Annotated in this window: 102 protein-coding genes, 5 tRNA genes and 1 other RNA gene; 55 read left to right on the forward strand and 53 right to left on the reverse strand. The window is 36.9% G+C overall.

Going from position 1 to position 115343, the window contains the following annotated elements; genetic code table 11:
* Positions 1-8183 (reverse strand): Ig-like domain-containing protein (locus BXY75_RS15670; RefSeq protein ID WP_170152912.1); only part of this gene is annotated, 8183 nt, incomplete at its 3' end.
* Positions 8184-8748: 565 nt separating this feature from the next.
* Between BXY75_RS15670 and BXY75_RS15675 the strand changes: the two genes are divergently transcribed.
* The gene (locus tag BXY75_RS15675; protein WP_121908732.1) at positions 8749-10353 is read left to right on the forward strand and encodes a peptide chain release factor 3; all 1605 of its coding nucleotides are present in this window, start codon (positions 8749-8751) and stop codon (positions 10351-10353) included.
* Between the two features lie 73 nt (positions 10354-10426).
* Here the strand turns inward: BXY75_RS15675 and BXY75_RS15680 are convergent, their stop codons facing one another.
* The 31 genes from BXY75_RS15680 to BXY75_RS15830 all read right to left on the reverse strand — a co-directional run bounded on the left by BXY75_RS15680 (position 10427) and on the right by BXY75_RS15830 (position 43299).
* Positions 10427-12433: a T9SS type A sorting domain-containing protein gene (locus BXY75_RS15680; protein ID WP_121908733.1), complete on the reverse strand. Its 2007-nt coding sequence runs from the start codon at positions 12431-12433 to the stop codon at positions 10427-10429.
* Between the two features lie 350 nt (positions 12434-12783).
* On the reverse strand, positions 12784-13488 hold the full coding sequence (locus tag BXY75_RS15685) for a hypothetical protein (RefSeq protein WP_147437298.1): 705 nt from the start codon (positions 13486-13488) through the stop codon (positions 12784-12786).
* Positions 13489-13538: 50 nt separating this feature from the next.
* Positions 13539-14672 carry an Ig-like domain-containing protein gene (locus BXY75_RS15690; protein ID WP_121908735.1) on the reverse strand — a complete coding sequence of 378 codons (1134 nt, stop codon included), beginning with the start codon at positions 14670-14672 and terminating at the stop codon, positions 13539-13541.
* 725 nt (positions 14673-15397) lie between these two features.
* Entirely contained in the window at positions 15398-15721 is a 324-nt protein-coding gene (locus tag BXY75_RS15695) for a DUF3467 domain-containing protein (protein WP_121908736.1), read from the reverse strand.
* Between the two features lie 203 nt (positions 15722-15924).
* Entirely contained in the window at positions 15925-20226 is a 4302-nt protein-coding gene (rpoC, locus tag BXY75_RS15700) for a DNA-directed RNA polymerase subunit beta' (protein WP_121908737.1), read from the reverse strand.
* A 73-nt stretch (positions 20227-20299) separates the two neighbouring features.
* Positions 20300-24112, reverse strand: coding sequence for a DNA-directed RNA polymerase subunit beta (gene rpoB / locus BXY75_RS15705; protein WP_121908738.1), 3813 nt, complete (start codon positions 24110-24112; stop codon positions 20300-20302).
* A 138-nt stretch (positions 24113-24250) separates the two neighbouring features.
* Entirely contained in the window at positions 24251-24625 is a 375-nt protein-coding gene (gene rplL, locus BXY75_RS15710; protein ID WP_121908739.1) for a 50S ribosomal protein L7/L12, read from the reverse strand.
* A gap of 56 nt (positions 24626-24681) precedes the next feature.
* Positions 24682-25203 (reverse strand): 50S ribosomal protein L10, encoded by a 522-nt coding sequence (gene rplJ, locus BXY75_RS15715; RefSeq protein ID WP_121908740.1) that lies wholly within the window; start codon positions 25201-25203, stop codon positions 24682-24684.
* Positions 25204-25215: 12 nt separating this feature from the next.
* A complete protein-coding gene (rplA, locus tag BXY75_RS15720) occupies positions 25216-25911 on the reverse strand; it encodes a 50S ribosomal protein L1 (protein WP_121908741.1) in 696 nt (231 codons plus the stop codon).
* A 21-nt stretch (positions 25912-25932) separates the two neighbouring features.
* Positions 25933-26370 carry a 50S ribosomal protein L11 gene (gene rplK, locus BXY75_RS15725; protein WP_121908742.1) on the reverse strand — a complete coding sequence of 146 codons (438 nt, stop codon included), beginning with the start codon at positions 26368-26370 and terminating at the stop codon, positions 25933-25935.
* A 71-nt stretch (positions 26371-26441) separates the two neighbouring features.
* Positions 26442-26996 (reverse strand): transcription termination/antitermination protein NusG, encoded by a 555-nt coding sequence (gene nusG / locus BXY75_RS15730; protein WP_121908743.1) that lies wholly within the window; start codon positions 26994-26996, stop codon positions 26442-26444.
* 9 nt (positions 26997-27005) lie between these two features.
* Positions 27006-27191 carry a preprotein translocase subunit SecE gene (secE, locus tag BXY75_RS15735; RefSeq protein WP_121908850.1) on the reverse strand — a complete coding sequence of 62 codons (186 nt, stop codon included), beginning with the start codon at positions 27189-27191 and terminating at the stop codon, positions 27006-27008.
* 417 nt (positions 27192-27608) lie between these two features.
* Positions 27609-27681 (reverse strand) — tRNA-Trp (locus tag BXY75_RS15740).
* 137 nt (positions 27682-27818) lie between these two features.
* On the reverse strand, positions 27819-29006 hold the full coding sequence (tuf, locus tag BXY75_RS15745; RefSeq protein ID WP_121908744.1) for an elongation factor Tu: 1188 nt from the start codon (positions 29004-29006) through the stop codon (positions 27819-27821).
* Between the two features lie 55 nt (positions 29007-29061).
* A tRNA-Thr gene (locus BXY75_RS15750) sits at positions 29062-29133 on the reverse strand.
* A gap of 235 nt (positions 29134-29368) precedes the next feature.
* Positions 29369-29441 (reverse strand) — tRNA-Gly (locus BXY75_RS15755).
* Positions 29442-29692: 251 nt separating this feature from the next.
* Positions 29693-29774: transfer RNA gene (locus BXY75_RS15760), tRNA-Tyr, on the reverse strand.
* A gap of 41 nt (positions 29775-29815) precedes the next feature.
* Positions 29816-29889, reverse strand: a tRNA-Thr gene (locus tag BXY75_RS15765).
* A 100-nt stretch (positions 29890-29989) separates the two neighbouring features.
* Entirely contained in the window at positions 29990-30292 is a 303-nt protein-coding gene (hpf, locus tag BXY75_RS15770) for a ribosome hibernation-promoting factor, HPF/YfiA family (RefSeq protein ID WP_121908745.1), read from the reverse strand.
* A 105-nt stretch (positions 30293-30397) separates the two neighbouring features.
* A complete protein-coding gene (locus tag BXY75_RS15775; protein WP_121908746.1) occupies positions 30398-31288 on the reverse strand; it encodes a tyrosine-type recombinase/integrase in 891 nt (296 codons plus the stop codon).
* A gap of 350 nt (positions 31289-31638) precedes the next feature.
* Positions 31639-31833: a 30S ribosomal protein S21 gene (gene rpsU / locus BXY75_RS15780; RefSeq protein WP_093145197.1), complete on the reverse strand. Its 195-nt coding sequence runs from the start codon at positions 31831-31833 to the stop codon at positions 31639-31641.
* 92 nt (positions 31834-31925) lie between these two features.
* Positions 31926-33356, reverse strand: a complete 1431-nt coding sequence (locus BXY75_RS15785) for a carboxypeptidase-like regulatory domain-containing protein (protein ID WP_121908747.1) — start codon at positions 33354-33356, stop codon at positions 31926-31928.
* Between the two features lie 74 nt (positions 33357-33430).
* Positions 33431-34597, reverse strand: a complete 1167-nt coding sequence (locus tag BXY75_RS15790) for an acyl-CoA dehydrogenase family protein (protein WP_121908748.1) — start codon at positions 34595-34597, stop codon at positions 33431-33433.
* Positions 34598-34665: 68 nt separating this feature from the next.
* The gene (locus BXY75_RS15795; protein WP_121908749.1) at positions 34666-35556 is read right to left on the reverse strand and encodes a ComEA family DNA-binding protein; all 891 of its coding nucleotides are present in this window, start codon (positions 35554-35556) and stop codon (positions 34666-34668) included.
* A gap of 83 nt (positions 35557-35639) precedes the next feature.
* Positions 35640-37337: an alanine/glycine:cation symporter family protein gene (locus tag BXY75_RS15800; protein WP_121908750.1), complete on the reverse strand. Its 1698-nt coding sequence runs from the start codon at positions 37335-37337 to the stop codon at positions 35640-35642.
* Between the two features lie 99 nt (positions 37338-37436).
* The gene (locus BXY75_RS15805; protein WP_245962994.1) at positions 37437-38411 is read right to left on the reverse strand and encodes a potassium channel family protein; all 975 of its coding nucleotides are present in this window, start codon (positions 38409-38411) and stop codon (positions 37437-37439) included.
* Positions 38412-38443: 32 nt separating this feature from the next.
* Entirely contained in the window at positions 38444-38674 is a 231-nt protein-coding gene (locus BXY75_RS15810; RefSeq protein WP_121908752.1) for a PspC domain-containing protein, read from the reverse strand.
* A 43-nt stretch (positions 38675-38717) separates the two neighbouring features.
* The gene (locus BXY75_RS15815; protein ID WP_121908753.1) at positions 38718-40022 is read right to left on the reverse strand and encodes a DUF2851 family protein; all 1305 of its coding nucleotides are present in this window, start codon (positions 40020-40022) and stop codon (positions 38718-38720) included.
* Between the two features lie 47 nt (positions 40023-40069).
* Entirely contained in the window at positions 40070-40438 is a 369-nt protein-coding gene (locus tag BXY75_RS15820) for a DUF202 domain-containing protein (protein WP_121908754.1), read from the reverse strand.
* A gap of 59 nt (positions 40439-40497) precedes the next feature.
* On the reverse strand, positions 40498-41856 hold the full coding sequence (locus tag BXY75_RS15825; RefSeq protein ID WP_121908755.1) for a pyridoxal-phosphate dependent enzyme: 1359 nt from the start codon (positions 41854-41856) through the stop codon (positions 40498-40500).
* Positions 41857-42063: 207 nt separating this feature from the next.
* Complete coding sequence (locus tag BXY75_RS15830) at positions 42064-43299, reverse strand: ABC transporter permease (protein WP_121908756.1); 1236 nt, start codon at positions 43297-43299, stop codon at positions 42064-42066.
* A 9-nt stretch (positions 43300-43308) separates the two neighbouring features.
* On the opposite strand from BXY75_RS15830, the gene BXY75_RS15835 reads away from it, so the two are divergent.
* Positions 43309-44604: an exo-beta-N-acetylmuramidase NamZ family protein gene (locus BXY75_RS15835; RefSeq protein ID WP_121908757.1), complete on the forward strand. Its 1296-nt coding sequence runs from the start codon at positions 43309-43311 to the stop codon at positions 44602-44604.
* A gap of 558 nt (positions 44605-45162) precedes the next feature.
* Positions 45163-45534, forward strand: coding sequence for a hypothetical protein (locus BXY75_RS15840; protein WP_121908758.1), 372 nt, complete (start codon positions 45163-45165; stop codon positions 45532-45534).
* Between the two features lie 78 nt (positions 45535-45612).
* On the opposite strand, the gene BXY75_RS15845 is transcribed toward BXY75_RS15840, so the two are convergent.
* Together BXY75_RS15845 and BXY75_RS15850 are read right to left on the reverse strand one after the other, a co-directional pair.
* Complete coding sequence (locus BXY75_RS15845; RefSeq protein WP_121908759.1) at positions 45613-45807, reverse strand: T9SS type A sorting domain-containing protein; 195 nt, start codon at positions 45805-45807, stop codon at positions 45613-45615.
* Positions 45808-46066: 259 nt separating this feature from the next.
* On the reverse strand, positions 46067-46561 hold the full coding sequence (locus BXY75_RS15850; RefSeq protein WP_121908760.1) for a YkgJ family cysteine cluster protein: 495 nt from the start codon (positions 46559-46561) through the stop codon (positions 46067-46069).
* A 64-nt stretch (positions 46562-46625) separates the two neighbouring features.
* Here BXY75_RS15850 and BXY75_RS15855 point away from each other — a divergent pair, with 64 nt between their 5' ends.
* Positions 46626-47345, forward strand: coding sequence for a class I SAM-dependent methyltransferase (locus BXY75_RS15855; protein WP_121908761.1), 720 nt, complete (start codon positions 46626-46628; stop codon positions 47343-47345).
* On the opposite strand, the gene BXY75_RS15860 is transcribed toward BXY75_RS15855, so the two are convergent.
* Entirely contained in the window at positions 47317-47856 is a 540-nt protein-coding gene (locus tag BXY75_RS15860) for a DUF2059 domain-containing protein (protein ID WP_170152913.1), read from the reverse strand. The genes BXY75_RS15855 and BXY75_RS15860 overlap by 29 nt on opposite strands.
* Before the next feature lie 43 nt (positions 47857-47899).
* Between BXY75_RS15860 and BXY75_RS15865 the strand changes: the two genes are divergently transcribed.
* A complete protein-coding gene (locus BXY75_RS15865; protein WP_121908763.1) occupies positions 47900-48682 on the forward strand; it encodes a membrane metalloprotease in 783 nt (260 codons plus the stop codon).
* A gap of 123 nt (positions 48683-48805) precedes the next feature.
* Here the strand turns inward: BXY75_RS15865 and BXY75_RS15870 are convergent, their stop codons facing one another.
* The 4 genes from BXY75_RS15870 to BXY75_RS15885 form a co-directional block, all read right to left on the reverse strand.
* Positions 48806-50440, reverse strand: coding sequence for an amidohydrolase (locus tag BXY75_RS15870; RefSeq protein ID WP_121908764.1), 1635 nt, complete (start codon positions 50438-50440; stop codon positions 48806-48808).
* 167 nt (positions 50441-50607) lie between these two features.
* Entirely contained in the window at positions 50608-51447 is an 840-nt protein-coding gene (locus tag BXY75_RS15875) for a hypothetical protein (RefSeq protein WP_121908765.1), read from the reverse strand.
* A 407-nt stretch (positions 51448-51854) separates the two neighbouring features.
* Complete coding sequence (locus BXY75_RS15880; protein WP_245962995.1) at positions 51855-53651, reverse strand: TonB-dependent receptor; 1797 nt, start codon at positions 53649-53651, stop codon at positions 51855-51857.
* 61 nt (positions 53652-53712) lie between these two features.
* Positions 53713-56733: a tetratricopeptide repeat protein gene (locus BXY75_RS15885; RefSeq protein ID WP_121908766.1), complete on the reverse strand. Its 3021-nt coding sequence runs from the start codon at positions 56731-56733 to the stop codon at positions 53713-53715.
* Between the two features lie 396 nt (positions 56734-57129).
* On the opposite strand from BXY75_RS15885, the gene BXY75_RS15890 reads away from it, so the two are divergent.
* Together BXY75_RS15890 and BXY75_RS15895 are read left to right on the forward strand one after the other, a co-directional pair.
* Entirely contained in the window at positions 57130-57591 is a 462-nt protein-coding gene (locus BXY75_RS15890) for a hypothetical protein (RefSeq protein WP_121908767.1), read from the forward strand.
* An 85-nt stretch (positions 57592-57676) separates the two neighbouring features.
* Positions 57677-58360: a cell division ATP-binding protein FtsE gene (locus BXY75_RS15895; RefSeq protein ID WP_121908768.1), complete on the forward strand. Its 684-nt coding sequence runs from the start codon at positions 57677-57679 to the stop codon at positions 58358-58360.
* Positions 58361-58454: 94 nt separating this feature from the next.
* Here BXY75_RS15895 and BXY75_RS15900 read toward each other — a convergent pair whose 3' ends face one another.
* Complete coding sequence (locus BXY75_RS15900; RefSeq protein ID WP_147437299.1) at positions 58455-60101, reverse strand: S8 family peptidase; 1647 nt, start codon at positions 60099-60101, stop codon at positions 58455-58457.
* Between the two features lie 82 nt (positions 60102-60183).
* Here BXY75_RS15900 and BXY75_RS15905 point away from each other — a divergent pair, with 82 nt between their 5' ends.
* From BXY75_RS15905 to BXY75_RS15915, 3 genes are read left to right on the forward strand one after another with little or no spacing between them, the layout of a single operon-like run.
* Positions 60184-60918 (forward strand): methyltransferase domain-containing protein, encoded by a 735-nt coding sequence (locus BXY75_RS15905; protein ID WP_121908852.1) that lies wholly within the window; start codon positions 60184-60186, stop codon positions 60916-60918.
* Between the two features lie 26 nt (positions 60919-60944).
* A complete protein-coding gene (locus tag BXY75_RS15910) occupies positions 60945-61832 on the forward strand; it encodes a glycosyltransferase family 2 protein (RefSeq protein WP_121908770.1) in 888 nt (295 codons plus the stop codon).
* A gap of 1 nt (position 61833) precedes the next feature.
* Positions 61834-62769 carry a glycosyltransferase family 2 protein gene (locus BXY75_RS15915; protein ID WP_121908771.1) on the forward strand — a complete coding sequence of 312 codons (936 nt, stop codon included), beginning with the start codon at positions 61834-61836 and terminating at the stop codon, positions 62767-62769.
* A 499-nt stretch (positions 62770-63268) separates the two neighbouring features.
* Here the strand turns inward: BXY75_RS15915 and BXY75_RS15920 are convergent, their stop codons facing one another.
* Positions 63269-63667 (reverse strand): sugar 3,4-ketoisomerase, encoded by a 399-nt coding sequence (locus BXY75_RS15920; RefSeq protein ID WP_121908772.1) that lies wholly within the window; start codon positions 63665-63667, stop codon positions 63269-63271.
* Complete coding sequence (locus tag BXY75_RS15925) at positions 63664-64767, reverse strand: glycosyltransferase (protein WP_121908773.1); 1104 nt, start codon at positions 64765-64767, stop codon at positions 63664-63666. Before BXY75_RS15925 ends, BXY75_RS15920 begins: the two co-directional genes overlap by 4 nt.
* A gap of 37 nt (positions 64768-64804) precedes the next feature.
* On the opposite strand from BXY75_RS15925, the gene BXY75_RS15930 reads away from it, so the two are divergent.
* The gene (locus BXY75_RS15930; RefSeq protein ID WP_121908774.1) at positions 64805-65941 is read left to right on the forward strand and encodes a glycosyltransferase family protein; all 1137 of its coding nucleotides are present in this window, start codon (positions 64805-64807) and stop codon (positions 65939-65941) included.
* Here BXY75_RS15930 and BXY75_RS15935 read toward each other — a convergent pair.
* The 4 genes from BXY75_RS15935 to BXY75_RS15950 all read right to left on the reverse strand — a co-directional run bounded on the left by BXY75_RS15935 (position 65938) and on the right by BXY75_RS15950 (position 70016).
* A complete protein-coding gene (locus BXY75_RS15935; RefSeq protein WP_121908775.1) occupies positions 65938-66510 on the reverse strand; it encodes an acyltransferase in 573 nt (190 codons plus the stop codon). The genes BXY75_RS15930 and BXY75_RS15935 overlap by 4 nt on opposite strands.
* Positions 66503-67819, reverse strand: coding sequence for an O-antigen translocase (locus BXY75_RS15940; protein ID WP_121908776.1), 1317 nt, complete (start codon positions 67817-67819; stop codon positions 66503-66505). The genes BXY75_RS15935 and BXY75_RS15940 overlap by 8 nt, the downstream gene beginning before the upstream one ends.
* Before the next feature lie 227 nt (positions 67820-68046).
* Positions 68047-69147 (reverse strand): DegT/DnrJ/EryC1/StrS family aminotransferase, encoded by a 1101-nt coding sequence (locus BXY75_RS15945; protein ID WP_121908777.1) that lies wholly within the window; start codon positions 69145-69147, stop codon positions 68047-68049.
* Positions 69144-70016, reverse strand: a complete 873-nt coding sequence (locus BXY75_RS15950) for a GNAT family N-acetyltransferase (RefSeq protein ID WP_245962997.1) — start codon at positions 70014-70016, stop codon at positions 69144-69146. The genes BXY75_RS15945 and BXY75_RS15950 overlap by 4 nt, the downstream gene beginning before the upstream one ends.
* 195 nt (positions 70017-70211) lie before the next feature.
* On the opposite strand from BXY75_RS15950, the gene BXY75_RS15955 reads away from it, so the two are divergent.
* From BXY75_RS15955 to BXY75_RS15965, 3 genes are read left to right on the forward strand one after another with little or no spacing between them, the layout of a single operon-like run.
* Positions 70212-71522, forward strand: a complete 1311-nt coding sequence (locus BXY75_RS15955; protein ID WP_121908779.1) for a hypothetical protein — start codon at positions 70212-70214, stop codon at positions 71520-71522.
* Positions 71506-72651 carry a glycosyltransferase family 2 protein gene (locus BXY75_RS15960; RefSeq protein ID WP_121908780.1) on the forward strand — a complete coding sequence of 382 codons (1146 nt, stop codon included), beginning with the start codon at positions 71506-71508 and terminating at the stop codon, positions 72649-72651. The genes BXY75_RS15955 and BXY75_RS15960 overlap by 17 nt, the downstream gene beginning before the upstream one ends.
* Before the next feature lie 2 nt (positions 72652-72653).
* The gene (locus BXY75_RS15965; protein WP_121908781.1) at positions 72654-73961 is read left to right on the forward strand and encodes a hypothetical protein; all 1308 of its coding nucleotides are present in this window, start codon (positions 72654-72656) and stop codon (positions 73959-73961) included.
* Between the two features lie 183 nt (positions 73962-74144).
* Here the strand turns inward: BXY75_RS15965 and typA are convergent, their stop codons facing one another.
* The gene (gene typA, locus BXY75_RS15970; RefSeq protein ID WP_211331836.1) at positions 74145-75938 is read right to left on the reverse strand and encodes a translational GTPase TypA; all 1794 of its coding nucleotides are present in this window, start codon (positions 75936-75938) and stop codon (positions 74145-74147) included.
* Between the two features lie 499 nt (positions 75939-76437).
* Between typA and BXY75_RS15975 the strand changes: the two genes are divergently transcribed.
* The 6 genes from BXY75_RS15975 (at position 76438) to kdsA (ending at position 80639) form a co-directional block, all read left to right on the forward strand.
* Positions 76438-76851 (forward strand): T9SS type A sorting domain-containing protein, encoded by a 414-nt coding sequence (locus BXY75_RS15975; protein ID WP_121908782.1) that lies wholly within the window; start codon positions 76438-76440, stop codon positions 76849-76851.
* 167 nt (positions 76852-77018) lie between these two features.
* Positions 77019-78116 carry a poly(ethylene terephthalate) hydrolase family protein gene (locus tag BXY75_RS15980; protein WP_121908783.1) on the forward strand — a complete coding sequence of 366 codons (1098 nt, stop codon included), beginning with the start codon at positions 77019-77021 and terminating at the stop codon, positions 78114-78116.
* Between the two features lie 72 nt (positions 78117-78188).
* The gene (locus BXY75_RS15985) at positions 78189-78611 is read left to right on the forward strand and encodes a MarR family winged helix-turn-helix transcriptional regulator (protein ID WP_121908784.1); all 423 of its coding nucleotides are present in this window, start codon (positions 78189-78191) and stop codon (positions 78609-78611) included.
* 53 nt (positions 78612-78664) lie between these two features.
* Positions 78665-79165, forward strand: coding sequence for a DOMON domain-containing protein (locus BXY75_RS15990; protein ID WP_121908785.1), 501 nt, complete (start codon positions 78665-78667; stop codon positions 79163-79165).
* Positions 79166-79252: 87 nt separating this feature from the next.
* A complete protein-coding gene (locus tag BXY75_RS15995; protein WP_121908786.1) occupies positions 79253-79678 on the forward strand; it encodes a nuclear transport factor 2 family protein in 426 nt (141 codons plus the stop codon).
* A 142-nt stretch (positions 79679-79820) separates the two neighbouring features.
* Positions 79821-80639, forward strand: a complete 819-nt coding sequence (gene kdsA / locus BXY75_RS16000; RefSeq protein WP_121908787.1) for a 3-deoxy-8-phosphooctulonate synthase — start codon at positions 79821-79823, stop codon at positions 80637-80639.
* Here kdsA and BXY75_RS16005 read toward each other — a convergent pair.
* Positions 80630-80992 carry a DUF1801 domain-containing protein gene (locus BXY75_RS16005; protein WP_121908788.1) on the reverse strand — a complete coding sequence of 121 codons (363 nt, stop codon included), beginning with the start codon at positions 80990-80992 and terminating at the stop codon, positions 80630-80632. The two genes, kdsA and BXY75_RS16005, sit on opposite strands and share 10 nt — an antisense overlap.
* Positions 80993-81524: 532 nt before the next feature.
* Between BXY75_RS16005 and BXY75_RS16010 the strand changes: the two genes are divergently transcribed.
* From BXY75_RS16010 to BXY75_RS16055, 11 genes are all read left to right on the forward strand, one after another.
* Positions 81525-81908, forward strand: a complete 384-nt coding sequence (locus BXY75_RS16010) for an ArsR/SmtB family transcription factor (protein ID WP_262697295.1) — start codon at positions 81525-81527, stop codon at positions 81906-81908.
* A complete protein-coding gene (locus tag BXY75_RS16015) occupies positions 81901-82362 on the forward strand; it encodes an SRPBCC family protein (protein ID WP_121908854.1) in 462 nt (153 codons plus the stop codon). The genes BXY75_RS16010 and BXY75_RS16015 overlap by 8 nt, the downstream gene beginning before the upstream one ends.
* Before the next feature lie 573 nt (positions 82363-82935).
* Positions 82936-83544 carry a hypothetical protein gene (locus BXY75_RS16020; protein ID WP_121908790.1) on the forward strand — a complete coding sequence of 203 codons (609 nt, stop codon included), beginning with the start codon at positions 82936-82938 and terminating at the stop codon, positions 83542-83544.
* 2 nt (positions 83545-83546) lie between these two features.
* The gene (locus tag BXY75_RS16025) at positions 83547-83849 is read left to right on the forward strand and encodes a winged helix-turn-helix domain-containing protein (protein ID WP_121908791.1); all 303 of its coding nucleotides are present in this window, start codon (positions 83547-83549) and stop codon (positions 83847-83849) included.
* 58 nt (positions 83850-83907) lie between these two features.
* The gene (locus BXY75_RS16030; RefSeq protein WP_121908792.1) at positions 83908-84192 is read left to right on the forward strand and encodes a hypothetical protein; all 285 of its coding nucleotides are present in this window, start codon (positions 83908-83910) and stop codon (positions 84190-84192) included.
* Between the two features lie 33 nt (positions 84193-84225).
* On the forward strand, positions 84226-85569 hold the full coding sequence (creD, locus tag BXY75_RS16035) for a cell envelope integrity protein CreD (RefSeq protein WP_121908793.1): 1344 nt from the start codon (positions 84226-84228) through the stop codon (positions 85567-85569).
* A gap of 152 nt (positions 85570-85721) precedes the next feature.
* Complete coding sequence (locus BXY75_RS17395) at positions 85722-86102, forward strand: ribosomal maturation YjgA family protein (protein WP_121908794.1); 381 nt, start codon at positions 85722-85724, stop codon at positions 86100-86102.
* A gap of 62 nt (positions 86103-86164) precedes the next feature.
* Positions 86165-86932 (forward strand): DUF3857 domain-containing protein, encoded by a 768-nt coding sequence (locus BXY75_RS16045; protein ID WP_121908795.1) that lies wholly within the window; start codon positions 86165-86167, stop codon positions 86930-86932.
* Positions 86933-88135 (forward strand): transglutaminase-like domain-containing protein, encoded by a 1203-nt coding sequence (locus tag BXY75_RS16050; protein ID WP_121908796.1) that lies wholly within the window; start codon positions 86933-86935, stop codon positions 88133-88135.
* Between the two features lie 174 nt (positions 88136-88309).
* Complete coding sequence (locus BXY75_RS17175) at positions 88310-88471, forward strand: hypothetical protein (RefSeq protein ID WP_170152914.1); 162 nt, start codon at positions 88310-88312, stop codon at positions 88469-88471.
* A gap of 321 nt (positions 88472-88792) precedes the next feature.
* Positions 88793-91081, forward strand: a complete 2289-nt coding sequence (locus tag BXY75_RS16055; protein ID WP_121908797.1) for an ATP-binding response regulator — start codon at positions 88793-88795, stop codon at positions 91079-91081.
* Positions 91082-91567: 486 nt separating this feature from the next.
* Here the strand turns inward: BXY75_RS16055 and BXY75_RS16060 are convergent, their stop codons facing one another.
* From BXY75_RS16060 to BXY75_RS16070, 3 genes are all read right to left on the reverse strand, one after another.
* The gene (locus BXY75_RS16060; protein WP_147437300.1) at positions 91568-92176 is read right to left on the reverse strand and encodes a hypothetical protein; all 609 of its coding nucleotides are present in this window, start codon (positions 92174-92176) and stop codon (positions 91568-91570) included.
* A 304-nt stretch (positions 92177-92480) separates the two neighbouring features.
* A complete protein-coding gene (locus tag BXY75_RS16065; protein ID WP_121908799.1) occupies positions 92481-93068 on the reverse strand; it encodes a hypothetical protein in 588 nt (195 codons plus the stop codon).
* A gap of 137 nt (positions 93069-93205) precedes the next feature.
* Entirely contained in the window at positions 93206-94426 is a 1221-nt protein-coding gene (locus tag BXY75_RS16070) for an NAD(P)-dependent oxidoreductase (RefSeq protein WP_121908855.1), read from the reverse strand.
* Between the two features lie 330 nt (positions 94427-94756).
* Here BXY75_RS16070 and ssrA point away from each other — a divergent pair.
* From ssrA to BXY75_RS16185, 23 genes are all read left to right on the forward strand, one after another.
* Positions 94757-95156, forward strand: a transfer-messenger RNA (tmRNA) gene (ssrA, locus tag BXY75_RS16075).
* A gap of 354 nt (positions 95157-95510) precedes the next feature.
* Entirely contained in the window at positions 95511-95933 is a 423-nt protein-coding gene (locus tag BXY75_RS16080; RefSeq protein WP_121908800.1) for an HYC_CC_PP family protein, read from the forward strand.
* Positions 95934-96106: 173 nt separating this feature from the next.
* A complete protein-coding gene (locus tag BXY75_RS16085) occupies positions 96107-96514 on the forward strand; it encodes a hypothetical protein (RefSeq protein WP_245962999.1) in 408 nt (135 codons plus the stop codon).
* 67 nt (positions 96515-96581) lie between these two features.
* Positions 96582-97127, forward strand: coding sequence for a hypothetical protein (locus BXY75_RS16090; protein WP_170152915.1), 546 nt, complete (start codon positions 96582-96584; stop codon positions 97125-97127).
* A 582-nt stretch (positions 97128-97709) separates the two neighbouring features.
* Positions 97710-98219 (forward strand): hypothetical protein, encoded by a 510-nt coding sequence (locus tag BXY75_RS16095; protein WP_121908801.1) that lies wholly within the window; start codon positions 97710-97712, stop codon positions 98217-98219.
* Between the two features lie 18 nt (positions 98220-98237).
* The gene (locus BXY75_RS16100) at positions 98238-98510 is read left to right on the forward strand and encodes a hypothetical protein (RefSeq protein ID WP_121908802.1); all 273 of its coding nucleotides are present in this window, start codon (positions 98238-98240) and stop codon (positions 98508-98510) included.
* A gap of 8 nt (positions 98511-98518) precedes the next feature.
* Positions 98519-98740, forward strand: coding sequence for a heavy-metal-associated domain-containing protein (locus BXY75_RS16105; protein ID WP_121908803.1), 222 nt, complete (start codon positions 98519-98521; stop codon positions 98738-98740).
* 11 nt (positions 98741-98751) lie between these two features.
* Complete coding sequence (locus BXY75_RS16110) at positions 98752-98988, forward strand: SHOCT domain-containing protein (protein ID WP_121908804.1); 237 nt, start codon at positions 98752-98754, stop codon at positions 98986-98988.
* A gap of 71 nt (positions 98989-99059) precedes the next feature.
* Positions 99060-99206, forward strand: coding sequence for an SHOCT domain-containing protein (locus BXY75_RS16115; RefSeq protein WP_245963001.1), 147 nt, complete (start codon positions 99060-99062; stop codon positions 99204-99206).
* A gap of 17 nt (positions 99207-99223) precedes the next feature.
* Complete coding sequence (locus BXY75_RS16120; RefSeq protein WP_121908805.1) at positions 99224-99508, forward strand: DUF5676 family membrane protein; 285 nt, start codon at positions 99224-99226, stop codon at positions 99506-99508.
* Between the two features lie 88 nt (positions 99509-99596).
* The gene (locus BXY75_RS16125) at positions 99597-100946 is read left to right on the forward strand and encodes an APC family permease (RefSeq protein ID WP_121908806.1); all 1350 of its coding nucleotides are present in this window, start codon (positions 99597-99599) and stop codon (positions 100944-100946) included.
* 17 nt (positions 100947-100963) lie between these two features.
* Complete coding sequence (locus tag BXY75_RS16130; protein WP_121908807.1) at positions 100964-101986, forward strand: type II glyceraldehyde-3-phosphate dehydrogenase; 1023 nt, start codon at positions 100964-100966, stop codon at positions 101984-101986.
* Positions 101987-102040: 54 nt separating this feature from the next.
* Positions 102041-103309 carry an MgtC/SapB family protein gene (locus BXY75_RS16135; protein ID WP_121908808.1) on the forward strand — a complete coding sequence of 423 codons (1269 nt, stop codon included), beginning with the start codon at positions 102041-102043 and terminating at the stop codon, positions 103307-103309.
* A 108-nt stretch (positions 103310-103417) separates the two neighbouring features.
* Positions 103418-104191, forward strand: a complete 774-nt coding sequence (locus BXY75_RS16140; RefSeq protein ID WP_121908809.1) for an SDR family oxidoreductase — start codon at positions 103418-103420, stop codon at positions 104189-104191.
* Positions 104192-104217: 26 nt separating this feature from the next.
* Entirely contained in the window at positions 104218-105054 is an 837-nt protein-coding gene (locus BXY75_RS16145; RefSeq protein WP_121908810.1) for a universal stress protein, read from the forward strand.
* Positions 105051-105893, forward strand: a complete 843-nt coding sequence (locus BXY75_RS16150; RefSeq protein ID WP_121908811.1) for a restriction endonuclease — start codon at positions 105051-105053, stop codon at positions 105891-105893. Before BXY75_RS16145 ends, BXY75_RS16150 begins: the two co-directional genes overlap by 4 nt.
* Positions 105894-105935: 42 nt before the next feature.
* Positions 105936-106190, forward strand: coding sequence for a hypothetical protein (locus tag BXY75_RS16155; protein ID WP_121908812.1), 255 nt, complete (start codon positions 105936-105938; stop codon positions 106188-106190).
* Positions 106191-106245: 55 nt separating this feature from the next.
* Positions 106246-107622 (forward strand): MBL fold metallo-hydrolase RNA specificity domain-containing protein, encoded by a 1377-nt coding sequence (locus tag BXY75_RS16160; protein WP_121908813.1) that lies wholly within the window; start codon positions 106246-106248, stop codon positions 107620-107622.
* A gap of 27 nt (positions 107623-107649) precedes the next feature.
* Positions 107650-109152 carry a thymidine phosphorylase family protein gene (locus BXY75_RS16165; RefSeq protein WP_121908814.1) on the forward strand — a complete coding sequence of 501 codons (1503 nt, stop codon included), beginning with the start codon at positions 107650-107652 and terminating at the stop codon, positions 109150-109152.
* A 10-nt stretch (positions 109153-109162) separates the two neighbouring features.
* Positions 109163-110056 (forward strand): ribose-phosphate pyrophosphokinase, encoded by an 894-nt coding sequence (locus BXY75_RS16170; RefSeq protein ID WP_121908815.1) that lies wholly within the window; start codon positions 109163-109165, stop codon positions 110054-110056.
* Positions 110053-110697: a hypothetical protein gene (locus tag BXY75_RS16175; RefSeq protein ID WP_121908816.1), complete on the forward strand. Its 645-nt coding sequence runs from the start codon at positions 110053-110055 to the stop codon at positions 110695-110697. The genes BXY75_RS16170 and BXY75_RS16175 overlap by 4 nt, the downstream gene beginning before the upstream one ends.
* Positions 110698-110703: 6 nt before the next feature.
* On the forward strand, positions 110704-110997 hold the full coding sequence (locus tag BXY75_RS16180; RefSeq protein ID WP_121908817.1) for a phosphoribosylpyrophosphate synthetase: 294 nt from the start codon (positions 110704-110706) through the stop codon (positions 110995-110997).
* A gap of 17 nt (positions 110998-111014) precedes the next feature.
* Positions 111015-113078, forward strand: coding sequence for a copper-translocating P-type ATPase (locus BXY75_RS16185; RefSeq protein ID WP_121908818.1), 2064 nt, complete (start codon positions 111015-111017; stop codon positions 113076-113078).
* A gap of 311 nt (positions 113079-113389) precedes the next feature.
* Here the strand turns inward: BXY75_RS16185 and BXY75_RS17180 are convergent, their stop codons facing one another.
* Entirely contained in the window at positions 113390-113545 is a 156-nt protein-coding gene (locus BXY75_RS17180) for a hypothetical protein (protein ID WP_170152916.1), read from the reverse strand.
* A 505-nt stretch (positions 113546-114050) separates the two neighbouring features.
* On the opposite strand from BXY75_RS17180, the gene BXY75_RS16190 reads away from it, so the two are divergent.
* The gene (locus tag BXY75_RS16190; RefSeq protein ID WP_121908819.1) at positions 114051-114260 is read left to right on the forward strand and encodes a hypothetical protein; all 210 of its coding nucleotides are present in this window, start codon (positions 114051-114053) and stop codon (positions 114258-114260) included.
* A gap of 99 nt (positions 114261-114359) precedes the next feature.
* On the opposite strand, the gene BXY75_RS16195 is transcribed toward BXY75_RS16190, so the two are convergent.
* Positions 114360-115313: a hypothetical protein gene (locus BXY75_RS16195; protein ID WP_121908820.1), complete on the reverse strand. Its 954-nt coding sequence runs from the start codon at positions 115311-115313 to the stop codon at positions 114360-114362.
* Positions 115314-115343: the final 30 nt, after the last annotated feature.

Genomic DNA, 115343 nt, shown 5'->3' on the forward strand with positions numbered 1-115343 from the left:
ACCTGAATGGTTACCGTAGCGGTATCACATAATTGTGGTGTTCCATCATCACAGATCGTATATTCAAAAGTATCCTCCCCTTCAAATCCTGGGTTTGGAGTATAAGTATACGTTCCATCAGGGTTCATCACTACCGTACCATTGGCCGGTTGAGTGTTCGCTGTTACTACGATTGGATCGCCATCAGGATCAAAGTCATTCGAAAGCACGGTTCCACTTACAGGCACCCCTACTTCTGTAGTATTGGTATCTGCATTGGCCACTGGTGGCTCATTGGCTGGGCTTCCTAATGGTTGGATCTCGATGTATACTGTTGCAGTATCACATGCTATTGGATTACCTGCATCACAAATCTGATATACAAAAGTATCTTCTCCTACAAAATCAAGGTTCGGAGTATAGGTATACGTACCATCAGCATTCAGTGTCAAAGTACCATTTGAAGGTCCTGTCACTAAAGTAAACACTTCCGTTCCAGCTGGACCGTCAGGGTTCTGATCGTTGGTACTTACATCACCATCCACAGGGATGTTGACAAAGGTATTGTTGATATCGTCGATTGCTAGAATACAATTTGTTAGAATTGTTACATCAATTGTTGCTGTACAACCATTTGCATCTAAAACATTAACAGGATGTACTCCTATTGTTAAGTTATCAAATGTCCCAGAGGCCTGATAAGCTCCACCATCTATATTATATAGGTATGGCGTTGTTCCTCCAGAAGCAGCTACTGTTACAGATCCTGTACCAGTACATACTATATCCGTTTGTGAAACTATTGTTAATTCAACACCTGCAGTAGGTTGCGTAATTGTTGCACTATTTGTAGCAACACATCCTCTTGCATCAGTGATTGTTACAGAATAAGTTCCTGCAACCAGATTGAATAAATCTTCAGTAGTTTCACCGTTTGGTGCCCAAACAAAAGTATAAGGAGCTGTTCCTCCAGATACAGTAAGATCTAATGACCCTGTAGTGTTTCCGAAGCAATCCACATTAGTAACAGCAATACCAGAACTTAAAATATTTGGTTCGTTAACAGTAGTAGTCGCATCCGAAGTACATAAAGTAACCGTATCGGTAACTGTTACTGTGTATGCCCCACCTGAAAGTCCTGTAATTACAGCAGTGGTTGCACCATTACTCCATAAATATGTAAATGATCCTGAACCTCCTGTTACAGTTGCTGTAGCTGTTCCATCACTATCTCCATTACATGTTACCGGAGTTGAAGCAGCAAATGCCATCAAGTCTAGACATGTTCCTGGATTAACAGTAACTGTTGCAGTCGCTGTACATCCATTTGCATCTGTCACTGTAACTGAATACGTTCCAGCACTAAGACCTGTAATTGTTTGTGTAGTTTCACCACCCGGACTCCATACATATGTATAAGGAGGAGTTCCACCAGAAGGATTCGCTGTTGCAGTTCCGTCTCCTGTGGTTGGACCACTTTCATCAGTGGCAGTTGCAGTAACGTTTAATGCATTTGTTGGTTCGGTAATTGTCACACTTTGTTCAACCGGAGAACATACAGTTCCGTCGATAGTAACACTTACAGTGTATACGCCTGCCGCCAATCCTGATGTTGTACTTGTTGTTACGCCAGCATCAACTTGAGCAGGAACAGTGTTCCAAGTAAATGTAAATGTTGCGCCAGGGTTAGCAATTGAACTTGCACTAACAGTAGCACTACCTGTAGTATCTCCTGTACAAAGAACATCTGTCTTACTGTCTATTACAACAATAGCATCACAAGTGTTTGAACAATCTATGACTACTCCTTGAGTTAATACACAACCATTTGAGTCGGTTACAGTTACTGAATGAGTTCCTGCAGGTAAATTAGTCGCAGTTGCGGTAGTTTGACCACCAGCACTTGCACTCCATAAATATGTATATCCGGGTGTACCACCACTTACTGTAGCGGTAGCTTCACCATCAGTACATCCTTGTCCTGTAGTCGCGTTTTCTTTTGTGATAACAATGCTTAATGCATTTGCAGGTTCTGCTACAACTACATTGCTTGCAGAAATTGTACATCCATTAGCATCAGTTACGTTGACAGTATATGTACCAGCAACAATATTTGATAGATCTTCTGTTGTAGCACCATTGCTCCATGCATAAGAATAAGGTGGTGTTCCACCTCCAACTGTTACATCAATTGCACCAGTTGCATCTCCGTTACATAATACATCAGTAACAACAGTAGATATTGTTAATCCTGAAGAAGGCTGAAGTACGGTTGCAGAATTAGTTGCAACACATCCTCTTGCATCAGTGATTGTTACAGAATAAGTTCCTGCAACCAGATTGAATAAATCTTCAGTAGTTTCTCCGTTTGGTGCCCATACGAAAGTATAAGGTGCCGTTCCTCCTGTTACTGTTAAGTCTAATGATCCGGAATTATTTCCGAAGCAGTTTACATTAGTAATCGCAATACCAGAACTTAAAATATTTGGCTCGCCTACAGTAATGGTAGCTTGTGAAGTACATAAAGTAATTGTATCAGTTACTGTTACCGTGTAAGATCCACCTGAAAGTCCTGTAATTACAGCAGTGGTTGCACCATTACTCCATGAATAAGTAAATGATCCTGAACCTCCTGTTACAGTTGCTGTAGCTGTTCCATCACTATCTCCATTACATGTTACCGGAGTTGAAGCAGCAAATGCCATCAAGTCTAGACATGTTCCTGGATTAACAGTAACTGTTGCAGTCGCTGTACATCCATTTGCATCTGTCACTGTAACTGAATACGTTCCAGCACTAAGACCTGTAATTGTTTGTGTAGTTTCACCACCCGGACTCCATACATATGTATAAGGAGGAGTTCCACCAGAAGGATTCGCTGTTGCAGTTCCGTCTCCTGTGGTTGGACCACTTTCATCAGTGGCAGTTGCAGTAACGTTTAATGCATTTGTTGGTTCGGTAATTGTCACACTTTGTTCAACCGGAGAACATACAGTTCCGTCGATGGTAACACTTACAGTGTATACGCCTGCCGCCAATCCTGATGTTGTACTTGTTGTTACGCCAGCATCAACTTGAGCAGGAACAGTGTTCCAAGTAAATGTAAATGTTGCGCCAGGGTTAGCAATTGAACTTGCACTAACAGTAGCACTACCTGTAGTATCTCCTGTACAAAGAACATCTGTCTTACTGTCTATTACAACAATAGCATCACAAGTGTTTGAACAATCTATGACTACTCCTTGAGTTAATACACAACCATTTGAGTCGGTTACAGTTACTGAATGAGTTCCTGCAGGTAAATTAGTCGCAGTTGCGGTAGTTTGACCACCAGCACTTGCACTCCATAAATATGTATATCCGGGTGTACCACCACTTACTGTAGCGGTAGCTTCACCATCAGTACATCCTTGTCCTGTAGTCGCGTTTTCTTTTGTGATAACAATGCTTAATGCATTTGCAGGTTCTGCTACAACTACATTGCTTGCAGAAATTGTACACCCATTAGAATCAGTTACGTTGACAGTATATGTACCAGCAACAATATTTGATAGATCTTCTGTTGTAGTACCATTGCTCCATACATAAGAATAAGGTGGTGTTCCACCTCCAACTGTTACATCAATTGCACCAGTTGCATCACCATTACATAATACATCAGTTACGACAGTTGATATTGTTAATCCTGAAGAAGGCTGAAGTACGGTTGCAGAATTAGTTGCAACACATCCTCTAGCGTCAGTGATTGTTACAGAATATGTTCCTGCAACCAGATTAAATAAATCTTCAGTAGTTTCTCCGTTTGGTGCCCATACGAAAGTATAAGGTGCCGTTCCTCCTGTTACTGTTAAGTCTAATGATCCGGAATTATTTCCGAAGCAGTTTACATTAGTAATCGCAATACCAGAAGATAATACGCCCGGTTGGTTTACAGTTGCAGTTGAAGTTGTTGTACAAAGAGTAACACTATCAGTTACTGTAACAGTATAAACACCAGCAGTTAATCCGGTGATAGATTGTGTTGTTTGTCCTCCAGGACTCCAAGAATATGTAAATGTTCCAGAACCTCCGGTAACCCCTACTGTAGCTGTACCATCGCTATTCCCATTACAAGAAACAGGTGTTGCAGAAGCTGTAGCGGCTAAATTCATACAAGTTCCCGGGTTTACAGTTGTACTAGCAGTAGCTGTACATCCATTTGCATCGGTAACCGTTACTGTATAAACACCAGCACTAAGTCCGGTAATTGTTTGTGTTGTTTGTCCGCCAGGGCTCCAAGAATAAGTATATGGAGGCGTTCCACCAGATGGATTTGCAGTTGCAGTTCCGTCGCCTGTGGTAGGACCGTTTTCATCGGTTGAAGTAGCAGTAACATTTAAAGCATTTGAAGGCTCTGTAATTGTTACACTTTGCTCAACAGGCAGACACACAGTTCCATCTATTGTTACACTCACCGTATAAACACCGGCACCTATATTATTTAAGGTACTTGTTGTTACACCAGCAAATATATCTCCAGTATTCCAAGTAAAGGTAAATGTCGCGCCAGGGTTTGCAACAGAACTAGCACTTACTGTAGCGCTTCCTGTTAATTCCCCTGCACATAATACATTTGTAGTACTATCTACTGTGACAACAGCGTCACAATTATTTATACAATCAATAACAACACCTTGTTCTAAGATACAGTCATTAGCGTCAGTTACGACAACCGTATGAGTTCCAGCAGGAAGGTTCGTGGCGGTTTGAGTTGTCTGACTACCTGCAGATGCACTCCATAGGTAAGTAAATGGTGGAGTTCCTCCGGAAGGAGTAGCTGTTGCCTGTCCATTTAAACAACCTTGCGATTGAGTTGCATTTACTTTTGTAATAATAATGCTTATCGCTTCCGGTTCATTTAAGGTTACCGTAATTGAAGCTGTATTCCCTAAAGCATCTGTAACAGTTACAGTGTAAGAACCTGCAGTTAAGCCTGTAAATTCTGGGCTAGCTTGAGGTGTTCCACCGTTTAATGAGTATTGCAATGGAGCTAAACCTCCTGTTGCCGCTACTGTAATTGAACCAGTCGCGTCTCCGTTACATAAAATATCTACTTTATTATCTAATGTTAACTCTAGTTCTTCATAACAATCTCCATCTACATTTACACCACTAGCAATTACCCAAGATTGACCATTAACTGTTTGACCGTTTTGTCCATTTCTAGAATCTACTGTAAGCGTCACGGTCGTTGCTGCACCAGGCACAGCATTTAATGTAATTACTGGAATTGCCAAACAACAAGTACCTCCCGGTAAACTTGCGTCAGGTCCGTAAATAAATAGGTCTTGAGAAACACCTCCAGCTTCTGCTGTTAGTTTTAGGTATCTACCATCGTCGGTTAATTCCGAAATTGGCATTTCAACTTCAAGATTACGTGGTCCTGTAAATGCAGGAATAGTAATTTGAATTGTTTGTATATCATTATAACCACTTCGGCTTGTAAACACTCCTGAACTAGAAGAAGCTAATGGCTGATTTCTGAAAGCGTATACTACAACAGATTGCAATTTACAACTTAAGCTACTAGTAGTATTATAGGTAACAGAACTTGTTGTACCATTAATTAGTCCTCTGTACACCCATATATTTGAACTTCCACCTACGGGTACTGATCGCAACAAAGTTCGAGCAGTTCCATTAGAATCAGTAAACGTTAATGATTGCCCTGGGTTACTTCCTTTATAAACAATTTCAACTACATATTCATAAATACTAGATGGGTTAGGTAAACTCACTACTGTACTTGTATTACAGTTTGCGTTATAACCATACTCGTCAACAATCTTATCGTCCCCGCACTCAAAATTCCATCCTGTTGGGGAATTAACACCATCCACGAAATCATTTCCGCAGGTAGACATTAAATTAATGGTACGACTAATTAAATTATCATTCGCTCCATCGACATCAGAAATTGAGATATAACCAGGAAGATCTGTTTCATTAATTGAATAATCAACATTTACTAATGCTTCAGGAATTGTTGCAACTACCTTATAATTACCATTACTATCTGTTGTAGTAGAAACGGCACTTCCGTCTGTTCCTGTTACATTAATTGGAACTCCAACTAACGGATCTCCACCTTCATCACTAACATTTCCGCAGATAACAGGATAGGTAATTAAAACAGATTCCGGATTAGTATAGTTAGCACTATCCATATCCAGAGAATAATAGCGATCACTATCACCATCAATTTTCCCTATTTTATAGGTAAATCCAGTTTTGTTCTCATAATAATTACTAAAAGTCCACTTAGGATCCAAAGAAATATCACCTCCCGGTGCAACTTGTACTGTTCTAGCTTCTCCTCTTATATAATTAGCACCTCTAGAAATATCTATATTTGTATTTGCTGAAAGAAAATAGGCATCACCTAAGTCAACTTCCGCATACTCTCTTGTTTCTTGTTGATCACCATCTATATCTAGAGGCGTTCCGAAGAAAGAGATAAGCACTTCGTCACCATAATTTCCACCACCTGAGACGAACGTAATGCTAAATTCAACACTTTGATCGTTACTATTTGTACTATTTATTCTTGGCTGAAACGCTTCTGGTAAACCTGAAGATGTTACATCAATATCAAGAAGAGATGCACCACCATTAAACGCTTCAATTTTTACAAGTGCATCTAATGTAGTTCCGTAAGGGTTTCCTGGAAATACATTTGAAAAACGATACACAGCTCCAACTTGTAGGTTGTTACCTGCAATTTTAACAGGATTTACAAAATTTGAATTTTCATAAAAAGGAGCACAGGTACAATCTCTAGCGATTGGCGTGCTCACAATACTTAACTTATAATCTTCAACTTCACCGTCGGGAGCTTCCGAATAGCTCGGGGGAAGGTTTTTCAATGTAGAATATCTGAATCTGGAATAAGTTACACCCAAAGTTGCATTTGCCGGAACAGTAATATTCAAATTAATATTTCCTCCGGAAGGTATAACGTCATCGGCAACTTGTTCGTTCGAATCGAAATCACCATCGCCATTCCAATCTATCCATGCATTTAAAACAGCACCACTTCCGTTCGTTTTTACTGTAAGAGTATAAGATTGTCCGACGTTTAATTGCTTATTATCCAAAAAGTCTCCGTCCAACTTCACTCCATCTTCATCATCGATTCCTGTAGAATCATCTCCAAAACCTCCATTAATAGTAGAAAAAGGATCTTCAGAATCCGGCGCAACGTTTCCTAAATACCTTGTAATAGGAGTAGATAAAAGCACTGGCAATTGATGTGCTGCCCAACCATATGAAGCAGGAATATCTCCACCATCGTCCCTAACACCAACATTCCCCATCACAGCTTCAACATCTGAGCTACCTCCAAGTTGAGCGACTGGGGTTAGCTGCCCGTTAAGTAGATTAACCTCTAAAAGTCTTCTGCTCCCAGAAATACCATTATAACTCTCATCCTCCGTATATAATTTACCATCTGCGGCAAAACTAATTCCTTCACCATCTATTGAAGTTGAAGTTGAAAAAGCAAAGGTTGTAGTTGCATTAGTTACATTTATGGTATAGAATTTTGCCAAGTCATCTTCCTGTACATAAAAATTTCCGGAAGCCGGATCCCACGCAATTCCATCTACTCTACCAATTGCTCCATTAATTGTCTTCGGAAAACCGGCGTATGCAGCCCAGCTATTATTAGGATTAAACGCAAATAATTTTTCACCACCAACTCCATCATCTCCGGATTGCTGAACAATCACAAACAATATCTCATCACCAGTATTATTATTCAGGTAAAAGTCAACACCTTGAGCTCTTCCCGTAAACATATTATCTACAATTTTTGTAGAGACTCCTGTTGAAGGATTTAATCGATACAAATCATGATCGTCATCGAATGCATAAATCATTCTATCTGTTGCTCTAAATCCTGCACCTTCTCCATCGAATGTTCTATCACAAGAAACTATCGTTGGATTTGGAAGCGGGCTAACGTTAGGATTTGGCGCTACCGCATATAAATCATTGCTATTATCCGGCAGGGCATAAAGGAAAGGTAATCCCCTATTGCTATTTGGAACTATTGTTGGCAATGGAGCTTGTCCATACACAAACACAGATGAGAACATAAGTACAATTGCACTTAAATAATATATAATTCTCTTATGCAGGGTTGAGTAAGTAATGTTATGCATACGTTCTAAATTTTATTATTTTTTTATGGGATTTAAATCCCAAACTGATTCATTTTCAGACTATCGCTAACAAATATACGTAGGAAAAAGTGTTAACCATTTACAAATAAATAACTATTAGCCGAACCGTAAATATAATCGTTGAACTACTCAAAAAACATCATTTTACAAGATTTTTTTGTAGGAATAGTATGTACGTAGTTATACGTAGTAGTCAAGTTTTTATGGGTTTAAAAGGTATTATCTTTGTGGGAATAAACTATTTGATTAAAAATTCATAAAGAATTATTTAGAAGTTAAAAAAATCACAAATTATGTGAATTTCTGATTAAAATTTTCTTAAAATTGCAAATTTTTAAAGTAAGAATTTTTGTATATTTTGTGATCATATTTAGATACATTTTTGTGTCTATAAATTTGGATTGCCCGTAAAAGCTTGATTATAAATCTTACTTATCTTTAATTCTTCATATCTGTGTTTTCTGAATAAATATTCGATATTCGGCGAATTACTTCTTAATCACTATAACACATAGTATATTTGCCACTTATTTTACATCGCTTTATGATATTGAAAAAAGAAATTGAACGCAGAAGAACATTTGGAATTATTTCACATCCGGATGCAGGAAAAACTACGTTGACAGAAAAGCTCCTACTCTTCGGGGGCGCCATCCAAGAAGCGGGTGCGGTGAAAAGCAATAAAATCAAAAAAGGAGCTACGAGTGACTTTATGGAAATAGAAAGACAGAGAGGTATCTCGGTAGCTACCTCTGTTTTGGCTTTTGAATACAATGGTATTAAGATTAATATTCTAGACACACCTGGTCACAAGGATTTCGCTGAAGACACTTTTAGAACATTAACGGCAGTTGATAGTGTTATCGTTGTAATTGACGTGGCAAAAGGAGTTGAAGAGCAAACTGAAAAACTAGTAGAGGTTTGTCGTATGCGAAATATTCCTATGATTGTTTTTATCAATAAGCTTGATAGAGAGGGGAAGGATGCTTTTGAATTATTAGACGAGATCGAACAAAAATTAAACCTAAGAGTTACACCTTTAAGTTTTCCAATCGGGATGGGATATGACTTCAAAGGAATTTATAATATATGGGAGAAAAATTTAAATCTTTTCAGTGGAGATAGTCGGAAAAACATAGAGGAAACTATCGAAATAGCCGATTTACAAAGTCCGGAACTAGATAAGCTTATTGGTAATAAGGCTTCCGAAGTATTAAGAGAAGAACTTGAATTGATTCATGAAGTATATCCAGATTTTAGTAATAAAGAATATTTGGAAGGGAAACTCCAGCCTGTATTTTTCGGTTCTGCTCTGAATAACTTTGGTGTACGGGAACTGTTGGATTGCTTCGTAGAGATTGCCCCTACACCAAGACCTAAAGAAAGTGATACTCGACTAGTGAAACCCAATGAAAAGGAATTTTCAGGATTTGTGTTTAAAATTCATGCCAATATGGATCCTAAACATAGAGATAGACTGGCTTTCATTAAGATAGTTTCGGGCACTTTTGAACGCAACAAGCCATATTTACATGTTCGCCACAATAAAAATTTGAAATTTTCAAGTCCGAATGCTTTTTTTGCTGAAAAGAAACAAATCGTTGATATCTCATATCCCGGAGATATTGTTGGACTTCACGATACCGGAAATTTTAAAATTGGAGATACTTTAACTGAAGGAGAAGTAATGCAATATAAAGGCATTCCAAGTTTTTCACCCGAACATTTTAAGTATATCAACAATGCCGATCCATTGAAGAGTAAGCAACTTGAGAAAGGTGTAGATCAACTTATGGATGAAGGAGTAGCTCAATTGTTCACTCTAGAACTTAATGGTAGAAAGGTGATTGGAACTGTTGGTGCACTTCAATTTGAAGTTATTCAATATCGCCTGGAACACGAATATGGCGCTACCTGTCGCTATGAAAACCTGAACGTACACAAAGCTTGTTGGGTAGAAGCTAAAGACCCGAAAAGTGCTGAATTTGCCGACTTTAAACGAGTAAAATCAAAGTTTTTGGCCAAGGATAAAAGAGGTCAATTAGTATTCTTTGCAGATTCTGCATTTACATTGCAAATGACACAGTCGAAATACCCGAATGTGAAGCTTCATTTCGTGAGTGAATTTGAAAAAACAGTTAAAGTCTAATCGCTTTTTCTTCTGAAACGATAAAAGGTCGTTAATTGCTTAACGACCTTTTTTTATCTATTTATAAATCAGTTTAGTTTTTTATCACTTTTAAAACTCTAACTTGATCCTCCATTTCTACTTGCACCAGATAAAATCCCGGTTGTAGTTCTTCTCCAATATTATAAGTTTTGTTCGAGCTAATTGTGCGACTCAAAACTTTTTCATTTGAAATTGTAAACACACTCACTTTAATGTTGTTAGAATCGTTTGCGGATTTAACGTAAATATTAAATGAACTTTTCGTTGGGTTTGGATACGCAATCACAGGATTGTCTTCTCCAACCAATGGGTTTGCAAATGGATCAAAAGTGCAAACATGTCCATCTCTGTCAACATGACCAATTACTGTGTAAACACCGGCATAGGTAACACCTAAAATATCCTTAGAACAAGAAGTATGAATTTCTCCTAGATTCTGTCCATCGTAAATTTCAAAACTCTTTTCTAATTTATCTTCTCCCGGAGCTGTATTAACAGTGTAAGTACCGTCGCCATTATCTGTTACAATTCCAGAATTGGTTGTTAAATTAGCACCAGAACCAGCAGCATAATCAATTGTTAACTGTGTCATTCCTCCACTACAATCGCATTCGGTATTTACGGGGCAAGTTTCAACTGTAGACACGTTATTTTCAGTGTCAATATAACCAAGTACAGTAAAGCTTGCACCATAGGTATTACCTAATACATCTTGTGAACATGAGGTATGAACTTGACCTATAGTATTTCCATCGGTAATTTCAAAATTCTTTTCAAGTTTATCCTCTCCTGGAGCAGTATTAACTGTGTAAGTGCCATCTCCATTGTCGGTTACAATTCCAGAATTTGTAGTTAAGTTAACTCCAGCTCCTCCCGCATAATCAAATGTTAATTGTGTCATTCCCCCTTTACATTCGCATTCACCACCTGTTGGTTCCGGGAAAATTACCGGACAAGGAGAACATAAATTTCCAAATTCCCAATTTACCCAATCCTGACCATTAATTTTCCAGGCACTAAAGAAACCAATCATTGAAGTAGGGTTTCCATTTTTACCTTTTGCATGAATCTGATGATTATTAGCATATATGTTTGCAATAACGGTAGAACCTTGGTCGATTTCAACGTTGTGGTCTGAATAAACCTCCACGTTCATGCCAGTTGGGTTAAACTGAGTATCCTGATGTAATTTTAAACCATTGTTGCTTAAGATTACATTCGTACAACCAGTGAACTCGACAATAGATTCTTTTTCTAATTTAATTTCTCTGGCAAAAAGATTATCAGTATCTATTATTAATTTAGCGTTCTTCTTTACTTGAATCTTTCTATAAATATGACCTGAAATTGTGACTGTCTCACCAGAATTTACCTTCACATCATTTTTTGCGTCAGAATAAGGGTTATAAACAAACTCAGGAAGATCCATTTCAGCCGGAGAATTTATAACATCATCTGCATAGCTTGTATTATCGATTGTGATATCATCTGCCTGTACAAAACTAAATACATTTGTATTCTGTTTTAATTCTATTTTACCGTCAGAGTTAGTCGCTCCTACTGCTCCACTTAGCACATTGTTGAACTTATGCAATTTCACATCTTTTTGCCCTAGTATGGTGAAGCCGGAAAATGGCGTCCCAATAGGATCTAATTCTGTTACTTCAATCTCATCGTAAATAATTGCACCCGTATCTAAAATCGTAACCGTTACTGAATATGTTCCGTTTTCTGTAATTAAAATAGACGAACCAGTTTCACCCGTAGACCATAGGTAAGTTACATTACCCACTACTTCAATAGATAAGACTCCAGTTTGACCTTGACAATCATTTCCAATGATGGTTAATACGATTTCAGGACCATCTCCTAGTGCTTCGGAAGAAAAATCCACATTGGATAATAAAGTTTCCGATATCATATTCGCAAATACGCGATTGTTATCATTAGTTGCTTCTGAGGCTAAGGAAAACGTAAAGAAAATCAGAAGAAAAAAGGGTGAGAATAATTTGAAAAAACCACAATTCTCTGTTGTGATTTTTTTTGTAGAGTTTTTCATAATACGAGAGATTAATAATTGGACATTCTGTTAGTTAATGTCCTATTAAGTTAATCAATAGTTCTTAAAAAAATAAACTCAAAGCTTTTTTTTCGTTGAAATTTCAGTTTATAAGTTAAACAGCTTACAAAAAATTCCTTCGACATAATGGATCACCACAAATGACTTCAGAAATAATAATTTGCATAAAGCGAAAGTAACATTTAATTATAACGAAAAATTCAAATCATTTTAAGAGAAGAAATGTAATTTGCATTATGATTCACACCTTTTAGGTTGCAGAATATGAGGTTAAATTTTGTGATGAATTTGATAAATTTATACTACGAAACAAGACCTTAAATTGAGAGTTACAAATATATCGCCTGAATATCAAGTCTATCAGTGTCGCCAAATTTTACACTAAACGCGGCATCGGGCGTTAAATCACCTCCATATACCGCTCCATTAAGATGAACACTATAGGTTCCCGGCGCTAATGTAATAGTAACCGACCTTGAGTTGTATACAAATCCAGTGGCTGTATCACAATTCCAATTTGAGTATACAGAACTTGTCATACCATATGATTTTGTGGTATTTGGAGTAGTTCCGTTGCCTAAATAAAAATAGTTGTGGGCAATTTTCGCTCTACCGTCATCCAAATTAATCGTTCCATCATAACTTTTGAAGTCCATAGAAACGTAAAATGTAATTACCACTAAGGCTCTTTGGGTTAATGTAAAATTCGATTTGTATAATTCATCAGCATTTAAACCTGAATTTGCCGTTGTTTGCACTACCACGGGAGATGACATACTAGATTCGGAGGTAAGTTGTCCGGATAATTCACCCAAGGTGAGGTCTCCTTTATCATCAACCATTACATTGTACTTATTGGTACCTCCAAAATTTTCAGTATTATTTGTACTATTCAAACCATCAATACGAATGGTGCTGCCATTTCCTGCAATATGTAACTCCTTTTTAGGATCTGAAGTTCCTATACCTACTTGAGCCGAACTCATATAAACACTGAATAAACATATAATGCAAAGAGTAATTTTTGACTTCATAATTAGATATTTTTGTGGTAGTATTATTTTCAATTTGGTTTTTTTTCTTTCTAATTTTGTAATAATGGTCCATCAGCATTTCCGGAGAAACAGTCGCAATCTTCTTCATATTCCAGAGTAACTGTTGCTGAGTCACATACTCCGGTATTTGGTGCCGGAAGGCAAATCTCGTATTCAAAAACTACATCGCCAGAAAAACCGGGAGTTGGTCTGTAAACATAGCTTCCATCCGGATTGAAAGTAAATGATTGTCCAGCAGGTGTAGGACCTGATATTACTGTAATTGTTGATCCTACTGGTATATTTGATGTACCACCAACGGTACCTTCATATTCCTTATCAATACAACCGGTTTCAATTTTGGGAACAGCATATTGCTGTAAAATAAAAAGCTTTCCATCACCATGATCTCTTGTCGCAGCAGTTAAATCAACCCTGGTTATTACAGATCCAACAGGCGCCAGATCGTTTAATGTGAATAATGCTATTCCTATGGTTCCATTGTTTTCTAATACTCTACCTGAATTCCAGTAATCTACATCTACTGGAGGTGCATTAAATAAAGGTCCCCATTGATCGGCAGGGTTTTCCCTAACAAAAGTATCTCCAAGAAATTGTTCCGGACCACCACCAACCGGTGTTCCGTATACAGAAATATAGTAGCAGTTATTTGCGTTACGTTCGGTAATTGCAATTAAACCTCCATCATTTGAAGGAATCCCCGGGCTATAAAACAATGATTGTATTTGAGAATCTGTAGTGGCAATCGCTGAAAAGTCACCACAAATATCCCGGCCATTAGGATTTGCGAGGAAATAATGATTTAAATTCTTGTCCTGGAAAGCTGCGAGTGCTTTCACGGGCCAATTAGCATTTGCGCTATTATTACTTCTATAAGTACCATTCTCTATTATTTTATTGGGATTGTGTCCATCTGGCCCAAGACGTGTCATTGCATAAGTAGACGGTGCCGCAAAAGCGCTGTAAATTTCTCCATTAATGGTAACAGAGCTTATTGTAGCTGGATTATTAGGGTTAGCTTGTGTATCTTCCCATTGAAAAGTTACACCAGTTCGAACCGAAGTAGCTTGAGCAACTATTTTGTTTTGTATTAGTAAACAAACCAGAAGCGACACTATTAAGTATGATCCTCTTTTCTGTTTTGTAGGTATAGAAAATATCATATTATCAATTTGGGGTTATCGGTAAAAATTGAGATTTAATAACTAAACTTTTACTTCTACGAACAAAGATAATAGGTAAGTAGGTTTTTTCTTACTTATTAATTTGACTATTCGATATACAGCTTTTTAAATCGACTAACTGCGTTAAAAATTGAATTTAGGCGTTTACTTTAACATGTCTTTTCCGACATAATCGATGAAACGCACGTCAAAAGACATAGACAAACAGCTCTTTGTTGTAAAAAACATAAAACTAAACATCTAGAAGACTTACAATTAAATACTTTTAATCCGATTTATTTGCTTTTAATCTTATAAAATAAAAATCAAGCAACAAGATTACTTCCGTGAGAAATTATCGGTTAAGAAGATAAAGGAAATGTGTATGAAATAATTGTTAGAAAAAACTTAGGAAACAAATCGAAACATTAATTGCAAATTACTCGATTCTTGAACATGCTGTGGGAGTCAATAATTTAAAAGAAGGAAAAGAAGAAATCTATCCACCAATAGTCATGAATAAAGACCTGTAAAGTATAAAACATCCTTCAATGAATTCTTAGATAAGAATATTTTAAAAGTTCCTTAAAATTGATCTGAGAGCCTCAACTTTATTGAAGGTATTATTAATTCTTATACAATATCAAAAAATTCATCAATATTGCTTATACCTCGGAAATAGCATAAAAAAAGCCTCGCATTTGCAAGGCTTTTTTTTTTATGTTTTAAGCTTCCCCGGTTGGACCAAAATTTATTGGCATCGGAGCCTGTTGGTAATCCTTGATTTCTCCATGGGCATTTTCAAAACGCTTTACATTTTCATTCAAGGCTTTTAAAAACCTCTTAGCATGTTGCGGAGTTAAAATAATTCTAGACTTCACTTTGCTTTTTGGAATTCCAGGCATAATCGCTACAAAGTCAACCACAAATTCAGATTGTGAATGATTAATGATAGCTAGATTACTATAGATCCCCTGAGCCACAGCTTCGTCCATCTCAATATTAATCTGACCCTGTTGTGGTTTTTTATTGTCTTTTTGATCTGCCATAATTATTTCCCGCGAAGGCGGGAATCTTTTTTTGAGCCAAACTTTTGAATATCTGGCCTTTAATTAAACATTCTATTAAAATACAAAAATCCCGTGCAGTTGTCACGGGATTTTTCTTATTACTTCAAAGATCCCAACTTGCGTCGGGATAAGTAAGTTGTAACCTATTTGATCCGCTATGCAAATCAAATAGGCACACTCACTTAGTTATAGTTCACTTCTTGCTGTTCGCGAGTCATTTCTTCAAGTTCTTCCTTAGATCCTACAATAATAGTATCATATTTTCTCATACCGGTACCGGCAGGAATTCTATGTCCTACAATTACATTCTCCTTCAGACCTTCAAGATGATCGACCTTACCACTTACAGCCGCTTCATTCAATACCTTGGTAGTTTCCTGGAAGGAAGCCGCAGAGATAAATGATTTTGTCTGCAAAGAAGCTCGTGTAATACCTTGCAAGATTGGTGTTGCCGTTGCTGGAACCGCATCACGTCCTTCGATTAAAGTTAAATCGGCTCTTCGTAAGATAGAGTTTTCATCACGTAGTTCACGTGGTGTAATAATCTGTCCTTCTTTGATAGTTTCCGATTCACCTGCATTGGTTACCACTTTCATTCCGAAGATCTTATCGTTTTCTTCAATAAAATCATCTTTATGAGCTAGTTGGTTTTCCAGGAAGGTAGTATCTCCAGAATCAACGATCTGAACTTTACGCATCATTTGACGTACCACTACTTCGAAATGCTTGTCATTAATCTTCACCCCTTGCAGACGATATACCTCTTGAACTTCATTCACTAGATATTGTTGTACTGCTGAAGGGCCTTTAATTCTAAGAATATCTTCCGGAGTAATAGATCCATCAGAAAGAGGCATACCTGCTCTTACGTAATCATTCTCCTGAACAAGAATCTGATTCGATAATTTCACCAAATACTTCTTGATCTCTCCTAATTTAGACTCAACAATAATCTCACGGTTACCACGCTTGATTTTTCCGAAGGAAATAACACCATCAATCTCACTTACTACAGCAGGATTAGAAGGGTTACGCGCTTCAAATAATTCAGTTACACGCGGAAGACCTCCAGTAATATCACCAGACTTGGCAGATTTACGTGGAATCTTCACTAAGATCTTACCAATCTTAATTTTATCACTATCGTCTACCATCAAGTGAGCTCCCACCGGTAAGTTATAAGAACGAATTACTTCGTCTTTCTTACCAAGGATCTGTAATGTTGGTATCTTCTTCTTATCTCTTGATTCAGAAATTACTTTCTCTTGGAAACCTGTTTGTTCATCAATTTCCACTTGATAGGTAATACCTTGCTCGATATTCTCGTACTTGATCTTACCGGCAAATTCTGAAATAATCACACCGTTGTATGGATCCCATTGACAAACAGTATCATCCTTAGAAAGTGAATCCCCGTCTTTTACAAAAATGGTAGATCCATAAGGAATGTTATTTGTACTTAAAGTAATCCCTGTCTTCTTATCAATTAATTTGATTTCTGAAGTACGTGAAATTACAATATCAATAGGTTTACCTTCATTATCTTCCCCTTTTACAGTTTTAAGATCTTCTATTTCGGCTTTTCCATCAAAACGAACAACAAGTTTGTTTTCTTCGGAAATGTTACCTGCAATACCACCTACGTGGAAAGTACGAAGTGTTAACTGTGTACCCGGCTCACCAATAGACTGAGCGGCTACAACACCAACAGCTTCACCTCTTTGTACCATTTTGTTGGTAGCAAGGTTTCTTCCGTAGCACTGAGAACAAATACCCTTCTTCGCTTCACATGTCAATGCTGATCGCACTTCCACACTATCGATTGGAGAATTTGCTACTTTGGCAGCAACATCTTCTGAAATATGATCTCCTGCCGCAACAAGAAGTTCTTTTGTCAATGGATGAACAACATCATACAATGCAGTACGTCCAACGATTCTATCTGATAAAGTTTCAACAATCTCTTCATTCTTCTTAAGTGCCGATACTTCAATACCTCTTAGCGTTCCACAGTCTTCGATGTTAATAATCACATCCTGAGAAACATCCACCAAACGACGTGTCAGGTAACCTGCATCTGCCGTTTTAAGTGCAGTATCCGCAAGTCCCTTACGAGCACCGTGAGTAGAAATAAAGTATTCAAGAATTGAAAGTCCTTCCTTAAAGTTCGAAAGAATCGGGTTTTCAATAATCTCACCACCACCTGAATTCGATTTCTTCGGTTTTGCCATCAATCCACGCATTCCGGTTAACTGGCGAATCTGTTCTTTAGATCCACGCGCTCCGGAGTCAAGCATCATATACACAGAGTTAAACCCTTGCTGATCCTCACGAATACGCTTCATAGAAAGCTCGGTAAGTTCTGCATTGGTCGCTGTCCATATATCAATCACCTGATTGTAACGCTCATTGTTAGTAATAAGACCCATGTTGTAGTTGGCAATAATACCATCTACCTGAGTATTTGCACTATCGATCATTGATTGCTTTTCAGCAGGAATAATAATATCCCCTAAGCTAAATGACAATCCACCTTCGAATGCAAACTTATACCCCAATGTTTTAATTTCATCTAAGAAAGCCGCTGTAATAGGTACACTAGTTTTAGCCAAAATACCACCAATAATATCTCTAAGAGATTTCTTAGTTAATACAGCATTGATATAACCAGCTGCTTCAGGTACCTTTTCGTTGAAAAGTACACGTCCTAAAGTTGTAGTTATGATTTGGAAAACAAGTTCTCCTGCTTCGTTAAAATCCTTCGTACGGATCTTAATTTCAGCATTCAAATCTACTTTCTTCTCGTTGTAAGCTATTACGGCTTCTTCCGCAGAATAAAAAGTAAGACCTTCACCAATTACAGGAACATCCTTGGTCGATTTTCTAAGCTTGGTCATATAATACAGACCCAAAACCATATCCTGTGAAGGTACTGCCACCGGCGAACCATTTGCAGGGTTAAGGATATTGTGAGACGCAAGCATTAATAATTGACATTCAAGAATCGCCTCTGGTCCTAATGGTAAGTGAACCGCCATCTGGTCACCATCGAAATCCGCGTTAAACGCAGTACATACTAATGGGTGTAACTGAATAGCTTTTCCTTCAATTAATTTAGGTTGAAACGCCTGGATTCCCAAACGGTGTAAGGTAGGCGCACGGTTTAGCATTACTGGATGCCCTTTAAGAACATTTTCCAGGATATCCCAAACCACCGGCTCTTTCTTATCTATAATTTTCTTCGCAGACTTCACAGTCTTTACGATTCCTCTTTCAATAAGCTTTCTAATCACGAAAGGCTTATAAAGTTCTGCAGCCATATCCTTTGGGATACCACATTCGAACAATTTTAATTCAGGTCCAACAACAATCACCGAACGAGCAGAATAATCCACACGCTTACCAAGTAAGTTTTGACGGAAACGACCTTGCTTTCCTTTTAAGGAATCAGAAAGTGATTTCAACGGACGGTTACTGTCGGTTTTTACTGCTGAAGATTTTCTTGTATTATCAAACAATGAATCTACAGACTCCTGAAGCATACGTTTTTCATTACGTAAAATTACTTCCGGTGCTTTTATCTCCATCAATCGCTTCAAACGATTGTTACGGATAATTACACGTCTGTAAAGATCATTTAAATCTGATGTTGCAAAACGACCTCCATCAAGTGGCACTAAAGGACGTAATTCCGGCGGAATAATTGGCACCACCTTCATGATCATCCATGCAGCTTTGTTCTCACGATTCTTGTTAGCATCACGAAGTGCTTCCACAACCTGAAGACGTTTAAGTGCTTCAGTTTTACGTTGCTTTGAAGTTTCGTTATTTGCTTTATGACGTAGTTCGAACGACAAACTATTTAAGTCGATTCTGTTTAAAAGATCTATCAAACATTCAGCACCCATTTTGGCGATGAATTTGTTCGGATCCGTATCGTCTAGGTATTGATTTTCCTTCGGAAGTGTTTCAAGAATATTTAAATATTCTTCCTCTGTAAGGAAATCTAGTTTTTTAACAGGCTCTCCTTCTTCATTCTTTGCAATTCCCGGCTGAATTACTACGTATCTTTCGTAGTAAATGATCATGTCGAGTTTCTTAGAAGGCAATCCTAATAAATATCCTATTTTGTTTGGTAAACTTCTAAAGTACCAGATATGTGCAACAGGCACTACCAAATTGATATGCCCAACACGGTCACGTCTTACTTTCTTTTCAGTTACCTCTACCCCACATCGGTCACAAACGATTCCTTTGTAGCGAATTCTTTTATACTTACCACAGGCACATTCATAATCCTTTACAGGACCAAAAATACGCTCACAGAAAAGTCCGTCACGCTCTGGTTTGTGCGTACGGTAATTAATTGTTTCAGGCTTTAGAACTTCCCCACGAGATTCCGCTAAAATAGACTCAGGCGAAGCTAACCCAATAGAAATCTTATCAAATTTCTGTACTGTGTTTTCTTTATTATTTCTTGCCATGTTTTTACAGTATTCAGTGATCAGTAATCAGTTGACAGTGTGTACTGCCGACTGATTACTGTTTACTATTTTTTTATTCTTCTAATCTAATATCAAGTCCTAAACCTTTCAATTCGTGCATTAACACGTTGAATGATTCCGGAAGTCCCGGTTCTGGCATTGCTTCACCTTTTACGATCGACTCGTAAGTTTTAGCTCTACCAATAACATCATCAGATTTTACTGTCAGTATTTCACGTAATGTTGCCGATGCACCATAAGCCTCAAGTGCCCATACTTCCATCTCTCCAAAACGCTGTCCACCAAATTGGGCTTTACCACCTAATGGTTGTTGCGTAATTAATGAGTATGGTCCTATAGAACGAGCATGCATCTTATCGTCTACCATGTGTCCAAGTTTCAACATATAGATCACCCCAACAGTTGCTGGTTGATCAAAACGTTGACCTGTTCCACCATCATACAGATACGTATGTCCGAATCTTGGTATACCAGCCTCGTCAGTAATTTCGTTGATCTGATCTAAAGTAGCACCATCAAAAATTGGAGTAGCATACTTGCGACCTAATTTCTGACCTGCCCAACCTAATACGGTTTCATAGATCTGACCAATGTTCATACGAGAAGGTACCCCAAGCGGATTCAACACGATATCTACCGGTGTTCCATCCTCAAGGAAAGGCATATCTTCCTGACGAACGATACGGGCAACAATACCTTTGTTACCATGACGTCCCGCCATCTTATCCCCTACTTTCAACTTACGTTTCTTAGCGATATATACCTTGGCTAGTTTTAAGATACCTGCTGGCAATTCATCCCCAACAGAGATCGTAAATTTCTCACGACGAAGGTTTCCTTGTAAATCGTTTTCTTTAATTCGGTAGTTGTGCATCAAATCGGCAACCAATAGGTTGGTTTCGTCATCTGTTGTCCATGTTCCTCCAATCAAGTGAGTATAGTCTTCAACTACATTCAGCATTTTCAGCGTAAACTTCTTACCTTTTGGGAATACTATTTCACCAAGGTCATTCATGACCCCTTGTGCAGTTTTTCCTCCAACGATTGTAAATAATTTTTCTACTAATACGTCCTTAAGCCCATCGAATTTACCGTCGTACTTTACTTCAAGTTCTGCGATATCTTCTTTGTCTTTAGCTCTTTTACGTTTATCTTTTACTGCACGTGCAAACAACTTTTTGTTGATTACAACACCATGTAATGAAGGAGAAGCTTTTAAAGAAGCGTCTTTTACATCACCGGCTTTGTCACCAAAGATAGCACGAAGTAATTTTTCTTCAGGAGTTGGATCACTTTCTCCTTTTGGTGTAATCTTACCAATAAGGATATCACCAGGTTTTACTTCAGCACCAACGCGAATCATTCCGTTTTCGTCAAGGTCTTTTGTCGCCTCTTCGGAAACGTTAGGAATGTCATTTGTTAATTCTTCGTTACCTAGCTTAGTGTCTCTTACCTCAAGAGAATACTCATCAATATGAATCGATGTAAAAATATCATTACGTACTACTTCTTCAGAAATAACGATCGCATCCTCAAAGTTATACCCTTTCCAAGGCATAAAGGCTACTTTCATGTTTCGTCCAAGTGCTAGTTCTCCTTTTTCAGTTGCATAACCCTGACATAAAACCTGTCCTTTCTGAACTCTGTCACCTTTCTTAACGATAGGCTTCAGGTTGATAGAAGTACTTTGGTTTGTCTTTCTGAATTTTACTAACTGATAGGTTTTTGAATCACTATCAAAACTAACCATACGCTCATTCTCGGTACGGTCGTATTTAATAGTAACTTCATTTGCATCAACGTATTCAACAGTTCCATCTCCTTCTGCATTGATCAATACTCTAGAATCTGAAGCTACCTGACGCTCCAATCCAGTTCCAACAATTGGAGAATCTGCGATTAATAAAGGTACCGCCTGACGCATCATGTTAGATCCCATCAAGGCACGGTTTGCATCATCATGTTCCAAAAATGGAATTAAAGAGGCCGAAATAGATGAAATCTGGTTCGGCGCAACATCAGTATAGTGAACCGTTTTCGGGTCTACTAACGGGAAGTCACCTTCCATACGAGCAATTACCTTATCAGTATCGATGGTTCCATCTTCTTTGATAGGAATATTCGCTTGTGCGATTAATTTCTCTTCTTCTTCTTCAGCTGAAAGGTATATCGGCTCATTTTTAAGGTCGATTTTACCATCATTTACTTTACGATAAGGAGTTTCGATAAACCCAAGGTTATTCACTTTTGCATATACCGAAAGTGAAGATATCAAACCAATGTTTGGACCTTCAGGTGTTTCGATTGGACAAAGTCTTCCATAGTGAGTATAGTGAACATCACGAACCTCAAATCCTGCTCTTTCACGCGATAAACCTCCTGGTCCTAGTGCTGATAAACGACGCTTGTGCGTAATTTCAGCAAGAGGATTAGTTTGATCCATAAATTGAGAAAGCTGGTTTGTTCCGAAGAAAGAATTAATAACAGAAGACAGAGTCTTTGCATTAATAAGGTCAATCGGAGTAAACACTTCGTTATCACGTACATTCATACGCTCACGAATAGTACGCGCCATACGCGCTAGTCCAACGCCAAATTGCTGAGACAACTGCTCACCAACCGTACGTACACGACGATTTGAAAGGTGATCAATATCATCGATCTCAGCTTTAGAGTTGATCAACTCAATTAAATATTTAACGATAGTAATGATATCCTCTTTGGTAAGCACCTGCTTGTCCATTGCGATATCAAGACCTAACTTTTTATTCATTCTATAACGTCCTACTTCACCTAAATTATATCTCTGATCTGAGAAGAATAATTTATTGATGATTCCACGAGCGGTTTCCTCATCGGGCGGTTCAGCGTTACGTAATTGTCTATAGATATGTTCTACCGCTTCCTTTTCGGAGTTAGTAGGATCCTTTTGAAGCGTATTATGAATAATCGCATAATCTGCTAAATGGTTATCTTCTTTATGTAAAAGGATGGTTTTTGAACCTGAATCCAAAATCTCATCGATATGATCTTTTTCAAGAACAGTATCACGATCCAATACAATTTCGTTACGCTCAATAGATACTACTTCACCAGTATCCTCATCAACGAAATCTTCGTGCCATGTTTTAAGTACACGGGCAGCTAATTTGCGACCCAAGTATTTTTTAAGTCCTGTTTTTGAAGCTTTAATTTCTTCAGCTAGGTCGAAAATTTCAAGGATATCCTTATCTCTTTCAAAACCGATAGCACGGAAAAGCGTCGTAACAGGTAATTTTTTCTTTCTATCGATATAAGCGTACATAACGCTATTGATATCGGTAGCGAATTCAATCCATGATCCTTTAAAAGGAATTACACGGGCAGAATATAATTTGGTTCCATTCGCGTGGAATGATTGTCCGAAGAAAACACCAGGTGAACGGTGTAACTGTGACACAACAACACGCTCAGCTCCATTGATACAGAAGGTACCACTAGGTGTCATATAAGGAATTGTACCTAAGTAAACATCCTGAACAATAGTTTCGAAATCCTCATGTTCCGGATCTGTACAGAATAATTTTAGACGTGCTTTTAAAGGCACACTGTACGTAAGTCCACGTTCAATACACTCCTGAATGGAATATCTTGGCGGATCTACGAAATAGTCTAAAAACTCTAATACAAATTGATTACGCGTATCGGTAATCGGGAAATTCTCTAAAAAGGTCTTGTAAAGTCCTTCTTGGCCTCTTTCTTCTGATTTGGTTTCCAATTGGAAAAAATCCTGGAAGGATTTGATCTGAATGTCCAAAAAGTCGGGATAATCCGGCTTATTTTTTACAGAGGAAAAATTCAATCTTTCAGTTTGCGTTGCTGACATCTATGGACGGAATTTTAATTAAAAAAACATTGTGCGCGTATTGAAAATAGTGTTAACCATTATATACGCAAAATGGTTTAGGTCTAATCCGGCTATTGCGGATAAGACCTAAACCTTAAGGTTTGGTACGTTGGGAGCTTACTTAAGCTCAACCTCTGCTCCAGCTTCTTCTAACTGTGCTTTAAGTGCTTCAGCTTCGTCTTTAGATACACCTTCTTTAATTGGAGAAGGAGCATTATCAACTAATTCTTTTGCGTCTTTAAGACCAGCACCAGTTAATTCTTTAACTAGTTTTACTACTGCAAGTTTAGATCCACCGGCTGCTGTAAGAATAACATCAAATTCTGTTTTTTCTTCTTCAGCTTCACCAGCAGCACCTCCACCAGCGGCAACAGCTACAGCTGCAGCAGCAGGCTCAATACCGTACTCGTCTTTTAATATAGTTGCTAACTCATTAACCTCTTTTACTGTTAGGTTAACCAATTTTTCTGCGAAATCTTTTAAATCTGCCATTTTCTATCGTTTTAATAATTTTAATTTATAATGTAATTTAATTAGTGCTTAAAGTATTAACCTTCTCTTTCCGATAAGGTTTTAACAATTCCTGCGATTGTGTTGCCACCACTCTTAAGAGCAGAGATAACATTTTTAGCAGGCGATTGAAGTAATCCGATGATGTCTCCAAGAAGCTCTTCTTTTGATTTGATGTTAACCAAGTTGTCCAACTGATCATCACCTACATAAACTGCTTCTTCGATAAACGCACCCTTCAAAACAGGCTTTTCAGATTTTTTTCTGAATTCCTTGATAATTTTTGCAGGAGCATTTCCGGTTACAGAAAACATTAAAGAAGTATTTCCTTTAAGTGTTCCCGTTAATTCACCGAAGTCTTTATCGGAACTTTCCATTGCTTTTGCAAGCAACGTATTTTTAACTACTGATAATTGAACATTAGCCTTGAAACAAGCACGACGTAAATTTGAAGTGCTATCGGCATTAAGTCCAGAGATATCTGCTAAATAAATTATAGGATTCTCTGTTAATTGAGCAGTTAAGGTCTTAATTACTTTTGATTTTTCTTCTCTTGTCATAATTCCTATATTTTACTGCTCAGTAAACCTTTTAGTATCAATTTGAATACTCGGACTCATAGTACTTGACATAAAAATACTTTTCATGTAAACACCTTTAGAGGCCTGAGGCTTCAATTTCATAAGGGTAGTTAATAATTCTCTTGCGTTTCCTGCGATTTTCTCAGCATCGAAAGATGCTTTTCCAACTGCTGCGTGTACAATACCAGTCTTATCAACTTTAAAGTCGATCTTACCAGCTTTCACATCAGAAACGGCCTTAGCGACATCCATAGTTACTGTACCAGTCTTTGGGTTAGGCATTAATCCACGAGGTCCTAAAACACGTCCTAATGGCCCTAATTTACCCATAACACTTGGCATAGTTACTATCACATCAACATCTGTCCAACCTCCTTTAATCTTATCGAGGTACTCATCTAATCCAACATAATCTGCACCGGCTTCTTTAGCTTCAGCCTCCTTATCGGGAGTAACTAATGCTAACACCTTTACATCTTTACCTGTACCATGTGGTAAGGTAACAACCCCTCTTACCATCTGGTTCGCTTTACGTGGGTCTACATTAAGACGCACTGCAAGGTCCACAGAAGGATCAAAGTTAGTGTTGGAGATTTCTTTTATTAAAGCAGAAGCTTCTGCAACAGAGTAGACTCTCGCCTCCACTTTCGCAGTATTTTCTTTTTGCTTTTTTGTTAATCTTGCCATTTTATAGATTCTTTTTGATGATTAAAAAGGTGCAGCACCTTTTATTTTCACACCCATTGATCTTGCAGTACCAGCTACCATTTTCATAGCAGACTCAACGGTAAATGCATTTAGATCGGGCATCTTATCTTCCGCGATAGTCTTCACTTGATCCCAGGAAATAGTTGCTACTTTCTTAATGTGTGGCTCTCCAGACCCTTTTTTGGTCTTAGCAGCTTCAAGGATTTGTACCGCAGCAGGAGGAGTCTTAATTACAAAGTCAAAAGACTTGTCTTTAAAAACTGTAATCTGAACTGGTAATACTTTTCCTTGCTTATCCTGTGTTCTAGCATTAAACTGCTTACAGAACTCCATGATATTCACACCAGCAGCACCTAAAGCCGGTCCAACTGGTGGCGATGGGTTAGCAGCGCCTCCGCGAACTTGCAACTTTACTACTTTACTGATTTCTTTTGCCATTCTAATTAATTTAATGTGGTTTTATTCTGAAGTGGAAGCCTAAGAAAAAAACCTATTATAGCGTGTAACAATTAAACTTTTTCAACTTGCATATAGCTTAGTTCAAGTGGAGTTTTTCTTCCGAAGATCTTCACCATCACTTCAAGCTTACGCTTTTCTTCATTTATTTTCTCAACATTCCCGTTAAATCCATTAAACGGTCCATCGATCACTTTTACAGTCTCTCCAATCACAAAAGGAATATTCACATTGTCATCTTTTACAGACAACTCATCTACCTTCCCTAACATCCTATTCACTTCCGACTGTCGCAACGGCACCGGCTCTCCACCTTTAGTTTCCCCTAGGAATCCTATCACCCCGTTGATTGATTTTATTATATGCGGTACTTCTCCGGCCAAACTTGCTTGAACCATAATATATCCAGGAAAGTAAACACGTTCTTTGTGTACTTTTTTTCCGTTGCGGATCTGTACTACTTTTTCAGTAGGCACTAAGACTTGCTCAATGTAGTCAGCAAGATCTAGGCGTGTTATCTCAGATTCGATATACGCTTTAATCTTGTTCTCCTGTCCACTAACTGAACGAACAACATACCACTTTTTTGTACTTTTAATTTCTGTCATCTTGAATTATTACTTAATCAAGTCGAAATAATAACTTATAACTTTACTGAACACCGTGTCTATTCCCCAAACAGCCAAAGCCAATATCACAGAAAAGGCTGCTACAATAACAGTTAGACGTTGCGCCTCAGACCAAGGGGTCCAGGTAACGTGATTTCTCAGTTCGTTATAAGATTCTTTAAGATAATTTACCATCATTTGCTGTTTAATACATTCTATTCAAACAAGCTCACTTAACTTCGGAATGTGCTTTGCACAATCTTATTTCAGTGTAAACTTTGTCGTGACTCTCAAATAATTTGAAAGCCGCTTTGTAAGCTCTATTTCTTCCGAAGCTATCATACTTCAAAAAAAACTATTTCAATACTTGCACACTTCGACTACGCTCAGTGTAAACTTTCTTCGCGACTCTTCAAATAAAAAGAGTTCTCGATTCAAGCTCAATTTCTTCCGAAGCTATCATACTTCAAAAAAACTATTTCAATACTTGCACACTTCGACTGCGCTCAGTGTAAACTTGTTGAGAGACTCTTCAAATAAAAAGGAGTTCTCGATTCAAGTTGTATTTTCTTCCGAAGCCTTTCAACTTCAAAAAAACTATTTCAATACTTGCACGGGTTGAGAGACTCGAACTCACGACACCTGGTTTTGGAGACCAGTGCTCTACCAACTGAGCTAAACCCGTTTATACTTATCGGATCACCCACAAAACCTATGCTTTTCGCTAAGCCCTGCCTATCGACAGGCAGGTAAACCCGTTATAAAAGTCAAGGCGTCCGCCAAATTGGAGGACACCTTTACTTTTTTTATACTATGACTTAATTAGTCTAAAATCTCAGTAACCTGACCTGCTCCTACAGTTCTACCACCCTCACGGATTGCAAAACGAAGACCAATAGTCATTGCGATAGCTTGAATCAATTCAACGTGAATTGTTAAGTTATCACCAGGCATTACCATTTCAACTCCATCAGGAAGAGAAATATTTCCTGTTACATCAGTTGTACGTACGTAGAACTGTGGACGGTAGTTATTATGGAATGGAGTGTGACGTCCACCTTCTTCTTTCTTAAGTACGTAAACCTCAGCTTTAAACTTAGCGTGTGGTGTTACTGAACCAGGCTTAACGATTACCATACCTCTTGAGATTTGAGACTTCTCAATACCTCTTAAAAGGATACCAGCATTATCTCCTGCCTCACCTCTATCAAGAATCTGACGGAACATTTCAATACCAGTAATAGTAGATGTCAATTTTTGAGCACCCATACCAATGATCTCTACAGGATCTCCAGTGTTTGCTACACCAGTCTCAATACGACCAGTTGCAACAGTACCACGACCTGTAATAGAGAATACATCTTCAATAGGCATTAAGAAAGGCTTATCAATCTCACGTAATGGCTCTTCAATCCAAGTATCAACAGCTTCCATTAATTGTAATACAGTATCAACCCATTTTTGCTCACCGTTCAATGCACCAAGTGCAGAACCAGCGATAACAGGTCCGTTGTCACCATCATACTCGTAGAAAGAAAGTAGATCTCTGATCTCCATTTCTACAAGCTCAAGTAATTCTTCATCATCAACCATATCCACTTTATTCATGAATACAACGATACGTGGAATACCTACCTGACGACCTAAAAGGATGTGCTCACGTGTTTGTGGCATTGGACCATCTGTAGCAGCAACTACAAGAATAGCACCATCCATTTGAGCAGCACCAGTAACCATGTTCTTTACGTAATCGGCGTGACCAGGACAGTCAACGTGTGCGTAGTGACGATTAGCTGTCATGTACTCAACGTGTGAAGAGTTGATTGTTATACCTCTTTCTTTCTCTTCAGGAGCGTTGTCAATTTGATCAAAAGATCTAGCTTCTGAATAACCAGCATCTGCCATTACTTTTGTAATAGCAGCAGTTAATGTTGTTTTACCGTGATCTACGTGTCCAATAGTACCTACATTTAAGTGAGGTTTCGAACGATCATATGTTCCTTTTGCCATGTTGTATTAATTTAATCTTAGTTATATATTAGTGTTCACTTTTCTTTTCAATTTGAGCCAATGATGGGAATTGAACCCATGACCTCTTCCTTACCAAGGAAACGCTCTACCCCTGAGCTACACCGGCTTATTGGGTTACAGGATTAGAGTTTAAGGTTATAGTTCAATTACAGACTTTAAACTCAAAAATTATAATCAGAAATCAAACACTAAATATGATTACTAATTATTAGAGCGGGAGACCAGGTTCCCTTCGACTCCACTCACGTTTCGCTCAGGACAGGCTACTCACCCTATCATTCTAACAAATTTAAAAATCTACAATACAATTGTAAAAATTCAATAATTGAAAGAACCATTAGAGCGGGAGACCAGGTTCGAACTGGCGACATTCAGCTTGGAAGGCTGACGCTCTACCAACTGAGCTACTCCCGCTTTTGAAAATTCCAAAATTTCAAATCACAAATTCCAACCGTGGAATTTTAGAAAAGAAAATCAAGGATTCTCTTGGTATCAATATTTCAATTCTCATTTTAACATAACTTACAAAATCCTTTTGGGATTTGAAAGTTGTTTATTTGAGTTTTATAAAATTCTTGCCTTCGCAGAAATTTTATGTGGGGAGAGCAGTCCCGAAGCGTCGGGAGAACCTGCAAAGATCCTCATTCAGCTTTACGCTCAACTAGTGGGGAGAGCAGGATTCGAACCTGCGAAGACGTAGTCAGCAGATTTACAGTCTGCCCTCGTTGGCCGCTTGAGTATCTCCCCTCAAGTCTTAAATATTTCTAAGAACTATTTGCCTTTTTTAGAGCCGATGGAGGGACTCGAACCCACGACCTGCTGATTACAAATCAGCTGCTCTAGCCAGCTGAGCTACATCGGCTTTTAAGACGACTTTTTAGCCATAAAAAAGTCCGCTATTTCTAACGGACTGCAAATGTATAGAAATTATTTTTTCTACAAAACTTTTTTCTAAAAATTTCTTATAAAAAAGCTCTTTGTTTTTGTTTGCGCTTTTTTAGTTGTCGTTCTAAAGATTGAACACATTCGTCTGTGCCTTCTTCAAAAGTTTTAGCTTCTTTTTTGACAATCAGATCACCACCGGGAATACTCAATAAAATTTCGACCGTTTTATTTTGTTTTTCACTAGTCTTTTGAACCTTTAAAAAAACATCTGCAAAAATTATCTTACTGTAAAATTGTTCTAGCTTCGAAAGTCTTTTTTCAATAAATAAAATCAGGGCATCCTTGGCCGCGAAATTTGGTGTCTGTACGTTCACTTTCATTATCATTTAATTTTGGGTTATTAAAACATATAAAAGCCCCGAATTCAATACTTACTTTGAGTTAAGTATGGACCGAGGTTCAATTCATATAGTATCTTATTAATTTTATTTAGAATTTCGGGGGTGAGAATCTGTGTATACTTCCTTTAATTTAGCAATACTGTTGTGCGTATATACTTGAGTAGAAGCAAGACTCGAATGCCCTAGCAATTCTTTTACTGCATTTAAATCGGCACCCTGATTGAGAAGGTGTGTTGCAAAAGAATGCCGTAAAATATGCGGACTCTTTTTTACCTTTTCAGATGCTTTACTAAAGTATGTATTTATTACTCTGTAGACAAGCGTTTCGTAAATTTTAACGCCTTTTAACGAAAGGAAAAAATAGGAATTGTCAGCAATCTTATCCAAACCATTTCTAAAGGCTAAATATTGTTCAATCGTTTCAGCTACGGAAGGCAATAAAGGTATAATACGCTCCTTGTTCCTTTTCCCCAATACTTTGATGGTTTTCTGAGACAATGACACATCGTTTAACTGAAGATTCACTAATTCGGCTCTTCGGATTCCGGTGGAATAGAAAAGCTCTACGATTAATCGATTTCTAACGCCATTAAAATCATTTGCTCCTTCCATCATTTCCAATACTTTTTCTATCTCTTTTTCTGAAAAAGGGATTTGTACTTTCTTTGAAGTTTTTAACGCCTTGTGTTTTACCAAAGGTGATACTTCAATTTGAGATGTCTTCAGAAGAAATTTATAATAGGTTTTTAAGGATGAAATCTTTCTGTTAATACTTCGGTTTGAAATACCCGCATCAACCAATGAAACAATCCAACTTCTAATCACCGAATAGTTTACTTCCCTTATGTTTTGATATTCGTATCCTTCCGAAGCGAATAATAAAAAAGTCTCCAAATCATTGAGATAAGCCTTCACGGTATGAGGCGAATACTTTTTCTCTAAGTTGAGATAATCTGTAAAATCCTGGAAGGGCATTGATTTAGTTATTGGTCTTTAGTAGTTAGTGGTTAAGTTTTCAGTCTCAGTGTTCAGTTTACAGTGTTCAGTGTTCAGTGTTCAGTGTTCAGTTTATAGTAAAAAAAATCATTATTTACTGAGACTGCAACTGCGACTGAGACTGAGACTGAGACTGCAACTGCGACTGCAACTGCATCTGCGACTGCAACTGAGACTGAGACTGAGACTGAGACTGAGACTGCAACTGTTCATGAACAATTGATGATTTGTTAAAGATACGACAATGACCTAGCTGACTGAAAAATAAAGGCATAAAAAAACCACCGGACGAAAATGTGCGGTGGTGTATCTATTAAGAATTAAATTGCTTAAATTTCTTCAGCGTCTCTAAGTCCTTGAATATATTGTGCTTTCTGAATCTGAGCTCTACGTACAACAGATGGCTTTGAAAAAGCTTGTCTTGAACGCAATTGTCTCATTGTTCCTGTACGATCGAACTTACGCTTGAAACGCTTCAATGCTCTATCGATATTCTCTCCGTCTTTTATTGGTATAATTAACATAGTGTCATAACCTCCTCTCTTTTGGACGGCAAAGATATAAAGATTTTAGATATGAGATCTTAGATTTTAGATTTTTTATTCGAAATGATTATTTATTGCTTAAACAAGGTAGCTCGCTTGCTCAAATCCTGTATCAGTTTTTCCTCTTCTTCACTTTCTAATAAGACATTGTAATTCTTCCAGAACTCTTTATTATAAGGTCTTTGCATAAAAATATCTTCAGACCAAGGTTGTTGCAGCGCTTCGGAAATTAATTCAGGATCCTGGATGGTTTCAGTAAAGAGAATTTCCTGAACCGTATTGTAAAATTGTTCTTCTCGTTCCTTTTTTCGTTCCTCATCCGTTTTATATAATTTATCTGAAGACCTATCACCTACGTTCACAAGTTTCGGGGTTTCATAATAGAAATACTTCGGATACATTTTTTCCTGATATTCCATATAAGTGATCACCAACTTATGATTGTTTAAAGTACCGAAAAGACTTTTACTTCGCCTTTTTTGCTTGTCTGAAGATGCAATTAGATCATACTCAATTTTCTTAATTGCATAGCTATCCCAATAAATATACAACCAGCCATGAGGCTCAAATCCTTCGTTGTAGATTCGTTTTGTATTTAAACCTACATATTCCTTTCCTTTTAATATTTCAATCTTATACAGCTTACGTCCATTATCAACTAAAATCGTATCTAGTCTAAACTGATGATGCTGTAGCACATTTTCACCAAACAGTGCATCTCCCATGTTTGCGTTTCGCATCAAGTTTAGTCTGCCCTTAAAAAGCTGTCCGAGCCCATTTACACGATCATCATTCCATTTAATAGCTTCCACCAAGGTAGCAGTCGCTATTGTATCTCTACGAAGCTGTTTGGCGCTCATTTTAAACTCTCCTGAAGTATTCCTCAAATAGGAACTATACGCGTACAAACTATCCACATCCCTTAGATCGTAACTCTTTCTGTTTTCATCTACGTTTATTTTCAGGTTATCTTCCGCGCCCGAAGCATAACTGGAATCGTATATAGTAATCGCGCTTTCAATAAGCCATTTGTATTCTCTCTTATTTTTCTCTTTATGGCGTAAAAATCCCTTCTGTAAATATGGTTGCTCAGGAAGGTTATTTGGAAGTCTTTTTATGGCTCTTAAAACAATATCATTACCTGTCTTGGGACGGGTGTCTGCAATTAGAATTACCTCATCAAGTGACGCCATGTCTTCCTCTAAAAATATATCTTCGGCTGCATTATAATCTTTTACCGCAGTTCTAAAACTTTTAAAACCAATAGAAGATATAACCAATGTGTCATTGACTCTTGCTTGAGGAACGCGCAACACAAAATTTCCATCTGTATTACTTACTGTACCAATCGTTGAATTCTCAATATAGATACTGGCGCTTTCGATTGGCTCATAGGTTATGAAATCGACAACCTTACCTTTCAGCTCCTTTTGCGAGAATGCATTTATACTTAAAAGGCAGGCTAACAAACCAACAAAAAGTCTTAATTTACTATACTTCATCTGCTATATAAAATTTGAATTACAACTACCAACTTACAAAAACAAGGCCAATAGTATATTATAGAAGTGGTCGCTTAGGTTGCAGGCTTATACTCGACATTATCGATTACCATTTTGGAAATGATCTCACGAAGAATTTCCGAAGTTCCACCACCTATAGGTCCTAATCGGCTGTCGCGAAGCAATCTTGCCATCGGATAATCTTCCATATAGCCGTAACCTCCTAAGAATTGAAGACATTCGTACATTACTTCATCGGCAACTTTGGTCGAAATCAATTTAGACATAGTAGCTTCTTTTACCACATATTCGCCGTCATTAAGACGCTTAGCGGTTACATAATTAAAAGTTTTACACACTTCAACTTCACTAGCTAGTTGTGCTACTTTATGACGTAGTGCCTGAAACTTAGAAATTGGTTTTCCGAAGGCAACTCTGTCCTTCATATATTGTATAGCATACTCGAGTGCAAATTCACTTCTCGCATGTGCGTTGATTCCCATAATAAGTCGCTCTAACGCAAAATGCTGCATAATGTATGGAAAACCCTTGTTCTCCTCTCCCATTAAATTTGCTGCGGGAATAACCACATTTGTAAATGCGATCTCTCCTGTATCACTGGCACGCCATCCTAACTTGTCCAGTTTCGTAGCTGCAATACCCGGCGTATCTCTATCCATGACAAAAATACTAATCCCTTTATTCCCAAGCTCGGGAGCAGTTTTGGCAGCAACAATCAAGTAATCACTATAGATTCCATTGGTAATAAAGGTTTTTGAACCGTTTATTTCATAGGTATCGCCTTTTTTTACAGCAGTGGTTCTCATTCCACCTACATCACTTCCTCCAAAAGGTTCGGTGATACACAAGCATCCAATTTTCTCTCCTGAGACACTTGGTGTAAGATACTTTAGTTTTTGCTCGTGATTTGCTTCTTTATTTAAATGTGTCATTGCCAAATATGCGTGAGCCCACATGGCAGCTGCAAATCCACCGGAATTTACTTTTTGCATTTCTTCAAGAAAAATCACGGTATAAAAAAGATCAAGATCCAACCCGCCATAAGCTTCCGGAGTAGCTAAACCAAAATAGCCCATCTCACCAAATTTTTCCCAGATAAACCGATCTATAGTTCCGGTTTTTTCCCACTTTTCAATATGTGGGACCACCTCTTTTTGAAGGAAATCTTTGAAACTCTTCCTAAAAAATTCGTGTTCTTCTGTAAAGTATAAAGTATTCATATTTGTTTTATAAGGTTGGTAAAATCGAGGCAGAATAATGCTAAATCAACAATCAAATTAGCCCTTTTTTAGTCAATTGACAAATATAGTTGAATTAGGCGTAATTTTAACGGACTCAGCTTGTCAATTTTTTCTAATTCTGAAAAGCTTTCGATACGCTCTCTAAGGCGTATTGCTTCCCAAATCTCTTTTGCCAGATCGAAAGAAATTCCGGGGATGGTTGCTATATCTGAAGCTGAAGCCGAATTGATATCCATCTTTGTTATTTCTTTGGGAGTTTTAACCGCGAACAAATGTAGTGTTCTTTTCACCACCGACTCGTTTAGTCCCCAAACACTATATAGTTGAATATCGTTAGAAAAACCTCCAATCTTATCACGATAAGCGATAATTCGACTGCTCAAAGCCACTCCAATTCCGCTAACTTTTTGAAGTTCTTCTGAAGTTGCGTTATTCAGATCTGTTTTCTGATCGAAAGCTAAATCTACGAACCCTTTTTCTATGCTTTTAGATTTGTAACTGTTCCGTTTTGGTTTCGGATTAGTAACCCAATCCGGGAATTTAAAATACGGACTAATGTCGGCGAGCAACGAATCTGAAACCTGAGTCACTCGTTTAAAATCTGCTATGGAATTAATCCAATTATTGTTGCTTCGGAAATGCTTCAATCGATCAAATTCTTCAGGCGACATACCTAAGGTATAGGCTTTATAATCTGTGACGAAATTTGGGTTAAACGGATAGCGTTTCGGTTTACGGGCTTCAATTTCGGCTATTTCTAAGGAATCCAATTCCTTCCGAAGTAAAACAATTTCAGAAGAAGAAATATCTAAAATGTCTTCCGAAGAGAAATCATACAAATGATAAATAGAAATTAGCGCTAAAATAAGAGACACCAAAAGCAAAATCCCACCTCTTTGACTTCTATTGAAGATAAGGTGGGATTTTAAATTTTTCATGCTCCTGGCTCAATTAAGCTGGGAGTTGAAAATCTTTAGTCTAGGTTAAATATACAAATTAATTACATTTTTACAAGCTGTGATTAATCTTCTATTGCCGATTTTTTAAGTTTTATTGCATCAAGATATCTTTTCAATTGCTTTTTCACAACCGGGAACAGGAAGAATAAACCTACCATGTTCGGGAAGATCATCGCAAAGATCATCGCATCTGAGAAATCCCATATAGATCGCATATTTGCTGCTGCACCAACAACAACAAAAACTAGAAATAAAATTTTGTAAACCATATCTGCCGTTTTTCCTCGACCAAATAGGTATTTCCATGATTGCAGTCCATAATACGACCATGAAATCATGGTTGAGACAGCGAATAAAAATACTGCAACGGTTAAAAACACATTAGAATAAGGTATAAATTGGGCAAATGCAACGGAAGTAATTCCCGCGCCTTCGTAAGAGACACCATCAATTATGGCGACTCCGGCTCCTGTTACGTCACCATATTCAAAGTAACCACCGAAGTTAAATATGATAATTACCAATGCTGTCATCGTACAAATTACAACAGTATCAATAAACGGCTCCAAAAGCGCTACTAATCCTTCACTAGCAGAATACTTAGTTCGCACTGCCGAGTGAGCAATAGAAGCAGAACCGGCTCCGGCTTCGTTCGAGAATGCCGCACGTTTAAATCCTACAAGCAATACTCCAATGAAACCACCAACTCCAACTGCCTGTGGTGTGAATGCTTCAGAAACAATAAGGCTTATTGCATCATCGATAAGTGTGAAATTACTTAGAATGATGTACAAACATGCCACTAAATAAAGTATCGCCATAAACGGAACTACTTTTTCTGTAACTGAGGCAATACGCTTAATCCCTCCAATAATAATAATTCCAACTAGAACGGCTATTGCGACACCAATCCAAAATCCGGCTGCTGTACTTTGTAAATTAAATAATTCTTTTAGTACGATGGTCGCCTGATTGGATTGGGCTGCGTTTCCACCACCAAAAGATCCACCAATACAGAATATTGCGAAAAGTACTGCTGTTATTTTTCCTAAGGTCGCAAAACCTTTTTCTTTAAGTCCTTTACTTAGATAGTACATTGGACCACCATAAACAGTTCCATCGGGGCCAACATCACGATACTGAACTCCTAAAGTACATTCTACGAATTTCGTTGACATTCCTAACAATCCACAAATGATCATCCAGAAAGTTGCTCCAGGTCCTCCCAATGCAATTGCCAAGGCAACACCGGCAATGTTTCCATTTCCTACGGTTCCTGAAACTGCTGTTGCCAAAGCTTGGAAGTGACTTACTTCACCATCTGAGCTTTCATCCCTTATGGTATCTCTAATATCACCATCTACTGCCAAATTATCATCTAAGGTACCAATGTGATGATCGATATCATCTACCTTATTCATATCAATACCTTGAGCTACGCCTCCTTCACCATACAATTCTTTGGCTCCAAATTTTTCGATGTCTTCATATTTTCCTCTAACGGTTTGAATCGCTCTCCAGAAATATCTAAAATTTGGAAAACCGAAATAAATGGTAAAGAACAACGCACTTGCAACTAATAAAATCAGTACAAATGGTGTCCCACCGCCTACTTCAAAGAAAATTACGTTGGAAAAGAAACTAGATATAGGCGCAAAAGCCTCATCGATCTTTTGATCAATACCGACCTCTTCTGCTTCTTGTGCAAAAGCTAGTAGTGGTGTAAGAATTGTAAATAAGGAAAGAAGAAATTTCTTCATAATGTTCTATGTAAGATTAAAGTTGTTTTTTCAGCTTAGCAAGATGCTAAAAAAAAATTGCGAATTCAAGTTTTCGTATGTTAAGTTGCTAAAGAATTGTTAAACATTATACATTTCTTTTAAACTATCAATCTGATTGGGTGTTCCGATTAAAATTAATTTAGAGTCTTTTTTTATAACCAATGAAGGTTCAGGATTTACCAGATATTCACCAGTTGGAGATTTGTAGCCAATTATTGAACATCCTGTTTTTCGTCTAAGATCCAGATCCGAAATAGCCTGTTCTTTACCATTGGGGCATACTTTTTCAAAAGGCACTTGCTCCACATTTATACTGTCATTTTCGCCAGAAACGGTAAGATTATCGAGAAATTCGACAAGATCGGGAACAACAACCAAAGAGGCCATATGATCGCCTCCAATTTTATCGGGCATAATTACATTATCGGCTCCGGCCAGTTTAAGTTTGCGATAGCTGGTTTCCTCGGTGGCCCGGCTAATTATTTTAAGTTCTTTGTTCATTTGTCTTGCAGATAGTACGATAAACAAATTATCGGCATCGCTAGGTAACGCGCAAATTAATGTTCCAGCCTTCTCTATTCCGGCGGCCTTTAAGACCTCATCATCAATGGCATCACCCTGAACAAACAGCAGTTTATCATCTGAAAAACGTTCAACAAGCTCATCATCTTTTTCAATCACAATGAATTGTTTTTTGTAGTCGATCAGTTTCTGAACGGCTTGCTTCCCATTTCTCCCATAGCCACAAACTACGACATGGTTTTGCATTGAATCTATTTTTTTCTGCACTGTCTTCTGTCTTAGGTTTCCAAAATTGTTTTTGCTGATAACGTATTCTGTAACGGTAGAGATCGCATATCCCACTATAAATATACTCGAAAGAATAAAGATTGATACAAATATTTTTTCTGTGGGGCTTAAAGGATGCAGCTCACCAAATCCAACAGTGGTAATGGTTATCACCGTCATATACAAAGCATCTACCCATTCATATTCAAAAAAGAACCTGAAACCCAAAACGCCTGCGAGAAAAACAAGCACTAGTAATGACATTGCTGCCATTATTTTTGATGTAAAAAAAACTCTCATAGATCAAATACCGAAGTTCGTTTGGTAAACACTAAATCTTTAAGCTTCAATAAAAATGCGAGGGTGAGGTATATTGCGAAACCGACACCCATGGTTGCGAAGGATACATATATAAAGAACAATCGCACACTTTTAGCTCTCATCCCCAGGCGATCTGCTAAACGAGAAGATACATAGAAGCCTCGTTTTTCTAAGTAATGACGAATCTTGTATACTAGTCGCAACATAGATGCAAATTACATTTTTAAATAGAATATTCTCTAAAGATTTTCAATTTCCGAAATTAGACCCTAGGACCACATTTCCAATCGCACATTCCAAACACTTAGCCTTTTCACAATAGTTTGATTTCAACTGAAGCAACGCCTGAGATTCCATAGCATTCTTGGCTACTTGCTTTAGCTTATTAAATTTCTCTACAACCATATTATCCTCTTTTACCAATATCATAGCGAGTGTCAATATCTCTTCCGACACTTCTTTCCCTATAGTCTTGGCGTAACAAAATTTAAGTGGAAGTATCGTATTGATTAACAATAAATCTATAAATTTCTTTGTGAGTTTTTTCTCTTTCTTTTCTGAAGTTACTCCAAAATTATAATGTGTATCCCAATAAGAGTGAGCACTTATTGTTAAAATAGAATAGAGCTGTTTTATGGTTTTTTCTGAAGTATCTTCGGAAGGGTTTTCTATTAGTTTTGAAAATAGCTGTTTACTGATGCTATATAAGCTTGCCAATTGTGACAAGCGTATGGTCGGAAAATTGGGCGGTCTCAACCTAAAAAACTTTGGCCGAATGACGTTTGAATTGTTAAGTCTGAATTTGTTTTTTATAAATCCGTACTCCTTCTGAAGCAGTTTGTAGTAAATGTCGTCTTTTGCTTCTTCCAGCAATCCCGCCTGCCCCATCAACAAACTTTCCAACTGCTTCTGTGTGGAACAACATTTTTGTACAACCGAGAAGTCTACAGACTGAGCCACACTTAAAAATGCTTCGCCATTGACTTTAAGTCCGAAGTTTTTACACAACAATCTAAAAAGCAAGGCTTCCCAATTGGAGTTGCACTGCTTCAGATGACTTAGGATCACTTCCGATTTTGCCTCCAGGCGTTCTACATATAATCGCTCCAGCCAGTGTTTCAGAATAAAATCATCCACTAAATGAAATTCCTGCTCACAATTGATCCAGTTGTGTTTTTTGGTAAAAAGCCGGTGGTAATTCTCAAGAGTTTCCGAAGCTATTATGCCTTCTAATACAAGCGTTGGAATTACTGTATTGTTTTTTCTGAAGATCTCGGTATCATGCTCCCATACCACATGAAGTATGACATTCTCGTAAGCAACATCCTCCTCATGTCGATGTTCATACCAATCTGAAGATTTTAAATGCAACTCAACATTTCCGGCCCATAATTGACTGCCTATAGTAAGCTTGGCATTGAAAAAATCGGGTCCTGAATTGGTATTGTGATCACCAACTTTTTTAATGTGAATGGCTTCTCCGTTAGTAGTTTTCACATTCCGGGTATCGAATTTCTGAAACTTCCATACATAATGTAAAAAATCCTCCTTCATAACATAGATGTTTGAGGGGAGGATTATGATGTACAGTTGTTGAATGTTTATTTATCGATATTCTTATCGATTTTTGCAACTTCTTGTTCTACTTCTTCAGAAATGGTATCGGTAAAAAGAATACGATTCCATTTATAAAGCCTACGTTTTAAAAGTAAAAATCTGAAAATTCCAATAGCTAAAAAGCATATGCAAATGACTAAGGCTATATATCCTAACCAGTGAACGGACTCGAAATCCTGTAATTGTAATAATGCCAATCCGCCCAGCAACAAATAAAGGGAAGCGCGAATATAGGCTAATAATGTACGTTCGTTTGCGAGTCTGGTGCGTTCCAAAGCCAAAATCTCCCGTGTATTTATAGGCACGGGCTTAGTTCTTAGAAAGCGAAACAATTCAAATCCTTTTTTTTTCATTCCCTTAAAAATAAAAAAATCCTGCGACTTGCAGGATTTTAATATTCATTATTTATTTCTTAGAGCGCACTTATAATATCGTGCTTAGTAATAATATGATATTTTCCATCTCCTAGGTCTACCAATACTGCGTTATTTTCCTTGCTCATCAATTTTGAAACTTCTTCTACAGTAGTCGTCTTTTTAACGATTGGAAAAGGTTTGTGCATGACATCCTTAATCGGTAAGTCTGAAATATTTTTATTTACCATATACTCCCGAAGCAGGTCGGTTTCATCTAATGCTCCCACAAACCCGGTATTATCTTCTACCGGAATCTGAGAAATCTTGTATTGCTTCATACGCTCAATCGCATGTCCTACCAATTCTTCGGTTTTAACCGTGATTAAGGGTTTATCGGCGTGGTCTTTAATTAAATCTGAAGCAACGGTGATCTCTTCTTCAATAAAGCCTCTGTCGCGCATCCATTCGTCGTTGTACATCTTTCCTACATATCTACTTCCGTGATCGTGAAATAACACTACCACAACGTCGTCTTTTGTAAAATGCTCTTTTAGCTGAAGTAAACCTTTCATGGCTGCCCCGGCAGAATTCCCTAAAAACATCCCTTCTATTTTTGAAAGCTTCTGAGTGTAAATAGCAGCATCCTTATCGGTTACTTTCGTAAACCCATCGATCACACTGAAATCTACGTTTTTAGGTAAGATATCTTCTCCGATTCCTTCAGTGATATATGGATAAATTTCATTTTCGTCGAAGATTCCTGTTTCGTGATATTTTTTAAAAACACTTCCGTAGGTATCGATTCCCCAAATTTTCACATTCGGATTTTGTTCCTTTAAATATTTTCCAACACCACTAATAGTACCTCCTGTTCCTACACCTACTACAAAATGGGTCACTTTGCCATCGGTCTGTTTCCAGATCTCCGGACCAGTACTTTGGTAATGTGCTTTAGCGTTACTTGGATTGTCATACTGATTTACATACCAACTATTGGGCGTTTCTTCTGCAAGTCGCTTTGAAGTCGAGTAATAAGATCTCGGATCGTCGGGCTCAACGTTGGTTGGGCATACTATTACCTTACTTCCAACTGCCCGAAGGATGTCCATCTTTTCTTTACTCTGCTTATCACTAATCACGCAGATCATCTTGTAACCCTTTACGATGGCTGCAAGTGCGAGTCCCATTCCTGTATTTCCTGAAGTTCCTTCGATAATGGTACCGCCAGGCTGTAATCTCCCATCAGCTTCGGCATCTTCGATCATGGTGAGTGCCATGCGGTCTTTCACCGAGTTTCCCGGATTAAATGTTTCGTATTTGGCGAGTACCAAAGCCGGAATCTCTTCTGCTAGTTTGTTGATCTTTACTAATGGCGTATTTCCAATAGTCCCTAAAATATTTTCTGCGTATTCCATATTCTTATTTAAAGCGGTGCAAAGGTATAACTAAGCATTAGATACTACAAGAATTTCGCGTTAGGGATTAAGGCGGCATCCTTTTTGTTGTCTCCCTGAGCGCAGTCGAAGGGTTTAGACAATCAAAATGATATAGCCGAAAGCCCGACCGAGCTCAATTATTAAAGTTAATTGCTTAACGAAATCTTTCTACGAGGGAACGCCCAACTACTCAAACTGCATCGCTTTCACAGGAGAGATCTTTGCGATGATGTAAGAAGGGATTAAAAGCATTAGCAAACACAGCGCGAATGTCCCCGCGTTTAAAATTAAGATGTAATCCAGACTCAAATAGACAGGAGCCTCATTCACATAGTAAGTATCAGGATTTAGCGGAAACAGCTTGCCGTATTTCTGAATGAGCAGCAATCCAATCCCGATGAGATTTCCCCAAAAGAGTCCGACGCCTATTAGATACATAGCATTGTATAAAAACACCTTGCGAACAGACCAATCGCTGCTTCCCAGAGACTTTAAAATTCCGATCATCTGGGTGCGCTCCAGGATAAGTACTAGCAGCGCCGTAATCATGTTGATTCCTGCTACCAGGATCATGATTCCAATAATAAGAATAATATTAAAATCGAAGAGATCGAGCCATTCGAAAATAGAATAATACTTATCGCGTATGGTCTGCATATCAAGAGTACTACCGGTTTCGGCATAAACCGCGTTTCCAATAGCACCTACCTTATTAAAATCATCAACGAACAACTCAAATCCGCCGATCTGATCTTCAGTCCATCGATTGAGTAACTGAATATGCCGAATATCGGCAATGATATATTGCTCATCAAATTCCTGAAATCCGCTATTATAGATCCCTTTAATCGTAAACCCTCTACTCCTAAATGCATTTTTACTTTCCTTATCGAGAAAAAAAGTACGCACGGTTTCACCCACTTTTAAGTCTAGTCGATTGGCTAAGTATTCTGAGATTAGCACATCCGAATTAAGGTCGCCCGTGAAATCGGGAAGCTCCCCATCTGTAATATAATCTGAAAAGTATTCCCAGTTATAATCGTCCCCGGCACCTTTTACAATGATGCCTTCAAAATCGGTTTCGGTACGGATTACGCCACCTTTGGAAGCTGTCACCTGAATATGCTTAATTCCCTCTACGGTTTTAAATTCTGGATAGAAATCCTGTTTTTTTGAAATGGGAATCTGAGAATCGTCAGAAAAATTGGTGTCGAAGTTGGTAATAATAATATCGCCGTTAAAAGCAGACACCTTTTCACGTATCTTTTTCTGAAGTCCAACCCCTGTCGCTATTGAGATTAGCATCATAATAATTCCAAGTGCAATTGCGGTTATCGCGATTTTTATAATCGGTGCCGAAATGCTACTTTTATAATCTTTCGAAGCGATAATACGCTTCGCTATAAAAAACTCGAAATTCACGCTAGCTCTATGGATTTAACTTTTTTCAAAAATACATTTTTAATAACGCTTTTGGTGTGTTTTTCTTGCGGAAGTGGAACGAAGTCGCCTGATGCATTGGAAGCTGGAAGCGGGGAGCGCGAAGCTGGAAGTAATTCTGCTTTTGATGAAATTTCAGAAGAGATCGAAATTATTGTTGGAGCCGAGAGGTATGATGAATATTTACCGATGTTAAAAGGTAAAAATGTAGGGATAGTCGCGAATCAGACATCAATTATTACAGAAGGGTCTAATGAGACTGATGAAGAGGGACTAAATGTCGAACTAATTGTATTTCATCATTTGGTAGATTTCCTGCTTCAGAAAAACATAAATGTAAAAAAGGTATTTGCTCCGGAACACGGTTTCAGAGGTACCGCCGATGCTGGAGAAATTGTTAAAGATGGTGTCGATACGAAGACCGGCTTGCCTATTATTTCCCTTTATGGCAAAAACAAAAAGCCTTCCGAAGCACAACTTAAAGACATTGATATTGTCATTTTCGATATTCAGGACGTGGGTGCGCGCTTCTACACCTATATTTCTTCACTGCATTACGTAATGGAGGCCTGCGCAGAAGCGGGGATACCTGTAATTGTACTCGATCGTCCCAATCCTAACGGACATTACATCGACGGACCTATTATGGAAGCCGAACACACTAGTTTTGTGGGGATGCATCCTATTCCTGTGGTTCATGGGATGACGATTGGCGAATACGCACAGATGATTAACGGCGAAGGCTGGCTTGACAATAAAGTAAAATGTGACCTCACTGTAATTGAAATGGAGAATTACAACCATGACCTCCCCTATTCGCTACCTATAAAACCTTCTCCCAATTTGCCGAATGACGTCGCGATTAATTTGTACCCGAGTCTGTGTTTTTTTGAAGGTACTTTTGTGAGTGCAGGTCGTGGTACGGAAATGCAGTTTCAGATCTTTGGTGCACCATCTTTTTCTTCGGAAAGTTATCCGTTTTCATTTACTCCTGAAGCTAATGAAGGCGCGAAATACCCAAAATTTAAAGGGGAATTATGCCATGGGAAAGATCTTCGGAAACAAACGAAACTCGATCAAATAAACCTGGATTGGCTGATTAATGCTTATGAAGCCAACGGAAAAAAGAAGAATTTTTTTATTGATTTCTTCACAACTTTAGCCGGTACTACACAACTGCAGCAGCAAATTGAAGCCGGTCTGTCTTCCGAAGCTATTAGAGAAACATGGCAGGATGGACTTAAGAGTTACGATGCTATGCGGACTCAGTATATGCTTTATGATTAGGGAGTAGTCAGTAGTCAGTGGGCAGTGGAGGTGGTCAGTGGTCAGTGGTCAGTGGGCAGTGGGCAGTGGGCAGTGGGCAGTGGGCAGTGGGCAAAAATAATAATACTTTGTCACTTCGAGTGATTTTAGAATGACTAGAAGGAATTTTAAAATTGTATCGAGAAGGAGTGATTTTAAAACGACTAGAAGGAGTTTTACCCCGAAGTTTCGGGGTATCGAGAAGGAGTGATTTTTAATGACCAAAGGAAATAAAAATTATATCGAGAAGAGGCAGTCTTCAGTGTTCAGTGTTCGCCAATTAAACTAAAATCACTTTGACGAAAATCATTTTATTTTTAGGGATTTCGCGATCATCATGACGTTCGGTAAAACTAATTTTGATTTCTTACCATTAATAAATATATATTTGTAGGTACAATTCGATTTCGATGGCATTACTTCCCCACTCATCGGCATCTCAGAGCTCTGAAGAATTGTAACTAAACTTAATCGAAGCGATTCTTACTCAAACCCTTAGTGATTCATTATCAAAGTTTAAATTATTTAACAGATCACACTATGAAAAATTTAAAAGTTCTAAAAGTCGCCTTTATTTTATTTGTTGCTATTGCTGTTTTTTCCTGTAAGGATGATGACAATGTTATAAACCTAAGCGATGATTTAATTGGTGAATGGCAAAGAAGTGATTTTAATGATGATTTTGAATTCAAATTTGTGTTTTATACAAATAATACGGGAATTGAAACTTCTTTCGTTCGCGACGCAACGGGAGAAATATCCAGCCTGTCAAGTTTTAATTGGACTACCGAGGACAACATATTAACTCTTGATTTCGATGGGGAAATCGAAACTACTAATTTTTCAATAAGTGCCAACGGACAATTACTTCTAAGTGATTTTACCGATTTACCATTTGACAAACTTGATTAAGGGCAGATAATTATTAAGACTAACACCTGATGGCCTACTGAATGAGAGAGTAGAAAGCATTAAGTTTGTTTTACAAAGCTATTCCTTCAAAACCTTCTGAAAAGTTGATCCGTTTGTAGTATTAATTTTTATTAGATAAGCACCTTCCGGATAGGTAGAAAAATTGATCTGAGTAGCTCCCACTTCCGAAGCTAATAATTTTCCAAGTTTAGAATAAACATCAACAGACTTGATAGTTTCTTTACTTTCGATAGTCAAAACATCTTGAACCATATTCGGAAATATAATTGCTTGTATGTGCTTGCGTTGTACTCGTAAAAAGCAAAATAAATAGAAGTAATACTTTTTTCATAACCACAGAATTTACTTAAAGATAAGCGATTTACTTTAAAATAAAGTAGGGCCTAAGTAATTGTAAAAAAGTTAGTGTCAATTCGAGTTATCCCATTATTTCTCGCTTCTGAAACTTTTCAACTCTGCAACTCTGAAACTTTGTAACTTTGTAACTCTGAAACTCTGAAACTTACTAGCTTCAATCTTTCAATCGTTTCTTCATCGCTTCAACAATATTAAAAGCGGCGGGACAGATGGCGACATTTTTAAGGGTTAGATTGGAAATCTGCTGAAATTTTTTACGATCAGTATGTGGGAATTCTCGACAAGCCTTAGGGCGCACCTCGTAAATACTACAATAATTATCGCTTCCTAAAAAGCTACAAGGCACAGACTGTAAGACATAATCATTGTCTTCATCGATTCGTAAATAGGTTTCAATAAACTTTTGCTCCTTCATTCTGAAGTGCTTAGCAATACGTTCCACATCTTTATCGGTGAATAGTGGGCCGGTCGTTTTACAGCAATTAGCACATTTAAGGCAATCGGTACGCTCAAATTCTGCATCGTGCAGTTCTTGCATCAAGGCATCAAGATGTTTGGGAGGTCTTTTCTTTAGGCCGTCAAAGTACTTTTTATTCTCCTTATGCGTATCTTTGGCGTGCTGCGGAAGCTGTTTTAAAATCTCGTCCATGATGAAGTTGCAATGGCTTTTGGTGACTGCAAAATTAAAGAATAAGATCAATTATTGTATATAAATGACAGATATTATAGGTACTGCCTTATTGGATTATTACCACGGAAACCATTCCGAAGAGATCATTACTGAAACAAATATCAGTGAACCCGATGAGTTGCCGGTTTCTTATTTTTTTCGTTCTTTTTCTGAAATGCCTTCGATTGAAAAAAAAGCTCTTAAACTTTCAAAAGGAACTGTACTAGATGTAGGAGCAGGAGCTGGAAGTCATGCTTTATATCTTCAGAAAAAAGGGCTAAAAGTTACAGCCATAGATTCTTCTGAAGGCGCCGTGAAAGTATGTAAACATAGAGGTGTTATAGAAGTAATGCAAACTGATTTAATACGGTATTCAGACAAAAAATTCGACACTATTCTTTTACTTATGAATGGCAGCGGCATCTTTCAGAAATTAGAATATATTGCCATTTACCTGGAACATTTAAAATCGTTACTTAACCAAAATGGGCAAATTCTAATCGATTCAAGCGATCTACGCTATATGTACGATCGTAGTGAAGACGGTGGTATTTGGATTCCCGGCGATGCCTATTACGGCGAATTGGAATTTACAATGGCGTATAAGGGAGTTATAAGCGAATCTTTCGATTGGCTGTATCTTGACGAGCGAATTTTTGAGAGTGCCTGTCAGTCTTGTGGATTAAATTTTGAGATAATTGAACGCGGTAATAATTTCGATTATCTGGCAAAAATTACTGTTCGGGAGAATAGCCCTTCTTAACAAGAACTCCCATTTTCTCAGCAAATAATTCTCGACTCCAATGCCCGGAAATTTCAGCAATATCGACTGACAACTCAGGTCTTTTCGCCTCAATTTTTTTACCGATATCGCTATTAAAAAATGCCATGATCTGATCATTATCTTCATTAGAAAGTTCCTGAGCTCGATTCACTAGTTTTTGTGCTGCTGCCGTTTTATAAAAGCTTGCCATTTCTTCTATTTCAGTTTCGGTAAAATGTTTTCTATAAGCAAATGTGAGGAAGGCTATAATTTCTTTCAGGCTCTCTTGTTTGTCGCTTTTTAATTCGGTCCACACAGATTCGGGCACTTCAGGAACTGTAAACTGCTTTTTTAATACTTCAAACATTTCCTCATAAGCATTTTTGTACTGCGTTTCGGTACCATTATTGTTGAGATATTCTATAATTGACAATTGAAAAGAATCACCCTGAGCCGATAAAGTGAAGCAAATGCTGCACATTAACAATAAAATGGTTAAACGAATTTTCATAATGGATATATTAACTTTATGTTTGCATAGCAAATTTATAATAATGAAGCGTACGCGCACTAAAATCATCTACATTTTATTATCAATCTTTATGGTATATGGCTGTAAGAATGATGATAATAGTGAAAACCTGGATGATTTTAAGGCTGAAAACCGAAAAACCCTGGGAGTTTCGGCCGAAGATCTTTTATCGGACGATATTTATAAAAGTCTTACTGTAGAGCTTCTTTTTTCTGAATCTTACAGACCTACCGAAACTGCTATTTTAAATTTTAAAAATTTCCTAAACGACCGCCTTAATAAACCGGGCGGTATTAATTTTCTGGAAAGGGTAATTCCTGAAGAAGCGGGTGCGCCCTTCGATAACACTGAGATAAGAGAAATTGAAGATAAAAATCGGGAAGTTTATACCGTTGGGGATGAGATTTCTGTATATGTCTACTTTGCAAATGGCAAATCGGCAAACGACACTGCCAATTCTGTTACATTGGGTACGGCTTATATGAACACTTCTATTGTCATCTACGAAAAAACTCTAATGGATATAGCATCATCCAGTCCGCTCATTAACTTAGCTGACCTGGAAACAACTGCATTGAATCATGAATTTGGTCATATTCTGGGTCTTGTTAATATTCAGGAAGATGATATTCACAATCTTCATGAAGACACAGCTCACAACAAGCATTGTGTAATTGAAAATTGCTTAATGTATTTTGAAAGCAATAGTCTAAGGGGAATTAGAGCACGATTTAGTGGAACAGAACGCGTTGCCGAACTTGATCCTCTTTGTATAGCTGATCTTCGAGCTAAGGGTGGGAAATAATATTCAGTGATCAGTCGCAGTTTACAGTGTTCAGTGTTCAGACTAGATATTAATAATCAATCGTAAACTCCAACTGTAAACTGCGACTGCAAACTGTGACTTCAATCGGCGACTGTAAACTATTTAATTACTACTCGAAAACACTTTTTTACCATTGATAAAGGTTGCTAGTACCTTGGTAGTTGGAATACTATCCACTTCTATGGTCATAATATCTCTATCAAGTACCGTAAAATCTGCAAATTTTCCTACTTCAATGCTTCCTTTTTCATTTTCTTCAAAATTTGAGTACGCCGCCCAGATGGTCATTCCCTTCAAAGTCTCTTCACGGGTCAATCCTTCTTCTTTTCTGAAACCTTCTTCAGGATAATGCTCCAGATCTTTTCTAGCCACTGCAGCATAAAACGTAAACATCGGATTCACTTGTTCTACAGGAAAATCGGTTCCTAAGACAACTATACCGGATTCATTTAATAATGTTTTATAAGAATAGGCTCCTTTTATTCTTTCTGAACCAATTCGGTCTTCGGCCCAATACATATCACTTGTTGCATGAGTAGGCTGAACTGAAGGTAGAATTTTTTCTGAAAATAACGCAACATCTGAAGGAGTAACGATCTGTGCGTGTTCAACTTTCCAACGTGGATCGGTTTCATTTTTAAGTACCTCATCATACACTCTAAGCACAGAAATATTAGCCGAATCTCCAATTGCATGTGTGTTCATTTGATAACCTGCTGTTGCGATTCGTTTTGCCAATTCTTTTAACTCTGCTTCAGTCGTAATCATTGCTCCGAATTGTCCCGGTTGATCACTATACGGTTTTCTCATCGCTGCACCGCGTGAACCAAGAGCTCCATCGCCATACACTTTAACTGATCGCACATTGAGTCGGTCGGTTTTTATAATTCCTTTATTAAGAAAATAGTCAAGATTTTCTTCAGAATTAGAAACCATAGAATATAGTCTTAACGACATACCTCCTGCCTGTTGCAAACTATCGATCAATTCAATAACCATTTTGTCGGCGCCAGCATCATTGACTGTAGTTAACCCGTTTTCAAGGCAAATAGTTTCTGCATCTTTAAGCACACGAATGGCAGCTTCCAAAGTCATTTCAGGGAAAGTTTCTCCCACTAGTTTCATAGGACTATCAACTAAAAGACCTGTAGGTTTTCCATCCCGAAGGATTACTTCCCCGCCGCTCATTTTTGTTTCTGAAGTAATTCCAGCCAGTTCTAATGCTTTTGAATTTACAATCATTGCATGACCATCTACCCGTCTTAAAGACACCGGTGTGTCAGGAAATAAGGAATCTAGTTCTACTTTTGTTGGAAATTCCTTAATGTCCCAATCATTCTGATCCCATCCTCTTCCTATAATATATGCTGCATTTTTTTCTTTTTGAAAAGCAATCACTTTATCCAACACTTCCTGGTAGCTTTTAGTTCCAACCAGATTAACCTGTTGCTGCGTCATTCCCAAACCGAACAAATGTGCATGGGCATCGATCAAGCCGGGTACAATTGTCATTCCGTTTGCATCGTATACATCTTTAAATTTGTATTTAAGTTCCAATTCCGGTTTTATACCAACTTCTAAAATCTTACCATCTTTAACGACGAAGGCCTTAGCTGTATCGAAGAGAGAATTAACTGTATAGACTTTGGCGTTTTTAACCAAAAGATCTGCCTCAATTTTATTTGGAGCACAGGAAATAACAACAAAAATTATGAGTAAATAATATAACTTATTCATGGATAGATAGTTTTCCGTAAAGATAAATAAGCTTTCTTAAACTTTATAAATTTTCTGTAACTTATAAATAAAAGAAAGAGGTTGTCGATATTAATCGAACAACCTCTATTCCGAGTTTACCAGCAGTTAAACTCTATCAATAAATAAATTCCCAAACGAATATATTTTTACATTTGTAAAACAATTGAACTGTTTCCATTTCCTATTTGAGTTTCGGTACTAAAATGACCTAAGCCAAGTTGAGTTACAGAACTATAATTGGAATTTCCAATTTGAAAGGACTCACTATAGTTAGAAGTTCCATTTTGGTTTACTAGAGCAGTGTTATTGTCTCCATTAATTCGAGTATAGGCACCATTGTTAGTCCCATTCTGATTTACATTTACGAAATTATTATCAGATCCATTTGGTGATCCCCAGATATCAATAAAACTAGCATTGCCAATTCCATTCTGGTTTACAAGCGTTACGTTGCCGTCATCAATCTTAGGACCTAGACCTACTCTAATTCTACTGTAATTGAACAATCCATTCTGAAAAGTCCAAGCAACATTATTACTACCGTTTTGATCTACATCACTATAGTTCCATGCTCCGGTTTGTTGCACATAACTAAAGTTATTATTTCCGTTTTGCAGTACTTCAGAATAATGATTATTACCTATTTGAACCACATAGCTAATGTTATCATCACAAATCTGGATAACCTCAGAATCGTTTCCGTTTCCTTGTTGATACGTTAATTGATAATTACGATCCCCATCTTGATCAACATCACTCTCATTACCATTTCCTATTTGGTCAACATCAGATAAATTGCCTGCCCCTGTCTGGTCAACAGCGGAAAGATTAAAAAAGCCAGTTTGATCAACATAAGAATCGTTAGATCCAGTTTGAGTTACAGTAGATGTATTTGTTATCCCTGTTTGATTTACAGAACTAAAATTCTGTGCAAATAAAAATGTTCCACAACAAAGCGCTAGAGCGCTAAAAATTAAATTTTTCATAATTTGAAATTTTGGTTAAAATTATATTTTAAGTACAATTCAAGGTGTATTCTACCGTCCAACAGTAAAGACATAAGTCCTTAGAAGGCAAAAAGAAATACTTAAAAAAATCTATTAAATACGATTTACGATAAAACAGATAGTTGTTAAAAAAATTAAATAATGGAGATTCAAATCAAACCCTGTTTGTAATTGGGTTAATTATTTTGAACTGGGAAAGAATCGTCCTGCTGGACAGTTTAATTTAAACTTTGACAATTAGATCAAAAGGATCATTGTACAGTTTAATCTATTTTGGGAAAGACAAGTAAAAACACTTGAATTATGATGCTAAGATAAACCCAAATATAATATCTCACAATACGTGTATACACGTAATTTTCAATTAGTTACAAGAAAGGTGCAAATTACCAATCAAACTTATAGGTAGCACCTGCTAAAGCCTGAATTCCTAACACTTTGTAGTATGCCCATTTTTCATACGAATCACTCAACAAATTGCTTCCTTTCACAAAAACAGCAAATCGGTCATTAATACGATAACCCAAATGCAGATTGGCATCTACATATCCATCCAGAGTAATTTCTGTCGATGTACTTGTAGTAGTCGCTATATTCTGAACGAACAAATCCTTTCGCTCCCCGACGTAAAATAAGGAAGCACCTCCGTAGAGCTTTTCAGTAATATTGAAATTAGTAAATACCGAGGCTTCAATTTCAGGAAGATTCCATGCTTGTGGTTGAAATTCGTTGGTATAGCTATTAAAAGTACCGCTAACACCTAATGAAAAGCTATTGGAAACCTCCACCTTTAATTCTCCAAAAAGAGAAAGTGTTTTTACATCGTCGTAGACCACTTTAAAGGAATTTCCTTGCTCATATCCTTCCGCTTCGGTTTGAATGCCTCTATATTCGTTTAAACGAAATAGCGCTTTGTTATCGTCATTGATAAAGGAAGCTCTAAGATTGTAACCAATAGAATTGGATAATTTACCTTTCAAGCCACCAAAAGCATCATATAATGTGTTCGTAGGCATTACTTGCAAGCTTGGAGACACAAATGGATTCGCTTCTTTAAAATCGTAAAATGTGTTTTGTTGTAGATTTCCTTCCACTCCACCATATACAATTAGTAATTCATCTACCAAGCGGTATGAAACATTTACTCGCGGATATAAATAGAAATTGGTTTCGCTGTTTTCAGAATCTAGTCCGAGATAAGCAGCAACTCCAAGTCCAAGCGTTAAATCATTGTTTACATAAGTTACCGATGGAATAATACCTGCATTGAGTAAGTTGTATTTAATCGGTACGTTGCGCAAATAGCCTTTATCAAAACTTCCGCTTAAATAATTGATATCGGCATCCAGATTTACTAAAACATCTGTTATTGGAAACGAAAATTCGGGCGCCAGAGTTGCGTTAAATTCCGAAGAACTAAACGAATCACTTAAATATCTCAATTTGGCAGAAACCTTTTCAAAAAAGGAATCATCAACCGCTATACTACCTCCCAAATTACCACTCAAATAACTTTGCTGCGGATCTATTGTTGCTAATGTTTCATCTGTAAGGGTGTTGTAATTTTCATTCAAACCATACCAGTTGTACAATTGATGCTCCAGACCAACATCCAAACGATAGGATGCGTCTTTCTGTCGACTGGTGTAATTGGCGTCAAGACTTGTGTCATAAAATTTATCCTCTAAACGAATACCGTCGACTCCGCCCTGAGAAGAGTTATGTTTAAAAAAGAAACCTGCATTGTCGGTACGACTGATTTCAAAATTACTATACAATTCCCCTAGAATGCTGGTGTAATTCCCAAATCCGAGTGATGCATAATTATCGTATAGTTTTATAGGTTTAGTCTTTTCAACAGTTGCTGCCTTTCCTTTGGCAGGCGTAAATGTAGAAGCCACCGGCACCGAAAAAATACTGTATTGCACATCCTTTTTCACTGTTGTAATAGAATCGTTTAATGCGGGAGTTTCCTTTACCTTAAAAGCATCTGAAATCGTCGGTGTATAAGGTTTTACAATATTAACCACTTCGGTTCCAAGATCATCACCTTCCTGAGCTGAAAGTGAAAAAGAGAATAGTAGCATGCCAAAAATGAAGGCATATTGAAGGTAAGCTCTAGACTGAAAAGCATTGGATGCGATTCGGTTATTTTTAGTTCTTACTGAAAGGAATTTATACATAAATGTAAGTTTGTTTGCGTTTGTTTGAGGTTCTTTTGAATTGGATAAGTAGTTCGATCGATTAATTCTTTCCGACTTCTACTGAAGAATTCGTTTTAGCTTCGGCCGCTTTAATTTTAGCTAGTTCTACTTTAGCTTCATCCACTACATCTGTAAACTCGGTGAAATTTTTAGTCACACTTTCCAAAATGTAGGTAGCCTGATAAGCATCTTCCAGGGCATAAAAGTTCTTTGCCATCAATAACAGGCCTCTGGCACCAAAGTATTTATACCCTGAATAGTCCTTAGCCAATTTCTGAATTGAATCATTCGAGCCGCTAAAATTACCGTCCTTATTCTTAAAATAAGCTTCAAAATACAATGCCTCTGCGGCTAATTGTCCGGTCGCTATTTTAGAAACTTCGGCATAAGCTTTCTTGGCTTTATTCTCGTCATTGGTTTTTATGGCAGAGCGAGCAATTATTATTTGAGCATCACTCTTTATGGCATTATCGATTTTAGCATTTAACAACACTTTTTCGGCATAAGCCACCGCTTCAGCATAGTTTTTAAGCTCATAACTTGCCTTCATACTATTGGTTTGGGCAAATATGATATTCTGTGGGAAATCTGCTTCGCTTTCGAGGCGTTTCAGATATTTCAACGAATTGGCATAGTCTTTTTTGGCTAGGTACAATTCAGAAATACGCGCCAGAGCTTGTTCTGTGAACTCACTTCTTTCCTTAGAAACCGTAAACTCATAATGCGGAATAGCCTTATCACTTTTCCCATCGGCAAAGTACATTTGTCCTAAATAAAAATTAGCTTCTAAAGCATGGTTACCATTTGGAAACTGTTTTAAATAATCTTCAAATCTGGTGATTGCCTGCCCCACTTTATTTTCCAAATATGGTTTTTCAGCTGCCTGATAAGTTGCATCATCCAATTCGGTATCTTCCACTTGTACAAAGTCCAACGTTTTCACCCAAGACGCATAATCGCCAACTTTTCCCTGATCGATATAAATGATCTTTGCGGAAGACACAGCCTGCATCGCTTCAGGAGTAGACGGATAATCTTTCGCAACTCTTTTAAATAGCAATAATGCATCATTACTTTTCCCCGTATTATCTAGAATTAATGCTTTCTTCAGAAGTGATTTAGATACAAAACTACTTTTCGGGATTTCTCGGGCAAGACGATCGTACGCATTAATGGCATCGGAATTTTTATTCTGAGAAACATAAGTATTACCCAATTCATACAAGGCATCATCCCTGTAAATAGATTTTGGATAGCCACTAATAAAGGCGTCCAATTCCTTGATTTTAGTGTCGGTTCTATCGACAAAGCCATAACTTATTGCCTTCTGAAACTGCGCATAATCATTATCGTTCGAACCAGATTCGATAGCCGCATTATAATTTTCCATTGCTGGCCAGTACTGACTTGTTACAAAATAACTATCTCCCAATCTTAGATAAGCGTCATTTTTTCTGGCAGCTTCGGAATTGGTAGCGGATACAAATTTTTTAAAGTTTGTGATAGCTTCGGAATAATCCTTTAATTTGAAATAATTATAACCCAGGTTATACGAACTATTCTTAAACTCCGGTGTTTTTGAAGCTCCTGGTAATTGTAAATACTGTTTGTATCCAATAAGAGATTCATCGAATTTAGACAATTGAAAATCACTTTCCGCCTTCCAATAAGTAGCTCTGGCGGTGAAGGAAGCGTCTCTTGGTTCTTTTAGGGATTTATTAAAGAAATCGATCGCTTCTTTATAACTTCCGGCATTATATAATTCTATTCCACGATAAAAACCAACCTTCTGATAAGCAAGTTTATTTTCAAAGGATTTGTTGTTTTCCAACAGCTCCATCGCAGCTTTGTAATTCTTAGAGGTGATATACGAATCAATTAGTAAATCCTTCAATGCTTCTTGATGCTTATTATCTGGATACTTCTCTATAAAAGACAAAATCACCTGAGGTACCGGCTGATAACTGTTCCCAATCTCATAACTTAATTTGGCATAGTTTAACCAAGCATCCTCCTGAATCTCCGCACTAAAATCCATTTCAGAAGCATTTTTAAAAGCATTCAAAGCCTGTTGCTTTTGGTTTGACTTCACATAAGACTCAGCCAAATGGTAGTAAGCATTTTGCGCAACAGAGTTTCGTCCATCTACAATTTTATTGAATTCATTTATCGCGTTAGAATAGTCGCCTTGCATATAATAAGCATATCCTAATTGATAGTAGTCGGTGTTATTCCAGCGACCGCGTTTCCCTTTATAATCTTTTAAGTAAGGAATGGCTTCCGCATATTTTTCAAGGTTAAAATAACTTTCACCAATGATCTTTGAAAGCTCACTTTTTTCTTGCGGATTAGACTTGTCATATTGTTCTTTTCCGAGGGAAATCGCTTTATCAAACTTTCCCAACTTAAAATTCATATCTGCCTGGTAGTAGGAAAGCCCTTCGGCATAGCGCTCTTCATCCTTTACTTCTTCAAATAGTTCGTTGGCTTCTTCATATTCATCTCCTTCATAAGCAATGAACCCCAAATAATATTTTGCCTGTGATCCGTATTTTTCCGAAGTACTTACCCTATTAAAATACTTTTTAGCCTCATTGTAACGCTTACTCTTAAAGAAAGCATAGCCGTTATTAAAATTAAATCGATCCTTTTCGCCTCGGCTTAAGCTTCCCTCATCAACCTTATCGTACCACTTTCGGGCATGCGAATATTTTCCGTTCTCGAAATAATAGTTAGCGACATCTATAAAAGCAGAATTACGCTTAATGCTTGTAGGATAATTAGTTACAAAATCCTCCATTAACTGATCGGCATCCTGCTGATTTAATCGCACCGCACAATTGGCGATATAGTAGGAACAGTCACTTTTAACTGTTTCCTCTTTAGCCGAATCTTTTAACTTGGCAAACAGACTTTGAGCCGCTAGAAACTGGTTGTTGTTATACAGTTCTAATGCCTGATTATAATCCACCAAATCATTAGTAAACACAGCCGTTTGCTGTGATATTGAAGTCGCCGAAATAAGTAGGAAAATGGAAGCGATTATGAGGTTTTTAAACATTTCTTATGTTGTTTTTTGAGAGTTCAAAGATATTCTATTTCATCTTGAAGAAGGATAAAGAATAACAGAAGTACGAATTATTTATAAACGATTTATTAAGAGAATTTTACCTGATTAATTGTCGATTTCTCACACCGTTTTTTCTGAAACACACAACCTTTTTCATTTGTTAAAACGATATGTTGCGAAATTTATTGAATCGGATAGTTAAATAAATGAAAGATATTGTGATGATAACGGATCTATAAGTTTTTTAGCTATTAGAAGGATTAGAAATTAAGGCTGATTTCAGATTTCGGAAAGGGAGATTCATTCATTTAGATTCACTTCGGAAAGATCTTCTTCCAAAAATAACTGTATTTTTATACCTTGAAACTTCTGAAACATTACAAACTTATGAAAAATCTTATTCTAATCGGGATCATGCTTATTACTGCCATTAGCTTCGGACAGCGACGTTACAAGAACATTACTGAAAAAGATGGTAATATTGGGATAGGTACTAAGTCACCGGACGCTCTTCTAACAGTGAAAGGTCAAATTCACGCACAGGAAGTGCAGGTTGACATGGAAGGTGCGTTAATTCCTGACTATGTGTTTACTTCTTATTTTGAAGGTGCTTCAGAAGAAAACCCGCTATATATTTTACTTACATTAGAAGAAGTAGCTGCCTTTATTTCCGAAAATCACCACCTACCAGAAATTCCTTCCGCAGAAGAAATAGAAAAAGAAGGACTTTTATTAAAGAAGATGAATATGTTATTGCTTCAGAAAATAGAAGAACTAACCCTTTACACTCTCGAACAACAAGATCAAATTAATGCCTTGAAGGAAGCTGTGAATAAACTTCAGAAATGAACGAAAAAATAATACTTTTGCTTTTCATTAGACGCTAGATTATAAATTATAGCGTTTCATTGATAATTGATAATTTAATTCCTTTATGCCCGAAACTGTTTTAAGCTTAAAAAATGCTTCTGTATTTCAAAGAGAGAACCTTATCTTATCTGACGTGAACGTCACGGTAGAAAAAGGGGAATTCGTTTATTTGATAGGAAAAACAGGTACCGGAAAAAGTAGTTTCATGAAAACGCTTTACGGGGATCTGCCTTTAACCAAAGGAGAAGGAAACATTGTTGGTTACGATTTACCAACATTGAAAGAAAATGATATTCCGTTTCTACGCCGTAAATTAGGAGTGGTTTTTCAGGATTTTAAATTGTTAAACGACAGAACAGTAAAAAACAATTTACTCTTTGTTTTAAACGCGACCGGTTGGAAAGACAAGGCCGCCATGGATACCCGAATCGACGCGGTATTGGACAAGGTAGCAATGAAAACCAAAAGTTTTAAGTACCCCTATCAGTTATCAGGTGGTGAGCAACAACGAGTAGCGATTGCCAGGGCATTACTAAATGACCCTGAACTTATCCTCGCCGATGAGCCAACAGGAAATCTGGATCCGCAAACCAGCGTGGAAGTGATGGAGGTGCTACAAGAAATCAACAAAAACGGAAACACCATCTTAATGGCAACCCACGATTATGCACTTTTACTAAAATATCCTTCCAAAACACTAAAATGCGACGAAAATCAGATTTTTGAAGTAGTACAGAAAACCGTGTGATCGTAGAAATTTACTGGATGCTGTACTGAATTATACTTATAAATTCAAAGTACATTAAGGAAATGTCTCACATCTCAACTATTTCATCTCACATCTAATTGCCATCCTCAATACTTGGATCTCTCAATTGCAAGTCGCATTCTTTTTGAAGATTCGTATCAATTTTTAAGGAGATATTTCCGTCAATACCCGGCTTTAAAGTAGTATTTTGTTTAAGTACAATTCGGCGTCTAGCTGTGAGTTTCAGCGTGGAAGAATCTGTAAACTTCTGATTTTGCATTTCGACAGCTTCAGATAAAGAGGTGAGCTTAAAGTCCCATCGCGAAAAATTCTGATTCTTAATCACCGCCGTTTGCTTTTTTGAATACAACTGATAAACCATTTCCACAGCGTCACCAACATGTAAAGCTCCTGCTCCATAATTCCCAACAAACATTATATTTTGAGGGACGTAATCAATATTTGATGCTGTGAATTTTAAAATGGTTTCAACTTCATCTGCAGGTAAACATGGGTATAATGAAAACATGAGCCCGACCGCTCCAGTCACAGCAGGAGCTGTTGGCGAAGATGCTGAACCCCAGATATACTCTAAATTCCCTTCTTTGGCAAATTTGGAATATTTCACAAGACCCGCAGAAGGCGTAAGCAAATCCACTTTTTTATTGAGCAAAGTAACCGAAACGCGATAGTTGTAATTACTTTTTAAAGTGTCATTATCTAAAAAACCCATCGTTCGAGCAAGATGGTGTTTTATGTTTTCGGCATAATACATTTGCTTATCGGGTTCCAAAGTAATATTATCTGTTCCAAACGGATATTTGTAATTTATACATGAAACGGAAATCACATTGTCATACGAAGCCGGATAAAGCTCCAATTTACCAAATTCACTTTTTATCCAATTCTGATTTCCCGCAGCAGCTACGATAACTGTCCCATTATTAAATATCTTATTGATCGAATCCTGACCCTTCTGATCATGTACACCAACTGCGAAACTGCAATTAATTACTTTAGCCCCTGCCTTCGAAAGTTCTATTAGCTGCTGGTAATTAGTGTAAATTCCGTAACGGGTGGCATAAATACTACAATCGTAACAAACACCCGGAATTCCATAGGCATTATCCCCTTGAGCTGCTGCTATAGAAGCAATTGTGACACCATGCCCATCAGAGTAAGCCGATTTATGAAAAATCTTAGTCTTCCCTTTAAAATCGAGGTCTGTAGTATCCATGCCACCATCAGATATCCCAATAATGGTTTCGGGGGAGCCGGTTGTGTAATACCAAGCTTCGGGCATTCCTAAATAATCCATATAATCCAGATTTGCCGGTAATCCTAAATTTTCACCTATAGTACTTGTAAGTCCGTAGTCATTGGGCTCATAAATCTTTTTATCTTCCTCCGGAACGATTTCTCCGGAAATAAAAGCATGTGAGGCGTTCTCAAGTAAATCGTAAAAAAGACTTTCATCATCACACATGACAAAGAAGGTTCTTTTTAAAAATTGTTTTCTAGCTTTTCGATAGGTTTTTTTGAAGCTATAGATTCTATGACGATCTAACACAGATTTAAGAGCGATATCGGTTCCAACATACTTTAATTCATCATTAACCTTCTCGAATTCAGGTTGTACCAATGTATCGTTCGCTCGAATATAAAACCACGTATAATCGTATTGCGCTGAGGCAACTACAGTAAAAAAACAAAAAATAATAAAGAAGAGCTTCGTTTGCACTATTTTCTTGAAATGGTTCTTTAACAAATTTATACATTTGCCGTTCAAAATTGATAGAAATCAATTAAAAAGCTACTTATCTATGTACTCGGTTTTTAAAAAGCTTGCGAAAAGACTGCTTCCGAAGAAATTATTATACAAACACGAGACATTTCTAAGGTCTGTTTTTGCCTTTCATTACCGTGGTAAAATCTACCAATGTAATACGTGCAATCATTCCTTAAAAAGCTTTGTTGAATTAGACGACCACGACCTGCTTTGTCCGTTTTGCGGAAGTCGAGCCCGTACCCGTAGGTTATATTCCATATTGAAAGAAAACGCACTCATTAAAGGGGATATCTTGCATTTTTCCCCTTCAAGAAGTCTTTACAGAATACTCAATGCCGATAAAAATATCACTTATCACAGTACCGATTTTGAAGATGAATTCATTGCACAATTTCAGTATGACATCACCAATATCCCTTGCGACGATGATAGCTTCGATCTTATCATATGTTATCATATTCTAGAACATATAATTGAAGACACCGAAGCCATGAAGGAATTATATAGGGTGTTGAAACCTGGCGGACTTTGCCTTATTCAAACACCATTTAAAGAAGGAAACGACATCTATGAAGATTATTCAATTATTTCAGAAGAAGAACGCCTAAAAGCTTTCGGACAAGAGGATCATGTAAGAGTATATTCGGTTCACGGTTTAAAAGAAAGACTTGAAAAAGCAGGATTTACCATTGAAATTCAAAGTTTTTCAGAAGAAAAAAATAATAGGGAAGGATTCCTATCCGAAACGGTGCTTGAAGCTCGAAAATAGCAGCTTATATTTTAGTAGCTTTGCGTATGCTTTCGATTTTGATTCCGACATATAATTACAATGTTTTCCCCTTGGCTGAAAAGTTAGCTGCGCAGGCTGAAAAATTGGCGATAACATTCGAAATTGTAGTTTTCGACGACTGTTCTCCGAAACCGCCTACAGAAAATGAAAGCATCAACTCCCTACCCAACGCTACTTACAAAATTTTAGAAAAAAACATAGGTCGGAGTGCCATCAGAAATTTATTGGCTAAAACTGCCGCTTTCGATACGCTTATCTTTTTAGATGCCGATACCATGCTTATTTCTGAAGATTATATAAGTGACTATCTGGAAGCACTAGAATCCACGACACAGATTATATATGGAGGAATTGTTTATCAGTCTGAAATGCCTCCTGAAGACGAGATATTGCGCTGGGCTTATGGAAATGCACGTGAAGCCCTGCCATTAGAAGAGAGACTTAAGAAGCCACACCTAAGCTTTTTAACTTTGAGTTTTCTTATAAAGAAAGATGTTTTTAAGATCATGAAATTCAATGAGGAAATTCCAAATCTAAGGCATGAAGACACCTTATTTGCGTTGGATGCTAAAAAGAACAATATTCGAGTACAGCATATCGATAATCCTGTAATGCATTTAGGTTTGGAGACCAGTTCTGTTTTTCTTCGGAAATCAAACGAAGCTGTTGAGGCTTTACGACTTTTTGTAAAGGACGGCCTCATTAAAGCTGAAGAAACCAGACTTTCACAGTTCGCTGATAAGATAAATCGCTTGCATTTGTCCGGCGGAGTTCGTTGGATATATCGCAGTTTTAGGAAAAAGATGGAAGTTAATTTATTGTCTTCAAAACCCTCCTTATTTGTATTTGATGTTTATCGGTTGGGCTATTATTTAACTAAATCTACTGCTTAATATGAGTCGATTTACGGTCATAATCCCACTTTACAATAAGGAGAACTATATAGTGGCTACTTTGCAAAGTGTATTAGACCAATCGTTTTCCGATTTTGAAGTGATTGTGGTAAGCGACTGTGGAACCGACAATAGCCTGGAAATTGCCAAAGAATTTAAAGACCCACGTATTAAAATCATTGAACACTCAGAAAACAAAGGTCTTTCGGCTTCTAGAAATACCGGAATTAAAAATGCAACTTCAAATTATATTGCTTTTTTGGATGCTGATGATCTCTGGAAGAATGACTTTTTGGAGAAAATTGATTTCCTTATAAAAGAGTATTCTGAAGCCTCCATCTTTGCTACAAAATATGAGGTGAGATTAGCAAATGGTAAAAGCATTACTTTTCCTTTCGACATTCCGGGATTTGATGAACATGGCATCGTACCCAACTTTTTTGAATCGAATTTGAATCAGACGATCTACTACCCTTCCTGCCTTTGTGTTCACAAAAAGGTGTTTGAAACTGTTGGAGTGTACAACGAATCCATAAACTACAGTGAAGATGTCGATTTCAACATTCGGGCGCATGAAGCTTTTAAAATGGCGTATTATAATTCTCCATTGGTTATTTATTTAGCTGCTTCGGAAAATCAGATTACTCAAGGCAGTTTACTAGGCAAAACCATTCCAGATTATGATTTCTATGAAGGTCTCTTCGGAAGTAGAAGTGACATCAAAAAATATTTAGATTTTCAGCGGTATCTCATGGCGAAAATATTCAAGCTTTCCGGCGATTCTGAAACCTTTCAGAAACTAACAAAAAACATAGATTTTAAGAATCTAACGGCAAAACAACGAATCCTACTGCGTTCCCCAAAAATGATTACTAAAGCCATTACTAGAGGTAAATTACTGCTTCAGAAAATTGGGATAGAGGTGAATAGTTATTAGATGTTAGATGTTAGACAAAAGACTGGAGATTTGAGAAGTGAGAAGTGAGACAGTGATTCGTATTTACTACCAAAATTGTTTAAGTTCCATCTCTAGCCCTTCCTTCAAAGGAAGGGAGTCAAAACTTAGCCAAATGATTTTATTGTTTATGCAAATCCCCCCTTCTGAAGGGGGTTAGGGGGATGTATTTGTTAGATAAAAGACTAAAGACTGGAGATTTGAGAAGTGAGAAAGTGATTCGTATTTACTACCAACATTGTTTAACATCCATCTCTAGCCCTTCCTTCAAAAGAAGGGAGTCAAAACTTAGCCAAATGATTTTATTGTTTATGCAAATCCCACCTTCGAAGGGGGCTAGGGGGATGTTTTTGTGATATGAAAGATAAAAGACCGGAGATGTGAGATGTGAGATGTGAGATGTGAGATGTGAGATGTGAGATGAAAATAAAACTTCAAGCGTACATCCAACTTCTAGCTCCCAGCTTCCAACTCCCAACTTCTATTTCCCAGACACAAAATCCTCAAAATCCTTAAACTCGCGAATATAGTCTGATTCTAAGAATTCCCCGGATGAGATCACTAAACAAACAGCTCCCGAAGAAAAATTATCAAGTTCCCGCCATACGTTGCTTTTTATTAGCAAACCTATATTTGGCTTGTTGAGGGTAATTGTTCGTTTTTCATTGGTATCATTCACGACCACATCGAAACTTCCTGAAATAGGAATCAATAATTCAAATTGCTCTTTATGCGCATGTCCTCCACGTGCAGCGCTACTTGGAACATCATACAGATAATAAACACGCTTAATTGGAAAAGGAATTATATCTTTTTCGATGACCGAAATATTACCTCTTACATCTTCTATTTTCGGAAGTTGAATGATCTCTATATTCATGAATTTACAGGTATATTTAAAAATTCTAACCAATCGTTACCAATATTTTCGGCATCGAAACGGGCTATACTGGATTTGGCATTTGACACACATTTTTGATATAGTTCTTTCTCAACGAGCATTCTATTAATAGCCTTCGTCATAGCCTCAATATCCTGATTTTTCACCAATAAACCATTAACTTCGTTCGAAATTATTTCGTTAGGACCCGATTCACAATCGTAAGCAACAACAGGAGTACCACAAGCCAGACTTTCGATAAGTACATTGGGAAAACCTTCATTTTTACTACAAAGCACTGTAAAAAGCCCCTGTTTTAAATAAGGAAAGGGATTTTTCTTCTGGCCAACAAATTCTACATCTTTAGAAACCTCTAAGTCGTTTGCCAGTTTTGTCAACTTGAATTTATCTTCTCCATCTCCCACTAAAACAAGTTTAATTCCTTTTGAGGCTGCTTCGGAAGCGGCATAAGCCCTTATTAAATGATCGAATTGTTTGATATCATGAAACCGTCCTATTCCGACGAGATAATCAAAATCGAAAATTTTATCTGAAGAAGCATTTTCCTCAATTTCCTTTGTAAACAGCGGATTATAAATGGTGGTTACATTCTTATATCCAAATTCGTGTTCCACATGTTTCTGAAGTGCCTTCGAAACGGTTACCAATCCGTAGGCATTCTTAAAAATCGCCTTTGCTAATTTGTTATTCTTCGGAAAATAATAATCAGTATTAAAACTCCGAATCGTCATAACATAAGGTGCTTTATACAATAAGCGAGTAATTAGGAATTCCTGAAGAAAACGATTCTTGACTCTAAAATCAATGATATAATTAAATTGATTTTTTTTTAAATATTTCCGAAGCGCAGCAAAACGTCCTACTCGATTGCTGAAAGAATTGGATTCTTTTTTCAACTTCCCCATATTAAAAAGGATGCCGGCGTACTGGTAAGTCACCAAATCCCGGACGATAATATGGTGTACTTCAACGCCTTTTGAATGGAAAAATAGCGACAACCTCGCCTGCACCCGTTCAGCGCCTCCCTCACTAAGGGAATCACCAACCAATGCAATTTTGTACTGAGGTTGTTTTATCATTTTAGAATCTCTAACTTGGTCTCAAATATACTTATTTATGAAGATTTTATTGGTCGGTGAATACAGCAGACTTCATAATACTTTAAAAGAGGGACTTATCACTTTAGGCCATGAAGTAACAATCATTGGTGATGGAGATGAATTCAAAAATTTCCCGGTAGATCTTTCTATCCGACCAAAAACATTCGACCTTCCTTTTTTTAGTTTTCTTCGGAAGGGATTTTACAAAGTTTTTAAAACCGATCTCGCAATTTGGGAAAAGGGATTACGTTTTTACTTTCATCTCAGTAAATTGAAAGGTTTCGATGTAGTGCAACTCATCAATGAGAAACCCATTAAAACTACGCCTCGATTTGAACGATATTTGCTCAAGAAATTGTTTCAACAAAACAAAAGTACTTTCCTGCTTTCCTGCGGAATAGACATCATTAGCGTAGAATTTATGCTTCGGAAGAAATTTCGATACTCGCAAATGGATCCCTATTTTGAAAATCCAAAACTGAAGCCGGAATACCAATACATTCTCGATTACGACAATCCTCAACATCGGAAAACACATAATTTGGTATTTGATCACATCAAGGGAGTTATTGCTTCAGATATGGATTATAAACTACCCCTGGAAGGGCATCCCAAATTCCTCGGACTAGTTCCGAACCCTGTGAATTGTTCTAAATTAAAATATGTACCTCAACAGCTTCAGAAGGAAATAGTCATTTTTTTAGGGATTAATCGGTTTACCTATCACAAGAAAGGGATTCCACTTTTTGAAGAAGCATTGGTGATCATTCAGAAAAAATATAAAGAAAGGGTGAAAATTATAACTGCTGAAAGTCTTCCATATGAAGAATATATAGAACGTTATAACGAAGCTCATATCATACTAGACCAAGTCTACGCTTACGATCAAGGATACAATGCATTGGAGGCGATGGCTAAAGGAAAAGTAGTTTTCACAGGTGCCGAACAAGAATTTCTGGACGAATACAGATTAAAAGAAGATGAAGTTTGCATCAACGCCCTACCCAACGCAATTAAAATCGCAGAAAAAATAAGCATGTTAATCGATAATCCTGAAATGCTGCAACCTATTGGCCAAGCCGCCCGACTCTTCATTGAACGAGAACACGATCACAAAATGATTGCGAAAAGGTATTTGGAAAAATGGTCTTAATTTTTGGCTAAAAGTTCGTTAACAACTTTAGCAGGTGACCCGGCTACTATTACATTTGCAGGACACGATTTTGTAACAATCGATCCACTAGCTACAACACTATTTTCTCCTATCGTCACTCCCTTTAAAATGGTTACATTATTACCAATAAAAACATTTCGTTCGATGAGAACTGCCTGTGGTGAGGGGTCTGTTTCTTTTCGTTTCAACGGATCTAAATTGTGAAAATCACTGTCAATAATGTGACAATTGAATCCGATGAGCACATCATCTTTTATGGTAATACTTTTTTCCGAAGCTAAAGAAAAGCCATTATTTACATGAATATTATTCCCAAAAACGACGGTTGAATTTTCAGTTCTGGCTTCAATATAGATATAACCATTATAAAAGTGAGGTGAATTAATCACTCCAAAATTGACATTCTCGCCAAATGAAATGCTTCCTTTCCCGCGTTTCACAACAGGTTGATACTGGTTGAAAGTCCCCTTAACTCTGCTATTGTTAGAATAAAAGGAATATTTCAACTTCCGAAGTGCCAAAAGTATTTTTACTATATAATTATTCATCGTCTTCAGGATTTAAGTCCTCTACTTGCAACTTGGATTGTTTCTTAAAGTAACGAATTACCAGATAAAAAATTAAGAAGAAACATATTACATATCTAAAGAAGTGTGCCATCACTACTCCTTCCACACCATATTCGTTTGTAAGATAGTAAGCAAATATGTAAAATAAACCTATTGAGACAATTTCAGAAAAAATAAAACTGCGAACCAACTTTTTAGCTAGAAACTGATACCCGATAACTATCGTTGCCAAGCGTACAAAATCCCCAAGTAATTGCCATTTAAACAAGGGAGACATACTATCGAAGCCAGGATATATAAGTTGGATGATATATTCTCGTCCAAAATAAACCGCTATCATCCCTAGCCCAAAAATTGGTAAAAGCGTTTTGTAAATTGAAAACACTTCCGTTTTAAACTCAGATTTGGAATAAATTCCGGCGAATTTAGGAAGCACATAAAGCGTAAAAATGGAGCTTGAAAAAACCATATAATTCTTCGAAATATTGGTCATGGCAGTCCAAATACCAGCATCTGCTTCGGTGATCTTGTCTATAATCATAGATCGAATCTCAATGTCAACGAAATTCAATAACACCGTCGAGAAAAATGACATCAATGAGAAAGCTAATAATACATTCAACATTGGAGTTTTAAAACTAAGTTTTGAAAACTGAATATACTCTTTCAAGACTTTAAAGAATATAATCATCAATACGATAAACTGTATAATTGGCGTAATTGCGATGGCAACTAAAGCGCCATCAATATTATATTCTAGTAAGGAGTATACCAGAAGACCGGCACTCGCCAAATAAGCGAAAATGTCGATTTTGGCAAATTTCTTATACATCGACAAGCCGTTAACAACGCCATTAAAAATCCTGTATAAACTAATAAACGGCACGATTACCGCTAACAATTTGATTAGATAAGCGTACTCTGTCGTAACAAATAGATATTCACTTATATAATTGGCTCCAAAAAATAGAACGAGCGAGGTAATTACTATTCCCAGCAAACTCATTACAAAAACCGTCGAGAAAAGTTTCTGAAGCTGCTCCTTATCCGATTTATGTTCAGAAACATATTTTACAACACCAGTAAAAACTCCAAGAGAAGAGAAAGATGTGAGTAATTCTGTTAGATTTCGAAGTTGTCCAATTTTCGATACTCCCGCCTCCCCCACCAATTCGGCGATAAGCCGCTGCACAAAGATTGATATAAACAATCGAATACTAATCACCACGGCATTCAAAGAGGTCACTTTGAGCAGTAAATTAGCACGAATAAATTCTGGGATTTTCAAGTAGTTATTGGTTATTGGTTGTTCTCGATACTATTTCTTTTCGTTGCCACTTCAAGAAATCACTCCTTCTCGATACAATTTCATAATTCCTTATCAGTCATTCTGAAATCACTCGAAGTGACATTTTTCAATTTAACTTTCTACTTTCAGCACCCAGCTTCCTACTTCCATCATCCCACTCCTAGCTTCCTACTTCCAGCTTCCAGTTCTCTGTTTCCTAATTCCTACTAATAATTATTCAAAACCTCCACAATCCGATCGACCTCTTCCGAAGAAAGCATCGGACTCATGGGAATGCTAACCACTTCTTTATGTATTTTTTCGGTCGCAGGAAAGCTTAAATGTCCGAACTCAGCAAAAGCTTGTTGTTGATGCGGCGGAATGGGATAATGAATAAGAGTTCCTATTTCATGCTGTTTCATATACTTCATAAAAGCATCTCTATCTTCAACCATAACTACAAACAGATGAAAAATATGACTCCCTACTTCATCCCATATCGGAAGTTTTAGCTTTTGATTTTTTACTTCTGAAAGGTAGCGTTTTGCAATTAAACGTCGTTTAGCATTGTCTGCATCCAGATCGGGAAGTTTACAACGCAAAAAAGCTGCCTGTACCTCATCTAGTCTTGAATTGACACCTAAGTAATCATTCACATATTTAGAGGAAGCTCCGTAATTACGAAGTTTTGAAATAATCGATGCTAGTTCTTCATCATTAGTCGTTACAGCGCCGCCATCGCCTAAAGCGCCTAAATTTTTTGTTGGATAAAAACTAAAACCAGCCGCATCTCCTAAGTTTCCAGCAAGCTTCCCCTTGGCAGACTTTGCTCCATGACCTTGGGCTGCGTCTTCGATCACTAGTAAATTATGCTTTTTAGCCAAGGCATTTATCTCATCCATAGGCGAAAGCTGTCCGTATAAATGAACAGGCATGATGGCTTTTGTTTTTTTGTTGATTGCCGCTTCCAGAGCAGTTAAATCGAAATTAAACAAGCTAGCTTCGGCTTCTACTAAAACTGGTGTTAAGCCCGCCTGTTTTATAGCGATTATCGTGGCTATGTATGTGTTTGATGCCACCAGAACTTCGTCACCATCTTTTAATCGTCCTAGAATCTTATAGCCTTCCAAAATCAATCGTAAGGCGTCTAGTCCATTTGCCGTTCCTACACAAAATTTTGTTCCACAATAGTTTGCGAATTCTTCTTCAAAGGCTTTTACATTCGTGCCTAAGATGTAGTATCCCGAATCTAGAAATGCTTTGAACCTCTTTTGAAATTCGGCATCATAGCGTGCGTTGATCTTATGAAGGTCTAAAAATGGAATCATTTTAAAGCTAAGGTTAGTGATTGCCCAACGGCTGTATCTACAACGTAATTATCCACCGTAAACGTACGTGCGCCACAGCTTTCTTTCCAAAATATTAATCCCTCATTTAATACTTTTCCATTTTCTTCGGAAGAGGTATTAAAATCGAAATATCTTCTGCCGTCTTTGAAATGATTGATGCAAAAATCATAGGCCAAATCAAGACTACCATAAGCGTTTTTATCGGTGTTACCGGAAACATATTGTGGATGCACCGTAGTTTTTGTTAGAAAGACAGTCGTTCCGGCAACGATCTTATTGTCTTTATAAACGTTTACTTGTTTTATATGCTTCGGAAATCGTTTTGCTAATAATTCTATTTCTACCAAATTATGAACCGGAGCGGCTCCGTGCTTTTGTTGTAAATTTGGAATTAAAATCTCATTCCAAAATCCTTCAAAATTATCGTCTACCGTAACTACCAAGCCATTCCTAATTGCTTTATTGATGCCTTCTCTCCTATTTTTCTGGAACTTTAGCTTATGTTGATAATCCAATAACATAATGGCATCTCGTTTTACCAATTTGGCTTCAGACAGAAATAACAAATACTCCAACTCGTCTGAAGGAATTGTATTGTAAAATGAAGGAATCACCCGAATATCGAGTTTCTCAATCCCTTCCGAAGCGAGAAAAATCAATAGCAGTTTGTAAGCTTCAAAAACTGATAGCAACTTGGCACTTTTCTGAAGCACCAGACTTCCATACGTAAGCCCCTGATGGGAAATAACACGATTATCCTTCCGATTAGCGGGAAGTACGGCAAATAGCTCCTCATTCTTAAAAACCATCAACGAAAAATCCTCGAAACGATCGCTGTGGTAGTCCATAAAATCCCTTTTGAACAAAAATGTAGCATTCTTAGCACTGTCAATAAAGGAATCCCAAGCTTGCTTATCTTCGGGTAGGTACTTTTTTATGTTGAAATCCGCTTTGATATATGTAGATTTGTTTATTGCAAATGTGAACTGTAAAACTAGAATTATTTTTAATTTTACGACCTATCTAACTCCATAATAATAGCTGTGTTTAAAACACAATTTTCCTTATACAAATATAAGTTTTCAGGTCTTGACCTCCTACTTTTTGTCGTTTACCTCGGTATTTTTGGATATTTGATATTACAACCCACCATCTATTATCCGGCGACCAATAGCTTTTGGCATGTTAATATAAACAGATATCCGGTCTATGTATTGTTTATACGAGGGATTCATGCGGTTGTTGGTCAGAATTTATACGATATTACAATTAATATCTCTCAAACGCTTTTTGCTCTTTTTGCAATTCATATTTTCCTTAAATGCATTATACGATTAATAAAACTGAATATCGTGCTCATATTATTCATGTTAGCACTACTTTCTTTCCCATTATTTCCACCCTTAGACACCAGTATTGCTATTGCTTCGGAAGGATTAGCGTATCCATTGTTCCTTTTGTTTATGACTTTTACATTGGAGTTTCTTTTCAGAAATAAGGATCATTACTTATATCTTATATTACCAACCTACGTTTTATTGGTGCTTACGAGAGGGCAGTTCTCCATCGTGATTCCGGTGATCATCTTGTTATTGATCCTAAAACACAAACGACAAATCTTTCAGAAAAAACAACTGAGACAACTAATTTTATTGATTCTCATTCCTTTTGTAGCCAATACGCTCGACAGTACCTACCACAAATTAGTACATCACAATTACGTTACTACGCCTTTTAGTTATATCAACGCGATTACATTGCCTCTATTCACTTCTCAGGCTAGCGACAGCACTTTATTCATGAATGAAGACCACAAAAAGATCTTTCTCAAGTCGTATAATCGTATCGACAGCCTCGGACTTCTGAGCTCTAAAATAGAAGGAAGCTATAAAGAAAAGTATATGCTCTTTCATAATAATTTCCCCTACATCTGCAACCTCAATTTTTATGAGCAGGGAATTGATTATTACTTCGATAAGACCGGGAATTACTTCAAAAGCAATGTGGATATTGAAGTGGCAGCCAAAGAAATGATGCCGCTCTTGGTAAAACAAAACTTTAAAGATTGGTTTGCACTCTACGTCACCAATATTCTTCACGGATTTAAATCTATCTTTGTTTGGATTTTCTTTATCGTGGTTTGTTTGTACAGCGGATGGCAAACTTTAAAGAAATTTAACTTTGAAAATGCCTTGTTATTTTTTAGCTCATTGCTTATAAATATCAACGCCGTTTTGGTTGCTTTTGTAGTTCATACTATTATTCGTTACCAATTTTATTACTTTGCATTCGCTTTTATAATTTTAATCATACTTACCAAAAAGCTCCTAGCCGCCTATGAAACCCGAACTTAGTGTTGTAATGCCTTGCCTTAATGAAGCGGAAACGCTTGCAGTCTGTATTCAAAAAGCCCAATCTTTTTTTGAAAGAGAAAAAATTGCCGGAGAGGTGGTTATTGCAGACAACGGTAGCACCGATGGTTCTCAAAAGATCGCAGAAGATCTTGGAGCACGTGTAGTTGCTGTTCCATTAAAAGGCTATGGAAATGCACTAATTGGCGGAATCAATGCCGCAGAAGGCACCTACATCATGATGGGCGATGCAGATGATAGTTACGATTTTAGTAATATGATGCCTTACATTGTAAAACTGCGCGAAGGCAACGATCTGGTGATGGGTAACCGCTTTAAAGGCGGAATTAAAAAAGGTGCCATGCCCTTTCTTCATAGGTATCTCGGAAACCCTGTGCTATCTTTTATTGGCCGACTATTTTTCAACAGCTCAATCGGTGATTTCCATTGTGGGTTACGCGGATTTAGCAAAGAAGCTTTCTATAAAATGGACCTGAAAACCACTGGAATGGAATTTGCCTCCGAAATGATTGTGAAATCCATCCTTAAAGATCTTAAAATCGCCGAAGTGCCAACCATTCTTTCACCAGATGGGAGAACTCGTCCGCCCCACCTCAACACCTGGAGTGACGGTTGGAGACATCTACGATTTTTGATGCTGTATAGTCCGAAGTGGCTGTTTTTAATTCCCGGATTGTTATTGATGTTCTTCGGATTTATTTTAAGTGCAATATTAACCGCCGGACCTCTGGATATTGGAAACACCACCTTCGATGTGCATACCTTACTTTTCACATCCGGATTTACATTAATTGGATTCCAATTTGTATTGTTTTACGGACTTACAAAAGTATTCACAGTCGAAAACGGCTTGCTTCCGAAGTCAAAAAAATACGACAAACTCTTTAAAAGTATTACGATGGAGAAAGGCTTGATCCTTGGTTTCCTCTTAGTATTAGTTGGAGTTGTACTTAGTGTGATTGCCTATAGCGACTGGCAAGAAATTAATTTTGGAGATATAAACACCAATGCTATCCTGCGGATTGTCATTCCGGCGATAACCACTATGCTATTGGGAGTTCAGATTATTTTATTTAGCCTCTTTTTTAGTATCTTAGGATTGAAAAAATAAGGATGCAAAGATCATTAAACGACTTCACAGAGCGATATTTTAAGCATATTCTTGGGGTTCTTTTTTTGTGTACCATCGTTTATGTGCTGAGCGGCGGACTCCAAATTCACAACGACTCTGATGGGTATATAGATATGTCTATCATTCGACTTCCGGTTTATTCTTTGCTTGTGCAATTGTTGTATTCTGAAAGCTTCGGAATTCCGTTGCTCCTTGTCCAAATTGGAAGTATCTGTACATCTGTTTATTTACTAGTAAATACCTTAAAGCAACAGCTACAACTGAAGCCATTTTGGTATATCCTCTTAACCTTTGTACTTCTCGCTCCATCTATAACGGGAGATCACATCGCAAACAATGTACTTTCCGAAGCGATTGCATATGCACTTTATTTGCTGGCTGTGAATTTTACATGCCTTGCCTTTTTTAAAGAAGACCGCAAGTACATCATCTGGTTACTTCCTGTTATTTTCTTACTACTCTTAACACGCGGACAGTTCATTTTTGTAGTAGCTGTGGCCTTTTTATTATTAGCCTGGATTAGCTACCAGCAAAAGACATTTAAAAAGAACGCACTTCTTTTCCTGCTTATACTCGCTCTGCCAACAATAGTTTCTCTTAGCGATAAAACCTACCATAAAGTTGTAAACGGTCACTTTGTAAAAACGCCATGGACCGGCGTACATTTATTAACGCCCGCCATCTATCTGGCCAATGCTTCAGATTCCGATATTTACACAGAAGCTTCAGAAAAAGAATTCTTTAAAGCAGTTTTTGCTAAACTTGAAGAACGCGAACTCAATTTGCATAGTTCTAAAGCTGCTCAATTGGATCCTGTAGGGTTTTACAGAGATAAATACACCCGTATTACTAACTGGACCCTCTATTACTTCGGAAAAGAACAGTTAGGCCAAAGTCTTTCCGAAGATGAAAAATTTATAAAACTGGAGCAAATGACCTCCGCGATAACACCATCACTGGTGATAAAAAACTTTAAAGCCTGGGCGAACCTTAACATCCGAAATTTTATTAGTGGCTTCGGAAATATCGCAATCGCCATATTTTTCTTTATCGTTCTGGCATTTGGACTCTTTCATCTTCGGAAAAACAGCAGTAATATTATCAAAATACTCATTCTTGGAGCCATATTAACCATTTCCAATATGGCCATCATCGCCATTGGAATTCACACCATTAAACGCTTTACATTCTACAATGATTGGGTTTTCTATTTGATTCTATTTGTGCTTCTTAATAGTCTTGCGAGTGGGTTGAAGGAGAGAGTTTCAAATCAAAAAACATCCCTCTAAATCTCCCTTCAAAGGGAGACTTTTAATAAATCAATAATATGCCCCCTTCCTTCGAAGGAAGTCCCGACACTTCGGGAGGGGATGGATGTTTGAAACAACATTTTAATCGATCACTTAATAAAAAAACGCGCTACCATTTCCGAAGAAAACAATAGCGCGTTGCTTTTATAATTTGAAACTAACTTATAGCTTGTTACGCTTTCTATCAGTTTCTTTAAGATAAACCTTACGAAGACGCAAGTGATGTGGAGTTACCTCTACATACTCATCTTTCTGAATGTATTCCAACGCTTCTTCCAATGAAAATTTGATAGCAGGAATAATCTTCGCTTTATCATCCGCTCCTGAAGAACGAACGTTAGACATCTTTTTAGTTTTAGTGATATTCACGGTCATATCATCCTGACGTGTATTCTCACCAATTACTTGTCCTTCGTAGATATCCTCATTCGGATTTACAAAGAAACGACCTCTATCCTGTAACTTATCAATTGAATAAGGAATCGCAGAACCATTCTCCATAGATACCAAACTTCCGTTTTGACGTTCTGGAATACCTCCTTTAAGCGGTTGGTATTCTAAGAAACGGTGCGTCATAATAGCTTCCCCAGCCGTAGCGGTCAAAAGCTGATTACGCATTCCGATGATACCTCTTGATGGAATCTGGAATTTGCAGATCATACGATCTCCTTTTCCTTCCATACTCAACATTTCACCTTTTCTGATGGTCACCATATTAATAGCTGTTCCACTCACATTTTCAGGTAAATCAATAGTCATTTCCTCAACAGGCTCACATTTAACACCATCAATTTCCTTAATGATTACTTGTGGCTGTCCGATTTGCAATTCATATCCTTCACGACGCATAGTTTCGATCAATACAGAAAGGTGCAATACACCACGACCGAAAACCATAAATTTATCGGCACTATCTGTTGGCTCCATTCTAAGTGCCAAGTTCTTTTCAAGCTCACGCTCCAAACGCTCTCTAATGTGACGAGAAGTTACAAACTTTCCATCTTTTCCGAAGAAAGGCGAATCGTTAATTGTGAACAGCATACTCATCGTAGGCTCATCAATAGCAATCGTTTTTAATCCTTCAGGGTTTTCAAGATCGGCAACAGTATCGCCAATTTCGAAACCTTCAATACCAACTAAAGCACAAATATCTCCTGCCTGAACAGATTCCACTTTTCTCCGACCTAAACCTTCAAAAGTGTGTAATTCTTTTATTCTTGCTTTCTGAATGCTCCCATCTCGCTTTACCAATGCAACTTGCATTCCTTCTTTTAATTCACCTCTTTGCAAACGACCAATTGCGATACGTCCTGTAAAAGATGAGAAATCTAAAGATGTAATCAATAATTGAGGAGTTCCCGCCTCAATTTTCGGAGCAGGAACGTGTGCTAACACCATATCCAATAAAGGCTCTATATTGTCTGTTTGGTTTTTCCAATCATCACTCATCCAGTTGTGTTTCGCCGAACCGTAAACTGTTGGGAAATCTAACTGCCACTCTTCAGCACCTAATTCGAACATCAAATCGAATACCAACTCATGTACCTCATCTGGCGTACAGTTTTCCTTATCCACTTTATTTATAACCACACAAGGCTTCAATCCAAGATCGATCGCTTTCTGAAGTACAAAACGCGTTTGAGGCATTGGACCTTCAAAAGCATCAACCAATAGTAATACACCATCAGCCATGTTCAATACACGCTCTACTTCACCACCAAAATCGGCGTGACCAGGAGTATCGATAATATTAATTTTTGTGCCTTTATATACAACAGAAACGTTTTTGGAAGTAATTGTAATTCCTCGTTCACGTTCCAAATCATTATTATCCAAAATCAAATCCCCTGTATGTTCATTCTCTCGGAACAAACTACAGTGATGCATAATCTTATCTACCAAGGTCGTTTTACCGTGGTCAACGTGGGCAATAATAGCGATGTTTTTAATATTCATAACGATACTCTGTTTAAAGCGAAACACCTTATCTACCAGTATTTTACAAAGTGATTGTCACTTTATTTATTGGCCTCTGTGTTCGCGGCTGCAAAAGTAGTGTTTATTAATCGAATTAAATGCATACTTAACTTTTTATTTAACAGCCAATAACTCAATGATTCCCGTAGTATTTTGGGCGTTCCCACTTTCACTTTTCGTTCCTCAAAGCTTCAGTGGGCAGGCTTTCGGCTATATCCCTGTAGTGCCGATGAAGTAGAGCGAAGCTCACTTCACGACTACTACGGGGGATGCCGCCTCTATCCTTAACGCAGCCTACAATGATCTAAGAGACAATTCAACTTTTTACTTTTTCAGGTTTACTTTTTTCAATTTCACATTTTACATTTTGCGGTTTTAACTTTTTAAGCACCAATTCTTTCCGAATAAAAAACCCCCTTACATGTTTACTAAATAATCACTATCTTTAAGTACAGCTCCCTTTCAAATTTTCTTGATTATGAAATTTAAATTACTAACCACAACGGCGCTGCTTATTATTACCTCCTTGCATGCCCAGCTCGAACCGCAACCAACTCTTTCTTCCACTACAGAAAAAACGAATTTAGCCCACTCATTGGATATGGATAATGACGATAAAAATGTTCAGAATGAAAACACCCGAAATTTGAATATTTCAGAACATATACAAAGTCCATTTACCGTCTATCCAAACCCTACAAATGGTATAATAATAGTGGGGCCGGAATCCAAAATTGGTGCAATCTATGTTTTTGATGCCCTGGGAAGCTTAGTTTTAACCGTTCACAATTCAGAAAAAATTGATCTCACCGATTTAAATTCCGGCGTCTATATCATAAAAATTGAAACAAGCAATAATGAATCTAAAATCCGAAAGGTGATTAAAATATAGGATATATCGTGAAGTAGATACGCTTCTTCATTAAAATGAATTTGAAAAAGCTAAATCTAAAAAATTAAATTATAGTGTCACAGCAGCATTCAACAATGATTGCAATTAATGACTTATTTCTATCTCTTAATAGATTAATACTTAAATTAGTATTTTAAAAAGAAAATATGAAAAAATTATACCTTGTCTTACTGCTCACACTTTTCTCATCCCTTTTTACTAATGATATTTTTGCCCAATGTGAGGACATCACTGTAGACAGTCTTACAAACCCCGGTCCTTTTGACGTAGCAACACTCACCGAGGCAGATGGAATACGAAACGGTCCCGATTATTTTGGAGCTACGATTTATTACCCTACTAATGCTACGCCACCCTTCGCCAGTATTGCAATCGTGCCCGGATTTACAGCATTGCCTTCTAGTGTTGAAGAATGGGGCCCCTTCTATGCATCTCACGGAATCGTGACCATTATTATCGGCACGAATTCTATTTATGATTTTCCCGAAGCACGAGCCATTGCTCTAATAGATGCCTTGGAAACTATTAAGCAAGAAAATAGTAGAGCCACATCTCCCCTTGAAGGAGCGCTTAATCTAGATCAATTGGCCGTAAGTGGATGGTCTATGGGTGGTGGTGGCGCTCAAAGAGCAGCTGTACTCGATAACACTATTGCCGGTGTTGTTGCCTTATGTCCATACCTCACTAATCCTCAGCTCACTCATCAAAGTCCGGTGTTAATTTTTAGTGGAGAGAATGACAACGTAGCACCTCCCTCCCAACACGCTGATATTCATTATGACATAACACCAATTACAACTGATAAATTACTTTTTGAAATCGCAAATGGTAATCACTCGGTGGCGAATACACCTAATGGCGGTGGCGGTTCTGTTGGAAAAATAGCGCTAACATGGCTAAAACTATATGTAGAAGAAAATGACTGCTATTGCCCATTATTAACAGACGAACTCTTAGTAAATCCGCCGGCTGCTTCTAAGGTAGAGCAGGATTTCGAATGTGAATTATTAGGAGTAAATAGTCAAGAATTAGCCATCGGATTTTATCCTAATCCGACGAAAGGCATAGTTAATTTAGAAATTCTTGAAGACGTTCAGTTCAAACTCATTTCGCCCTTAGGCCAAGACTTATTGAGAGGAAATCTAAGCGGTGATAACAAACAAATTGATTTGTCTCCGTTCCCTTCAGGAATGTATTTCTTGAATATTGAAGGTCAAACTATTAAACTGGTGAAGCACAACTAAATTAATTCAAATAATCTTTGATATTAAAAAAATATATTTATATTTACAACATCAACTATTGATATATCATTTATGATTGAAGAAGTAATACTTTTCCAAATCGACAAAACTAGTAAGGTTGCAAAACAATACTCCCAAAGAGAGTTTGATAGATTAGGTTTAGAAATTACGGTTGAACAATGGATACTCTTAAAAATTGTCCATGAAAGTAATGATATTTCACAAAAAGAATTGGCGGAAAAATCCCTACGAGATCCAGCTTCAATTACCCGAACACTTGACTTATTACAAAAGAAGGAACTTATCAACCGCCTACCCATTCCTGAAAACAGAAGGCAATATAGTATTGACTTGTCAAAAAAAGGAGTTGTTTTTATTAAGACCAATATGCCATTAGTAGATGCACATAGAAAAAAAAGCATTGAAGGCCTTTCAGAAAAAGAACAAAGAAATTTAAATGAACTTTTAAAAAGAATACAGGAGAATATGAGTTAAAAAAAATTTAAACTATTAATTGATATATCAATAATTGACATTAAAACAACTATATGAGAACAATAATTATCACTTTACTTATTGCGAGCTTATCATCAATATTGCTGGGACAGGAACATTTGAATAATATCAAAAAACATGGAATGGAAATTCAATGGTATTTCGATCAAGATACCATCCAATTTACAATGGCGGCTCCAACAAATGGCTGGGTCACCATTGGATTTAACGAAACCAACTCTATAACAGGAGCTTATCTTTTAATGGGAAGGGTTCGCCAAAACATTGCTGAAGTTGTAGAACATTTTACCTTAAGCCCTGGAAACTACAAACCCATTAATTCGTTGGACGATCATATTTTGGTAAATAATGTTTCAGGTGTTGAATCTAACAATACAACAACAATTTCGTTTTCTGTCGAAGTTTCATCAGCATGTAAATACCAAAAAGAACTTTCAGTAGGTAAATCTTATTGGATGATTATAGCTTACAGTTTAGAAGATGACTTTCAACATCATTCTATAATGAGAACTTCCGTTCATATAACCCTATAAAAATGAAGGCAGCAATCAATTTAAGCGCCCCTTAACTAGCACTCATAGTATCAAAAAATAATTATTACAAACTAAAATTCAAATAAAATGAAAAATCAAATATTCGTAATCGCAATTGTGTTTTGTTTTACGCTAAACACCTATGCCCAATCATCAGATACCGTCGAAATAACCAACACTATTAATTCCTTTGCCAAGGCGGGAGATAATAATGATGTTCAAGAACTTGAAAAATATCTTGACGGTAATTATCGCATCGTAATGAACAGACTTTTTGGAAGTAATGAAGTTAATATTATGCCTAGGAATATCTATTTGGAAAAAATTAAGACTAAAGAATATGGTGGAGATAACCGAAGAGTTAACATAGATAACATAACAATAAACGGAAATACCGCATGTGCCAAAGTAGTTTTTAATGGCACAAAACTTACTTTTACATCCATCATCATTTTAATTAAGAATGAGGAAGGTTTATGGAAACTTGTCAATGAGACTCCTATAGTTGGATAGGATTTATTCTAAAATGATGGTAAGATGGACTATACATTGATTGCAAAATCTGTTTTACATCTCTTTAATAGAGGAATTAAAAACGCACGACAATACCGTCTTAAAGTGCTTTTCATTATCTTTGCAACCTTAAAAAGATGCTATGAAACTAGACTTAATTCCGAAGTTAAAACATACCAATTCCAACAACTTCTTCTTACTTGCAGGCCCATGTGCTATTGAAGGAGAAGAAATGGCGATGGTCATTGCTGAGAAAATTAAAGCAATTACCGAGCGTTTGGAGATTCCATTTATTTTTAAAGGAAGTTTTAAAAAAGCCAATCGTAGTAGAATTGATAGTTTCACTGGAATCGGCGATGAAAAAGCATTAAAAATACTTCGTAAAGTTTCAGAAGCTTTCGATGTGCCAACAGTGACAGATATTCATGAGGTGAGCGATGCCGCTATGGCTGCTGAATATGTTGATGTACTTCAGATTCCTGCCTTTTTGGTGCGACAAACGGATCTGGTAGTCGCCGCCGCGAATACCGGCAAGGTGGTAAATCTTAAAAAAGGGCAATTTATGAGTCCGGAAAGCATGCAACATGCCGTTAAGAAAGTAACAGATTGTGGCAACCAACAGGTAGTAATTACAGATCGCGGTACTATGTTTGGGTATCAGGATATGATTGTAGATTTTCGTGGTATTCCCACTATGAAGCAATATGCACCTGTTGTATTGGATGTTACTCACAGCTTGCAACAGCCTAACCAAACCATTGGTGTAACAGGTGGTCGGCCCGAAATGATAAGCACCATCGCCAGAGCCGGAATTGCTACGGGAGCCGACGGATTATTTATTGAAACACACTTTGATCCTGCTCATGCGAAAAGTGATGGTGCGAATATGCTCGACATTCATCTACTTGAAAAACTGCTTACCGATCTGGTTGCGATTCGGAAAACCATTAATCATTTGTAATACTTTTTGTCTTTTAATAGGTAGGCTTCGGAAAGAACTTCGGTAAGAACAAGATCGTTTATATCGCTTAGCTGAAGATACCTTAATGATTTCATATGTTTTCTTCCTTCAGAAATCATTTCCGAAGTATGCTTAGTAAGATGTGCGGCATTCCAAAATCCTAGATCAACATATCCCTTGGTACAATTTAGATAACAAAAAGGCCGCTTTCCATGGATATAATAAAATGGGATTTTATACTTGTAGAGCATCACTGCTTCAGGAACTATAGCTTCAATGACCAATTGCAGATGCAATAAAATTGCCCTTTGAGGTTCCGGTTGTTGCAGTATATAGTGAGCAGCAGGATTCATACTTCCGAAGATACTCTAAATAAAAATTCCGTCGGATATGAGACGACGGAATTTTTCTGGCTGCTTCAAATAAAAATTGGTTGGTTAGTAGTTGAAGCAATAAAGGCCACTCGCGGGCGAATGACCTTTATTTATGGTTGCTATTTTAACTCCCCAATTAATTAAGCAATACAAAGATGTGGATAAACCGATTTGGACACAAGAGGCAATCAACTGAAATAAAAAGGGGGTTTTTCCTATTTCTGAAGGAGTTTCAGGATAATCATCAAAAAACAATTAAACGAGCTTAGAATTATACAACTGAAAAAGGCTGTTCGATTAAGAACAGCCTTTTAACATATTTGCTTGTATTAACTCCCCAATTAATTAAGCAATACAAAGATGTATATAAACCGAGTTGAAGACAAGAGGTATTCAACTGAAATTAAAAGGGGGTTTTTCCCTAAAAACAGGATTGTCTCAGTATTTATAGTACTTCAAGGATAAAAATGATATTAAGAAAAGGCATATTCTAAGAATAACAAGGATTAATTTGCGTAACCGATCGATTACCTATATATTTATAACTAATCGGTTACCTATTAATATGAGAAGAGATGTTTACCAGGCTATTGCTGATCCCGTGCGAAGAGAAATAATTGAGCTATTAGCTAAAGATTCTCTTAGCATAAATTCGATTGCCGAAAAATTCGAGGTGAGTCGACCAGCGATTTCTAAGCATCTAAAGATTCTTAACGAATGTGAAATAATAGAATTTAAGAAAATAGGAAGAGAACGCTTATGTTTTATACAGCCTAAGACACTTTTACCTGCATTTATATGGATACAGCAATATCGCAAACTATGGGAGGACAAATTAGACTCATTTGAGAATTACCTAAACACCTTACCAGCTAAAACCAATGATCATGACTAAATCGAACGACAAAAGTAAACGTACTATCGCCATGAACAGAACCTTCAAGGCACCCATCAAATTGGTGTGGGAAGCCTGGACAAATCCCAAACATATTGCTAAATGGTGGGGTCCAAAAGGAATGGAGACAAAAGTGATAAAACATGAATTCAAAGTCGGTGGCACATGGAAATACACAATGCAAATGCCCAATGGGAAGGATTTTATTACAGAAGGAGTCTATTCTGAAATCATAGAATTTGAAAAAATTGTAAGCTCTGCCGATTTCAAACCTATGACTGAAGGCGTAGAACTTGAAATTATTTTTAAGGATTTGGGAGACACAACCGATTTTACTTTTAATGTAATTCATCCTTCCGAAGAATATTGCAAACAACAGGAGGCAATGGGAATTTACAATGGATGGGGGGCTACCTTCGACCGACATATATTATATTTAGCAGATAACAAATAAAAAAACCGCACTTTTTAGGTACGGTCTTTTCATATTCCTGTTTGGATTTACTTACTCTATTAATAAGTTATGCAAAGTTGAAGTATAACAGGTTTAGAGACAAGAGGCAATCCACTGGAATTTTTAAGGGTTTTCCCTGTAATTGACAAGTTGCTATAAAAACTACCCCCTATAAAAAAAGCCACTCAAAAAGAGCGGCCAATTTTTATCGCTTTTATTAACTCCCCAATTAATTAAGCATTGTAAAGGTGCGAAAATAGTAGAATACCATACAAGAGGGTTTTTCCTGTATTTAAAAAGGGGTATCACTTGTAGCTTGATTGGACGGAGTTAGGATAAAAGGAAAGAGACTGTATCTTTCGACACAGTCTCAATTTTGGTTTAATCAACTCCCCAGCTAATTAAACCAATCAAATATTCAAAAACTTTGTGATCAAAATCAACAGGAGTTTTCCTGTTTCTAAAAAGGGGTTTTTCCTATTTTCGGAAAAATCATAAAATTTATATAAAAATTGATTGACTACTTTGTCAACTCGAAAATTAATTTAACTTTGTAATTCAAAGTACTTTAATATGAGTGAGCAAGATTATTTAAAAGACATAAGCGAGATAAAGAATCTCATGAATCGTTCTTCAAGATTCATCTCTCTTAGTGGTTTGTCGGGTATATTCGCCGGAATCTACGCCATACTAGGCGCAATTATAGCTTATGCTTTCATCTTTTCTAAACAAAAGGAAATACTTATCCTTCATAGTTTAGAGTTTAAAGTGCTTATAGGCTTACTTATTTTGGTAGCCGTACTAAGTGTTGTTACTGCCTATCTCCTTACCACTCAAAAAGCCAAAAAAAACAAAGAGAAAATTTGGGACGGTACCACAAAAAGGTTGCTTCTTAATTTCCTGATCCCTTTGGTAACAGGAGGTATTTACATTATTATAAAATTAAACAGCCAGCATTATGGTCTCACGGCTTCTCTCATGCTTATCTTTTATGGTTTAGCGCTCGTAAATGCATCTAAATATACCATAGGAAATGTAAAATATCTTGGCTATGCCGAAATAATCATCGGACTTATCTGCGCGGCATTACCCGGCTATGGTTTCTGGTTTTGGATACTCGGTTTTGGATTAATGCACGTTATCTACGGAAGTATTATGATGTTTCATGAGAAAAAAGTCTAATCGTGGGAATTATCGACAACATCAATAAATTATTTGATCATCGCATTCGGCTTGGGATTATGTCCATCCTAATGGTTTATGAAGATGCAGATTTTAATCGTCTAAAAGAATTATTGAACCTAACGGATGGTAATCTCGCAAGTCATGTCAAAGCTTTGGAACAGGCCGAATACATTCTAGTACAAAAGTCTTTTGTGGGTAGAAAACCAAACACACGTTATAGTGCCACCAAACTAGGTAAAGCAGAATTCATTAAACACATTCAAGCCCTGGAAAAACTATTAAATAAGAATAAAGAAAACTAGCTGAAGGATTTTTTTTAATTATTCACTTTGAATTTCAAAGTACTTTAAAACAACATGTATGAAGCGTTTACAAATTAGCATCAATGTCGCCCTTTCCTTTTTTTGCTTAGGAACTCTCTTGTTTCTAATCCAACTAATACTGCATGATTACAGTAGTTTTATGGTGATAGGATTTTTCTACCTCATAACAGCGATTGTGGTTAATCTGATGGTACTTCTAGCACTAATTGTTGCACTTATTGTCGACGATCAAAAAATAAAAACATTGCAATCCATGGGGGTGAGTCTTTCAAATATCCCCATTGCCGCGCTCTATGCATTCATCATCTTAAAAATTGTATAACATCTATTATTTAAACATTTAACACATCATACTATGGAACAGAAAAGAGGAAAAATTGGAAACTGGTTGCGCAACTCAATTACAGCCAGAATGTTGGTCGTCGGATTTTTACTAATCGTTTTACTTATCCCACTTGAATTTGTAAAAAGTTTAATTAGTGAGCGATCTTACAGACAAGCTGAAGTTATTCAAGACATAAACGGAAAATGGGGGAATGAGGTCCTCCTATCGGGTCCCATTTTAAAGATCCCTTACAAAACTTTCAAGGAAGTTCGGATCTACGATGAAAAAACGAAAACCTATTCCACCGTAAATGAAGAAGCCGTTCGAGATGCATACTTTTTTCCTGAAACTTTAGATATTGTTTCAGATATTGACAGCAAACCCTTGAGTCGAGGTATCTATGAGTCGGTGGTATTTACGGCAGACATTAACGTTAACGGGAAGTTTCCGAAGCCCGACTTCTCAAAATCCGATATAAAAGGAGAACATATTTTATGGGAAAAAGCTACCGTGATTATTAATACCTCCAACCTCAAAGGCATTAGAAATACGCCCGTGGTTAAACTGAATTCCCAATCTCTCTCTATGTCACCAAAATACAGCACAGACTACCTAAACACCATTGAAAGTGGATATATTGAAGGTCTAAAAAACACAGCAAACATGCTCTCATTTTCTTTCGATTTAAAGATCAATGGAAGTGAAAGTCTTAAGTTTCTTCCAATTGGAAAAGAAACAACCGCCCGAATGAAATCAAACTGGCACTCCCCTAGTTTCGATGGTCGTTTTCTTCCTGAAGATGGCTCACGTGAAATTTCAAAAGATGGGTTTAAGGCAGGTTGGAAGGTGCTTCAAATTAACAGACAATTTGAACAATCTTTCTTCGGAAACCTACCCGAGCTCTCGGCTTTTGGATTTGGAACTAAATTCATTATTCCAGTAGACGAATATCAAAAAAGTGAGCGAACCGCCAAATACGGTTTTATGGTAATCGGGCTTACACTCCTTGTTTTTTTATTGATACAATTGGTAAGTAAAATCTATATCCATCCATTTCAATATGTAATGATCGGATTAGCTCTAGTGATGTTTTATACCCTTTTAATTTCTATTTCTGAACATAGCTCCTTCTTAAAAGCATACGGAATAGCCGCCGCCGCAGTTCTTACGTTGATAACAGTATATTCACGGGCTATATTGAAAGTGTTTAAGTTTCCTCTCCTTATCTGCGCGTCATTAGCATCACTTTATGGTTTTATATATGTGATTATTCAGTTGGAAAATTATGCCTTATTAGTAGGAAGCATCGGACTTTTCATCATCCTGGCAATTATCATGTTCGCCTCTCGAAAAATTGACTGGGGAAATTCTTAATTGTCCCTCTAAGCTTTAAGCTGTAGGCAATGCGCTTATGGCTTTTAGTTTTTAGTTTTTATTGGTTACTGATCAATGATGACTAGTTACTGCTCACTGATCACTGTTAACTATTCACTAATCACTATTCACCGTTCACTAATCACAATACAATGAAATTTCAATTTAATTTTAAATTCGCTGGGGCTACGATTATTCTATTCTTAATAGAAGTTGGAATAGCAACTTGTCAAACTCATCATATCGTAAGGAGTTATATAGGAGATGTATTGGTAATAATTTTACTTTTTACCTTTATTCGTACTTTCTTTAAAATAGCTTCGGAAAAGTTAGTGTTGTGGATATTAATTTTTGCCTTCGTCATTGAGTTCCTTCAACTGTTTCAATTAGCGGAAACTTTTAATATACAATCCCACGTTTTTAGAATTATAATCGGCAGTGTCTTCGACCCCTGGGATTTAGTAGCATATGTAATTGGTAGTATTATAATATTAGTAATGCTGAAATTTTTCCGAAGAAAACAACCAAATTAACTTTCTAATTTGTGGTAATTTTATATTTTGCCGCCTCAATACTTCAAATTATAATTCTGCTTATGACTACCCATAGGAAATTCCTTTGCCTACTACTATTATGCGTTTCGATTACATTATTCTCACAACAGCGCCTCACTGCCGAATTTGGCAGCCCTACCACTGAAGATTTCGCACTTCAATCTTATTCTCCAAACCCGGACGCCGCTGGAGTTGTCTTATTCGAAAGCGCAAAAAATTATGTTGATGTTGTAGAAGATTATGTAAAACTGATAAAAGAAGTACACGTCAAAATAAAGGTATTTAACGCCGCTAAATTTGACCAAGGAACTGTGTTAATTCCTTATTACAATGTAAAAAACAAGAGCGAAAATATAGCTAAAATATCTGCAATAACGCATAACGGAAAGTTGAAATCCTATCTTTCAGAAAAAAACATATACAGCACCGATGAGACTCCTAAGTGGTCGCTGAAGAAATTTACTTTCCCGGATATCCAGGATGGAAGTATATTGGAATATAGCTATCGCATTGAATCTAACTACTTTTCTACCTTCGATGGATGGCGATTTCAAGGTGAATTGCCTAAAATATACAGCGAATTGCACACCAAGATACCAGGAAATTTTAGCTATCACAGAGTACTTCATGGCGGTTTAGAGCTATACATTAATGAAGCGGAAATTCAAAAGACATGTTTCACACTTCCGGGCTATGCCGTGGATGCCGATTGTGAAGTTGCAACCTACGCAATGAGAAATGTTCCAGCTTTTAAAAAGGAAAATCATATGTTATCTGAGGATAACTATATTGCGAGAATGCATTACTAATTGGAGCAATACGTCGATTTTAGTGGTGGAAAACACCCATATACTAGAGATTGGAAAGATGTTGACACTGAATTTCGACACAATTTGGATTTAGGCCGGCAATTAAAAAATACTAATTATTTTAAAAAAGTACTTCCATCAACGCTGTTTGAAGAATCGGACGATCTGAAAAAGGCCAAAGCAATTTATTATTATATTCAAGATCAGATGGCTTGGAACGGAAAATTTCGAGTGTCACATGAGATTGATGTCAAAGAAGCGTACGAGCGTAAATCTGGCAATAGTTCCGATATAAATCTGTCCTTACTATGTGCCTTGGATGCTGGTGGTCTCGATGTAAAACCGATGCTTATTTCAACACGAGGGTTTGCGATGCCGGTGACGCAATTTCCTACTATTAATGATTTTACAACTTCGATCGTTTTGCTTGAAATTGGTTCTGAAAAATATTTTCTCGATGTTACTGATAAGAATACTCCCTTCGGAATACTTCCTTATCGCGATTTAAATTTTCAAGGGCGGGTAATGGATTTTAAGAAAGGAAGTTATTGGGAGCCGATTTTACCGTCACTAAAGAACATGCATTATATAAATGCAAAAATCAAAGCCAATGAAAATGGTATTTTTGAAGGACAGGTGAATGAGGTTTCTACAGGCCTAATTTCTACGGAAATGCGAAATAAACTATCCACTATTTCAATGGAACGGATACGTCGATCCAAAGAGACGAAGAGTGAAATTGTAGAGGTTACTGCCTATGATGTGGAAAATAAGAAAGATCTGGAAAAACCCCTAAAAGAAAACTATAACATCATTGTAAATACTGAAGATGTCGGTTCAAAAACATTGTTGTTTCCATTTTTTGTTAAGCCTTATTTTACTGAAAACCCATTTGTGGTATCTACTCGCGCCTTTCCAATTGATTTCGGGTTTCCAATTACCAACAATTATCTAATTTCTATAGATCTGGCAGATCACTATGAAGTGGTGGAAGTCCCGGCGAATAAACTTCTAAAGCTTCCCATGAACGATGGAGAGTTATCGGTAGTTTTTGATGTTTCTGGCACTAAGATCAACATACGGTTAAACGTAAGACTGAATAACCCCCAATTCGCGCCCGAAGCATACAAAAGCCTTCAGGAGTATTTTGACACTTTAAACGTTATTCAAAATGACAGTCCAATTGTGTTAAAGAAATTTTAGAAGATAATTCAATTACAATATTCGCTTTATCCTTAAAGGTTATAACATATGGAAAAGAAACTTTTTAAACGTTTTTGAAATCCAGAAGAAGGAACCTATAGTGTTGGCAACCTATAAATTGTGGTTCACAATACCAATGGAACTACAGCATCACCTCAGTTGAAACTTTTATATATGACTTATTTATTTTACGTTATGTTCGCATTATTTTCATCTCCAAATGAAAGTATTCTTATACTTCCAGGGGAACCGAATGACGACAAAATAATCATGCAGGATCAAACAACAACCAACAGTTTGCTTATTCTACCGGGAGAACCTAATGATGATAAGTAAACAGCTTTAATTTAAAATTTAGCATTTACAGTTTATAAATTACCGTCGGTTAAATAGCGACGGTTTTTTAATTCTTGCAACTCTATATCCTTATAACCCAAGCCTTAACCCGTAAGTAAAACCATAATTTTCGGACAAATTGGAATCCCTTTTTATGAGGGTAATTAGTAAGTGATTTTAAAAAGATCTTACCCTAAATAAGGAAAACAGTAGAATTAAGTTTATATACTACTGCATATCACCTCTATATCTCGATATAAAACAGCCAATTAAGTGGGTTTTGAGATATTTTATTTATATTTAGCGTCCAAACCTACTTAAGTGAAATTATCAACTACTCTTCTCCTAGCAACTTGCTTGTTGTTTTCAGACCTATCAGGGCAGAATAAACCTGTCTCAATTCAGGATACTTTGAAACTGAGTGAAAGTGAAATTAAGATAAAAAAGATTGATTCGCTAAGAAGATATACGCGAAATCAGTTTTATCAAAATAATTTTGATATCACTATTGAGGTAGGTCAGGAGACGCTTAAACTTGCGAAAGAGATTAACGACCTTAAAACTATTTTCTCTATTTATAGCATCATGGGAAATGCTTTTCTCAAAATAGAGGATACTACTCAGGCAAAGCGGATTTTTTCAAAAGCATTAGCAGAAGCTGAAAGAATTAAAGCAATAAATGATGCAGCTCCCGATAAATCTTCACAAGTAAATTACAATTACGATCGAAGTATCATTACGGCAAAGATAGATTTAGGAAATTATTATGCATTGCAGGAAAAAGCCAAACCTGCCATAAAGTTGTACCATGAAGCTATTCCACTAGCCGAAAAATTAAAAGATTCATCACATCTCTTTATTCTTAATTTCAATATAGCCGAATTAAATCTAGACTTAAAAAATCTGGAAGAATCGGAATTCTATGTTAATGAGACAAATAGATACATTGAGAAAAAGCAAATTGTAGAGGCATATAGAGCTGTTGCAAAGTTGAATCTTGGAAGACTTTATCTACTTAAAAATTATCCGGCATTGGCCAGAACAGAACTTAGACAATGCATTGAACTTGCCGAGAAATCTGGCTATACGGAAGCGAACATTGAAGGACATGAATTCTATGCTCAGTCGGAAGCTATGCTTGGCAACTATGAAGCTTCTTATCGATTAGTGATGAAAGTGGATTCGCTTAAGAGCGAAAAATATAAAACCGACAAGATTGAAGCCATAGAAACCGTTACCGCAAAATTCAAGCTCGATCAATACGAAAAAGATCTGGAAGCTAAAATAAAGGAAAACGAATATAATAAACAGGCTACTAAAAGAGAGACCACAATTCTTTGGATTAAGATCGCTGCAACCATACTATTTGTATTTTCAATCTTTTTATTTATTTCGGATAGAAGACGTAGAAAGCTTCTTATTGATCTTACCAAAAAGAACATACAATATTTAAAAGCAAAGGAAAAAACAGAAGAACTTTCTAAAGCGAAGACAGTATTGTTCTCTAAGATCACTCACGAACTCCGAACACCTATGTACGGTATTATTGGGATTTCATCGCTACTAATAAAGGATAAAAAAATAAAAGAACATTCGGAAGATCTAAGGTCTTTAAAATTTTCGGCAGATTATTTATTGTCCCTTATAAATAACGTACTTCAATTAACAGCTATTGATTCAGACAATAAGAAAAAATTAAATAAAGCAGAATTCAACATTTACGATCTAATTAAAAATGTAGTTGAATCGGCAAAATTTATCAATACCGCGAATCCCAATAAATATACCATATCGATAACCAATGATATTCCAAAACTACTTATTGGAGACCAAGAAAAATTATCACAGATATTAATGAACTTGGTTGGTAATTCATCTAAATTCACTGATGCCGGTGAAATTAAGATTGAATTAAATCGTTTAGAAGATCTCAACGATCAAATTCAAATTGGTTTTTGCATTTCAGACACCGGAATTGGTATTTCTAGAGAGATGCAGCGTGAAATGTTCAATGAGTTTTCGCATTCGAAGACAACAGATAACTTTCATGGAACCGGTCTGGGCTTACCAATTGTTAAAAAATTGCTTGAAATGCATAAGTCGGAAATCGAAATATCGAGCGAACTTGGTGCCGGCACCACCGTAAACTTTGTGTTACTTTTTGAACGTTCTGTAAATGAGGAAGAGGAAAATGACAGTTTAGAAAATCGTGATCCTGAAAAATTCAAAAACAAACGAATCCTTGCTGTCGACGATAACAAGATAAATTTGATCGTAACTAAAAAAACATTAGAACTATACGGAGCTGATGTCACAATAGTTGAAAGCGGTAGGAAGTCTATTGAATTACTTCGAAAAGAATCATTCGATTTAATATTAATGGACATCAACATGCCCGAAATGTCTGGATTTGAAACCACCGTAATCATTAGAACATTTAATACCGAAATACCTATTGTTGCGCTAACCGCCGTAGAGCTGGAGAAGGTTACCGAAGAGAGTTCATTCGATTTGATGAATGATCTTATTATTAAGCCGTTTAAGAACGATTATTTTATAAATAAGATCGCGTCTCATTTAAATTTGGACAAATTTGTGAGAACTTTCTAGAACCTCTTTCCAGTCTTCGTTTATTCTTGCTAATCCCCTTTACCATTTGAGAGCTTTTAAGGCTGTGTCTTATTGTTTTTAGACTATACAGAAGCTCCACTACCATTTCTCAATATTAAAGCCGCTCCTTTGCACTAAACTCAAAATATCCTCCTTCTCACAAAAAAACCAAAGAAGCAGTAGTTGAAAGCAATTTATTCCATAGCCCATTGGGTAAATCGCAGGAATGAAACACCAATATCCATTATTTTATAACTACGCCTATAACAAGCCGGTTGATTCTCGATTGGTGCTGTAAATACAGACGTATGATGTTCATGAAGACAAGTGTAACGTATGCCTAGTATTTACGGTATAGAACTACATTATTATAGGTATAGCTGGTATCTTTCACAAAAAAAAATGCACGCTATAACATTTATAGTGTGCATTTTTATAATTTTTCGATATAAATTCAGCTTTATAAGCTCATCATAGATAGTTGTGCTATTGTTGCATTATTATCCATTTACCTCTGACACCATCATACATTAGTTGTACCATCTCATATTGCTCTACTAAAACATTACCTGAACCTTCAATTCGGTTTCCTAATAGGGATAGTAAACTGTTCCTTAGGATAATTAAATCACTAGTTTGTGGGTACAACCAAATTGTTTGGCCATCAACCCCTGCTAATAAGCCGGTCATTGTCATTGTAGGCCAAATACTGTTTAGTCTTATTACTTTATAATCTTCATTAGGTTCCCCAGGAAGTATTAGCATTGCAATGTCACTTACTACTGGTAGCACAAAGGTAGGTGCTGATCCTATTTCGACAACTCGGTCAATGGCACTTATCTTGTTATTTTTTAAAATCACATTCTCATCGATTTCAACTTCTATAAAGTTTCCTAAATCATCGAGTCCAAGAATCTTTGTGGCCAGCAATGGAGTTTCACCAATAACTTCTCCGTCATTAGGCTCCATGCCTCTCATTCGTATGGTACCTGCTACATCCAGCGTACTGGTAGGCTCGGTAGTATTAATTCCAACTTGACTGTAAATAGTACTGCTAATAAGCAGTAAGACGAAAAATGGGGCTAATATTTTCATGAGGCGTACTTTATAGAACAATTTTATGCTTTAATCGGGACTTTTCAAAGCATATGTAAGAATTATCTTAATCTTTTCGATAAAATGCGTATATATTCGATAAAAAGCAACAAAGAATCGGAATTATATTACTAATTACTAGAACCTTACAAGAAAGCCATCACTATTAGCGATATGGTTATTGAGCCAAATAAGTTAATCGGGTTTTATAAACGCAATGAAGAATAAGTCTATAAAAAAATACGCTGTTCGTAAGTTGAACAGCGTATTTTTTTAAACGTTTAAACAATTGGACTATACTTTTCTAACGACCCAATAACAGCCACTTTTGAAGTGTGGCATCATAAACTAGTTGCACCGATTCGTACTTGAAAATGGTTATCGCATTATTAATTAAGAATTGATTTTGAGGAGCTGAGCCACTATTGAGAGGAAGCAGTTTAATCCTATCAGAATAATTCATTAACCAGATTATTTGTCCATCCAAACCGGCCTTGAGTCCGGTAAAATTCACAAAATTATTCACCGTCAGAATCCGCATGATCTTATAATCCTCATTAGGTTCTCCCGGAAGGATCAACAAATCATAATCATCTATAGTTGTTCCAGGTATGAGTGGGGTTATATACGTATGGTATATGGTTTCTACTACTCTAAGTTCGTTGTTTTCAAGAATTATATTCTCTCCAACGGAAACATCAACGAGATTACCTTCTTCATCCATACCAACAATCTTAATAGCTTCCGAATCATGGAGAGAATTAAAATCTCGTATACGTATGGTACCGTTTACATCAAGAGTTGCAGACGGTTCGGTGGTATTAATACCTATTTGACAATAAATAGAACTGCTGATAAGCAGCATGATAAATAATGGGGCAAAGATTTTCATGAGGCGCACTTTATAGTGCAATTGTATACTTTAATCGGGACTTATGAAAACTATTGTAAGAATAATCTTAGCATACTCGATAAAGCGCAATAATAATCTATAAACCGCGCAAAATAATCAGAATTATAGTAATAAACTTAAAAGTTTACAGGCTTATTATCCACATAATCTTGTAAATACGAAAACCGTTTGGTGAGAGATCCTTCCTCAGTAGAAATTCGTGCCCGCTCTAAAACTCCTCTTTCATCTCCATTGAAGAATGCCGGTATCACATTTTCCAGAAACATGGTACCGAACCCTTCGCTAGCATCCTTTGGAAGTTCACAAGGTAAATTATCTACCGCCATAACAGTAATAGCTCCTGGAGCATCGATAGCGACTTCAGTTTCGTTTTGAGGATCATAGCCATAAAATGGATCAGCAATAGTCGATGCTCTTAGAGTACTGGCTACAGGTCCATCAATATCACAGGATATATCTGCAACTAAATTGATATTAAATTTGGGGCTTTTAGCATCTTCTCTGCTAAACAAAAAAGGTGCTCCATTCCCATAAAAATGGCCTGCAATAAACATATCACTTACTTTAGCATATTTCATAAAATCACTCTCATAGCCCGTTGGATCTTTATAAAACGCTAACTTATCCATAGGCTTCCCATCGATTCGTTTGTTGTATTCGGTGACATCGATGCAACAATACACGGGGAAATCGAATTTTTTTGAAAGATAATCGGCATCTGTCACTTCCGCTATTTTAAGATGATCTAGAATTTCCTTGGCTCCTTTTGCTACTTTTCCGGTTCCGGATAAAATGATTCTTAAATGCTTCGGAAGACTAATTTTATTCAATTCGGCCTTTACAGCTTTAAGATCGGCTAAGGTCTCAACCTTGGGTAAGTCGAATAATTGGTCACGCATTCCCATTGCTCTAAAACCATTGTAAGCGCCAACCAGTCCGGCGTATCTTCCAAATCCTATTAGTCGTCCGCCGTTCTTTTTTACAATAGTCTCATGATCGTATAGTTCCACTTTGGCGTCAAGCACCGCTTTTAGTAGTTTTCGATTGTAGGGTTGTTTTTTGATGGTATGACTAAAGAAGAAGTATTTTTTCTTCGGAATCAGTGCCGAAACGGGCACTTCTTTTACACCAAGCATTATAGCTGCTTCCGAAACATCCTCTTTTATCTCAAATCCGGCTTTGCGATACGCATCATCAGGAAAAATTCGAACCTCTGAAGCTTCCACGATAATCTTCGCGTCAGGAAATTTTTGCACCAATTCTTGGCATTTTTGAGGTGAAAAAACAACTCGTCTGTCTGGTGGATTTTTACGTTCTTTGATGATTGCGAAGGTGATAGCCATTTGGTATACTTTTTGACCGATAGGAATCGGGATATTAAGGTGGCAAAGATATGTATTTCTTGTATCTTTGCGAACCTTAAACGTGATATACCACAAGCTTTTTAAAAGTTAAATGGTATGCGAGATAGGATTTGCGTTAGGGATTGAAGACGTTACCGTGTAACGCTGAAAGCCCGCCCTAAAGTAGAGCGTAGCTCACTTTAGGAACGCCCACATCTCGAAAAAATCCCGAAGAAAATTCGGAATCACACGATGTGATAAAGATCTTTGAAAATATTCATGATTTCAGAAATGATCATGAGATTCCTACCTTCGTAGGAATTTGGGGCCGACTGGTTTTGACAGCGGGTCTAATTATATTGTAAGCATACCGAGCGCTGGGAAACAGCTCGTTAATCTCATTTTTCACACTTTTTAAACGGCGAGAATAACTACGCCCTAGCTGCATAATCCGAATTATAGTAGGATAATGCCTCGGCCTACTAGGTAGGCAAGCAGGAAGTTTCTCGATTGCCTTGGTTTACGGCGATTGATATAGAGACTTCGTAATAGTAAACCTAGCCGCAATAGTGCTTTGATGCTGCGGTGAAGCTCAAGTAAAGATAAGGGGTGCGTTGGTAGTTTTCGACCGGCAAGCTCACGAAAATCTAAATGAAAACTAAGTATGTAGAAAGCATTATAATTGCTTGTTTGGACGAGGGTTCGAATCCCTCCGGCTCCACTTTAAAGCCCGTAAACGCAATGTTTACGGGCTTTTTTATTTTAGGGGGCATAATTAGGGGCATCTTCATTGGTCAAAGTTTATTGTATGCACGTCTGTTTTGCTGGCAGATTTTATAGCAGCTATAATTTATTTCATTTTCTATCTAAAATTAAGAATATCGATACCCCTTTTAAAACTCCGTAAGAAGTCTTCTTTCCCATAAATTTATTTACACATAAAACACTTTATCTTTTGCAAATAACCAAGACTGATCAATTGTATATTATGATAAATATCATCTTTTTGTTCAGTCATTAGAATTACTTTTGTTTAATTGAATTAAAGTTATAAATCACTAATTGTAATTTTTATAATGTGAAAACTTTTTTTACTAAAATATTGTCCTTTCTCTTAGCAATTTCTATACTGTTTGCTACTACTTCATTTACGGTAGATATGCACTTTTGTTGTAATAAATTGATAGATATGTCCATTTTAGGCAAAGCAAAAGTCTGCAAAGACAAAGTTCAAAAGAAAGATTCACCAACCAAACAATGTACTACCCTACAAGAGAAAGATTGCTGTATCAATAAAGCCATTGTTAAAGTAGGAGATGATACCTTCAAAAGATCTAATACCATTTTAGAAAGCGAGACTCTGGTTTTCGTCAATACTTTTTTATATACCTATATAAATCTTTTTGAAGGACTAGGTGAAAATGTAATTTCTTTTCAAACCTATAGACCACCTTTCTTATCAACAGACATTCAAGTTCTGCAACAGACTTTCTTAATTTAATTTTCTCTATTGCAGATTGTTACGTTGATCTGCGTGCTCTAAAACAGCCAAAGTATTCTGGCTAAAAATTGTTGCACCCAATTCGGAACAACAATCATTACACAATTAAATCGGTAAAGGCTAAACCTTTTAACCTATTTAGCACAATGCACAATAGCAACACATAACATATTATGAGTGTAGCAAAAGAATTTTGGATAAGAAATATGGTCCGTAATCGCTGCGTAAAAGTAATTAGACAGGAATTACTGGGACTTCGTGTAACCATACTTTCATTAGAATTGGGAAGGTTGGTGGTGGAAGCACCAAAGAAAACCATTGATAAAATTATAAACGCCGTTAAAACTGTACTTCACGCCAATGATTTTAAAACCGTTCAGTTCGAAGATGAAATGCTTAAAGAAAGAATCAGGAATATTTTAATTGAACAATTGCAAGAGCCGCCATTACATATTAAAATAAAAATATCTGAACTATTGGCATCAAGTCTTCATCTTGACTATAAAATATTGAATAAACTATTTTCTACCAATGAAAAGACAACCATTGAAAAGTTCTTTATCAAATTGAAGATAGAGTAAGTTAATGAACTCATTCAATTAAAGCAATATAAAAAATTAGTTTAAATAAATGCTAAATAATCTAAAAATGAAAACAACAGTAAAAATTTTAATGATAATTGGAGTAGTTGGAACAATGCTTAGTTGCAAATCATCCTTCAATGCCACCGAAACAATGCAGGTTGAACAAAATAGAAATGCCATCTATAAAGAAATCATTTCAAACCCAGTTCAGTTGACCAATTTCATCAACGAGGCTCAAAAAGATCAAGCGGCCAAAAAGATTTTGATGAAGGCTCATATGGAACAGATGGAATCTGGTAATATGAAAATGATGATTGAGAAAAATCCCGAAATGAAAGAAAAGATGCAGTCCCATATGCAGATGATGATGGAGGAAAACCCGGAAATGAAGCAAAAGATGCAATCCAAAATGCTCGCTAAATTGATGGAGAGCGAAATGGGACGTAAAATGCTGATGGATGAAATCCATAAAAACGAAATGATGAAAAAGGAAATGAAAGCAAAGATGATGCAAATGATGAATGAAAACCCTGAAATGATGGAAGAAATGATGGAAAAAAATCCTGAAATGATGAAGAAATTGAAAGAAAAAATGAAAAAGGAATCATGATCGAAGATTGCGTGCAATCCAGTAAGAATATGATGGGAGACAAAGGAATGAATATGTAGGGATTGAATAAAATGAATAAGTGAGTTACAAGTTAAAAATTCTGAAGTTTAATCGAAAAAATTTGAAATCATGATGAACAATAATGAAGATTACTATTACTGGGGAATGCATATGGGCTGGTGGATTCCCATAATTCTAATATTAATATTACTGATGGTAATATATTTCAATTTCAAAAAAAAAAATGATAAATAAATTTTGAAATTGAAAAAGATATTCTATGGATATAATTGTCCTAAAAATTGTGTTATGGCTGAAAACTCAAAATTAAAATGGTAAGAACGAAATTGATATACAATCGCTCACAAAGAAAATAGGAACTATCAATTTTTATAAATGTATAATTCTTGAAAGCCAAAATGCACGATTAATCTAAATAGTAGGGAATATAAAAATTAATGCATTTTTAAAATCTAACACTTAATAGCTTATAACCCATTCCTTCAACTACGATTTATGGATTGCTAGGAATGGGTTTATAAAAATTAAAATAAATGTTTAACTAAATAAAAATAGAAAATTATGAAAACACTAGTAATTATTTTATCTGCAATTGGGCTTTTAAGCTTAAACAGTTGCAAACAAGAAACAGATCCTCAAGTATTAATGGATAATCCTGAAACCCGTACAGAAGTTTTCAATACCATTACCCAGAATGATGATTATATGGCCGAGTTTATGGATAATATGCAAAATGACGAAAACGCCATGCAGATGATGCAAGGAAACAAAAAAATGATGGGCTCAATGATGCAAGGAGAAGGCATGCAAATGATGATGAGAGATAGCACGATGATGAAACAGGTGATGGGTAACAATCAAATGATGCACTCAATGATGAACGGAATGATGAATGACGGAAAAATGATGGGAACTATGATGAAAATGATGCACGAAAAAGGAATGATGAGCGAGGGCTGTATGGAATCCTGCTCAAAGATGATGGGCGAAAAAGGAATGGATATGCAAGGAATGAATAAGATGGACAATATGGATACTCAAACTAAAGACGACCATAAAGAACATCATTAATATTTAAAATCAAAAACAATGAAAAACAATCACTGGATTTGGATGGTCATCGGTTGTGGACTGCCACTAATGTTCATCTTTTTAGCACCATCATTTGGTATTGGTGGTGGTTCATCCCTCTTTATTTTCATCATTTTTATGTTTGCTTGCCATTTATTTATGCCCCACGGGTCGCATCGACACGGTGGTCATAATCATTCACAACATAAACAAAATGAGGAAGCCAACAATGGTAAAAATGTACCATCTGTAAAAGCTGAAGAGCAGCACGAAGGACATAATCATTATTAATAAAAACAATGAAACAAAAATTTCAAATTAACGGAATCAGTTGTGGTGGATGTGTCGCTAGGGTCAAGAAGACACTAGAAGAACATTCCAACATCGAAAAAGTAGAGATTTCGCTAGCACCGAAAGGAGCTACTCTCATTACGATGAATGAAGCACTTTCAGTGGCCGAATTACAAAAGCAACTTGATGGGCTCAATGGCTATACTATAACGGAAATTAATAACAACTAAAAATCAAAATTATGCACTATTACGATGGAAATTTTGGAGGAATGCACCTAATATGGTGGATTATATGGATAGCCTTAATCGCTTGGATATTTTTTATCCCAGCAGATATCCCATATCAAAAATCAAAGAAAGAAAACCCACTGGATATTTTGAAAAGACGTTTTGCAAAAGGCGAAATAACCAAGGAAGATTATGAAAAATCTAAAAAGATTTTAAACGCGGACAGTCCTAAAAATCTTAATACCTAAAAACTAATATTATGAATCACTACGATGGTATGCATTTTATATGATGGATTATCTGGTTCTTTTTCTTGGCCTTGATATTTTTCATTCCCACGGACATACCTTATCAAAAATCAAAGAAAGACAGCCCACTGGATATTCTTAAAAAACGCTTTGCGAAAGGAGAGATATCCAAGGAAGATTATGAAGAATCTAAAAAGATTCTAAAATCAGAAAACTAACTCAAAATTATAAAACTATGTATCGATTAAACATAAAAAAACTCGGTTTTGCTTTCGGCCTTACAGGAGCCTTAATTTATTTGGGCTGTATGATCGTTATGGCAACGGCAGGACAAGAAGGTTCAATTACCTTTTTTAATAGCCTTTTGCACGGTTTGGATACTACCAGTATAATTAGAATGAATGTGCCTCCTTTAGAAGTGTTAATGGGAATAGTACAAACTTTTATTCTTTGGTGGTTAATAGGCGCTTGTATTGGAGCATTTTATAATGCCCAAATAAAAATTAGAAGTACTATTTAGCATTTATGCAATACGTCTGGTTCATATGGTCTCTAATTATTCTTGCACTTTGGGCGGTTATTTATGTTTTCGATAAAGGTATTTAAAAATGAAAAACACATCAAGCAAAAATAATAAGCTGTCACTAATAGGTTCCATATCTCTTGGCACCGGCGTAATGATTGGTGCTGGCATATTTGTCCTTATGGGGCAAATAGCAGAGCTAGTGGGCGATCTATTCCCAATTGCTTTTATTGCAGGTGCCGTTGTAGTGGGTTTCAGCTCATATTCCTATGTAAAATTCTCAAATGCTTTTCCTTCCTCTGGAGGTGTCGTAAAATTTTTAAATAAATCCTACGGGCCTGGAACCACAACAGGTGTCTTTTCTTTGTTGATGTATGTATCAATGGTAGTTTCAGAAAGTTTGGTAGCAGGCACTTTCGGCGCCTATACACTTCGCTTGTTCCCTGAAAGTTTTGCTGGTTATGCATCCATTCTTGGTATTCTGCTTTTAGTTACGGCATATATTGTAAATATTTTAGGTAATAAAGTAATTGGCACAACAGCCACTTTTACGGCAATTATTAAAGTTGCAGGTATAGCAATACTTGCCATTGCTGGTCTAATAGTTTCTGGATTTGCAGATATTACTGGAAACTATATTCCAAAAAATACTGAAGCATTGCCGCAAGGATTCGGTTTTGTTGCTGCCTTGGCGTTGGCAATTCTTGCTTATAAAGGGTTTACTACTATTACAAATCAGGGTGGAGACATCAAAAATCCACATAAGAACCTTGGGCGATCGATTGTCTTTTCTATTCTTATCTGTACGCTAATATATGTAGCCTTGGCATTGGCAGTTGCAGGAGGTTTGAGCATTCCTGAAATAATCGAAGCAAAAGACTATGCCTTGGCTGCCGCTGCCCAACCTATTTTTGGGGAATGGGGTTCTTGGATTACCATTGCCATAGCCATAGTAGCAACCTTTTCTGGCGTTATCGCAAGTGTCTTTTCAGCCTCACGCTTGTTAGCTATGTTGAGTAATATGAAGCAGGTTCCATCCTTAAAAAAAATAGGAAAGATTAAAAACCCTGCTCTCATATTCACTGTTTCACTGGCTATTTTACTGACTGTTCTATTTGATTTAACAAGAATTGCTTCCATTGGTGCCATATTCTACCTCATTATGGATATTGCTATCCATTGGGGGCTCTACCGCCATCTTAAAAACGAAGTAAATTTTCGGCCTATCATTCCTTTGATAGCCATTATAATGGACATTGCGGTACTCTCGGCCTTTATTTATATAAAATATTTGAACGATCCTTTGGTACTTATTGTAGCGGCAATTGGGATTGTTCTAATAATTGTTTCGGAACGTCTTTTTATGATTTCGCATACAGACGATGAAGGTAATATGCCGATGGGAATGGAAACAATAAGTAGTAAAAATAATTAATTTAAAAAGAAATTAATATGAAAAACATAGCAGTTATAGGCTACGGAGTCATTGGAAAAAGGGTGGCCGATGCCATCAATCTACAAGACGATATGAAGCTTGCGGGAGTGTGCGATATTATTAGCGATTGGCGTATTCAAAATGCAGTAAGAAAGGATTATGATATTTATGCTGCTACTGAAGAAGCATCTGATAAAATGAAGTCCGAAGGTATTTCAATAAAAGGCGATATGCAGGAACTTCTAAAAAAATCAGATCTCGTCGTCGACTGTACGCCTAAAAAAATTGCAGCTCAAAATGTGGCGATTTATAAAGAACAAAATATCAAATTTATTTTACACGGAGGCGAAAAACACGAAACTACAGGTCATTCCTTTAGTGCAGAAAACAATTATGAATCAGCTATAAACCTAAATGCTACAAGAGTTGTCTCCTGCAATACTACCTCTATTTTAAGAACATTAACTGCCCTAAAAAGAGCTGATTTATTGGATTATGCCAGGGGTACACTTTTAAGAAGAGCGACAGATCCTTGGGAAAGCCATTTAGGTGGTATTATGAACACAATGGTTCCCGAAAAAGATATTCCGAGCCATCAAGGTCCGGATGCCAAAAGTGTTGATCCAGATTTGGACGTAATCACTTCAGCAGTAAAAGTGCCTGAAACCTTAAGTCATATGCACTTTTGGAATGTGAAGTTGAAAAAACAAGCTTCAAAGGAAGAAGTACTTAAGGCATTTAAAACCTCTAGCCGAATTAAACTGATTCGTTATGATCAAGGATTGGTTTCCAATAATACCATTAAGGAAATGTTTCTGGATATGGGACGACCTTGGGGAGATATGTATGAAGTAGCCCTTTGGGAAGATATGCTAAAAGTGGTGGGCGATGAACTGTTTTATGCCTATGTAGTCGATAACCAAGCTATTGTTATACCTGAAACTATCGATGCCATTAGAGCACTTACAGGAATTGAAACAGATGCAGTAAAATCCATTTCCAAAACCAATGAAAGTTTAGGAATTATTAATTCTTATTAAAATGAAAACAGAGAAAAATATCACAGAACTTTTAGAACTTTTTGGAAAATAGAAATGACGGAAACATTCAAAAATATCAACCCATTTATCCTTGGATTACTCATCAGTTTGGGCATTGGCCTAATTCTGGGGTTGGAGCGTGAATACGATAAGCTGAAAGAAGAACAAGGTTTTGCAGGTATAAGAACCTTCCCTATTGTGGCTATCATTGGGTTTATTCTAGGGAGTCTTTCCATAACCTACACACCTTGGTTGGTTATCATTATTGCGGCGGCATTCCTTTTGTTTCTTTCGTTAAGTCATCTTTCCATAGCTCAAAAACACGTAATGACAGGTATTACGACCAATATGGCATTGTTTGCTACATTGATTCTGGGGGTTATGGTTGCAAATCATTTACAGAAGGAGGCTGTTGCTACCGCAGTAGTTGTGGTTACTTTGCTATCATTAAAAACAACCTTTAATACTTTCATAAAGAATATTACTTCAGTAGAGCTTTTTGCCTTTATTAAATTTTCAATCATTGCACTTCTGATTTTGCCCTTCTTACCGGACCAGAACTACGGTCCAGAAAATTTATTGAACCCTTTTGAGATTGGAGCAATTATAGTTATTGTCTCTTTCTTAAATTTCATTGGCTACTTTCTTGTAAAATACGTAGGATCCAAGCGAGGTATATTACTCACGGCAATTTTGGGCGGACTAATTTCCAGTACCGCAGTAGCTTGGATTTATGCCTCTCGAAGTAAGGAATTGCCGGAACTTTCAAAACAATATGCCGCTGGAATAATTATAGCTTCTGCCATAATGTTTCCCAGACTTGCAATCTTGGCTTATATTTTCAATAGTGCCATACTTTCCTATTTAGTCGTTCCATTTACTATCCTCACGCTTATCTGTTTGATTAGCGCACTCATATTTATAAAAAAGGATACAGACGTTCCAAAAACAGATATGAATATTGGGAATCCACTTAATATGTGGAATGCCCTTGGGTTTGGTGGTATTTATGTGGTTATCCTGTTTGCCGTTTTTTATGGAAACAAGTTTTTTGGCGAAAGCGGTTTATACTATTCGGCACTAATTGCTGGACTGGCAGATACAGATGCGATAACCATAAGTATGGCGAAATTTGGGTCTTTGGAAGAAAAACTCGCACTCGCAACCAATGTCATTATAGCGGCAACTATAAGTAATATATTAGTGAAACTGGCTATTGCCTATTTCAAGGGTTCTAAAAAAACAGGGAAACTCGTGATGCTGATTTTTGGAACTGTTGTCATCGTGGGTGTAGCATATATTTTAATACAGTTAGGAATTTAAAAAATGAAAACAACCGTATTTAGTACACATAAGTTTGAAGAAACCTATCTGGTAAAAGCAAAAACTAATATTAAAACAAAATTTTTATAAACACTTAATATATTAACTATGGACCGAGTAAAAAATAAAGTAGCCATTGTCACAGGAGGTGCCTCTGGTCTAGGAAAATCAAGTGCTATTTTATTGGCACGCGAAGGAGCAAAAATTGTAATAACTGATTTAGATGAAGAAAACGGAAACAAAGTAGTCCAACAAATCAAGAACGATGGCGGTGAAGCCATATTTATAAAACAAGATGTATCCAAAGAAGATCAATGGAAAAAGGTAATCGAGACTACGCTCAAAACATTTGGAAAGCTACATATTCTGGCTAATGCTGCTGGTATAGCAATCGGTAAAAACGTGGAAGAGATAACGCTTGCAGACTGGAAAAAACTTTTAAGCATTAATCTGGATGGCAGTTTCCTAGGTACCCAATACGGTATTAAGGCTATAAAAGAAAGCGGAGAAGGTGGCTCAATTATTAACTTTTCTTCGATTGAAGGCCTTATTGGCGACCCCAATTTAGCTGCATATAACGCAAGTAAAGGTGGTGTAACTTTATTTACTAAGTCTGCTGCACTTCATTGCGCGAAACAGGGTTATGGCATCCGTGTCAATTCCATTCATCCAGCTTATATATGGACACCAATGGTAGAAAATTTCCTTAAAGCCCACGGTGATGTGGAAGAAGGTAAAAAACAGTTAGAAAGCCTGCATCCTATTGGACATTTGGGAGAACCAGATGATATAGGATATGGCGTCGTATATCTAGCTTCGGATGAGTCAAAGTTTATGACCGGTTCCGAATTGATAATAGACGGTGGTTATACTGCCCAATAAAAGACAAATCTAAAATTAAAAAAATTATGAAAAACATACTCGTACCCACCGATTTCTCTGAAAATTGTACCAAAGCAGCCCATCTTGGGATTAAAATCGCAAAATTATATAATGCCGAATTACACTTTCTGCATTTAATGACAACACCAGTCGATTGGGTAAAACTCGACAAACTCAAAGAAAAACGCTATCCCGAAACCGTTAAGCAGATTGGCATTGCAAAATCCAAATTACTTGAACTAGAAAGGATGGCAGAACACCAAGGATTAGAGTGCCGAACCTTTCTTCAGTTCGACTCAGGACAGAAAGATATTTTGGAACATTCCGGTCATTTTCACCACGATTTCATAATTACAGGAAGTAGCGGCACTAAAGCTCGCGTAAGGGAGATAACGGGTAGTAACGTTGAGCAGATTGTACGAAAAGCCAATGCACCAATTATAGTGGTTAAAGAGGAGGAAGTAACTTTCCCCTTTAAAAATATTCTATTTGTATCTGCTTTTGTAGAGGATGTTAGTCATCCGTTTCAAGCAGTCCTCTCCATAGCTCAAAAGTGCGAAGCTAAAATCCATTTGTTACGTATAAATACAGAAACGGACTTTAATAGCATAGAACTTGGGTTGAAACCAGTTAAAAAATTTCTTGAAAAGTTTCCCGACTTGAAGAATTTTTCAATGAGCGTCCATAACGAGTCTTCGGTAGAAGAAGGTATCAATACATTTTTAAAAGATCAGTCTGCAGATTTGATTGCGATGAGTACGCACGGCAAGACAGGGTTTTTGAGCTTATTTTCAAAAAGTATTGCCGAGGGTGTAACCAATCATTCAGAACTTCCAGTAATGACAATACATATTAAAAAATGAAAAATTCAATCAACATAGTTAAGTATTCTGGCGACGTGGTAGCTTTTGATGTGGATAAACTTATCAATTCCTTAAGACGGTCTCAAGCTAGTGAAGAATTGATTCAGCAAATAGTAGCGCAAGTTGAAGACCAATTATATGACGGAATTACTACTAAAAAAATCTATCAAATGGCATTTAAAATGCTAAAGGGCAAATCGAGAGTAAGTGCTTCAAAATACAAACTCAAAAAAGCCCTGATGGAATTGGGACCCTCTGGTTTTCCTTTTGAAAAGCTGGTGGGAAAACTATTTGCGCACGAAGGGTATACAACAAAAGTTGGTGTGATTGTACAGGGTAATTGTGTGCAGCACGAAGTAGATGTGATAGCACAAAAAGATAACAAACATTATATGATTGAATGTAAGTATCATAGCGAACAAGGAAGGACTTGTAATGTAAAAATCCCATTATATATCCAGTCTCGATTTTTGGATGTTAAAGCAAAATGGGAACATCAAAAAGGGCACGAGTCTAATCTTCATAAAGGTTGTGTGTACACCAATACGCGATTCACATCTGACGCGATTCAATATGGTAAATGTGTAGGGTTGTTATTGGCAAGTTGGGATTATCCTATGGGAAACGGTTTAAAAGACAGAATAGATAAGCTGGGGCTACATCCTTTAACAGCATTAACTACGCTGACTAAAGCAGAAAAAACAATGTTATTAGACAAAGGCATCGTGCTCTGCAAAGAGCTTCACGAAAATCCTACGCTATTAAAGCAGATAGGAATTGATAAAAAAAGACACAAAAAGATTTTAGAAGATTCAGAAGCGCTGTGTAAAAGCACTTAACCATTAAGGAGAAAAAGTTTAACAATTTTAAAAACAAAACTTATGAAAACTGAAGAATTGAAACAACAGAACAGCATAGATTTTGAACCATTTTACCAAGCCTTGGAAGATGAGAGCACGTTGCTAGAAGAGGCTTTTGAAACAGTATTGGAAATGGTAAGTACCGATCCAAAAGCTGCAAAAAAAATAGCGCATCTTATTAAAAAAGATTTCCACGGTTTATACAAGGAAGTAGAGGCGTTACAAACAATTGAAAAAAACAAAGGTAGCGCACATTCTTGTTGTGGTGGCAACTAAATAGTGGATTGCCTATTGAAGTAAATTATGAATAACGACTTAAAAACGACTACAAATGAAAAACAATAAAATAAACATCCACTTTTTGGGCGCCGCAGGTACAGTAACCGGCTCAAAATATTTAGTGGACACAGGCAATAAAAAAATACTAATAGACTGCGGACTTTTTCAAGGGCTAAAAGAATTACGCCTTAAAAACTGGGAATATCCACCTGTGGAAGTTTCAGAAATTGATATGGTTTTGCTAACACACGGTCATTTAGATCATACTGGATATCTGCCTAGGTTGGTAAAACAAGGATTTAAGGGACCTATATATGGCACCAATCCAACAATGGACATCGCAAAAATCATACTTAATGATAGTGGTAAAATACAGGAACAGGAAGCCGAACGTGCCAATAAGGAAGGTTATTCAAAGCATAGCCCAGCAGAACCACTCTACGATTTAAAGGATGTAGAAAAAACCATTCCATATTTTAAGGGCATCCCTCAAGCACAATGGATTCCATTGTTTGATGGCATCAGTGCTCGATTTCAATATAACGGACACATTCTTGGAGCTACCTACATCGAGTTGGATGTACATGGAAAACGCTTTGTTTTTTCAGGAGATATTGGAAGAACGAACGATTTACTATTGTATCCACCTCTAAAACCAAAAAAGGCAGATGTCCTTTTTATTGAATCCACTTATGGAGGAAGGTTTCATCCTGATGAAGTGGATGCGATACCGCAGATTGAAAAATTAGTCAAAGACACTTTTGATAGAGGCGGTAGCCTATTTGTTCCAAGTTTTTCGGTAGAACGTGCCCAACTGATGATGCTAATTTTTTGGAAATTACTCAAGGAGAACAAAATACCCAAAGTACAAATGATTATGGATAGCCCAATGGGCGCTAGTGTATTGGAGCTCTTCCACCGCACACGAGATTGGCATAGGTTAGAAGATAATGAATGTGATGAAATGTGTTCACATTTCACGGTGGTAAAAAGTTATCGCGAAACTATGGAATTGCGAAATGATGATAAACCAAAAATCGTGATTGCAGGAAGTGGAATGCTTACTGGAGGCCGAATGCTCAACTATCTTGAAACACAGGCGCAAAACCCTAATAATACTTTGCTTTTTGTGGGTTATCAAGCTGAAGGAACCCGTGGTAGAAAATTGTTGGAAGGCGAAAAGGAGCTAAAAGTGTACGGAAAATGGGTGCCTTTTAAAATGCAGGTAGCTGAAGTTGAAGGTCTCTCGGCACACGCTGACCACGCTGAGCTTATGGATTGGATGAGTAAGATAAAAAACAAACCCGAACGGATTTTTATTGTACACGGTGAAAAAGAAGGTGCGGAAGCACTTCAAAAAGGCATCAAAGAAACCTATGGATGGGATGCTCAAATACCACAATTGTACACTATTGAAGAACTAGATTAGTTACAAAATTTTAATAATCAAGAAAATATGGAACAAAACTCAAACATATTAAAATACAAACATCTCGGAATCTATACCCAAAATGAGAATGTGGTGTATATGCGAGAAGATTGCCACGTCTGTATTTCTGAAGGATTTGAGGCACTTACCCGAATAAGGATATCCAATGTAAGCACCTCAATTGTAGCAAGTCTCAATATTCTAAATTCAGATATTCTGATGCCCAATGAAATTGGACTTTCAGATTCGGCTGCCGAAAAACTAAATGTTTCCCCAAATGAAACCTTATATGTTTCACACTTAGAACCTATTGAATCCTTAAGCCTCGTTCGGGCAAAAATCTATAATCAAAAACTGGATTATAACGCTTATAATGAAATTATAACCGATATCGTTGAAGGCAATTATTCTAACATCCACTTATCGGCATTTATAACGGCTTGTGCAGGTGACCGAATGGATATCGATGAAATATCTGACCTCACAAAAGCTATGATTGCTTCCGGTAAGCAATTGGATTGGAACAAAGAAATCGTGGTTGATAAGCATTGTATTGGCGGATTACCCGGCAATAGAACAACGCCATTGATAGTAGCCATCGTTGCCGCTTATGGGCTTACAATGCCCAAAACATCTTCCCGTGCCATCACTTCGCCAGCAGGTACAGCAGATACAATGGAAGTATTGACCAATGTTACACTTTCTTCCGAAGAAATAAAAAATGTGGTAGAAAATGAAGGTGGTTGCATCGTGTGGGGAGGAACGGCGCAATTAAGTCCTGCAGATGATGTGCTCATTAAAATTGAAAAAGCTTTGGATATTGATAGTGAAGGACAATTGATTGCTTCGGTACTTTCAAAAAAAGCTGCGGCAGGATCCACACACGTTATTATTGATATTCCTGTGGGAGAAACCGCAAAGGTACGCAGTACGGAAATGGCACAGCAATTAAAAGAACATATGGAAACCGTGGGCAAAGCTGTTGGTCTAAAAGTGAAAGTTGTTATTACAGATGGTACGCAGCCAATTGGAAGAGGTATTGGTCCTACATTAGAAGCCATCGATATATTAAAGGTCTTAAAAAATGAAGCTGATGCTCCCAAAGACCTATTGGAAAGAGCGTTGTTTTTGGCAGGGGAATTATTGGAACTTTCTGGAAAAGTTGAAAAAGGAAAAGGAAGGAAAACTGCACAAAAAGTACTTGAATCTGGAAAAGCTTATGAAAAATTTATCGCCATTTGTAAAGCCCAAGGTCGCTTTTCAAAACCTGTTTTAGCACGCTATAAAGTCGAAATCAAATCAGAAAAATCAGGAATTTTAAAAAGAATCGATAACAGAAAGATTGCAAAACTTGCCAAGCTTTCGGGTGCACCAAAATCCAAATCGGCAGGGATTTCACTGAATGTCCATTTGAACGACAAAATTGAAAAAGACCAATTATTATACACGCTTTATGCAGAATCGCAGGGCGAATTAAATTATGCTCTGGACTATAAAAATAGCCACGACGACATCATAGCCATTAATTAAAAAACATATTATGAAAACAATTTTATTCAGCCTTCCCGGAAATGAAAAGCTCACAGAACTTTTGGCAATGAAAATGGATGCCGAAGTGGGCAAAGTCACTTTACGCAATTTTCCAGACGGAGAATCCTATACTCGTATTCTGTCTAACGTTAAAGACAAATGTGTCGTATTGGTATGCACTTTGCACGAACCAGACGAAAAACTTTTGCCACTCTACTTTTTGAGCAATACTGCAAAATCGCTCGGAGCTAAATGTTCCTGTTTAGTAGCACCATATCTTGCTTATATGCGTCAGGACAAAGTATTTAATGAAGGGGAAGGTGTAACCTCTGGCTTCTTCGGAAAGTTGATTTCAGGTTTCGCCGATAGCATTACCACGGTTGACCCTCACTTGCACAGGATAAGTTCTTTGGGCGAAGTTTATCACATCCCCAATAAAGTAATTCACGCAGCAAATGCTATTTCAGAATGGATAAAGGAAAATGTTGAAAACCCTGTTCTTATCGGTCCCGATTCTGAAAGCGAGCAATGGGTTTCCGAGGTTGCCAAAAATGCAGGAGTACCTTTTACAGTGTTACAGAAAGTGCGTCACGGCGACCGTGATGTGGAAGTCTCGGTTCCAGATGTAGATAAATACAAAGATGCCACGCCTATTCTGGTGGATGATATTATCTCGACTGCACGGACAATGATTGAGACTGTGAAACGCCTAAAGAAAGCAGGAATGAAACCACCAATATGCGTTGGCATTCACGCAGTTTTTTCAGGTAATGCCTATCAAGATTTATTGGATTCCGGTGTAGAAAAAATAGTAACCTGCAACACCATTCCACATCCTTCAAATGCTATTGACTTGAGCGATGTAATGGCAAAAGAAGTTAAAAAATTAATGCACCATATATGAGAAAGCTAAGTTTCATAATATTTTTAACCTTATTCAATATCACAATGAATGGACAAACTGAAATGCTCATCGGGCAAATTTCAGGCAGAGTCATAGTTCGAGAAAATTTTGATGAAGAAGGTGCTTTTTTAAACAAACAAACTTTTGAAGCTGACGAAGCTATAAAGAAAAATGGATATTATGAAATTGGGGTAATCACCGAACTGTTTGACAAGGACAAAAAATCTACCGACAAATACACGACGACCTATCGCTGTAAACCGGATGAAGCTAGTGTAATGGTAATGGTATTTCCTTTTTCAGATCCAAAATCAAAGGAAACCGAAATCAATACTATTTCTAAAAATTTTAAAGAGTTATACGATTTGGAAAACTTGGAAGATATTGAACTGGAAATGAGTTTTGATTCGGGTCTGTTGAGTTTTTTTGGCTCAAAAAGCACCATAAAGATTTACGACCGAAAATTAACGGGTAGCAATAACAATATTAAATCAAAAATTAATATTAAAGCTTATGCTTTGGGCATTCGTATCAAACAGCTCAACTATTCTGTCGATGAAAAATTAAACGGTGATGGTTTATTGACCTTTCAGAAATTTACCGAAGCCGATGGTAGTTATTTTACAATCAACTATAAATAAAAACAAATGAAAAATTACGATACACTATCAGAAGCTATTAACGATTTACAGGCAAACGAATATCCCTATGACTTCAACTTAACGCCTGAATGTTTGAAATGTGCTTCGCTCAAACTTGAGATCCATCCTGAAGATTTTAAAGTAGATAAAACCTATCGCTTTGAAGGAATGAGCAGTACTGATGATAATAGCATTCTTTATGCTATATCTTCCAAAGACGGAATAAAAGGTCTTTTGGTAGATGCCTATGGCGTCTATGCCGAAAATATTTCGGAAGCAATGAGAAAAAAATTACGCTAACACTTAAACAAAAACTAATGGAAAATCACGAACACGACAAACACGATGAAATAGACCTTTCGAAAATGGATCATTCAAAAATGGGACATTCCGATCATAGCAGTAACGTACCTATGGGAATGGCAGGTCACGACCATCATAAAATGATGATTGCAGACTTTAAAAAACGATTCTGGGTAACGCTAGTCCTAACAATTCCAATCTTGTTCTTCTCGCCAATGATTCAAGAATTTTTCGGATATGAATTTTTACTTCCTGGTAATCCTTATGTGCTTTTTGCTCTTTCTACTATTGTATATTTCTATGGTGGATGGCCTTTTCTTAAAGGTTTTGTTTCAGAAATAAAAAATGGTGCACCAGGAATGATGACGCTTATATCTATGGCAATAAGTGTCGCTTATTTCTACAGTTCTGCAACTGTTTTTGGTTTAGATGGTGTTGATTTCTTTTGGGAACTGGCAACTCTAATCGCTATTATGCTTGTAGGTCATTGGATAGAAATGAAAAGTGTCCTAGGTGCATCAAAAGCTTTACAACTTTTAGTTAGTATGATGCCGGCCGAAGCTCACAGAGTGAAAGGCGACACTATTGAAGATATTTCACTAGAAGATTTATTGATAGACGACATCATTTTGGTAAAGCCCGGAGAGAAGGTTCCTGCCGATGGAATTATTATTGAAGGTACAAGTTATCTAAATGAATCAATGCTCACGGGAGAGTCAAAACCAGTAAAAAAAGATGAAAAGGATAAAGTAATTGGAGGTTCGGTAAACGGCAATGGTAGCATAAAGGTAAAAGTAGAGCATACAGGCAAAGACAGCTATCTTAACAAAGTTATCACAATGGTAGAGGAAGCCCAGAAGACCAAATCTAAAATGCAGAACCTTTCCGATAGAGCAGCAAAATGGCTGACTTATATAGCTTTGGCGATTGGTTTTGGTACATTGGCAGTTTGGTTGATTTTAGGCTTTCCATTTGTCTATGCTTTAGAAAGGATGGTTACCGTTATGGTTATTGCTTGTCCACACGCTTTAGGACTAGCCATACCTTTGGTAGTTGCAATCTCTACCGCAGTATCTGCCCAAAACGGATTATTAATCCGTAGTAGGACAGCTTTTGAAGAATCACGTAAAATTTCAGTCCTACTTTTTGATAAAACAGGAACACTGACCAAAGGGGATTTTGGCGTTACCCGAATAAAATCTGTAAATACGTCTTATTCAAATGAAGAAATTTTACGGCTTTCAAGTGCATTAGAGCAAAGTTCGGAACATCCTATTGCCGTAGGTATTATTAAAAAGGTCAAAGAAGACAATATTACCATCCCAAAGCTTGAAAACTTTAATGCAATTACTGGTAAAGGTGTAGAGGCTAATGTAGAAGGTAAGCAAGTAAAAGTGGTTAGTCCTGGTTATTTAAGGGGTGAAAAAATCACTATTCCTGAAGATGCTTATAGTGATGCTGCTGAAACTGTTGTATTTATACTAATTGATGGCCAATTAGCAGGATATATAGCCCTTGCTGATGAAATAAGACCAGAATCTGCCGAAGCTATCAAAATATTTAAAAAGAATAACATCAAGGTTTTAATGGCAACTGGCGATAACGAAATAACAGCAAAAGCTGTTAGCGACAAACTTGGTTTGGACGGTTACTATTCAGAAGTATTACCACATCAAAAAGTGGAAATTGTGACAGAGTTACAAAATAAAGGAGAGTTCGTGGCTATGACAGGCGATGGTGTAAACGATGCACCTGCTCTTGCAAAAGCTGATGTTGGTATTGCCGTTGGCTCTGGGACAGACGTAGCTGCTGAAACTGCCGATATTATTTTGGTAAATAGCAACCCACAGGATATTGCAAACCTAATTTTATTTGGAAAAGCTACTTACAATAAAATGATTCAAAATCTAATATGGGCAACAGGTTATAATGTTGTTGCTATTCCATTAGCTGCTGGAGTATTATATTCTTCAGGTTTTGTTTTAGGACCAGCATTAGGAGCTGTTTTTATGAGTTTAAGCACCATTATTGTCGCTATTAATGCACAATTATTAAAACGAAAAATAGGTAACAAATAATGAACAGGAAAGAAAAGCTTAACAGGATATATTTAATCCTGTTGAGTTTATTTGGAGTGATGTAAAAATCATTTAATTGCATTGAATTTCTTCAAAACTTCTTCCATTCTTTCTACATTATTCATCTTCTTAGGCTGCAGAAATTTTTTCCCATAATCGGTGTGATATGTATGGTCTCTAAGAAAATTTATGTTGAAAACAAGGACACCTCCCCTATTAAATATATGCTAGTTAGTTCTTAAGCAACCACAAGGATTCTGTGCAATTTTGGTATTAATTGAAGTTAATTTTCGTGAAATCTTGACCTATTACTAGACCATTTCAGAAATGGAATCATAATTTATGAAATTTGCTCCAAAGATTAATTCAACCAATATTAACAACACCGCTAAAGAGACAAGAAGTGAAACCGTATTGTCCCAAAGTTTTGCTTCAATACTGCGCTTTGCTTGCTTACTCTCTTCCATAGGTTTAATTTTAATTTCCTTTGACTTTATAAAAGTTTAAGTGGTAATTAGGAGAGCTCTACTATTTCTATTTCTTCCTCCGTCAAGCCATACAATTCATACACCATCGCATCTATCTCTTTTTCTGTTTTGTCAATTTGACTTTGCAATTCCTGAGCTTTCTTTTTGTTTTCTTCAAAAAGCTCTCCGGCTCCACTTTAATGCCCGTAAACACAATGTTTACGGGCTTTTTTATTTTAGGGGGCATAATTGGGGGCATAATTTTTTATGAACCGAATTGTAAACTAGAGTTGACTATTAAACTTAATTTATTAAAGCATATATAATTATTACCCAAAGCTACAACCTTCGCCCCGCTTCGCTCATTCTTCTTTCTTCTTTCTTCCTTTAACGTTTTTACAACAATAAAATGTTAAACAATGTTAGGAGTAGATTCAGTGATATTTTATTTGAATAATTTGTAATGGAAAGCTAAGATCAATTTACTTAGTTAAATTTTAAAATTATGAAAAAGATAACACCAATGCTCGACCCAAAACATAAGAATGAACAAAACATAAAGAATCAGGATTATCCGGGAGAACCTAACTCCAAACCAGACAGTCCGAAGCAACCTTCAAAGGAAGATCCGAAGAAAGTCCCCGAATCTAATGATCCGGCTGGATATAGTGAATCGGGTCCAATAAAAAAATCCCCGTTTTCGGAGGAAGAATAGATTATGAAAAGACAAAAGAATTCCTGTTAATTTCGAAACAATTGAAAATGTAAAAAAACGTGTAAGTCGATTGAATAGTTCTTATGAATTACGAAAACTTTAATCGAGCAAAATAACTCTACTCTTTAACTTCCAATTTCCGTCTTCTTCCAAAACGCTTTCTGTGATACGAATCTTTTTAGGCCCTACTTTTTTGATGACATCTATAAGTTTAAGATTTTTGTGAACTTTAATGTTAATCGTTATGGGAGATGCCAGCAGTTTTCCGTTAACAGCATTGTATACGTAAAGGGACTCCGTACCGTCCTTCAAGTTCCAAAATCCAATTTCGTCTGATGTATCGTTGTTTAAATCTCCCAGGTTCACCAAATTGGATTTATACGCATCGCTAATACTGATAGATGGAATAGCCGGATCGCTAAATTTAATGATAGAGGTACATCCATCTTTGCATTTTACCTCGCCCACATTTCCTTTTGGAGTTGTGGAGGCTGTCACTAAAATCGGACTTTTCACTATCGCATACTCTGCAGAGCCATCACCGTTAAAATCACCATACAGCCGTGGATTGGCTTTGTAAATAGCCTCCAAAATGGCCTTAGTGGGTGCCAAATCAGTATTTTTGGAAGTATTGGCAGCTGTTACACCTTCTCTAAGAATCCTGAATTCTCCGTTCTTATAGATAACCGACAAAAACGATGGGTAGGCCTCAGTGACTTCATTATAAGTAATTTGTTTCGTAAAAGTAATCAGATAATTGCCGTCTTCTTTTTCAATAGTGATGCTACTGTCGTCCAACGATTGCTTAAGGTCCGGGTATTTTTGAAACAATCCGATCTTGTCCAATTGTATCTGCTCCTTGGTCATTTCGGCACCAAAATAGGTGACCACATCCATATAATCCTGTTTTAGATCTTCTGCCTTAATCGGTGTATGTTTGCTATTCCACTCGTGAAGAAATTCACGCACTTCCTTTTCACCCTTGGGATTCACCTCGTTACAGCTTCCGAAGAGAATAATATTCAAAACAAATAATAGGGAGATATACTTCATAAACTGGATTGCTTTTAATCAATTGATTAT

Source organism: Ulvibacter antarcticus, from assembly GCF_003688405.1.
GTDB lineage: Bacteria > Bacteroidota > Bacteroidia > Flavobacteriales > Flavobacteriaceae > Ulvibacter > Ulvibacter antarcticus.

Excerpts from the sequence above, each read along its gene's own strand:
- BXY75_RS15675 (WP_121908732.1), top strand. The coding sequence starts at position 8,749 with ATGATATTGAAAAAAGAAATTGAACGCAGAAGAACATTTGGAATTATT.
- BXY75_RS15680 (WP_121908733.1), bottom strand. The coding sequence starts at position 12,433 with ATGAAAAACTCTACAAAAAAAATCACAACAGAGAATTGTGGTTTTTTC.
- BXY75_RS15685 (WP_147437298.1), bottom strand. The coding sequence starts at position 13,488 with ATGAAGTCAAAAATTACTCTTTGCATTATATGTTTATTCAGTGTTTAT.
- BXY75_RS15690 (WP_121908735.1), bottom strand. The coding sequence starts at position 14,672 with ATGATATTTTCTATACCTACAAAACAGAAAAGAGGATCATACTTAATA.
- BXY75_RS15695 (WP_121908736.1), bottom strand. The coding sequence starts at position 15,721 with ATGGCAGATCAAAAAGACAATAAAAAACCACAACAGGGTCAGATTAAT.
- rpoC (WP_121908737.1), bottom strand. The coding sequence starts at position 20,226 with ATGGCAAGAAATAATAAAGAAAACACAGTACAGAAATTTGATAAGATT.
- rpoB (WP_121908738.1), bottom strand. The coding sequence starts at position 24,112 with ATGTCAGCAACGCAAACTGAAAGATTGAATTTTTCCTCTGTAAAAAAT.
- rplL (WP_121908739.1), bottom strand. The coding sequence starts at position 24,625 with ATGGCAGATTTAAAAGATTTCGCAGAAAAATTGGTTAACCTAACAGTA.
- rplJ (WP_121908740.1), bottom strand. The coding sequence starts at position 25,203 with ATGACAAGAGAAGAAAAATCAAAAGTAATTAAGACCTTAACTGCTCAA.
- rplA (WP_121908741.1), bottom strand. The coding sequence starts at position 25,911 with ATGGCAAGATTAACAAAAAAGCAAAAAGAAAATACTGCGAAAGTGGAG.
- rplK (WP_121908742.1), bottom strand. The coding sequence starts at position 26,370 with ATGGCAAAAGAAATCAGTAAAGTAGTAAAGTTGCAAGTTCGCGGAGGC.
- nusG (WP_121908743.1), bottom strand. The coding sequence starts at position 26,996 with ATGACAGAAATTAAAAGTACAAAAAAGTGGTATGTTGTTCGTTCAGTT.
- secE (WP_121908850.1), bottom strand. The coding sequence starts at position 27,191 with ATGGTAAATTATCTTAAAGAATCTTATAACGAACTGAGAAATCACGTT.
- tuf (WP_121908744.1), bottom strand. The coding sequence starts at position 29,006 with ATGGCAAAAGGAACATATGATCGTTCGAAACCTCACTTAAATGTAGGT.
- hpf (WP_121908745.1), bottom strand. The coding sequence starts at position 30,292 with ATGAAAGTGAACGTACAGACACCAAATTTCGCGGCCAAGGATGCCCTG.
- BXY75_RS15775 (WP_121908746.1), bottom strand. The coding sequence starts at position 31,288 with ATGCCCTTCCAGGATTTTACAGATTATCTCAACTTAGAGAAAAAGTAT.
- rpsU (WP_093145197.1), bottom strand. The coding sequence starts at position 31,833 with ATGTTAATTATACCAATAAAAGACGGAGAGAATATCGATAGAGCATTG.
- BXY75_RS15785 (WP_121908747.1), bottom strand. The coding sequence starts at position 33,356 with ATGAAGTATAGTAAATTAAGACTTTTTGTTGGTTTGTTAGCCTGCCTT.
- BXY75_RS15790 (WP_121908748.1), bottom strand. The coding sequence starts at position 34,597 with ATGAATACTTTATACTTTACAGAAGAACACGAATTTTTTAGGAAGAGT.
- BXY75_RS15795 (WP_121908749.1), bottom strand. The coding sequence starts at position 35,556 with ATGAAAAATTTAAAATCCCACCTTATCTTCAATAGAAGTCAAAGAGGT.
- BXY75_RS15800 (WP_121908750.1), bottom strand. The coding sequence starts at position 37,337 with ATGAAGAAATTTCTTCTTTCCTTATTTACAATTCTTACACCACTACTA.
- BXY75_RS15805 (WP_245962994.1), bottom strand. The coding sequence starts at position 38,411 with ATGTCATTACTAGTGCTTGTTTTTCTCGCAGGCGTTTTGGGTTTCAGG.
- BXY75_RS15810 (WP_121908752.1), bottom strand. The coding sequence starts at position 38,674 with ATGTTGCGACTAGTATACAAGATTCGTCATTACTTAGAAAAACGAGGC.
- BXY75_RS15815 (WP_121908753.1), bottom strand. The coding sequence starts at position 40,022 with ATGAAGGAGGATTTTTTACATTATGTATGGAAGTTTCAGAAATTCGAT.
- BXY75_RS15820 (WP_121908754.1), bottom strand. The coding sequence starts at position 40,438 with ATGAAAAAAAAAGGATTTGAATTGTTTCGCTTTCTAAGAACTAAGCCC.
- BXY75_RS15825 (WP_121908755.1), bottom strand. The coding sequence starts at position 41,856 with ATGGAATACGCAGAAAATATTTTAGGGACTATTGGAAATACGCCATTA.
- BXY75_RS15835 (WP_121908757.1), top strand. The coding sequence starts at position 43,309 with ATGGATTTAACTTTTTTCAAAAATACATTTTTAATAACGCTTTTGGTG.
- BXY75_RS15840 (WP_121908758.1), top strand. The coding sequence starts at position 45,163 with ATGAAAAATTTAAAAGTTCTAAAAGTCGCCTTTATTTTATTTGTTGCT.
- BXY75_RS15845 (WP_121908759.1), bottom strand. The coding sequence starts at position 45,807 with ATGGTTCAAGATGTTTTGACTATCGAAAGTAAAGAAACTATCAAGTCT.
- BXY75_RS15850 (WP_121908760.1), bottom strand. The coding sequence starts at position 46,561 with ATGGACGAGATTTTAAAACAGCTTCCGCAGCACGCCAAAGATACGCAT.
- BXY75_RS15855 (WP_121908761.1), top strand. The coding sequence starts at position 46,626 with ATGACAGATATTATAGGTACTGCCTTATTGGATTATTACCACGGAAAC.
- BXY75_RS15860 (WP_170152913.1), bottom strand. The coding sequence starts at position 47,856 with ATGAAAATTCGTTTAACCATTTTATTGTTAATGTGCAGCATTTGCTTC.
- BXY75_RS15865 (WP_121908763.1), top strand. The coding sequence starts at position 47,900 with ATGAAGCGTACGCGCACTAAAATCATCTACATTTTATTATCAATCTTT.
- BXY75_RS15870 (WP_121908764.1), bottom strand. The coding sequence starts at position 50,440 with ATGAATAAGTTATATTATTTACTCATAATTTTTGTTGTTATTTCCTGT.
- BXY75_RS15875 (WP_121908765.1), bottom strand. The coding sequence starts at position 51,447 with ATGAAAAATTTAATTTTTAGCGCTCTAGCGCTTTGTTGTGGAACATTT.
- BXY75_RS15880 (WP_245962995.1), bottom strand. The coding sequence starts at position 53,651 with ATGTATAAATTCCTTTCAGTAAGAACTAAAAATAACCGAATCGCATCC.
- BXY75_RS15885 (WP_121908766.1), bottom strand. The coding sequence starts at position 56,733 with ATGTTTAAAAACCTCATAATCGCTTCCATTTTCCTACTTATTTCGGCG.
- BXY75_RS15890 (WP_121908767.1), top strand. The coding sequence starts at position 57,130 with ATGAAAAATCTTATTCTAATCGGGATCATGCTTATTACTGCCATTAGC.
- BXY75_RS15895 (WP_121908768.1), top strand. The coding sequence starts at position 57,677 with ATGCCCGAAACTGTTTTAAGCTTAAAAAATGCTTCTGTATTTCAAAGA.
- BXY75_RS15905 (WP_121908852.1), top strand. The coding sequence starts at position 60,184 with ATGTACTCGGTTTTTAAAAAGCTTGCGAAAAGACTGCTTCCGAAGAAA.
- BXY75_RS15910 (WP_121908770.1), top strand. The coding sequence starts at position 60,945 with ATGCTTTCGATTTTGATTCCGACATATAATTACAATGTTTTCCCCTTG.
- BXY75_RS15915 (WP_121908771.1), top strand. The coding sequence starts at position 61,834 with ATGAGTCGATTTACGGTCATAATCCCACTTTACAATAAGGAGAACTAT.
- BXY75_RS15920 (WP_121908772.1), bottom strand. The coding sequence starts at position 63,667 with ATGAATATAGAGATCATTCAACTTCCGAAAATAGAAGATGTAAGAGGT.
- BXY75_RS15925 (WP_121908773.1), bottom strand. The coding sequence starts at position 64,767 with ATGATAAAACAACCTCAGTACAAAATTGCATTGGTTGGTGATTCCCTT.
- BXY75_RS15930 (WP_121908774.1), top strand. The coding sequence starts at position 64,805 with ATGAAGATTTTATTGGTCGGTGAATACAGCAGACTTCATAATACTTTA.
- BXY75_RS15935 (WP_121908775.1), bottom strand. The coding sequence starts at position 66,510 with ATGAATAATTATATAGTAAAAATACTTTTGGCACTTCGGAAGTTGAAA.
- BXY75_RS15945 (WP_121908777.1), bottom strand. The coding sequence starts at position 69,147 with ATGATTCCATTTTTAGACCTTCATAAGATCAACGCACGCTATGATGCC.
- BXY75_RS15950 (WP_245962997.1), bottom strand. The coding sequence starts at position 70,016 with ATGGACTACCACAGCGATCGTTTCGAGGATTTTTCGTTGATGGTTTTT.
- BXY75_RS15960 (WP_121908780.1), top strand. The coding sequence starts at position 71,506 with ATGAAACCCGAACTTAGTGTTGTAATGCCTTGCCTTAATGAAGCGGAA.
- BXY75_RS15965 (WP_121908781.1), top strand. The coding sequence starts at position 72,654 with ATGCAAAGATCATTAAACGACTTCACAGAGCGATATTTTAAGCATATT.
- typA (WP_211331836.1), bottom strand. The coding sequence starts at position 75,938 with ATGAATATTAAAAACATCGCTATTATTGCCCACGTTGACCACGGTAAA.
- BXY75_RS15975 (WP_121908782.1), top strand. The coding sequence starts at position 76,438 with ATGAAATTTAAATTACTAACCACAACGGCGCTGCTTATTATTACCTCC.
- BXY75_RS15980 (WP_121908783.1), top strand. The coding sequence starts at position 77,019 with ATGAAAAAATTATACCTTGTCTTACTGCTCACACTTTTCTCATCCCTT.
- BXY75_RS15985 (WP_121908784.1), top strand. The coding sequence starts at position 78,189 with ATGATTGAAGAAGTAATACTTTTCCAAATCGACAAAACTAGTAAGGTT.
- BXY75_RS15990 (WP_121908785.1), top strand. The coding sequence starts at position 78,665 with ATGAGAACAATAATTATCACTTTACTTATTGCGAGCTTATCATCAATA.
- BXY75_RS15995 (WP_121908786.1), top strand. The coding sequence starts at position 79,253 with ATGAAAAATCAAATATTCGTAATCGCAATTGTGTTTTGTTTTACGCTA.
- kdsA (WP_121908787.1), top strand. The coding sequence starts at position 79,821 with ATGAAACTAGACTTAATTCCGAAGTTAAAACATACCAATTCCAACAAC.
- BXY75_RS16005 (WP_121908788.1), bottom strand. The coding sequence starts at position 80,992 with ATGAATCCTGCTGCTCACTATATACTGCAACAACCGGAACCTCAAAGG.
- BXY75_RS16015 (WP_121908854.1), top strand. The coding sequence starts at position 81,901 with ATGACTAAATCGAACGACAAAAGTAAACGTACTATCGCCATGAACAGA.
- BXY75_RS16020 (WP_121908790.1), top strand. The coding sequence starts at position 82,936 with ATGAGTGAGCAAGATTATTTAAAAGACATAAGCGAGATAAAGAATCTC.
- BXY75_RS16030 (WP_121908792.1), top strand. The coding sequence starts at position 83,908 with ATGAAGCGTTTACAAATTAGCATCAATGTCGCCCTTTCCTTTTTTTGC.
- creD (WP_121908793.1), top strand. The coding sequence starts at position 84,226 with ATGGAACAGAAAAGAGGAAAAATTGGAAACTGGTTGCGCAACTCAATT.
- BXY75_RS17395 (WP_121908794.1), top strand. The coding sequence starts at position 85,722 with ATGAAATTTCAATTTAATTTTAAATTCGCTGGGGCTACGATTATTCTA.
- BXY75_RS16045 (WP_121908795.1), top strand. The coding sequence starts at position 86,165 with ATGACTACCCATAGGAAATTCCTTTGCCTACTACTATTATGCGTTTCG.
- BXY75_RS17175 (WP_170152914.1), top strand. The coding sequence starts at position 88,310 with ATGACTTATTTATTTTACGTTATGTTCGCATTATTTTCATCTCCAAAT.
- BXY75_RS16060 (WP_147437300.1), bottom strand. The coding sequence starts at position 92,176 with ATGAAAATATTAGCCCCATTTTTCGTCTTACTGCTTATTAGCAGTACT.
- BXY75_RS16065 (WP_121908799.1), bottom strand. The coding sequence starts at position 93,068 with ATGAAAATCTTTGCCCCATTATTTATCATGCTGCTTATCAGCAGTTCT.
- BXY75_RS16085 (WP_245962999.1), top strand. The coding sequence starts at position 96,107 with ATGAGTGTAGCAAAAGAATTTTGGATAAGAAATATGGTCCGTAATCGC.
- BXY75_RS16090 (WP_170152915.1), top strand. The coding sequence starts at position 96,582 with ATGAAAACAACAGTAAAAATTTTAATGATAATTGGAGTAGTTGGAACA.
- BXY75_RS16095 (WP_121908801.1), top strand. The coding sequence starts at position 97,710 with ATGAAAACACTAGTAATTATTTTATCTGCAATTGGGCTTTTAAGCTTA.
- BXY75_RS16100 (WP_121908802.1), top strand. The coding sequence starts at position 98,238 with ATGAAAAACAATCACTGGATTTGGATGGTCATCGGTTGTGGACTGCCA.
- BXY75_RS16105 (WP_121908803.1), top strand. The coding sequence starts at position 98,519 with ATGAAACAAAAATTTCAAATTAACGGAATCAGTTGTGGTGGATGTGTC.
- BXY75_RS16110 (WP_121908804.1), top strand. The coding sequence starts at position 98,752 with ATGCACTATTACGATGGAAATTTTGGAGGAATGCACCTAATATGGTGG.
- BXY75_RS16120 (WP_121908805.1), top strand. The coding sequence starts at position 99,224 with ATGTATCGATTAAACATAAAAAAACTCGGTTTTGCTTTCGGCCTTACA.
- BXY75_RS16125 (WP_121908806.1), top strand. The coding sequence starts at position 99,597 with ATGAAAAACACATCAAGCAAAAATAATAAGCTGTCACTAATAGGTTCC.
- BXY75_RS16130 (WP_121908807.1), top strand. The coding sequence starts at position 100,964 with ATGAAAAACATAGCAGTTATAGGCTACGGAGTCATTGGAAAAAGGGTG.
- BXY75_RS16135 (WP_121908808.1), top strand. The coding sequence starts at position 102,041 with ATGACGGAAACATTCAAAAATATCAACCCATTTATCCTTGGATTACTC.
- BXY75_RS16140 (WP_121908809.1), top strand. The coding sequence starts at position 103,418 with ATGGACCGAGTAAAAAATAAAGTAGCCATTGTCACAGGAGGTGCCTCT.
- BXY75_RS16145 (WP_121908810.1), top strand. The coding sequence starts at position 104,218 with ATGAAAAACATACTCGTACCCACCGATTTCTCTGAAAATTGTACCAAA.
- BXY75_RS16150 (WP_121908811.1), top strand. The coding sequence starts at position 105,051 with ATGAAAAATTCAATCAACATAGTTAAGTATTCTGGCGACGTGGTAGCT.
- BXY75_RS16155 (WP_121908812.1), top strand. The coding sequence starts at position 105,936 with ATGAAAACTGAAGAATTGAAACAACAGAACAGCATAGATTTTGAACCA.
- BXY75_RS16160 (WP_121908813.1), top strand. The coding sequence starts at position 106,246 with ATGAAAAACAATAAAATAAACATCCACTTTTTGGGCGCCGCAGGTACA.
- BXY75_RS16165 (WP_121908814.1), top strand. The coding sequence starts at position 107,650 with ATGGAACAAAACTCAAACATATTAAAATACAAACATCTCGGAATCTAT.
- BXY75_RS16170 (WP_121908815.1), top strand. The coding sequence starts at position 109,163 with ATGAAAACAATTTTATTCAGCCTTCCCGGAAATGAAAAGCTCACAGAA.
- BXY75_RS16175 (WP_121908816.1), top strand. The coding sequence starts at position 110,053 with ATGAGAAAGCTAAGTTTCATAATATTTTTAACCTTATTCAATATCACA.
- BXY75_RS16180 (WP_121908817.1), top strand. The coding sequence starts at position 110,704 with ATGAAAAATTACGATACACTATCAGAAGCTATTAACGATTTACAGGCA.
- BXY75_RS16185 (WP_121908818.1), top strand. The coding sequence starts at position 111,015 with ATGGAAAATCACGAACACGACAAACACGATGAAATAGACCTTTCGAAA.
- BXY75_RS17180 (WP_170152916.1), bottom strand. The coding sequence starts at position 113,545 with ATGGAAGAGAGTAAGCAAGCAAAGCGCAGTATTGAAGCAAAACTTTGG.
- BXY75_RS16190 (WP_121908819.1), top strand. The coding sequence starts at position 114,051 with ATGAAAAAGATAACACCAATGCTCGACCCAAAACATAAGAATGAACAA.
- BXY75_RS16195 (WP_121908820.1), bottom strand. The coding sequence starts at position 115,313 with ATGAAGTATATCTCCCTATTATTTGTTTTGAATATTATTCTCTTCGGA.